The sequence below is a fragment of the Pseudomonas imrae genome (genome assembly GCF_046352735.2).
GTDB classification, from domain to species: Bacteria; Pseudomonadota; Gammaproteobacteria; order Pseudomonadales; family Pseudomonadaceae; genus Aquipseudomonas; species Aquipseudomonas imrae.
Genome location: NZ_CP110853.2, coordinates 172,075 through 287,417, shown reverse-complemented (window position 1 = coordinate 287,417; position 115,343 = coordinate 172,075). Strand labels below are relative to the sequence as shown.

The 115,343-nt window shown below is 58.7% G+C and carries 102 protein-coding genes, 1 tRNA gene and 6 pseudogenes (2 of these 109 only partly in view); 42 read left to right on the top strand and 67 right to left on the bottom strand.

The genetic code is table 11. The annotated features are described in order from the left end of the window. From gshA to tauD, 5 genes and pseudogenes are all read left to right on the top strand, one after another. Window positions 1-1,557, top strand: the 3' portion of a protein-coding gene (gene gshA, locus OQ460_RS01235; RefSeq protein WP_410020123.1) for a glutamate--cysteine ligase. 27 nt of this gene lie to the left of the window's left edge; the window shows 1,557 of its 1,584 coding nt (coding positions 28-1,584); its start codon lies beyond the left edge, outside the window; the stop codon is at window positions 1,555-1,557. A gap of 228 nt (window positions 1,558-1,785) precedes the next feature. Continuing rightward, window positions 1,786-2,278: pseudogene (locus tag OQ460_RS01230) on the top strand (glycine betaine ABC transporter substrate-binding protein). 17 nt (window positions 2,279-2,295) lie between these two features. Next, window positions 2,296-3,075 (top strand): taurine ABC transporter ATP-binding subunit, encoded by a 780-nt coding sequence (tauB, locus tag OQ460_RS01225; protein WP_410020122.1) that lies wholly within the window; start codon window positions 2,296-2,298, stop codon window positions 3,073-3,075. Next, window positions 3,072-3,290 (top strand): annotated as a pseudogene (locus tag OQ460_RS01220) (taurine ABC transporter permease); the annotation flags it as partial. The gene tauB and the pseudogene OQ460_RS01220, both read left to right, overlap by 4 nt. Beyond that, window positions 3,277-4,089: a taurine dioxygenase gene (tauD, locus tag OQ460_RS01215; protein ID WP_410021900.1), complete on the top strand. Its 813-nt coding sequence runs from the start codon at window positions 3,277-3,279 to the stop codon at window positions 4,087-4,089. The pseudogene OQ460_RS01220 and the gene tauD, both read left to right, overlap by 14 nt. Before the next feature lie 57 nt (window positions 4,090-4,146). Here the strand turns inward: tauD and betT are convergent, their stop codons facing one another. Both betT and epsC read right to left on the bottom strand, forming a co-directional pair. Next, window positions 4,147-6,108: a choline transporter BetT gene (betT, locus tag OQ460_RS01210; protein WP_410021899.1), complete on the bottom strand. Its 1,962-nt coding sequence runs from the start codon at window positions 6,106-6,108 to the stop codon at window positions 4,147-4,149. Window positions 6,109-6,448: 340 nt separating this feature from the next. After that, complete coding sequence (epsC, locus tag OQ460_RS01205; RefSeq protein WP_410020121.1) at window positions 6,449-7,375, bottom strand: serine O-acetyltransferase EpsC; 927 nt, start codon at window positions 7,373-7,375, stop codon at window positions 6,449-6,451. 167 nt (window positions 7,376-7,542) lie between these two features. Between epsC and OQ460_RS01200 the strand changes: the two genes are divergently transcribed. The 14 genes and pseudogenes from OQ460_RS01200 to OQ460_RS01135 all read left to right on the top strand — a co-directional run bounded on the left by OQ460_RS01200 (window position 7,543) and on the right by OQ460_RS01135 (window position 20,558). After that, window positions 7,543-8,535: a D-cysteine desulfhydrase gene (locus tag OQ460_RS01200; RefSeq protein WP_410020120.1), complete on the top strand. Its 993-nt coding sequence runs from the start codon at window positions 7,543-7,545 to the stop codon at window positions 8,533-8,535. Window positions 8,536-8,687: 152 nt separating this feature from the next. Further along, a complete protein-coding gene (tcyJ, locus tag OQ460_RS01195) occupies window positions 8,688-9,482 on the top strand; it encodes a cystine ABC transporter substrate-binding protein (RefSeq protein WP_410020119.1) in 795 nt (264 codons plus the stop codon). After that, the gene (gene tcyL / locus OQ460_RS01190) at window positions 9,482-10,147 is read left to right on the top strand and encodes a cystine ABC transporter permease (protein ID WP_410020118.1); all 666 of its coding nucleotides are present in this window, start codon (window positions 9,482-9,484) and stop codon (window positions 10,145-10,147) included. The genes tcyJ and tcyL overlap by 1 nt, the downstream gene beginning before the upstream one ends. 3 nt (window positions 10,148-10,150) lie before the next feature. Continuing rightward, entirely contained in the window at window positions 10,151-10,897 is a 747-nt protein-coding gene (gene tcyN / locus OQ460_RS01185; RefSeq protein WP_410020117.1) for an L-cystine ABC transporter ATP-binding protein TcyN, read from the top strand. A gap of 314 nt (window positions 10,898-11,211) precedes the next feature. Further along, complete coding sequence (locus tag OQ460_RS01180) at window positions 11,212-11,988, top strand: hypothetical protein (protein ID WP_410020116.1); 777 nt, start codon at window positions 11,212-11,214, stop codon at window positions 11,986-11,988. 182 nt (window positions 11,989-12,170) lie between these two features. Next, entirely contained in the window at window positions 12,171-13,412 is a 1,242-nt protein-coding gene (locus OQ460_RS01175) for an SfnB family sulfur acquisition oxidoreductase (RefSeq protein ID WP_410020115.1), read from the top strand. Window positions 13,413-13,435: 23 nt separating this feature from the next. Beyond that, window positions 13,436-14,629, top strand: coding sequence for an SfnB family sulfur acquisition oxidoreductase (locus OQ460_RS01170; RefSeq protein ID WP_410020114.1), 1,194 nt, complete (start codon window positions 13,436-13,438; stop codon window positions 14,627-14,629). After that, window positions 14,629-16,011, top strand: coding sequence for an LLM class flavin-dependent oxidoreductase (locus OQ460_RS01165; protein ID WP_410020113.1), 1,383 nt, complete (start codon window positions 14,629-14,631; stop codon window positions 16,009-16,011). Before OQ460_RS01170 ends, OQ460_RS01165 begins: the two co-directional genes overlap by 1 nt. A gap of 2 nt (window positions 16,012-16,013) precedes the next feature. Then, window positions 16,014-16,391, top strand: a pseudogene (locus OQ460_RS01160) (MetQ/NlpA family ABC transporter substrate-binding protein); the annotation flags it as partial. An 87-nt stretch (window positions 16,392-16,478) separates the two neighbouring features. Next, complete coding sequence (locus tag OQ460_RS01155) at window positions 16,479-17,654, top strand: integrase core domain-containing protein (RefSeq protein ID WP_410017906.1); 1,176 nt, start codon at window positions 16,479-16,481, stop codon at window positions 17,652-17,654. 39 nt (window positions 17,655-17,693) lie between these two features. Further along, window positions 17,694-18,131, top strand: a pseudogene (locus OQ460_RS01150) (MetQ/NlpA family ABC transporter substrate-binding protein); the annotation flags it as partial. Between the two features lie 2 nt (window positions 18,132-18,133). Then, window positions 18,134-19,249: a methionine ABC transporter ATP-binding protein gene (locus tag OQ460_RS01145; RefSeq protein ID WP_410020112.1), complete on the top strand. Its 1,116-nt coding sequence runs from the start codon at window positions 18,134-18,136 to the stop codon at window positions 19,247-19,249. Next, window positions 19,239-19,883, top strand: coding sequence for a methionine ABC transporter permease (locus OQ460_RS01140; RefSeq protein WP_410020111.1), 645 nt, complete (start codon window positions 19,239-19,241; stop codon window positions 19,881-19,883). Before OQ460_RS01145 ends, OQ460_RS01140 begins: the two co-directional genes overlap by 11 nt. A gap of 39 nt (window positions 19,884-19,922) precedes the next feature. After that, window positions 19,923-20,558 carry a class I SAM-dependent methyltransferase gene (locus OQ460_RS01135; protein WP_410020110.1) on the top strand — a complete coding sequence of 212 codons (636 nt, stop codon included), beginning with the start codon at window positions 19,923-19,925 and terminating at the stop codon, window positions 20,556-20,558. 15 nt (window positions 20,559-20,573) lie between these two features. Here the strand turns inward: OQ460_RS01135 and OQ460_RS01130 are convergent, their stop codons facing one another. The 3 genes from OQ460_RS01130 to OQ460_RS01120 are packed head-to-tail and all read right to left on the bottom strand — an operon-like array spanning window position 20,574 to window position 25,797. Beyond that, on the bottom strand, window positions 20,574-23,624 hold the full coding sequence (locus OQ460_RS01130; protein WP_410020109.1) for an efflux RND transporter permease subunit: 3,051 nt from the start codon (window positions 23,622-23,624) through the stop codon (window positions 20,574-20,576). Beyond that, window positions 23,621-24,691, bottom strand: coding sequence for an efflux RND transporter periplasmic adaptor subunit (locus OQ460_RS01125; RefSeq protein ID WP_410020108.1), 1,071 nt, complete (start codon window positions 24,689-24,691; stop codon window positions 23,621-23,623). The genes OQ460_RS01130 and OQ460_RS01125 overlap by 4 nt, the downstream gene beginning before the upstream one ends. Then, the gene (locus OQ460_RS01120; RefSeq protein ID WP_410020107.1) at window positions 24,688-25,797 is read right to left on the bottom strand and encodes an efflux RND transporter periplasmic adaptor subunit; all 1,110 of its coding nucleotides are present in this window, start codon (window positions 25,795-25,797) and stop codon (window positions 24,688-24,690) included. Before OQ460_RS01120 ends, OQ460_RS01125 begins: the two co-directional genes overlap by 4 nt. 120 nt (window positions 25,798-25,917) lie before the next feature. Between OQ460_RS01120 and OQ460_RS01115 the strand changes: the two genes are divergently transcribed. Beyond that, entirely contained in the window at window positions 25,918-27,078 is a 1,161-nt protein-coding gene (locus tag OQ460_RS01115) for an AAA family ATPase (RefSeq protein WP_410020106.1), read from the top strand. Between the two features lie 134 nt (window positions 27,079-27,212). Here the strand turns inward: OQ460_RS01115 and OQ460_RS01110 are convergent, their stop codons facing one another. The 8 genes from OQ460_RS01110 to OQ460_RS01075 all read right to left on the bottom strand — a co-directional run bounded on the left by OQ460_RS01110 (window position 27,213) and on the right by OQ460_RS01075 (window position 33,893). Next, a complete protein-coding gene (locus tag OQ460_RS01110; protein ID WP_410020105.1) occupies window positions 27,213-27,668 on the bottom strand; it encodes a hypothetical protein in 456 nt (151 codons plus the stop codon). 42 nt (window positions 27,669-27,710) lie between these two features. Further along, window positions 27,711-28,205, bottom strand: coding sequence for a GNAT family N-acetyltransferase (locus tag OQ460_RS01105; RefSeq protein ID WP_410020104.1), 495 nt, complete (start codon window positions 28,203-28,205; stop codon window positions 27,711-27,713). Between the two features lie 203 nt (window positions 28,206-28,408). Next, complete coding sequence (locus tag OQ460_RS01100; RefSeq protein ID WP_410020103.1) at window positions 28,409-28,798, bottom strand: hypothetical protein; 390 nt, start codon at window positions 28,796-28,798, stop codon at window positions 28,409-28,411. Continuing rightward, window positions 28,795-30,201, bottom strand: a complete 1,407-nt coding sequence (locus tag OQ460_RS01095) for a PAAR domain-containing protein (protein ID WP_410020102.1) — start codon at window positions 30,199-30,201, stop codon at window positions 28,795-28,797. Before OQ460_RS01095 ends, OQ460_RS01100 begins: the two co-directional genes overlap by 4 nt. 651 nt (window positions 30,202-30,852) lie before the next feature. Further along, complete coding sequence (locus OQ460_RS01090; RefSeq protein WP_410020101.1) at window positions 30,853-31,635, bottom strand: MetQ/NlpA family ABC transporter substrate-binding protein; 783 nt, start codon at window positions 31,633-31,635, stop codon at window positions 30,853-30,855. A 150-nt stretch (window positions 31,636-31,785) separates the two neighbouring features. Continuing rightward, window positions 31,786-32,712, bottom strand: coding sequence for a sigma 54-interacting transcriptional regulator (locus tag OQ460_RS01085; RefSeq protein ID WP_410020100.1), 927 nt, complete (start codon window positions 32,710-32,712; stop codon window positions 31,786-31,788). A 47-nt stretch (window positions 32,713-32,759) separates the two neighbouring features. Then, complete coding sequence (locus tag OQ460_RS01080) at window positions 32,760-33,341, bottom strand: alpha/beta hydrolase (RefSeq protein ID WP_410020099.1); 582 nt, start codon at window positions 33,339-33,341, stop codon at window positions 32,760-32,762. A gap of 153 nt (window positions 33,342-33,494) precedes the next feature. After that, entirely contained in the window at window positions 33,495-33,893 is a 399-nt protein-coding gene (locus OQ460_RS01075) for a type III secretion system chaperone (RefSeq protein WP_410020098.1), read from the bottom strand. A gap of 548 nt (window positions 33,894-34,441) precedes the next feature. Here OQ460_RS01075 and OQ460_RS01070 point away from each other — a divergent pair. After that, window positions 34,442-35,344 carry a hypothetical protein gene (locus OQ460_RS01070; RefSeq protein ID WP_410020097.1) on the top strand — a complete coding sequence of 301 codons (903 nt, stop codon included), beginning with the start codon at window positions 34,442-34,444 and terminating at the stop codon, window positions 35,342-35,344. Window positions 35,345-35,404: 60 nt separating this feature from the next. Here the strand turns inward: OQ460_RS01070 and OQ460_RS01065 are convergent, their stop codons facing one another. Beyond that, window positions 35,405-36,256 (bottom strand): LysR family transcriptional regulator, encoded by an 852-nt coding sequence (locus tag OQ460_RS01065; RefSeq protein ID WP_410020096.1) that lies wholly within the window; start codon window positions 36,254-36,256, stop codon window positions 35,405-35,407. 174 nt (window positions 36,257-36,430) lie between these two features. On the opposite strand from OQ460_RS01065, the gene OQ460_RS01060 reads away from it, so the two are divergent. Then, entirely contained in the window at window positions 36,431-37,615 is a 1,185-nt protein-coding gene (locus tag OQ460_RS01060) for a CynX/NimT family MFS transporter (RefSeq protein ID WP_410020095.1), read from the top strand. A gap of 7 nt (window positions 37,616-37,622) precedes the next feature. Here the strand turns inward: OQ460_RS01060 and OQ460_RS01055 are convergent. Next, window positions 37,623-37,993, bottom strand: a pseudogene (locus OQ460_RS01055) (fatty acid desaturase); the annotation flags it as partial. On the opposite strand from OQ460_RS01055, the pseudogene OQ460_RS01050 reads away from it, so the two are divergent. Then, a pseudogene (locus OQ460_RS01050) lies at window positions 37,993-38,159 on the top strand (helix-turn-helix transcriptional regulator); the annotation flags it as partial. The pseudogenes OQ460_RS01055 and OQ460_RS01050 overlap by 1 nt on opposite strands. 54 nt (window positions 38,160-38,213) lie before the next feature. Here the strand turns inward: OQ460_RS01050 and OQ460_RS01045 are convergent. From OQ460_RS01045 to OQ460_RS01035, 3 genes are all read right to left on the bottom strand, one after another. Next, window positions 38,214-38,549, bottom strand: coding sequence for a hypothetical protein (locus OQ460_RS01045; protein WP_410020094.1), 336 nt, complete (start codon window positions 38,547-38,549; stop codon window positions 38,214-38,216). 101 nt (window positions 38,550-38,650) lie between these two features. Next, the gene (locus OQ460_RS01040; RefSeq protein WP_410020093.1) at window positions 38,651-39,016 is read right to left on the bottom strand and encodes a response regulator transcription factor; all 366 of its coding nucleotides are present in this window, start codon (window positions 39,014-39,016) and stop codon (window positions 38,651-38,653) included. Between the two features lie 36 nt (window positions 39,017-39,052). Further along, window positions 39,053-39,784 (bottom strand): Crp/Fnr family transcriptional regulator, encoded by a 732-nt coding sequence (locus OQ460_RS01035; protein WP_410020092.1) that lies wholly within the window; start codon window positions 39,782-39,784, stop codon window positions 39,053-39,055. Window positions 39,785-39,867: 83 nt separating this feature from the next. Here OQ460_RS01035 and OQ460_RS01030 point away from each other — a divergent pair, with 83 nt between their 5' ends. Continuing rightward, complete coding sequence (locus tag OQ460_RS01030) at window positions 39,868-40,401, top strand: DUF962 domain-containing protein (RefSeq protein WP_410020091.1); 534 nt, start codon at window positions 39,868-39,870, stop codon at window positions 40,399-40,401. A 39-nt stretch (window positions 40,402-40,440) separates the two neighbouring features. Here the strand turns inward: OQ460_RS01030 and OQ460_RS01025 are convergent, their stop codons facing one another. From OQ460_RS01025 to dibA, 6 genes are all read right to left on the bottom strand, one after another. Next, window positions 40,441-41,421 carry a sulfate/molybdate ABC transporter ATP-binding protein gene (locus tag OQ460_RS01025; RefSeq protein ID WP_410020090.1) on the bottom strand — a complete coding sequence of 327 codons (981 nt, stop codon included), beginning with the start codon at window positions 41,419-41,421 and terminating at the stop codon, window positions 40,441-40,443. A 3-nt stretch (window positions 41,422-41,424) separates the two neighbouring features. After that, complete coding sequence (gene cysW / locus OQ460_RS01020; protein ID WP_410020089.1) at window positions 41,425-42,297, bottom strand: sulfate ABC transporter permease subunit CysW; 873 nt, start codon at window positions 42,295-42,297, stop codon at window positions 41,425-41,427. A gap of 13 nt (window positions 42,298-42,310) precedes the next feature. Continuing rightward, a complete protein-coding gene (gene cysT / locus OQ460_RS01015; RefSeq protein ID WP_410020088.1) occupies window positions 42,311-43,129 on the bottom strand; it encodes a sulfate ABC transporter permease subunit CysT in 819 nt (272 codons plus the stop codon). A 107-nt stretch (window positions 43,130-43,236) separates the two neighbouring features. Next, window positions 43,237-44,247, bottom strand: a complete 1,011-nt coding sequence (locus OQ460_RS01010; protein ID WP_410020087.1) for a sulfate ABC transporter substrate-binding protein — start codon at window positions 44,245-44,247, stop codon at window positions 43,237-43,239. A gap of 74 nt (window positions 44,248-44,321) precedes the next feature. Beyond that, window positions 44,322-44,504 carry a sulfur starvation response protein OscA gene (gene oscA, locus OQ460_RS01005; protein ID WP_029299482.1) on the bottom strand — a complete coding sequence of 61 codons (183 nt, stop codon included), beginning with the start codon at window positions 44,502-44,504 and terminating at the stop codon, window positions 44,322-44,324. 178 nt (window positions 44,505-44,682) lie between these two features. Further along, window positions 44,683-46,593: a phosphodiesterase DibA gene (gene dibA / locus OQ460_RS01000; RefSeq protein ID WP_410020086.1), complete on the bottom strand. Its 1,911-nt coding sequence runs from the start codon at window positions 46,591-46,593 to the stop codon at window positions 44,683-44,685. A 165-nt stretch (window positions 46,594-46,758) separates the two neighbouring features. Between dibA and desA the strand changes: the two genes are divergently transcribed. Together desA and OQ460_RS00990 are read left to right on the top strand one after the other, a co-directional pair. After that, window positions 46,759-47,943, top strand: coding sequence for a delta-9 fatty acid desaturase DesA (desA, locus tag OQ460_RS00995; protein ID WP_410020085.1), 1,185 nt, complete (start codon window positions 46,759-46,761; stop codon window positions 47,941-47,943). A 210-nt stretch (window positions 47,944-48,153) separates the two neighbouring features. Further along, the gene (locus tag OQ460_RS00990; protein ID WP_410020084.1) at window positions 48,154-49,164 is read left to right on the top strand and encodes a GGDEF domain-containing protein; all 1,011 of its coding nucleotides are present in this window, start codon (window positions 48,154-48,156) and stop codon (window positions 49,162-49,164) included. Window positions 49,165-49,433: 269 nt separating this feature from the next. On the opposite strand, the gene gabT is transcribed toward OQ460_RS00990, so the two are convergent. The 10 genes from gabT to OQ460_RS00940 form a co-directional block, all read right to left on the bottom strand. Then, a complete protein-coding gene (gabT, locus tag OQ460_RS00985) occupies window positions 49,434-50,714 on the bottom strand; it encodes a 4-aminobutyrate--2-oxoglutarate transaminase (protein ID WP_410020083.1) in 1,281 nt (426 codons plus the stop codon). Between the two features lie 182 nt (window positions 50,715-50,896). Beyond that, window positions 50,897-52,339, bottom strand: a complete 1,443-nt coding sequence (gabD, locus tag OQ460_RS00980; RefSeq protein WP_410020082.1) for an NADP-dependent succinate-semialdehyde dehydrogenase — start codon at window positions 52,337-52,339, stop codon at window positions 50,897-50,899. A 292-nt stretch (window positions 52,340-52,631) separates the two neighbouring features. After that, window positions 52,632-52,946, bottom strand: a complete 315-nt coding sequence (locus OQ460_RS00975) for a RebB family R body protein (RefSeq protein ID WP_410020081.1) — start codon at window positions 52,944-52,946, stop codon at window positions 52,632-52,634. 51 nt (window positions 52,947-52,997) lie between these two features. Further along, the gene (locus tag OQ460_RS00970; protein ID WP_410020080.1) at window positions 52,998-53,312 is read right to left on the bottom strand and encodes a RebB family R body protein; all 315 of its coding nucleotides are present in this window, start codon (window positions 53,310-53,312) and stop codon (window positions 52,998-53,000) included. An 83-nt stretch (window positions 53,313-53,395) separates the two neighbouring features. Then, the gene (locus OQ460_RS00965; protein ID WP_410020079.1) at window positions 53,396-53,731 is read right to left on the bottom strand and encodes a hypothetical protein; all 336 of its coding nucleotides are present in this window, start codon (window positions 53,729-53,731) and stop codon (window positions 53,396-53,398) included. Between the two features lie 40 nt (window positions 53,732-53,771). After that, a complete protein-coding gene (locus tag OQ460_RS00960; RefSeq protein WP_410020078.1) occupies window positions 53,772-54,398 on the bottom strand; it encodes a hypothetical protein in 627 nt (208 codons plus the stop codon). Between the two features lie 82 nt (window positions 54,399-54,480). Next, on the bottom strand, window positions 54,481-55,053 hold the full coding sequence (locus OQ460_RS00955; RefSeq protein WP_410020077.1) for a hypothetical protein: 573 nt from the start codon (window positions 55,051-55,053) through the stop codon (window positions 54,481-54,483). An 18-nt stretch (window positions 55,054-55,071) separates the two neighbouring features. Next, window positions 55,072-55,299 carry a RebB family R body protein gene (locus OQ460_RS00950; RefSeq protein WP_003187543.1) on the bottom strand — a complete coding sequence of 76 codons (228 nt, stop codon included), beginning with the start codon at window positions 55,297-55,299 and terminating at the stop codon, window positions 55,072-55,074. A 109-nt stretch (window positions 55,300-55,408) separates the two neighbouring features. Then, a complete protein-coding gene (locus tag OQ460_RS00945) occupies window positions 55,409-55,951 on the bottom strand; it encodes an RNA polymerase sigma factor (protein ID WP_410020076.1) in 543 nt (180 codons plus the stop codon). A gap of 87 nt (window positions 55,952-56,038) precedes the next feature. Continuing rightward, window positions 56,039-56,755 (bottom strand): Crp/Fnr family transcriptional regulator, encoded by a 717-nt coding sequence (locus OQ460_RS00940; protein ID WP_410020075.1) that lies wholly within the window; start codon window positions 56,753-56,755, stop codon window positions 56,039-56,041. A gap of 203 nt (window positions 56,756-56,958) precedes the next feature. Here OQ460_RS00940 and OQ460_RS00935 point away from each other — a divergent pair. From OQ460_RS00935 to OQ460_RS00895, 9 genes are all read left to right on the top strand, one after another. After that, window positions 56,959-57,035 (top strand) — tRNA-Arg (locus tag OQ460_RS00935). Between the two features lie 167 nt (window positions 57,036-57,202). Then, entirely contained in the window at window positions 57,203-58,438 is a 1,236-nt protein-coding gene (locus tag OQ460_RS00930; protein ID WP_122734843.1) for a tyrosine-type recombinase/integrase, read from the top strand. 557 nt (window positions 58,439-58,995) lie between these two features. Then, window positions 58,996-59,313, top strand: a complete 318-nt coding sequence (locus tag OQ460_RS00925; RefSeq protein ID WP_410020074.1) for a helix-turn-helix transcriptional regulator — start codon at window positions 58,996-58,998, stop codon at window positions 59,311-59,313. Then, the gene (locus tag OQ460_RS00920) at window positions 59,310-59,615 is read left to right on the top strand and encodes a hypothetical protein (RefSeq protein WP_410020073.1); all 306 of its coding nucleotides are present in this window, start codon (window positions 59,310-59,312) and stop codon (window positions 59,613-59,615) included. The genes OQ460_RS00925 and OQ460_RS00920 overlap by 4 nt, the downstream gene beginning before the upstream one ends. A gap of 47 nt (window positions 59,616-59,662) precedes the next feature. Then, window positions 59,663-60,148 carry a hypothetical protein gene (locus OQ460_RS00915; RefSeq protein ID WP_410022105.1) on the top strand — a complete coding sequence of 162 codons (486 nt, stop codon included), beginning with the start codon at window positions 59,663-59,665 and terminating at the stop codon, window positions 60,146-60,148. Then, the gene (locus OQ460_RS00910) at window positions 60,145-60,429 is read left to right on the top strand and encodes a hypothetical protein (RefSeq protein WP_122554707.1); all 285 of its coding nucleotides are present in this window, start codon (window positions 60,145-60,147) and stop codon (window positions 60,427-60,429) included. Before OQ460_RS00915 ends, OQ460_RS00910 begins: the two co-directional genes overlap by 4 nt. Next, a complete protein-coding gene (locus OQ460_RS00905) occupies window positions 60,426-60,698 on the top strand; it encodes a DUF3077 domain-containing protein (protein ID WP_410020072.1) in 273 nt (90 codons plus the stop codon). Before OQ460_RS00910 ends, OQ460_RS00905 begins: the two co-directional genes overlap by 4 nt. Further along, on the top strand, window positions 60,695-63,583 hold the full coding sequence (locus tag OQ460_RS00900) for a DUF927 domain-containing protein (RefSeq protein WP_410020071.1): 2,889 nt from the start codon (window positions 60,695-60,697) through the stop codon (window positions 63,581-63,583). Before OQ460_RS00905 ends, OQ460_RS00900 begins: the two co-directional genes overlap by 4 nt. An 87-nt stretch (window positions 63,584-63,670) precedes the next feature. Further along, window positions 63,671-64,513, top strand: a complete 843-nt coding sequence (locus OQ460_RS00895; protein ID WP_410020070.1) for a chromosome segregation protein SMC — start codon at window positions 63,671-63,673, stop codon at window positions 64,511-64,513. 375 nt (window positions 64,514-64,888) lie between these two features. Here OQ460_RS00895 and OQ460_RS00890 read toward each other — a convergent pair whose 3' ends face one another. After that, window positions 64,889-65,626: a hypothetical protein gene (locus tag OQ460_RS00890; protein WP_410020069.1), complete on the bottom strand. Its 738-nt coding sequence runs from the start codon at window positions 65,624-65,626 to the stop codon at window positions 64,889-64,891. Continuing rightward, complete coding sequence (locus tag OQ460_RS00885) at window positions 65,619-66,443, bottom strand: hypothetical protein (RefSeq protein WP_410020068.1); 825 nt, start codon at window positions 66,441-66,443, stop codon at window positions 65,619-65,621. The genes OQ460_RS00890 and OQ460_RS00885 overlap by 8 nt, the downstream gene beginning before the upstream one ends. A 413-nt stretch (window positions 66,444-66,856) precedes the next feature. Here OQ460_RS00885 and OQ460_RS00880 point away from each other — a divergent pair, with 413 nt between their 5' ends. Both OQ460_RS00880 and OQ460_RS00875 read left to right on the top strand, forming a co-directional pair. Continuing rightward, the gene (locus OQ460_RS00880; RefSeq protein WP_410020067.1) at window positions 66,857-72,031 is read left to right on the top strand and encodes a hypothetical protein; all 5,175 of its coding nucleotides are present in this window, start codon (window positions 66,857-66,859) and stop codon (window positions 72,029-72,031) included. Window positions 72,032-72,848: 817 nt separating this feature from the next. Beyond that, window positions 72,849-73,763: a hypothetical protein gene (locus OQ460_RS00875; RefSeq protein WP_057006120.1), complete on the top strand. Its 915-nt coding sequence runs from the start codon at window positions 72,849-72,851 to the stop codon at window positions 73,761-73,763. Window positions 73,764-74,283: 520 nt separating this feature from the next. Here OQ460_RS00875 and OQ460_RS00870 read toward each other — a convergent pair. The 7 genes from OQ460_RS00870 to OQ460_RS00840 all read right to left on the bottom strand — a co-directional run bounded on the left by OQ460_RS00870 (window position 74,284) and on the right by OQ460_RS00840 (window position 82,235). Beyond that, entirely contained in the window at window positions 74,284-74,778 is a 495-nt protein-coding gene (locus OQ460_RS00870) for a hypothetical protein (RefSeq protein WP_410020066.1), read from the bottom strand. Window positions 74,779-75,088: 310 nt separating this feature from the next. Further along, a complete protein-coding gene (locus OQ460_RS00865) occupies window positions 75,089-76,228 on the bottom strand; it encodes an SGNH/GDSL hydrolase family protein (protein ID WP_410020065.1) in 1,140 nt (379 codons plus the stop codon). Then, a complete protein-coding gene (locus OQ460_RS00860) occupies window positions 76,215-78,047 on the bottom strand; it encodes a carbamoyltransferase (RefSeq protein ID WP_410020064.1) in 1,833 nt (610 codons plus the stop codon). Before OQ460_RS00860 ends, OQ460_RS00865 begins: the two co-directional genes overlap by 14 nt. Then, a complete protein-coding gene (locus OQ460_RS00855) occupies window positions 78,044-78,661 on the bottom strand; it encodes a LysE family translocator (RefSeq protein ID WP_410020063.1) in 618 nt (205 codons plus the stop codon). The genes OQ460_RS00860 and OQ460_RS00855 overlap by 4 nt, the downstream gene beginning before the upstream one ends. After that, window positions 78,658-80,340, bottom strand: coding sequence for an iron-containing redox enzyme family protein (locus tag OQ460_RS00850; protein WP_410021898.1), 1,683 nt, complete (start codon window positions 80,338-80,340; stop codon window positions 78,658-78,660). Before OQ460_RS00850 ends, OQ460_RS00855 begins: the two co-directional genes overlap by 4 nt. Window positions 80,341-80,913: 573 nt before the next feature. Further along, a complete protein-coding gene (locus OQ460_RS00845; RefSeq protein ID WP_410020062.1) occupies window positions 80,914-81,549 on the bottom strand; it encodes a LysE family translocator in 636 nt (211 codons plus the stop codon). A 23-nt stretch (window positions 81,550-81,572) separates the two neighbouring features. Beyond that, entirely contained in the window at window positions 81,573-82,235 is a 663-nt protein-coding gene (locus OQ460_RS00840; RefSeq protein WP_410020061.1) for a YqcI/YcgG family protein, read from the bottom strand. Between the two features lie 230 nt (window positions 82,236-82,465). Here OQ460_RS00840 and OQ460_RS00835 point away from each other — a divergent pair, with 230 nt between their 5' ends. Then, window positions 82,466-83,386, top strand: coding sequence for a LysR substrate-binding domain-containing protein (locus OQ460_RS00835; RefSeq protein WP_410020060.1), 921 nt, complete (start codon window positions 82,466-82,468; stop codon window positions 83,384-83,386). Window positions 83,387-83,469: 83 nt separating this feature from the next. Here OQ460_RS00835 and OQ460_RS00830 read toward each other — a convergent pair whose 3' ends face one another. From OQ460_RS00830 to OQ460_RS00820, 3 genes are read right to left on the bottom strand one after another with little or no spacing between them, the layout of a single operon-like run. Continuing rightward, window positions 83,470-84,081 (bottom strand): hypothetical protein, encoded by a 612-nt coding sequence (locus OQ460_RS00830; RefSeq protein ID WP_410020059.1) that lies wholly within the window; start codon window positions 84,079-84,081, stop codon window positions 83,470-83,472. Further along, complete coding sequence (locus OQ460_RS00825; RefSeq protein WP_410020058.1) at window positions 84,078-84,638, bottom strand: RNA polymerase sigma factor; 561 nt, start codon at window positions 84,636-84,638, stop codon at window positions 84,078-84,080. The genes OQ460_RS00830 and OQ460_RS00825 overlap by 4 nt, the downstream gene beginning before the upstream one ends. A 25-nt stretch (window positions 84,639-84,663) precedes the next feature. Further along, window positions 84,664-86,313 carry a vWA domain-containing protein gene (locus OQ460_RS00820; RefSeq protein WP_410020057.1) on the bottom strand — a complete coding sequence of 550 codons (1,650 nt, stop codon included), beginning with the start codon at window positions 86,311-86,313 and terminating at the stop codon, window positions 84,664-84,666. A gap of 461 nt (window positions 86,314-86,774) precedes the next feature. On the opposite strand from OQ460_RS00820, the gene OQ460_RS00815 reads away from it, so the two are divergent. Further along, on the top strand, window positions 86,775-88,640 hold the full coding sequence (locus OQ460_RS00815) for a M10 family metallopeptidase C-terminal domain-containing protein (RefSeq protein ID WP_410020056.1): 1,866 nt from the start codon (window positions 86,775-86,777) through the stop codon (window positions 88,638-88,640). A gap of 72 nt (window positions 88,641-88,712) precedes the next feature. Here the strand turns inward: OQ460_RS00815 and OQ460_RS00810 are convergent, their stop codons facing one another. From OQ460_RS00810 to OQ460_RS00790, 5 genes are all read right to left on the bottom strand, one after another. Then, on the bottom strand, window positions 88,713-89,363 hold the full coding sequence (locus OQ460_RS00810; RefSeq protein ID WP_410020055.1) for a DUF799 domain-containing protein: 651 nt from the start codon (window positions 89,361-89,363) through the stop codon (window positions 88,713-88,715). Continuing rightward, complete coding sequence (locus OQ460_RS00805) at window positions 89,360-89,722, bottom strand: DUF4810 domain-containing protein (protein ID WP_410020054.1); 363 nt, start codon at window positions 89,720-89,722, stop codon at window positions 89,360-89,362. Before OQ460_RS00805 ends, OQ460_RS00810 begins: the two co-directional genes overlap by 4 nt. A gap of 29 nt (window positions 89,723-89,751) precedes the next feature. Continuing rightward, window positions 89,752-90,432: a CsgG/HfaB family protein gene (locus tag OQ460_RS00800; protein ID WP_410020053.1), complete on the bottom strand. Its 681-nt coding sequence runs from the start codon at window positions 90,430-90,432 to the stop codon at window positions 89,752-89,754. Between the two features lie 102 nt (window positions 90,433-90,534). After that, window positions 90,535-90,816, bottom strand: a complete 282-nt coding sequence (locus tag OQ460_RS00795; protein ID WP_410020052.1) for a hypothetical protein — start codon at window positions 90,814-90,816, stop codon at window positions 90,535-90,537. Continuing rightward, window positions 90,813-91,673 (bottom strand): PoNe immunity protein domain-containing protein, encoded by an 861-nt coding sequence (locus OQ460_RS00790; protein WP_410020051.1) that lies wholly within the window; start codon window positions 91,671-91,673, stop codon window positions 90,813-90,815. The genes OQ460_RS00795 and OQ460_RS00790 overlap by 4 nt, the downstream gene beginning before the upstream one ends. A 356-nt stretch (window positions 91,674-92,029) precedes the next feature. On the opposite strand from OQ460_RS00790, the gene OQ460_RS00785 reads away from it, so the two are divergent. Continuing rightward, window positions 92,030-92,485, top strand: coding sequence for a GNAT family N-acetyltransferase (locus OQ460_RS00785; RefSeq protein WP_410020050.1), 456 nt, complete (start codon window positions 92,030-92,032; stop codon window positions 92,483-92,485). A 120-nt stretch (window positions 92,486-92,605) separates the two neighbouring features. Here the strand turns inward: OQ460_RS00785 and pgaD are convergent, their stop codons facing one another. From pgaD to OQ460_RS00730, 11 genes are all read right to left on the bottom strand, one after another. After that, window positions 92,606-93,082, bottom strand: a complete 477-nt coding sequence (gene pgaD, locus OQ460_RS00780; protein ID WP_410020049.1) for a poly-beta-1,6-N-acetyl-D-glucosamine biosynthesis protein PgaD — start codon at window positions 93,080-93,082, stop codon at window positions 92,606-92,608. Then, window positions 93,079-94,425, bottom strand: coding sequence for a poly-beta-1,6-N-acetyl-D-glucosamine synthase (gene pgaC, locus OQ460_RS00775; protein ID WP_410020048.1), 1,347 nt, complete (start codon window positions 94,423-94,425; stop codon window positions 93,079-93,081). The genes pgaD and pgaC overlap by 4 nt, the downstream gene beginning before the upstream one ends. A 3-nt stretch (window positions 94,426-94,428) precedes the next feature. After that, window positions 94,429-96,429, bottom strand: coding sequence for a poly-beta-1,6-N-acetyl-D-glucosamine N-deacetylase PgaB (gene pgaB, locus OQ460_RS00770; protein WP_410020047.1), 2,001 nt, complete (start codon window positions 96,427-96,429; stop codon window positions 94,429-94,431). Between the two features lie 12 nt (window positions 96,430-96,441). After that, window positions 96,442-98,892 carry a poly-beta-1,6 N-acetyl-D-glucosamine export porin PgaA gene (gene pgaA / locus OQ460_RS00765; protein WP_410020046.1) on the bottom strand — a complete coding sequence of 817 codons (2,451 nt, stop codon included), beginning with the start codon at window positions 98,890-98,892 and terminating at the stop codon, window positions 96,442-96,444. Window positions 98,893-99,147: 255 nt separating this feature from the next. Continuing rightward, window positions 99,148-100,644 (bottom strand): YdgA family protein, encoded by a 1,497-nt coding sequence (locus OQ460_RS00760; protein ID WP_410020045.1) that lies wholly within the window; start codon window positions 100,642-100,644, stop codon window positions 99,148-99,150. 108 nt (window positions 100,645-100,752) lie between these two features. After that, the gene (locus tag OQ460_RS00755; RefSeq protein WP_410020044.1) at window positions 100,753-101,385 is read right to left on the bottom strand and encodes an NADH:ubiquinone oxidoreductase subunit N; all 633 of its coding nucleotides are present in this window, start codon (window positions 101,383-101,385) and stop codon (window positions 100,753-100,755) included. An 80-nt stretch (window positions 101,386-101,465) separates the two neighbouring features. Further along, window positions 101,466-102,908, bottom strand: coding sequence for an efflux transporter outer membrane subunit (locus tag OQ460_RS00750; protein WP_410020043.1), 1,443 nt, complete (start codon window positions 102,906-102,908; stop codon window positions 101,466-101,468). Beyond that, the gene (locus tag OQ460_RS00745; RefSeq protein ID WP_410020042.1) at window positions 102,905-103,795 is read right to left on the bottom strand and encodes an efflux RND transporter periplasmic adaptor subunit; all 891 of its coding nucleotides are present in this window, start codon (window positions 103,793-103,795) and stop codon (window positions 102,905-102,907) included. The genes OQ460_RS00750 and OQ460_RS00745 overlap by 4 nt, the downstream gene beginning before the upstream one ends. Continuing rightward, window positions 103,792-104,001, bottom strand: a complete 210-nt coding sequence (locus tag OQ460_RS00740) for a DUF1656 domain-containing protein (protein ID WP_410020041.1) — start codon at window positions 103,999-104,001, stop codon at window positions 103,792-103,794. Before OQ460_RS00740 ends, OQ460_RS00745 begins: the two co-directional genes overlap by 4 nt. Continuing rightward, the gene (locus OQ460_RS00735; protein ID WP_410020040.1) at window positions 103,998-106,076 is read right to left on the bottom strand and encodes an FUSC family protein; all 2,079 of its coding nucleotides are present in this window, start codon (window positions 106,074-106,076) and stop codon (window positions 103,998-104,000) included. Before OQ460_RS00735 ends, OQ460_RS00740 begins: the two co-directional genes overlap by 4 nt. Continuing rightward, window positions 106,073-106,504 (bottom strand): MarR family winged helix-turn-helix transcriptional regulator, encoded by a 432-nt coding sequence (locus OQ460_RS00730; RefSeq protein WP_410020039.1) that lies wholly within the window; start codon window positions 106,502-106,504, stop codon window positions 106,073-106,075. Before OQ460_RS00730 ends, OQ460_RS00735 begins: the two co-directional genes overlap by 4 nt. A gap of 299 nt (window positions 106,505-106,803) precedes the next feature. Here OQ460_RS00730 and OQ460_RS00725 point away from each other — a divergent pair, with 299 nt between their 5' ends. Both OQ460_RS00725 and OQ460_RS00720 read left to right on the top strand, forming a co-directional pair. Then, the gene (locus OQ460_RS00725; RefSeq protein WP_410020038.1) at window positions 106,804-108,960 is read left to right on the top strand and encodes an outer membrane assembly lipoprotein YfiO; all 2,157 of its coding nucleotides are present in this window, start codon (window positions 106,804-106,806) and stop codon (window positions 108,958-108,960) included. Between the two features lie 4 nt (window positions 108,961-108,964). Further along, window positions 108,965-109,669: a DUF3142 domain-containing protein gene (locus OQ460_RS00720; RefSeq protein WP_410020037.1), complete on the top strand. Its 705-nt coding sequence runs from the start codon at window positions 108,965-108,967 to the stop codon at window positions 109,667-109,669. A 100-nt stretch (window positions 109,670-109,769) separates the two neighbouring features. Here OQ460_RS00720 and OQ460_RS00715 read toward each other — a convergent pair whose 3' ends face one another. From OQ460_RS00715 to OQ460_RS00695, 5 genes are all read right to left on the bottom strand, one after another. Continuing rightward, on the bottom strand, window positions 109,770-112,223 hold the full coding sequence (locus OQ460_RS00715; protein ID WP_410020036.1) for a TonB-dependent siderophore receptor: 2,454 nt from the start codon (window positions 112,221-112,223) through the stop codon (window positions 109,770-109,772). 92 nt (window positions 112,224-112,315) lie between these two features. After that, window positions 112,316-113,272, bottom strand: coding sequence for a FecR domain-containing protein (locus tag OQ460_RS00710; protein WP_410020035.1), 957 nt, complete (start codon window positions 113,270-113,272; stop codon window positions 112,316-112,318). Next, window positions 113,269-113,778: a sigma-70 family RNA polymerase sigma factor gene (locus tag OQ460_RS00705; RefSeq protein ID WP_410020034.1), complete on the bottom strand. Its 510-nt coding sequence runs from the start codon at window positions 113,776-113,778 to the stop codon at window positions 113,269-113,271. The genes OQ460_RS00710 and OQ460_RS00705 overlap by 4 nt, the downstream gene beginning before the upstream one ends. A 73-nt stretch (window positions 113,779-113,851) precedes the next feature. Then, window positions 113,852-115,297 carry an efflux transporter outer membrane subunit gene (locus OQ460_RS00700; protein WP_410020033.1) on the bottom strand — a complete coding sequence of 482 codons (1,446 nt, stop codon included), beginning with the start codon at window positions 115,295-115,297 and terminating at the stop codon, window positions 113,852-113,854. Further along, window positions 115,294-115,343: the 3' end of an HlyD family secretion protein gene (locus OQ460_RS00695; RefSeq protein ID WP_410020032.1), read on the bottom strand. 1,009 nt of this gene lie beyond the right edge of the window; 50 of the gene's 1,059 nt are visible here — the last part of the coding sequence; its start codon lies off the right edge, out of view; it ends in the stop codon at window positions 115,294-115,296. Before OQ460_RS00695 ends, OQ460_RS00700 begins: the two co-directional genes overlap by 4 nt.

Below are 115,343 nucleotides of genomic sequence, written 5' to 3'. Positions count from 1 at the left end.
GCCCTGCTCGGCAAGCACGAACACCTCTCCTTGCTCGAGCAATGCCTGCACGGCATCGAGCGCGAATGCCTGCGCGTCACCGGCGAAGGCCGACTGGCACAAACGCCGCATCCCGAGGCCCTGGGGGCTGCATTGACCCATGAACGGATCACCACCGACTATTCCGAGTCGCTGCTGGAGTTCATCACCCCGGCGCTGCCCAACCCGGCAGATACCCTGGGCAGTCTCGACAAGATCCATCGCTTTGCCTACAGCAAGCTGGGCAACGAGTATCTGTGGAGCCCGTCGATGCCATGCCCGTTGCCGGCCGAGGAAGATATCCCGATTGCCTACTACGGCACGTCCAACATCGGACAGCTCAAGTACGTGTACCGCAAGGGCCTGGCCCTTCGCTACGGCAAGACCATGCAGTGCATTGCCGGGATCCACTACAACTTTTCCCTGCCGGAAAAACTCTGGCCGCTGCTCAAGCAAGCCGATGGTTTTGTCGGCACCGACCGCGACTACCAATCCACCGCTTATATCGCGCTGATCCGCAACTTCCGCCGTTACAGCTGGTTGCTGATGTACCTGTTCGGCGCCTCGCCAGCACTGGATGCAGGGTTTCTGCGAGGCCGCTCTCATCAGCTTGAACAGCTCGACGCCGACACGCTGTACCTGCCGTATGCCACCAGCCTGCGGATGAGCGACCTGGGCTACCAGAGCAATGCCCAGGCGGGCCTGACGCCTTGCTACAACGATCTGGCCAGCTACACCGACAGTTTGCGCAAAGCGGTGGCAACGCCCTATGCACCTTATGTGGAAGTCGGCACCCACAAGGATGGTGAGTGGATTCAGCTCAACACCAACATCCTGCAGATCGAAAACGAGTACTACTCCAATATTCGTCCCAAGCGCGTGACCTACACGGGCGAGCGCCCGATCCAGGCGCTGATGGCCCGTGGTATCCAATACATCGAAGTGCGCTGCCTGGACATCAACCCGTTCCTGCCGATGGGCATCGATTTGCCAGAGTCGCGTTTCCTCGACGCGTTCCTGCTGTACTGCGCGCTGAACGACAGCCCGTTGTTCGAAAACAACGAGTGCGGCAACGCCACCTCCAACTTCCTCAGCGTGGTCAAGGAAGGTCGTCGTCCGGGCCTGGAACTGCAGCGCCAGGGCCAGGCTGTGGATATGAAGGAATGGGCAACCGAATTGCTGGAGAAGATCGCCCCGTTGGCAGCCCTGCTCGATGAGAGCCATGACATCAAGGAACACAGCCAGGCCCTGGATGCCCAACTGGACAAGATCAAGGACTCGTCCCTGACTCCATCGGCCAAAGTGTTGGCAGCGATGAACGAACACAAAGAGAGCTTTGCCCAGTTTTCCTTGCGCCAGAGCCAGGCACACGCCGAGTTCTTCCGCAGCAAGCCCTTGGCGGCGGACGAGCAAAGTGAATTTGAAGAACTGGCGCGCACTTCATTGGCGCAACAGGCAGAGCTGGAGCAGAACGAAGTGGGCGATTTTGATGTGTTTGTCGGCTCTTACCAGGCAAGCATTCTGGCCATCAGTAACTGATCTGCGGGAGCTGACTTGCCTGCGATGAGACCGTCACATCCAAATCAAGATGTCGACCGCTGTACCCCATCGCAGGCAAGCCAGCTCCCACATTTATTTCTTCGCCCTGAAGGGTTTTTCCGCTTTTCTCCTCATAAGCTAATTCTAAAAAGTTATTTATTTTAGATTTTTTAGATCATTTAGTTTCATCACCAGTCGACCCACGGCTGCCTGATGAGGAGCTTCCCCTTGAAACCGTTTCCGCCTCTGCGCCTCCTGGCGGCGTTATCCCTGGCCGGCGCCAGCCTGTTTGCCCACGCGGCAGACGTCACAATCGCATACCAGACCACCGTTGATCCGGCGAAAGTCGCCCAGGCCGACGGCGCTTATGAAAAAGCCACCCATGCCAGCATCGATTGGCGCAAATTCGACAATGGCGCCGACATCATTGCCGCCATTGCCTCCGGCGATGTGCAGATCGGCTACCTCGGATCCAGCCCGCTGACGGCCGCCATTACCCGCAAGCCTGGCTCGCTGATAAAGGCAACGTCGACAAGCTGGTGAAACTTTCCGGGGCCAAAGCCAGTGACATTCCTTGGCCGCTGACCAGGTAACCCTGCTGGGCGCGCCGACCACCAAGGCCGTCACCGACACCGCCGCGCTCCTGAAGGAGCAAGGCAAAGTCGATGCGGTACTGCCCGATTACGCCCCCTACATCAGCGCGAAATTCCTCCCCCACTGATTCAGGAGTCAACCGCGATGGCCTTGCTACAACTGGAGCGCATCAGCGCACAGTACCCAGGCGCAGCAGAACCGGTACTGTCCGATATTTCCTTGAACCTGGGGCCCCGGCAGTTGCTGGTGGCCCTCGGCCCGTCCGGCAGTGGCAAGACCTCGCTGTTGAACCTGATTGCCGGTTTCGTCGAACCCAGCGCCGGGCGCATCACCCTCGATGGCATTCCCGTCCAAGGCCCGAGCGTCGAGCGCGGCGTGGTGTTCCAGGATGACGCCTTGCTGCCCTGGCAAGATGTGCTCGCCAACGTCGGCTTTGGCCTGGCGCTGGCCGGCGTGCCCAAGGCCCAGCGCGAAGCCCGCGCCCGGGAGATGCTCGCGTTGGTGGACCTTGCCGGCTTCGACCATCGACGCGTCTGGCAACTCTCCGGCGGGCAGAAGCAACGCGTCGGCCTGGCCCGCGCAATGGCGGCCGATCCACGTGTGCTGCTGATGGACGAACCCTTCGGCGCCCTGGATGCCTTCACCCGCGAGCAGATGCAGGAGCTGCTGTTGCAGGTCTGGCAGCGCACGGCCAAGCCAGTGTTCCTGATTACCCACGACATCGAAGAAGCTGTGTTCCTCGCTACCCACCTGATCCTGCTGGCGCCGGATCCGGGGCGGATCGTCGAACACCTGAGCCTGGATTTCGGCCAGCGCTACACCGCCGGCGAGTCGGCGCGGTCGATCAAGTCGGACCCTCGCTTTATCGAAACCCGCGAACACGTGCTGCACAAGGTGTTCGCGCAACGACAGGTGTACGCATGAGCAGCTATGAAATCCCGGCCACGGCCGTAACCCGGGCCAAGCCTGCGCGGAACCGCCGCTGGAGCACGCGCTGGATCAGTGGGCTGACGTTGGTTGGCCTATTGGCTATCTGGTGGGTGGTGACCGCCAGCGGGTTGATCGAACCGCTGTTCCTGCCGCCGCCGTCAGCTGTATTGCAAAAGGGCTGGTTGCTGGCGACCACTGGCTACATGGATTGGCGCCCAGATCAGTGGCGTCGACATCTCTCGACCACTGGACAGCGGGCAGCGCGACGCCATTGAACAGGCGCTGCTGCGATATTCGGTGCTGTTCTTTCGCGAGCAGGCCATCACCCCGCAGCAGCAAGCGCGCTTCGCCGCGAATTTCGGTGACCTGCACATTCACCCGATTTACCCCAACGTTGCGGAACAGCCCGAAGTACTGATCCTCGACACTGCCGTCATCGATGTGCGCGACAACGCCATCTGGCACACCGACGTGACCTTCCTGCCCACCCCGGCCCTCGGCGCGGTGCTCAGCGCCAAGCTGTTGCCGGCGTTTGGCGGCGACACGTTGTGGGCCAGCGGCATTGCGGCTTACGACGCCTTGTCGCAACCGTTGAAGAGTCTGTTGAACGGCTTGACCGCCACCCATGACTTTACGCGCTCCTTTCCCCTGGAGCGTTTCGGCAATACCGCCGAAGACCTGGCACGCTGGGAAGAAGCCCGACGCAGAAACCCGCCACTGTCCCACCCCGTGATCCGCATCCATCCGGTAAGCGGGCGCAAGTCACTGTTCGTCAACAAAGGCTTCACCAGCAAGATCAACGAACTGGAACCTGCAGAAAGCGAAGCCATCCTCAAGCTGCTGTTCGCCCACGCCACCCGCCCGGAATTCACCCTGCGCTGGCGCTGGCAGGAAAACGACGTAGCGTTCTGGGACAACCGCGTCACCCAGCACTACGCCGTGGATGATTACCGGCCACAACGGCGGGTCATGCATCGGGCCACGATAGTCGGGGATGTGCCGTTCTGATGTCGGAAGCCCCTGTAGGTACCCGCGTGCCGGCGCCTACAGGGGCTTTGGAGCCTGCTAGCGCACCAGATGCAGGAACTGCAGGTGCCGTTCGTACTGGTCGAGGATGTCGTTGATGATCTGCTCCTTGGTGTAGCCCACCAGGTCGTAGTCCTGGCTGCCCTCACTCAAGTGGACTTCCGCCCGATAGTAGCGGCGGTTGTTGATCTCTTTGGAGCCCATCCCGCCACGGGCGAAGGACGGCGTGAAATAGCCGCGCATCTGGACCTGGTAGATAAACGGATGCTCTTCGCCATGGCCAATTTCCAGGCTGACACTGTCATTGGACGGATCAGGCTGGGTTACGACGCTAAGGCCCTTCTCGACAAACACCGCCGTCACTTCTTCAATCGCCGGGCGCACGGTGGTTTCCAGGAAACGGTACACCTCATCGCGCGACGGAAAATGCACCGCCTGGCTCAAGCGCTGGCGCCAGCCGCCACGACCACGACGCGAAGCCGAGACCGGGGCCAACGAATGCAACTGCGCAATCTGTTTCTGGGACTCGAGGTAAAACGCCTTGTGCAGCCCCCACATCATCAGCAACAGGATCATCGAGAACGGCAGCGAGGTCAGCACTACCGCTGACTTGAGCGAATCAATGCTGCCGGCAAACAGCAAGGCACTGGTCACCAGCGCGGTCATCGCGCCCCAGAACACCCGCAGCCACTTCGGCCCGTCTTCATCGGCGTTGCCGCCCTTGGACGACAGGGTGGAGAGCACCACGGTGCCGGAGTCGGCGGAGGTCACGAAGAACACAAAGCTGATGAATACCGTGACCGCAATAACCGTCTTGCTCCACGGGTAGGTTTCCAGCAGCAGATAGAGACTCATCGACGGGTCATCGATGGCCGACTGACCCAGTGCGACCATGCCATGGTTGAGCACTTGGTCAATCGCGCTGTTACCGAAGATCGACATCCAGGCCAGGGTGAAGCCCAGCGGGATCAACAGCACCCCAAAGACGAATTCACGGATGGTCCGGCCGCGTGAAATACGGGCAATAAACAGGCCCACGAACGGTGACCATGCAATCCACCAGGCCCAATAGAACACGGTCCAGCCACCCAGCCAGTCACTCGGCTCGTTGTAGGCGTAGACATCGAAACTCTTGGTCGGCAAGGCGCCGAGGTAGTCACCGACATTCTGGATCAGGGTATTGAGCAAATGCTGGGTGGGCCCGGCGAACAGCACAAACAGCAGCAGCGCACAGGCCAGCAGCATGTTGATATCGGACATGACCCGCACGCCCTTGTCGACGCCGGCAACGGCGACGAGGATCGCCGCGCCCATCATCAGCGTGATCAGTCCGACCTGGATCCACTGGGTGTGGGCAATGCCAAATAAGTAGTCCAGCCCCGAGTTGAGGTGCAACACCCCAAAACCCATGTCGGCACCCAGGCCGAACACCGTGGCGATAATGCCGAAGCCATCCACGGCATAGCCAATGGGACCGTTGATGCGCTTGCCGATCAGCGGGTACAGCGCCGAACGCAACGCCAGTGGCAAGTTATGCCGGTAGGCAAAATACGCCAGCGCCATGCCGACAAACGCAAACACACCCCAGCCGTGCAGGCCCCAGTGCAAAAACAGCACCTGCATGGCCTGGCGCGCCGCATCGGCATTCAGCGCCTGGCCTTGGGGCGGTTGCACCAGATGGGTCAAGGGTTCCGAGACACAGAAGAAAAACAGGGTGATGCTGATCCCGGCGGCAAACAGCATGCCGGCCCAGGACAGATAACTGAATTCGGGCTCGTCGTGGTCGGCACCGAGTTTGATCTTGCCGTAGCCAGACAACGCGGTGACCACCACGAAGACCAGATACAGGGTCATCGCCAGCATGTAATACCAGCCGACCGTACTGGCCGCCCAGTTTTGCGCGGCCAGCAACCAGGCGCCGGCTTGTTCGGGGATGGCGATAACCGTGACGCCAAACAGCAGGATGAAGCTTGCGGCAAAGTAGAACACCGGCGCATTCATGCGCACCAGGCCGCTGGCTGGGGTAGACGATGCACTCATGAAAAGCGCACCTCGGGTGTGGCTGTAAAAAACGGACTCAGCAAAGGTAAGCCTCCTGTTGTGAGCGGGCAGCGAACCACCGGTTTAACTTGAACGAGCGATCAAGTTAAACATGGATAGGCAGTCTGGGACTAATCGCAAGGCCCAGTGGTAGGTGATTGCGACATTAGCTCAAGGTTTGGTATGACGCGTCAGGCAGGCAAAACGTTCAGCGATGACTGGTTGAATCTTCAAATGTGGGAGCGGGCTTGCCCGCTCCCACACAAGCCCGTTCCCACCTTGGATCGTCGCGGCTTCAACGCTATTTTTGCGTCCCGTCATCATGCTGCAGGTTCGCCTGGGTCAGGTTCGCCCCCGCCGGCACACTTCGGGTCAGCCACACGTTGCCGCCGATCGTCGAGCCCTTGCCGATGGTAATCCGCCCCAGAATCGTCGCGCCGGCATAAATCACCACATCGTCCTCGACAATCGGATGACGAGGATGGCCCTTTTGCAACTGCCCGTCTTCATCCGCCGGGAAGCGCTTGGCGCCAAGGGTCACGGCTTGATAGATGCGCACACGCTCGCCAATGATCGCCGTCTCGCCAATCACCACGCCTGTACCGTGATCGATAAAGAAACTGGGACCGATCTGCGCGCCAGGGTGAATGTCGATGCCGGTAGCCGAGTGGGCGATTTCTGCACAGATCCGCGCCAACAACGGCAAACCGGCACGATACAGATGATGAGCCAGGCGGTGATGGATCACCGCCAGGATACCCGGATAGCACAGCAACACCTCATCGACACTGCGCGCGGCCGGGTCGCCGTGGTAGGCCGCCAGCACGTCGGTATCCAGCAGGCTGCGCAACGCCGGCAAGGCCAAGGCAAAATCCTGGATCAGGCCAATAGCGGTGGCATGGACATCGCCGTCGGGCTGGCCGCCTTGTCTTGCGGCATAGCGCAACTCCAGACGGGCCTGGGCGAGCAACGCATTCAACGCCACATCGAGGGTGTGGCCGACGTAGAAGTCTTCACTTTCCTCGCGCAAATCCACCGGCCCCAACCGCATGGGGAACAATGCACCGCACAACGCTTCGAGAATCTGCGCCATCGCATCGCGCGATGGCAATTCACGCCCCCCCTGCTCCCCACTGCTACGGCCATTGCGTGTGCGCCATTGCTCCCGCGCACCACGCAACTGACTGACAATGGTTTGTAATTGCCAATGACTGGATCGCTCGCTCACGGTATTCCCTCCTGACGAAATGGCCATCACTTTACGGTATACACATTGGCTGTCCTTAATAACCAATGATGTGATACCAAGAACTAATCAGCATAAGCGATTGGCGGTTGCCCGCTGAAAAACCGCTGCCTATAGTCCGCATATCTCTTGAAGGCTCGTGCGTAACCATGATCAAACAACAGCTAGACCGTTTTAAGCGTCTGGAACTGCTCGGCGGCGCCACCGCCCTGGAAAAACTCGAACGACTGTCGGCCTGGCTGGGACGTGACATCTACATCAAGCGCGACGACACCACCCCGCTGGCCATGGGCGGCAACAAGCTGCGCAAACTTGAATACCTGGCCGCCGATGCCCTCGCCCAGGGTGCCGACACACTGATCACCGCCGGGGCCATCCAGTCCAACCATGTACGCCAGACCGCGGCCCTCGCGGCCAAGCTGGGCCTGGGCTGTGTCGCACTGCTGGAAAACCCGACGGGCACCGAAGACCCCAATTACCTGGGCAACGGCAATCGCCTGCTGGTGGAGCTGTTCGACGCCAAGGTGGAGCTGGTCGAGAACCTGGACAATGCCGACGAGCAACTCAAAGCCCTGGCCGAACGCTTGCGCAACGACGGCAAAACGCCCTACCTGGTACCGATTGGCGGCTCCAACGCGCTGGGCGCCCTGGGATATGTGCGCGCCGGGCTGGAGTTGGCCGAGCAGATCGAACACAGCGGCATCCGGTTTGCCGCCGTAGTCCTGGCCTCCGGCAGCGCCGGCACCCACAGCGGCCTGGCGTTGGCGCTGAGTGAGGTGCTGCCGGACTTGCCAGTGATTGGCGTCACCGTTTCACGCACCGACGAGGCCCAGCGCCCCAAAGTACAAGGCCTGGCCGAGCGCACGGCCGAGCTGCTGGACATCAAAGTGCCGGATGCTTTCAAGGTAATCCTGTGGGATGAATATTTCGCCCCCCGTTATGGCGAGCCCAATGCCGGGACGCTGGCCGCAATCAAATTGCTGGCGAGCCAGGAAGGCCTGCTGCTGGATCCGGTCTATACCGGCAAGGCCATGGCCGGGCTACTCGACGGCATCGGCCACGAGGCATTCAATGAAGGCCCGATCATTTTCCTGCACACCGGTGGGGCCCCGGCGTTGTTCGCCTATGACTCGGCGCTTTGATATTCGAATTAGAAATATAAAAAAGTTTTTATATTATTTTTAAGACTTTATCGCCGACCTTATAGTCGCACTCCCACACATCACGGTTTTAGGGCAGGATACGACCACTGCGTCACCTGCTTCGCTCAACATAAAAAACACAGGGGCTTGTCATGACTATTTCCGTATTCCGTCGCACCTTACTGGTTGGCACCTTGGGCCTGGCCCTTGGGGCCGGGTTGCTGGGCCAGGCGGTTGCCGGCGAACAACTGGGCAAGATCAAGAAAGCCGGCGAGATCAAGATCGGCCTGGAAGGCACCTACCCGCCCTTCAGCTTCGTCGATGAAAGCGGCAAGCTCAGTGGCTTTGAAGTCGAGCTGTCTGAAGCCCTGGCCAAGGAACTGGGCGTCAAGGTCAAGCTGCAAGCCACGCCATGGGACGGCATCCTCGCCGCGCTGGAATCCAAGCGCCTGGATGCGGTGGTCAACCAGGTGACCATTTCCGAAGAACGCAAGAAGAAATATGACTTCTCCACGCCCTACACCATCTCCGGGATCCAGGCGCTGACCCTGCAGAAAAACGTCGACACCATCAAGACCGCTGACGACCTGGCCGGCAAGAAAGTCGGTGTAGGCCTGGGCACCAACTACGAACAGTGGCTCAAGGACAACGCGCCTAAAGCCATCATCAAGACCTACAACGATGACCCGACCAAGTTCCAGGACCTGCGCATCGGGCGTATCGACGCTATTCTGATCGACCGCCTGGCTGCCCTGGAATACGCCAAGAAAGCCAAGGATACCGCCGCTGCCGGCGAAGCTTTCTCCCGCCAGGAATCCGGCGTTGCCCTGCGCAAAGGCGAGCCTGAGCTGCTCGATGCCGTGAACAAGGCCCTCGACAAATTGCGCGCCGACGGCACCTTGAAGAAGCTGTCCGAGAAGTACTTCAACGCTGACGTCACTCAATAATGGAAGCAGGCTTCCAACTCGCGCTCGATTCCGTGCCCTTTCTGCTCAAGGGCGCGTACTACACGGTAATCCTCAGCCTCGGCGGGATGTTCTTCGGCTCGTTGCTGGGCTTTGGCCTGGCCTTGATGCGCTTGTCGCGCTTCAAGTTGCTGAGCTTGCTCGCCCGGATCTATGTATCGTTCTTTCGTGGCACGCCGCTGCTGGTGCAACTGTTCCTGATCTATTACGGCTTGCCGCAAGTCGGCATCGAACTGGATCCGATACCCGCGGCGATGATCGGTTTTTCGCTGAACATGGCCGCCTACGCCTGTGAAATTCTGCGCGCCGCCATAGGCTCCATCGAGCGTGGACAGTGGGAAGCCGCCGCCAGTATCGGCATGACCCGTGCGCAGACCCTGCGCCGGGCCATTCTGCCGCAAGCCATGCGTACCGCCTTGCCACCGCTGGGCAACAGTTTCATTTCGCTGGTCAAGGACACGGCGCTGGCTGCCACCATCCAGGTGCCCGAGCTGTTCCGCCAGGCACAACTGGTGTCTGCGCGCACCTTTGAAATCTTCACCATGTATCTGTCCGCTGCGTTGATTTACTGGGTGCTCGCCAGCGTTCTGGCGCACCTGCAAAATCGCCTGGAAGCACGGGTCAATCGCCATGACCAGGAGTCTTGAAGCATGATCGTGGTTGAAAAACTGACCAAACAATTCAATGGCCAGGTGGTGCTCAACGGGATTGACCTGCAAGTGAAAGCAGGCGAAGTCGTCGCCATCATCGGCCCCAGTGGCTCCGGCAAGACCACCTTCCTGCGCTGCCTGAACTTTCTCGAAGAACCCACCAGCGGCCGGATCAAGGTCGGGGACATCGAAATCGACGGCAGCCGTTCGCTCAACCAACAACAGGGCCTGGTGCGACGGCTGCGCCAGCACGTGGGCTTTGTGTTCCAGAGTTTCAACCTGTTCCCCCATCGCACCGCGCTGGAAAACGTCATCGAGGGCCCGTTGGTGGTCAAGAAGATGCCCCGGGACAGCGCCGTCGCCCTGGGTCGCTCATTGCTGGCCAAGGTGGGCCTTGCAGGCAAGGAAGATGCTTATCCACGGCGTCTTTCCGGCGGCCAGCAGCAACGGGTCGCCATTGCTCGCGCCCTGGCGATGGAGCCGGAAGTGATTCTGTTCGACGAGCCCACCTCGGCCCTCGATCCGGAGCTGGTGGGCGAAGTGCTGGCGACCATTCGCAGCCTGGCTGAAGAAAATCGGACCATGGTGATCGTCACCCACGAGATGAGTTTTGCCCGCGACGTAGCCAACCGGGTGATCTTTTTCGACAAGGGCGTGATCGTCGAACAGGGTGAAGCCAAAGCGTTGTTTGCCAATCCCAAGGAAGAACGCACGCGGCAGTTTCTGAGCAAATTCCTCACCCACTGAAAAACCACTCGTACTGTAGGAGCGAGGGCTAGGCGTCCCCCCTTGCTCCTACATCACACCCCGCCGTCCCAAGCGAAAACATACTACCGGCCTACCCTTTTTGAGCCGCCCTCCAGTAAGCCCCTTCTGAATAATCCAAAACCTGCCGTTTAGCCTTTTGCCGCCATTGACGCTCCTTGCCCAACCCTCTTATCTAACGTCCCGAGGATTGGATCCTATTCCGGCTTTTCAAAAAATCGTGCCTTCCGAACAGCAGCGCTCCTGGCGCCTGACATTCGGAACGATTGCTGCTGGCTGCATCAAGGAGATTACTTATGACGCACCTTTCACCCCTGGCCATGCTCGCCGCACCGACATTGCCCCAGGCCCATCGACAAGGCATCAACGCCCTCGCCGCCGCCCGATTGCAGGTGGAGATTGCGCCATACCCGGACATGGGCGTCGGTGACCTGATCGAGTTGTTCTGGAACAACTGCTTTGCCGCCTCCACTCGTCTTGCCGCTGCCGACATAGGCCAGCCAAGCAGCTTGCGGGTGCCGGAGAGTTTTGTGCGCAACGGCGCAACGCGCATTCATTACCGGGTCATGCAAGTGGGCCATGGACCGGCGCGCTCGGCCATCACCCGAGTGCAGGTCAAGACCGACTGCCCCGGCGGCCAGCCATCGCTGCTGTGTGGCGAAGAAAACCAGAATCTGGCTCCCGTCACCCTGCCCGAAATGATCCGCCGCCATGGCGTCAACAGCCGCCAGATCCGCCGCGGCGTGCCCCTGGCTATCGACCCTTACCTGAATATGGCCGTCGATGACGAAATCACTTTGCGCTGGGGCGACTCGCGCCTGGATCTGCCCAGAATCGAGGCCCACGATGTGGGGCGCCCGGTGCAGGTCTGGGTGCCGCCGGCATTGATTCAGGAAGCCGGAGACGATCACAGGCTGGACGTCACTTACTGCATCCTCGATTGGGTCGGCAACAATTCGCGCTGGGCGCCGGCACGCACGCTGAGCATCGCTGCGCTCAACCCCGCCACAGCAGCCACCACGTTGAGCGCGTACCAACCGCGGCGGCCGGGCTCGCCCTGTGAGCCCGGCTGATTGCCCTTCTATGTATATTCCTAAAAGTTAGTTTATTTCAAAATTAAACATCTTTAAGGTATATAAACCGGACCACCGGACATTCCTGATTTTTAGCGTTTCAACGAATGTGAGGTAGGTATGGTCAACGTTACCCCGGTGCTTAACGCCAGGGCATTGGATGCAGCCAAGGAGCAGCACTGATGTCGAACCTGGCTCAAACACCCGTTCAGAGTGATCTGGATATCGCCCCGCCGTTATTGCCCGCCACCGTGCTGAGCAACGACGCCCAAGCCCTCGACGCCGCCCACCAGCTTGCCAAGGCAGCCCGCCTGCAAGCTGGGCTGCGCGACCAGCAGCGCAAGCTGCCCTGGGCTGAAATCGAGCAGTTCACCCGCAGCGGCCTGGGCAGTATTACCATCCCTCGCGAATACGGCGGCCCGCAAGTGTCGTTCGTGACCCTGGCCGAGGTGTTCGCCATCATCAGCGCGGCCGACCCGGCACTGGGGCAAATTCCACAGAACCATTTCGGCATCCTCCACGGCCTGCAAAGCGTCGCCAGCGAAGAGCAGAAGAAAGTGCTGTTCCAAAGTGTCCTGGACGGCTGGCGCATCGGCAATGCCGGCCCGGAACGCGGTACAAAAAATACTCTGGAATTAAAGGCGCGAATCACCCAGGACGGTGACGATTTCATCATCAACGGTCAGAAGTTCTATTCCACCGGCGCATTGTTTGCCCATTGGGTCGCGGTCAAGGCATTGAACGATGACGGCCAGCAGGTCATGGCATTTGTACGTCGTGCCACCCAGGGACTGCGCATTGTCGATGACTGGTCGGGCTTTGGCCAACGCACCACCGCCAGCGGCACCGTGCTACTCAACAATGTGCCGGTGGAGGCTGGCCTGGTCGTGGAAAACTGGCGCCTGGGCCTGTCCCCGAATATCCAGGGCGCGATCTCGCAACTGATCCAGGCCGCCATCGACGCCGGCATTGCCCGGGGAGCGCTCGACGACACCCTACAGTTCGTGCGCGAACGCTCGCGCCCGTGGATTGACGCCAAGGTCGAGCGGGTCAGCGATGACCCCTACGTCATCGCCGATATCGGCAAGCTGAAAATCGAACTGCACGCCGCCCAAGCACTGCTGCGCAAAGCCGGCCAGGTGCTGGATCAAGTCAGTAGCGCGCCCATCACCGAGCAGTCAGCCGCACGTGCATCGATTGCCGTGGCGCACGCCAAGGTACAGACCACCGAGGTCTCGTTGCTGGTCAGTGAAAAGCTGTTCGAACTGGCCGGCAGCCGCGCCACCCTTGCCGAGTTCAACCTCGACCGCCACTGGCGCAATGCGCGCGTCCACACCCTGCATGACCCGGTGCGCTGGAAGTATCACGCCATCGGTGCCTGGCACCTCAACGGCACATTGCCGGCGCGACATTCCTGGATCTGACGACCCGAGCCCTGGAGCACCACATGACACTTTCCCAAGCCGTCGCGGTCATCACCAGCGATGAACAAGCCCTGATTGTCGCCAGCGACCTGGCCGAAGACTTTCGCCGCGACAGCGCCTTGCGCGACCGCGAACGCCGCCTGCCATTGCCGGAGCTGGAGGTGTTTTCCCGCTCCGGCCTGTGGGGCATCAGCGTGCCCAGGGCCTACGGTGGAGCGAGCGTTTCCAACGTCACCCTGGCCAAGGTCATTGCGCTGATTGCCCAGGCCGATGCCTCACTGGGGCAGATTCCGCAGAACCATTTCTATGCCCTCGAAGTGCTGCGGGTCAACGGCAGCCCTGCGCAACAGCAACGCCTGTACGCCGAAGTATTGGCCGGCCAGCGCTTCGGCAACGCCCTGGCAGAGCTGGGCACCAGGACCGCCCACGACCGCATCACCCAATTGACCCGCGACGGCGACGGATTTCGCATCAGTGGTCGCAAGTTCTACGCCACCGGCGCGATCTATGCGCAGCGTATTCCCACCTCGGTGGTAGACGAAAATGGCGTGCAGCAACTGGCCTTCGTCCCGCGCGCGAGCCAGGGCCTGACGGTGATCGACGACTGGAGCGGCTTTGGCCAGCGCACTACCGGCAGCGGCTCGGTAGTCTTCGACAATGTGTGGGTAAGCGCTGCCGACGTGATCCCGTTTCAAAGCGCCTTTGAGCGCCCGACACCTGTCGGCCCGCTGGCACAGATTCTTCACGCGGCCATCGACACCGGTATCGCCCGCGCCGCCTTCGAGGACGCCTTGCACTTTGTGCGGACCAAAACCCGGCCGTGGATCGATTCGGGCAATCACAAGGCCAGCGAAGACCCACTGACCCTGAAAAGCTTCGGCCACCTGAGCACCCGCCTGCACGCCACCGAAGCCCTGCTGGAGCGCGCCGGTGAATACCTCGACCGCGCCCAGGCCGATACCCATGCCGAGTCCATCGCCGCTGCATCCATCGCGGTGGCCGAGGCCCGTGCCCTGAGCAGCGAAATATCCCTGGCAGCCGGCAGCATTTTGTTTGAGCTGGCCGGCAGCCAGGCAACGCTGGCCGAACACAGCCTGGATCGGCACTGGCGCAATGCCCGGGTGCATACCCTGCACGACCCGGTGCGCTGGAAGTACCACGCCGTGGGCAACTACTACCTCAACGATCAAAACCCGCCACTGCGGGGGACGATTTGATGAGCCAGGCGTTGCAACCGAAGAAAAAAATACTCCTCAATGCGTTCAACATGAACTGCATCGGGCACATCAACCACGGCTTGTGGACGCACCCACGGGACACCTCGAGCCAGTACAAGAGCGTCGAATACTGGACCGAACTGGCGCAGTTGCTGGAGCGCGGGCTGTTCGACGGACTGTTTATCGCCGACATCGTCGGTGTGTACGACGTCTACCAGGATTGTGTCGATGTGCCGCTCAAGGAGTCGATCCAACTGCCGGTCAATGACCCACTGCTGCTGGTCTCGGCCATGGCCGCCGTCACCAGAAACCTTGGCTTCGGCCTGACGGCCAACCTCACTTATGAGCCGCCGTACCTGTTCGCCCGGCGTATGTCGACCCTCGACCACCTGAGCCGTGGCCGGGTGGGTTGGAACATCGTTACCGGCTACCTCGATAGCGCCGCCAAGGCCATGGGCCTGCATGAACAAGTCGAGCACGACCGGCGCTACGACCAGGCCGACGAGTACCTGCAGGTGCTGTACAAACTCTGGGAAGGCAGCTGGGAAGACGACGCCGTGCTCAACGACCCGCACGCACGGGTCTACGCGCAGCCGCACAAAGTCCACAAGGTCGAGCACCACGGCGAGTTCTATCAGGTTCAGGGTTACCACCTCTGCGAGCCGTCGCCACAACGCACGCCGGTACTGTTCCAGGCCGGCAGCTCGGAGCGCGGCCTGCTGTTCGCCGGGCGGCATGCCGAGTGTGTATTTATCAGCGGTCAGGACAAAACTGCGACCAAGGTTCAGGTGGACAAGGTGCGCGCCAGCGCAGCGGCAGCTGGCCGCAACCCGGATGACATCAAGGTGTTCATGGGCCTCAACGTGATCGTCGCGACCACCGAAGAGCTGGCTTGGGCCAAGCACGCCGAGTACCTGAGCTACGCCAGCGCCGAGGCCGGAGTGGCGCATTTCAGCGCCTCGACCGGAGTTGATTTTTCCCGGTACGAGATGGATGAGCCCATCCAGTACGTGAAGAGCAACGCCATCCAGTCAGCCACCAAGACTCTGCAAGACCACGACTGGACGCGGCGCAAATTGCTTGAGCAACACGCCCTCGGCGGTCGCTACATCACATTGGTCGGCTCGCCTGGGCAGGTGGCCGACGAACTGGAGTCCTGGATCAGTGAAACCGGCCTGGATGGCTTCAACCTCACGCGCATCGTGACCCCGGAAAGCTATGTGGACTTTATCGAACTGGTGATCCCGCAGTTGCAACAGCGCGGCTCGTACAAGACCGCCTATGACGCCGGAACCCTGCGCGAAAAAATCTTTGCGCATGACGCGCATTTACCCCCGCGACACACCGGCTCCACCTACCGCCATCCCTTGACTGGATACTGATCATGAAAAAAACCACCCTCGCCCTCCCGGTCAAGGCACTGGCCCTGGCCCTCGGCCTGTTCAGCTCGACGGTGTTCGCCGCTGATGCTGCGTTGAAGGTCGGCACCACCGCCGCGTTCGCGATCCCCCTCGAAGCCGCCGTGGAGGAAGCCGGCAAACAAGGCTTGAAGGTCGAACTGGTGGAGTTCAGTGACTGGATCGCTCCGAACGTCAGCCTGGCCGCCGGCGATCTCGACGTGAATTACTTCCAGCACATACCGTTTCTGGAAAACGCCAAGGCCGCCGCCGGTTTCGACCTGGTGCCATTCGCCCCCGGCATTATCAACAACGTCGGCCTGTATTCGAAAAAGTACAAAAGCTTTGCCGATCTGCCCGAAGGTATGACTCACCCACATGGGTTACAAATCAGTTCAAGCACATAGGTAACAGTTATTAACTGGCATGGTCGATTTCGCGAGGATCTGACCATGCCCTGGAAAGAGCTGAAACCTATGGACCTCAAAGTGATGTTCATCGCGGCGTATCTGTCTGAAGAGCACAGCTTTAGCCAGCTGTGTCAGGACTATCAGATCAGCCGAAAGACTGGCTATAAGTGGGTCGAACGCTATCAGCTAGAGGGGCCCAGTGGGCTCGATGAGCGTAGTCGGCGCCGGCACAACCAGACCTATGTGGTGCCGCTGGTTGTGAGGCAGGCAATCATTGAGTTTCGCTCTACTGGCGAAACGGTTCCGGGTCCTAAAAAGATTCAGAACGATCTGATGAAACGCTTTCCCGGACAGGATCCGCCTTCTAAAACGACCATCTACAACATCCTTAAGGCAGCGGACCTGATCACGTCTCGACCGTTGCGCCAGCGTGTCGCTGTCTATCCCAAGCCTTTGCGTAGGGCAGAATCGCCTAATCAACTCTTCAGCGCAGATTACAAAGGCCAATTTCTCACCGGAGCGGGTGTCTGGTGTTATCCGCTGACGATCATGGACCATGCCAGTCGCTTCTTGCTTGCCTGCGAGAGCATGGCTAACACCAATCTCAAGGAGACCCAGCAAACCTTCGAGCGCGTCTTTCGGGAGTATGGGATGCCTGAGCGCATCCGAACCGATAATGGCGTGCCGTTTGCGAGCACGGGGCGTGCGGGGTTGTCGCAGTTATCGATCTGGTGGCTACGCCTTGGGATTATTCCTGAGCGAATTGAGCCCGGTCGACCAGATCAAAATGGACGTCATGAGCGTATGCACCGGACATTGAAGAGTACGTTTCCCAAACCGCCGGCCATTGCCTGGGAGGCTCAGCAAAAACACTTTGATCGATTTATGCAGCACTACAATCACGAACGGGGACACGAGGCACTCGGCCAGAAAACCCCGGCGTCCTGCTATACCCCATCAACCCGAGCTTACCCGGAGAAACTACCGGAAATGGGGTATGCGAGCCATGTTGAGTGTTACCTGGCCGATGGTAGCGGAATCATTAATCGAGATGGTCTGCGGATATATGTGGGGAACCTGCTCAGGCATCAAACCATTGGAATGGAGATGATCAAAGACGGGGTATGGAATGTTATCTTCGGTCCGGTGATCCTCGGTCACGTCAATGCCCGGGACGCAAAAAACGGCTATGTTTCAATCAAAGTGTCACCTATGTGAATGCACTTTTTTGTAACCCATGTGGTTGTTCCGTACACCGAAGGCGCCAGCGTGGCGATTGCCAACGACCCGATCAACAGCGGCCGCTGCCTGCAACTGCTGGCCAAGGCGGGCTTGATCACCCTCACGCCAGGCGTGGGCTACAAGGCCACCGAGGAGGACATCACCGCCAACCCGAAAAAACTCAAGATCCTGCAGGTGGAAGCGGTGCAACTGGTGCGCGCCTATGACGATGCCGACCTGGTACAGGGTTACCCGGCCTATATTCGCCTGTCCAAGACCTTCGATGCCGAGTCGGCGCTGCTGTTCGACGGCATCGACTTCAAGGAGTACGTAATCCAGTTCGTGATCCAGCCAAAAAGCAAAACCGATCCGCGGCTGATCAAGTTCGTCGATATCTATCAGCACTCGCCGGCGGTACGCGCCGCCCTGGATAAATCCCTTGGCAAGCTCTACCAAGTCGGCTGGGAAGGTTGAACATGAGTGCTGCCAACGCCCAATTGCGCGACCTCGGCATACCACCAAGGAACGCGCAGCAAACCGAGCTTCATCCCGAACTGAACCGCGCCCATGTGCGCTTTATCAACCTGGGCAAAACCTATGACGGTACGGTACATGCCCTGCAAGGCATCGACCTGGCGATCCAGCAGGGTGAAGTGTTCGGCATCATCGGACGCAGCGGCGCCGGCAAATCGTCGCTGATTCGCACCATTAACCGCCTGGAGCAGCCCAGCAGTGGCCGGGTGCTGATCGATCAAGTGGATATCGGCGACTTCGATGAAGACCGCCTGGTAGCGCTGCGGCGGCGCATTGGCATGATCTTCCAGCACTTCAACCTGATGTCGGCCAAGACTGTGTGGCAGAACGTCGAGTTGCCACTCAAGGTCGCCGGCGTACCCAAGAAACAGCGCCAGCAAAAGGTCCGCCAATTGCTGGATCTGGTGGGACTGCAGAACAAGCACACGGCGTATCCGGCGCAGTTGTCCGGTGGGCAAAAGCAACGTGTCGGCATCGCCCGTGCGCTGGTACACGACCCGCAGATCCTGCTGTGCGACGAAGCCACGTCGGCGCTGGACCCGGAGACGACCCAATCGATCCTCGGCCTGCTGCGCGAGATCAACCGGCGCCTGGGGCTGACCATTGTCCTGATCACCCATGAGATGGCCGTGATTCGCGAAATCTGCCACCGCGTCGTGGTCCTGGAACATGGGCAGATTGTCGAGCAAGGCCCGGTGTGGGAAGTGTTTGGCAACCCCCGGCATGAGGTCAGCAAAACCCTGCTGGCGCCACTGCAACACGCCTTGCCCGAGGAACTGCAACGCCGCTTGCAGCCCACGCCGCCCTCAGTGGATGCAGCCGTTGTGCTACGCCTGCAATTGACCGGTGCCAGTGAAGATGAACCGGACCTGGCCGCGTTGTTCGCCGCACTCGGCGGGCGCGTACGACTGCTGCAAGGCGCGGTAGAACGCATCCAGGGCCACGCCTTGGGGCAATTATTGCTGGCGGTCAGCGGTACGTCCCTGGACGCAGACGCTTTACGCACCCGCGCCACGCGCTGGGCACAACAGGTCGAGGTGTTGGGTTATGTGGTTTGATCGTTTAGTGCAGGGCGCCATCGACACCTTGTTGATGGTCGGCGTGTCGTCATTGATTGCGCTGTTGGTGGGCATTCCGCTGGCGGTATTGCTGGTCACCAGCGACAAGGGCGGCATCTTCCAGGCACCCACACTGAATCGGGTGTTGGGGGCCGTCGTCAATCTGTTCCGCTCGATTCCCTTTCTGATTTTGATGGTGGCGTTGATCCCGTTCACTCGGCTGATCGTCGGGACCACCTACGGCGTCTGGGCTGCCGTGGTGCCGCTGACCATCGCCGCCACGCCGTTCTTTGCGCGAATTGCCGAGGTCAGCCTGCGGGAAGTCGACCACGGCTTGATCGAGGCCGCGCAAGCCATGGGCTGCCGGCGCTGGCATATCGTCTGGCATGTATTGTTGCCCGAGGCGCTGGCGGGCATTGTCGGTGGGTTCACCATTACCCTGGTGACCATGATCAACTCTTCGGCCATGGCCGGGGCGATTGGTGCGGGGGGCCTGGGGGATATTGCCTATCGCTATGGATACCAGCGTTTTGACAGCCAGATCATGCTGACCGTGATTGTGTTGCTGGTGATCCTGGTGGCGACAATTCAATTGGCCGGGGATCGGTTGGCGCGGGTCCTCGACAAGAGGTGAGGTATAGTCGGGGCATCTCAACGCTTGGTATTGCCCGTCATGAAACTGCAGCCCGACGACCTCGACCAGATCACTGCCACGACACTCGGCCACTACACCAAGGTGGCCGAAGATTTTCGCACCGGCACCCGTGATCATGATGTGAGCCAGAACATCGACGCGTTGTTACGCCATATCCAGGGTTCTGCGCCGTTTACCGTGCTGGACTTCGGTTGTGGCCCGGGGCGGGATTTGCAGACTTTCACGCGCCTGGGCCATATCGCCGTGGGGCTCGATGGCTGCGAGCGTTTCGCACAGATGGCACGGCAAGACAGTGGCTGCGAGGTATTGCAGCAAGACTTCCTGAAACTCGACCTGCCCGCCGCACGCTTTGACGGAATCTTCGCCAACGCGGTGCTATTTCATATCCCCGGGCAAGAACTGCCGCGCATTCTCAAACAGCTTCACGCGGCATTGAAGCCCGGTGGCGTGTTGTTCAGCTCCAACCCCAGGGGCGAGAACCAGGAAGGCTGGAACGGGCCACGGTATGGCGCCTATCACGACCTGCACACCTGGCAAGCGCTGCTGACGGCGGCAGGATTCAAAGAGTTGGAGCATTACTATCGACCTGCCGGTTTGCCCCGGGAACAGCAGCCTTGGCTGGCCAGTGTGTGGCGCAAACCAAGGGCCGCCTGAGTTCCCCAGCCGGCATCACTGGCTGCTCTTCGGCTCGCGGATCTTGTACCAGGCCACATACAGCGCCGGTAAAAACAACAATGTCAGCAGGGTGGCAACGATAATGCCGCCGATCATCGCATAGGCCATCGGCCCCCAGAACACTTCCCGAGCGATGGGGATCATGCCCAGGCTGGCAGCCGCCGCGGTCAGCAGAATCGGTCGGCGGCGATGCTCGGTGGCTTGCACCACTGCGTCCCACGGCGTGTAGCCATCCTGCTCGTAGGCATCGATCTGCGTCACCAAAATCACCGAGTTGCGGATGATGATGCCGATCAGCGCAAGGATCCCGAGGATCGCCACGAAGCCCATGGGCGTGCCCGTTGGAATCAACGCCAACACCACACCAATAAGCCCCAGCGGTGCAACACTGGCCACCAGGAACATCTTCTGCACGCTGTGCAACTGGATCATCAAAAAGGTCGCCATCAAAAACAGCATTAACGGCACCACACTGGCAATCGGGCCCTGGGCCTTGCCACTTTCCTCCACGGTGCCGCCGGTGGCGACCTTGTAGCCTACCGGCAGGCCGGCGCTGAACTTGTCGATCTCGGGCTGGAGTTGCTTGACCAGATCCGTGGGCTGCATGTCATCGCGCACGGCGGCCTTGATAGTGATGGTCGGTTTGCGATCCCGACGCCATACCAACGGCTGCTCCAGCTCATAGCCTACGGTGGCGAACGCCAGCAGCGGTATCGAGGTGCCGCTTGGCGTGACGATCTGCAAGTTCTGCAGGGTTTGCGGGGTACCACGCTCCGCGTCTTCGGCACGGCCGACCACATTGATCAAGTAGATATCATCGTTGACCTGGGTCACGGCTGCGCCGCTGACCACACTGTTCATCAGCTGCGCCACGTCTTCGGACGACAGCCCCAACTGCCGCGCCTTATCCTGGGCGATATCGATCCGCAGCACTTTGCCAGGTTCGTTCCAGTCGTAAATGATCTCCCCCAGATGGTTGTTCTGATCCAGCAAGGTGGCCAGTTCAATCGCATGTTTACGCACTTGGTCGATGTCTTTGCCCGAAACCCGGTATTGGATCGGACGCCCCACCGGCGGGCCCATTTCCAGCGGCTGGACAAAGCTGCCCACGCCGACGAAATCATCCCGCAGGCGCTTTTGCAGGCGCTCGATCAGCGCACCGCGCTCTTCCAGGCCTTTGCTGACAATCACCAACTGCGCGTAGTACGGGTTCTCCAGTTGTTGGTCCAGCGGCAGGTAGAAACGGATCGCGCCCTGGCCGATGTAGGTGCTCCAGCGGGCAATGTCCGGATCATCCTTGATGATCGCTTCGAGCCGGTCGACGGCCTTGCGGGTTTCATTGATCGAGGCGTTTTGCGGCAGGTTGAGGTCGACGAGTATTTCCGGCCGGTCCGAGGACGGGAAAAACTGGTTCTGCACAAACTGCATGGAAAATACCGACGCCACGAACAGCAGCACTGTGATCCCGATCGCCCACCAGCGGTTGCGCATGGCCCAGAGCATCCCGCCGTTGAAAGCCCGGCCAACGCGCCCAGGTTCCTCGCTGTGGGGTTTGACCTTGCTGCTGAGGATATGTACGCCGATCACTGGCGCAAACAACACCGCCACCACCCACGACACCAGCATCGCCACGGCAATCACCGCGAACAGGGTGAAGGTGTACTCGCCCGCCGAACTGGCGTTCAAGCCGATAGGCACGAAACCGGCCACCGTCACCAGCGTACCGGTCAACATCGGGAACGCGGTGGAAGTGTAGGCATAAGTCGCGGCCTGCTCCTTGGTTTCGCCTTTCTCCAGGCGCGTGATCATCATTTCCACGGTGATCATCGCGTCGTCCACCAGCAGGCCCAAGGCAATGATCAAGGCCCCCAGGGACACCCGCTGCATGGTGATGCCGCTGTACTCCATGAACACGAATACCAGCGCCAGCACCAGCGGAATGGAGCACGCCACCACCAGTCCGGCACGCATGCCCAGGCTGATAAAACTCACCACCAGAACGATAATCACCGCTTCGAACAACGCACTGGTAAAGCCTCCGACGGCCTCTTCCACCACCTCTGCCTGGTCGGAAACCTTATGCACACCGACGCCCACCGGCAGGTCGGCGGTCAACTCATCCATGCGCTGGTGCAGCGCCTCGCCGAAGTCCTGGATATTGCCGCCCTTTTGCATGGCGATGGCCAGGCCAATCGCTTGTTGGCCATTGAAGCGAAACATCGGGCGCGCCGGGTCGATGTAGCCCCGTGTGATATCGGCAATGTCCGCCAGGCGATAGAAGCGATCGTTGAGTCGCAGGTTAACGTTGGCCAGGTCTTTTTCCGAGGCAAATTGCCCGGAGGTACGCACCGAAATCCGCTCTGGCCCGGCCTCGATGACCCCGGCCGGGGTGACGGCGTTCTGCGATTGCAGGCTCTGCACCACTTGCCGCTGGTCAATCCCCAGGGCCGCGAGTTTGCGCGTGGAGAAGTTCAGGTAAATCACTTCGTCCTGCTGGCCGATCATCTCGACCTTGCCCAACCCCGGTACTGCACGAATCTCGGCTCGTACCTGCTCGACATAGTCACGCAACTGGCGCATCGACAGGCCGTCTGCGGTAAAGGCATAGACCGAGCCGAACACGTCACCGAACTCATCGTTGAACGCCGGCCCTTGCAACCCTTGGGGGAAGCTGCCGCGAATGTCATCGATCTTCTTGCGCACCTGGTACCAGATATCGGGGATGTCCTTGGCGCTGGTGGTATCGCGCAGGAACACGAACACCGTGGACTCGCCGGGTCGGGTGTAGCTTTTCACGTAGTCGAGGGAGTCGAGCTCTTCGAGTTTTTTCTCGATGCGGTCGGTGACTTGCTTGAGGGTTTCCTCCTGGGTCGCGCCAGGCCAGCGTGTCTGGATCACCATGGTCTTGATGGTGAAGGAGGGATCTTCTTCACGCCCAAGGTTCATGTAGGAGAACACGCCCATCAGCAGCGCGACGAACATCAGGTACCAGACGAAGGACTGATGCTTGAGGGCCCAGTCGGATAGGTTGAAACTCCCTTTCATCGCGGGCTGTCCTCATCGGTTTTGACTTTTTGCCCGGGCTTCAGACTGTTGACGCCAGCACTGACCACGCGCTCGCCGGGCTGGACACCACCGTCCAGCAACACATGGCTCGCAGTGCGGCTGACAACGCTGATATCGCGGTGCTGGACGGTCTGGTTTTGCATATCAATCACCCAGATACGGCTTTTGCCGTCGACCTCCTGCACCGCGCTGAGGGGCAATTCGATACGCGGGGCAACGGCCGAGCTCAAGGTCACGCTGATCGCCGTACCCAGGCGGAACGCCGCAGGGGTATCAGCCAGGGTCAGGCGGGCGCGGCGAGTGCGCGTGGCGCTTTGTGCCTGGGGTTCGATTTCGCGCACAGTGGCAGTGGTATGGACACCGGGGTCCAACTGCGCGGCCACCAGAAACACCACATCCGGGGGCAAGCGCTCGGCAAGGTTGGCGGGCAGATCAATCACCGCCTCCTTGATATCGGGCCGGGCCAGCGCCACCACTTGCTGACCCGCGCTGACCACTTGGCCAGCCTCGGCATTCCAGGCCGTGACGATGCCGGCATGGTCAGTGTGCAACTGCGCGTAGTCGAGCTGGTCCCGTGCCTGATCCACCGCTGCCCTGGCCTGGTCAAGGGAGGCCTGGGTGGTTTTCAGGTCGGTCTGGGCAATATCCAGTTGTGCCTGGGCACCGACGCCACGGTTGAACAGTTCCTGCTGGCGGCGCGCATTGGCCTGGGCGTTGATCCATTGTGCCTGGACACGGGCCAGGTCGCCCTGGGCCGCGCGCAACTGATTCTGCTGGTCGGTGGGGTCGAGTACCGCCAGCAAGGCGCCCTTCTCCACCTCGGCCCCCACATCCACGGCCCGCCGAGCGATGCGACCCGGTACGCGGAACCCAAGGTTACTTTCGTAGCGAGCCTGGATATAGCCGGCAAAGCGGCCGAGGTTTGCCTGGTCCTGGGATTTGACTTCAACCGAAAGTACCGGACGCACCGGTTCGGGGGCAGGCTCTTCCTTGGAACAGGCCAGCAGCGCCAGGCTGCCGGCAAGTATCAGCGCCAGATGCTTCATGGCTGCACTCCCCTGGCCTTGGCCTCGCCCGCAGGTTGGGCAATCTCCACCTGCATGCCGGGATGCAGCAATTGCCCCCCGGCCACCACCACTTTCTCGCCGCCCTTGAGGCCGTCACTGATGATCACCTTGCCGGTCAAGTAACGGGCAACGGTGACGCGGTGCAGTTGTGCCTTGCCGTCGCCGTCCACCAGCCACACGGCAGGCTCGGGCGCATCCAGGTCCTTGGTCAGTGCCGCCCAGGGCAACTCGACACTGCTCTTGGCCGGCCCATTGGCCGTGGCGCTGACCACCGAGCCCAGTTCCATGCCTTTGGGCAGGGCGTCCAGGGCGATCTTCACTTGCACGGTGCCACTGTTGGCGGCCACGGTCGGGGTCACTTCGCGCACCCGGCCAACCGCTTTGATCTCTGGGTTGTCCAGTAGGCTGACCGTGATCGGCGTATCGGCGGGAGGCTCTACCAGCAGTGATTCATAAACGTTGAACACCGCGTCGCGCGCACCGTCACGGGCCAGGCTGAAGATCGGCATGGTGGCCTGCACCACTTGGCCGACTTCGGCCTGGCGCGCAGTAATCACACCCGCGGCATCGGCGACCAATGCGGTGTAACCCAGTTGCTCACGGGCATTGGCCAGTTGCGCCTGGGCTGCGGCCAGCGCACTTTGGCTGCTGCGCAACGCGGCCTGGGCCGAGTCGTATTCGCTGCGGCTGGTATAGCCCTTGGGCAGGAGCTTCTCCTGACGCACAAAGGCAGCGGCGGTCTGCTTGACCCGCGCCTGCTCCGCCACCACTTGAGCCTGGGCAGAGTTGACGTTGCTCTGCAAATCCTTGGGATCAAGCCTGGCCAGCACTTGCCGGGCGGTCACGCGGTCGCCGACATCGACCATGCGCTGGATAATCTTGCCGCCGACACGAAACGACAGGTCGGCCTGGACCCGCGCCTGGATATCCCCGGTCAGCGTCACGGCGGCGGCGAAATCGCCCGCCTGCACGGTTTGCACAAAGACCCTGGAATGATCCTTGGGTGCAGATTTTTCCTGGCCGCAGCCGCTGAGCAATGCCAGTAGGGCAAGGCCATAAATGAATGTCGAGGTCGGACCGCCCATGCAGGCTCCTTTGCGTGATGCTGACGTGCCAGTGTGTATGCGACTGTGAGCTTAGTTCAGGGTTCCTTATCTGCGTCTGGGATTCCATACTCACCCTCGTTCCCGAACAGATGCGACCCCATGCTCAAAACCTTAGCGGTGGCCAATTACCGCTCGATCAATAAATTGGTGGTACCGCTGGGCCGGCTCAACGTGATCACCGGCCCCAACGGCAGCGGCAAATCCAACCTGTACCGCGCCTTGCGCCTGCTGGCGGAAACTGCCCAGGGCGGGGTGATCAACGCCCTGGCCCGTGAAGGCGGGCTGGACTCGACGTTCTGGGCCGGGCCTGAAAGCATCAGCCGTCGCATGCTCGACGGTGAAGTCAAAGTGCAGGCAGCCGTGCCCCAAGGCGCCAAGCGTCTGCGCCTGGGATTTGCCGGGGAGGATTTCAGCTATGCCATTTCCCTTGGCCTGCCCGAGCCCAGCGAGTCCTATTTCTCTCTGGACCCTGAGATCAAGAAGGAATGCATCTGGGCCGGCCATATCTACCGCCCGGCGAGCCTGCTGGTGCAACGGTCCGGGCCGATGATCCGCGCCCGCGATGGCCGTGCCTGGGATGTATTGGCCCAGCACACGCCCAACTACCACAGCCTGTTCGATCAAGTCGGTAGCCTGCGCGGTTCTCCTGAAGTATTGACGCTGCGCGAAAGCATCCGTGGCTGGCGTTTTTACGATCACTTTCGCAGCGACGCTGAGGCACCGGTGCGCCTGCCACAACTGGGCACGCGCACGCCGGTGCTGCATCACGATGGCCGCGACCTGGCCGCAGCATTGCAGACCATCCGTGAGATCGGCGATCCCGATGCGCTGCAACGCGCGGTCAGCGATGCGTTTCCCGGCGCACGCTTGAATATCCAACCCTTGCAGGGCGGGCGCTTTGCCATTGAGTTTTATCAGGACGGGTTGCTGCGACCCTTGTCAGCGGCAGAGCTGTCGGATGGCACCTTGCGTTATTTGTTGCTGGTCGCCGCCCTGCTGACACCACGCCCACCGACGATGATGGTGCTCAACGAGCCGGAAACCAGCCTGCACCCGGACTTGCTGCCCGCATTGGCCCGCTTGATTATCCAGGCATCACAACAGTGCCAGGTGTGGGTGGTGTCCCATGCCAGTCGCTTGATTGCGGCATTGCAGCAGGATGAAGAATGCAATTCGATCGTGCTGGAGAAGGTGATGGGACAGACGCAGATTGTCGGGCAGCGGGTGCTGGATGAGCCTGCCTGGCATTGGCCGAGTTGAGAGCAGGGACGGGTATGTGCCCAGACCGACCCCACCCGTAAAGATATGTAGGTACCTGTGCCCGTTTGGGGGAGCGGGGTTGGGGTGAGGGAATATGCAGAGCTGTTTTCAGTTGGAAGCCGTTCTCCATCGAGTTACTTCAACTCCGACAGTACCGATACGATCACTAGCCAAACACCACTACCAATCATCATCATAAAGTCGATTTTCAGTAGCCGTTTAAGGTGAGGAGGGAAGTTTTCAAGATCGACAGGGTCCAGTTCACCAGTAAGTAGCGATGACTTTGGCATCATGATCATCTGGGTGATTTTAGCCATATCCATGAGAGACCAAATCCATCCCCGCTTCCCAAGGCTTGCGCCCCAAATGTAGATATAACGACTGTTCTTCAAGGCCTCTTTGATAGCGTCCAGATGACGGTGACTCAAGTACAAACTGTATGTAAGCCCTGCAGCTGCAAGCAGAAATGGGCCCGCCAAAAGCCAGACGGCTAGCCAGGATGTCCAAAATCCCTCGGCTGTCATGGCATAGTCGTAGGCGTCCGGGCAACACATCTTCCTGATGCCGTCGCTTAAGGCGATGGTGCCCACCTCATTTTAAGCGGCCACAACGCCGCTCCTGTGCCGGAAGGCTTACAATACCAACGCATAAAATCGCGTATCGACCACCATCAAAGGAAAACCGGCTGGCAGATTCTGCTGTTCTATCAGCTCGAAGCCGTGTTTTTCATAGAAACGATGGGCAGCTAAAAACCTATCCGTGGTACCTAAATAAATCCGTTTTACGCCACGCTCTTTCGAGGCCTCAACTAGGAGCTCAAGCATCTGTTTGGCTACATTAAACTCCCGCCCTCGCCAAGGCGCTGCAACGAACATCTTGCGCAAAGCGACTTCACCATTGCCAATGTCCTTCAGACCAATCGTTCCGATCACTGCACCCTGTCTCCGGGCCAACCAAAAGTCACCGGTACCGGTCTGGTAGAACGACTGGATTTGCATTAAGTCTGGCTGATCCTCCGCTGAAATCTCAATTCCGAACTCCTCACGTTGGATAGGCAAGATCAAAGCTATTACATCTTTCTCGTCGCCTGGCGCGTATCGATCAATGTCGATGTCATTCATGGTCATTGCTCTCCAGTGCTCGATCAAAGCCCTAACAATGCCCGTTCCGTTACATTTTGGCGATAAGCGCATTAATCAGCTGCTGCTGAGCCTTGGATAAGCGTCCGGGGGACACACCTTTCTGACAATACCGCCTATACCTGTGGATGCACCTAATGCCAGGCAGATCGGACCACTGATATCAAGAGCTGACTTCAGTTTCCATCGAGTTACTTAAATTTCACCAGCACAAATGCAGCCACTAACCATACGCCACTGCCAATCATCATCACTGACTTGATCTTCAATAGACGTTTTAAGTGAGGGGGGAAGTTTTCAAGATCGACAGGGTCTAGTTCACCGATGACTAATGATGACCTTGGCATCATGATCATCTGGGTGATTTTTACGATCTCCAAAAATGACCAGATCAAACCCCGTTTGCCCAGACTTGTCCCCCAAATGTAAATATAGCGACTGTTCTTCAAGGCCTCCTTGATGGCGTCCAAGTGACGATGGCTCAGGTAGAAACTGTAAGCAAGATCCACAGCTGTAAGCAGGAATGGACCAGCCAAAAACCAGATCGCCAGCCAGGATTTCCAAAACTCTTCCACTGTCATGGCAAAATTTTCTCGTACAGCATTTCTCCTAACTCTTCGCCCCCCGCCTCACCGAGTTTGGTACCCACCCATGAGCCAGTCCCTATAACTGCGGCCACACAAACAATACCGCCTATACCCGTAGACGCGCCAAGTGCCACACAGATCGGGCCACTGGCATATTTGGCTAGTCCACCACCCGCAGCACCACCAAAGGTAGCCCCACTAAACTTCCCTCCTTCCGTAAACCTGACCCTCTCACAAGCCTCCCCGGAATCCCCATTACACACCTGCTCAATCGCCAATAACGACGACACCCCGCCCACCCCGATTCCGATATACCCACCCGTCGTCATGTACTTGGCAGCACGACTGATCGCCTCCACATGCCCGGCATACCCCGGAATTTGTCCCGGAGCACCGGCCTTGTCCCAGTGATGCACCAGGCTCTTGCTGGAAATACCCAGCGCCGTTTTCAACTTCGGGTGATCGCCGAAGGTTGTCTGGCCACGCAGGCGGGTGGAGTTCAACAGGTGGGCATCCAGTTGTTTGAGCAGGTGCTGGCGATCGGCGAAGAATTGCGCTGATTTGAGATGACCGTGCCGGCGATAATTTTCCTGATGCAAACGCTCCATGGCCTGGAGCGTGTCGCGCAGGTTGGCCAGGTGCTTTTCCATCATCACGGCGCTGACGCCCAGCCAGGTCGAGCCCTGGCCGGAAAAGCTGGCGATTTCGGCAGCGTGCCGATGCAGGAAGTCAGCTTCCTCTGGCGTGAGGGGCGCAAGGGTTGCCTCGACTTGCTGGGCGGCCTGCATCAGCTGTGCTTCCTGGTAGGTACAGGAAGTGTTTCGGGGATCGCCGAGCACGATCATCGAGCCGGCTTTTACATCGCCAATCTTCGGGTTGAGCACGTAAAACTTGCGCATCACACTGGGATCAGGCACAGGAAAAAGCATGGCCTCCAGTGCTTCGCGGGGCATGCTTTTGGAGGGCACGTAGAAGCCCGGTTCCTCGCCTTGCACGTCCGTAAACGTGTCGGGTGTCGGGTTGCGTGGAGGGGTGTAGGAAGACTGAGGCGGCGCAACCGGGCGCCGGGTTGACGGAGCCGGTTCAGGCGCGCGCCTGCTGGATTGCAATGAATAACCTTGATTGCTGTAGCTGACGGTGAATACCGACGGAATCAGCTGGGCCCGACACGGGCAACTGCTGAAGCTGTCCAGCGTGCCAGCCATATGCCGGCCATGACTGCTTATATGGGAAATGCCGCCGAGAATCGTATACGCCTGCCCGTTCTTTCCACAGGTGACCCGATCGCCTTCGCACGCATGAAGCAGGCCATAGAGACTGACCCTGTTGTCACCCTCCAGAACTTCGCCACCGCAGCTGGTTTTGTCACCTAGCCCAATGAAATAGCCTTTATTCATCCGTGCGTCTCTCCAGTTCATGCGGCGTAAGCCAATTAGCGGAACTGGAGATGAAACGACGGGGGACGCCCCGTCACAAGCCTGCGGGCTGGGTTGTCAGTAACGAAAAGGAAGCGTCTCCCAACGACAGCTACCAGCCTCCTACGGTGCTGTCTTACTAGGTATTGGATTGCGCACAAATACGTTGTTCATGAACCCTTGAGGTGGGAAGAAGTACACAACCGCCACACCATGCCCACGTCCTGGCGCCGCCGGGGTAATGCCGGGTAGCGCTGGACTTTAAAGGTATAAAAACAAAAAATTTCAATACCCAAATAGCATATTGATGTCACCCAAACAGATAACCCCCCGGATTCACCGGGTCAGTGGTGACAGCTATTGTTCTCACGGGCGTAGGAAGGCTCTTTTTTGCCGTGCGCATCTGCCGGGGCAGGCAGCGGTTGGCCAGACTGTGGCCACTTGTCACGTGAGGGTATGAGCAATGAACGAAGCGAAACCGATTGATCCGCAAGAGTTGGTGAAGTGGTTGGTAGCGTTGCGCAGGGCTATTAACAGTCGATAGACCCGCGTGGAAAAATCGACCTGCTGGCATAAAAAAACGCCGACGCTGTACCAGCCGTCGGCGTTCAAACCTTGAAGGGGACTAATGCATCAGAACGCGGGCAAGACCGCACCGTTGTATTGTTTCTCGATGAAGGCTTTGACCTCCGGGCTGGTGAGGGCCTTGGACAGTTTCTGGATAGCGTCGCTGTCCTTGTTGTCTGGACGAGCGACCAGGAAGTTCACATAGGGCGACTTGGCGTCTTCGATGATCAAGGCGTCCTTGGCCGGGTTCAGACCCGCGTCCAGGGCGTAGTTGGTGTTGATCATGTCCAGGTCAACCTGGTCCAGCACCCGTGGCAGCAACGCCGACTCCAGTTCCTTGAACTTCAGGTTCTTCGGGTTGCTCGCGATATCCTTGGGTGTGGACAACGCGTTGGTCGGGTCTTTGAGGGTAATCAGGCCGGCTTTCTGCAGCAGCAACAAGGCACGGCCACTATTGGAGCCTTCGTTGGGAATGGCGACGGTGGCGCCGTCTTTCAGATCTTGCAGCTTGGTGATTTTTTTCGAGTACCCACCAAACGGTTCAACATGAACACCGACGACAGTGATCAGGTTGGTACCCTTGCCCTTGTTGAAGTTTTCCAGGTACGGCAGGGTCTGAAAGTAGTTGGCGTCCAGACGCTTCTCGGCCAACTGCACGTTCGGCTGTACGTAGTCGGTGAACACCTTGATTTCCAGGTCCACGCCCTCTTTGGCCAGGGCCGGCTTGATCAACTCGAGGATCTCGGCATGGGGAATCGGGGTGGCCGCGATCACCAGTTTCTCGTTGGCCTGGGCCAGGCCGGCAGTCAAGGCAGCCGCCAGTGCGGTGAACAACAGAACCTTTTTCATGCAGTGTCCTTAATCGTAAATCCGGAGCGTCAATGACGGCCGTTTCTTATATGGGGTACCAGCGAAGTGCTATCGCGGCATGCAGAGGACAATACCGATATTTTTTATTCCCGAACAATACCTTTTATTCACTTTGATATTCCATTTTGCTCATACAGCACTCAGGCTTTGCAGCAAACGTTTCAACGCCACACGCTCCGCCTCGCTACCACTGCTGAGAATCTGCCGGGCCTGATGTTCAAGTTGCACCACCGAGGGCAGAGGCAAATTCAGATGCTCCGGCAGGATTTCATCGCCACTGCTGACCAGCAGTGCAAAGTGAATCACGTTCTCCAGTTCCCGGGTGTTGCCCGGCCAGCTGTGTTGCTCCAACACCCGCTGCGCGGCGTCGCTAATCAACGGTACCGGCAAGTCCAGGCGCTGGCTGTAGATGCCAAGAAAGTATTCGGCCAATGACAGAATGTCTCCCACACGCTCACGCAGTGCCGGCAACTCGAGCTGGCCTTCGCCAAGGTAATGGAACAAACGCTCGTTGAATTTCCCGACAGCCACCGCCTGGGCCAGATCAATGCTGGTGGCCGCTACCAGGCGCACATCCACCGGGCTGGGTTGCTGGGCGCCGACACGGGTGACTTCGTGATTTTCCAGGGCAGCAAGCAATTTGATCTGGATCGGCAACGGCAAATCGCCGATTTCATCCAGGTAAAGGGTGCCGCCGTTGGCCGAACCAAACCAGCCGGCACGGCTGCTGGCGGCGCCGCTGTAGCTACCGACGGCATAGCCAAACAATTCCGCATCGGCGTACGTCGGGCTGATGGCGCCGCAATTGACCGACACAAACAAACCGCCGCGATCACTGCCGCGATGGATATGCCGCGCCAGCAATTCCTTGCCGCTACCGGTTTCGCCGCGAATCAGCACCGGCAAGGCGCGAGGGGCCAGGTGTTCCAGGTCTTCGCGCAACTGGCGAGAACGCGGATCGACGAACACCAGCGCCTTGGCACGGATGCTCAGCGGGCTTTTTTCGGCGTCGGGAAAGGTCAGCAAGGGCTGACCATAGGTTTCGTGCAAACTCATGGCAGACTCCCGCCCACACCCACAAAGGAACGGGGCGTTGAAAAAATTCAGGCGCGGCGCCGGGCGTGATGCTCGAGGCGATTTTGCAGGCGATAGAGGTAGGAGAACCCCTGCTCCCAGCGCTGGTGGCCGGACTTCACATTGATATGCCCGGCACCTGTAAGAATCCCGGCCTCTGCTCCCCAGTCACGCGCCATGTCCAGAGCCCGGGCAGCGCTGACAGCACTGTCATTGTCGGAACATACAATTTGGCTGGGGAACGGCAACAGATCCCTTGGGATCGGTGCAAAGTTGCGCAACGCAGGCGCGCACGCCGGGCGTTCAACATCCGCCGGGGCGACCAGCAAGGCGCCGCGCACCTGGCGCAAAAAACGCAACGGAGCAGTTTTGGCCCAGTGGGCAACGGTGATGCAGCCCAGGCTATGGGCGATCAGGATCACTGGTGTGCTGTCAGCCGCAATCGCCTCGGCCAGGGCCGCGACCCAATCTTCGCGACGGGGCGTGAGCCAGTCGGCCTGCTCCACCCGAGCGCTGTTGGGCAAGCTGTTCTGCCAATGACTTTGCCAATGATCTTCTGGCGACCCTTGCCAGCCCGGCACGATCAGGTAACGAATCAATTCGCTGTGCATGGGTGTGCCCTCCTGCAGCGTTTAACGTTGCTGACCAGTATAGGGACGTCACATATATTCGTTAAGGAATAAGAAGATATTTATCTATAACCAAAACGAATGACAGTGTCTGACCAGACCAGGCCGTGTTCAGCCATTGTCATCTGACACTACTCACAGCAACTGAGAGCCTTTACCCACATCGCTCAATCGGGTGCGCATGGCCATGGCATGCGTGATGAATCCCGACACCCAATCGCAGAACGTAAGCTCATCCAAAACAACCAGGGGTAATTGGTCACACAACTGAACATTTTCCAGATCATCCAGGGCCAACCAGCAACCCAATGTTTTATCCATCTGGAAATTCACCTTGAGCAAGTGCCGATACACCTCACTTGATGCAAGAGCGGTCATAGTGCAATGAAGCATGACCATAGCTGCATCGGCAGGCACTTCGATCACCACCGCCTCCTGACCCTGGGCATTGTTCAACGCACAAATCCCGTTTTGCAGAGAAAGCTTGGCGCCATACCTTTTGCCTAAAGCGTGCAGCAATAACTCAAGGTTCATCTGTGGATTACCTGACTAGTCGGCTGGATTGTTCGCTGCTTCAACATCGGATTGAAGTTGAATTCCCAGTGGCCGCGTACAGTTCACCAGTTCCATAAGTCATGGAAGAAGGTCGAGGAACTCCTCGCGAACTGAGCACCACGTATGTGAGTACCCTCTCCTGGAGAATTAGCAAAGTGCTCATACCCAGCGAACAAGCATCTCTAGCGCCTCGCCCTTGCGACCATAGCCGGGCGATCCCAGGCGGTCCTCGGGGGTTAACTCAGGCCTCCTATTCCTACCCTGGGATACAGCCATCCTCAGAATCGTTGATCGACAAAGGCAGACGAGGCTCCGACCTCTCGCGTATCACTCAGACTCTCCCACACGCATTCTTGAGCCGCTCTTCAAACACAGCCGAGTTTGTCGATCCAGCAAGCCGTTCCGCAGTTGACGGTACGACCAGGACACTGGCCATGCGCCAAACGATAGCGGCGAGAAACCTGCTTTATCATCCCGGCCCAGTATTGCGTCAAGAGTTAGGCCTGGCCGCCGGGCGTACCCAGGACATGATGCACAAACTGGGTGACCTGCAAGCTCCTTTGGGTGGACATCTGTTTGGAACTGAGGGCCTTATGCCTGGCCAGGGGCCGCACGATTTACTCCAAAGTCTCCAACGCCTGAAGGACGATGGCTCCTCAGGAAGCGACAGGGCCACTGCCAAGGACCGTTCGATACTGATCGCATTGATGGGGGATATTGGCGCCATTCTGTCTGATACAACAACAGGTGTTGAACGCACCAAAGAGCAGGATCAGGCCCTGAGGATCGCCATTCCCTCGTTGCTGGGACGATCACAGTCAGCTGCCCAATTGATGGCGCCGGTTACGGCACTGGGAGGTTCCGGCGCTATAGGTCCTGCCAAAAAGCAGGAGCGAATCAAACCACCCAACGAGCAACCTCCTCGCACCGGCATCCATAATCTTGGGCGTGAGGCCGATGACAGGTTGAGCATTCCACTGCACAAACGACTGCTTCCCAGTCGATGGGATGTAGCACAACTCAAGAAAGAGCGTGTCGCTCATACCGAAGAGCCGCTGGTGGCGCATATGTCAGGCACACAGGCGGAAACCCTGGCGGTCTGGGATATTCTGCGCGGCGAAGAACAACCCTTTACCCAAGTGATGGACACTCATCGCAGCCGACCTGCCGCCAGCCTCAATCCAATGGACCCGTTGCCACCAGCTCATCAGGACGCCAGATATGCCCGAGCGGCGGGCGTCGGGGCCTTTCTTATCAGCAATGGCTTTCACAGCGCCGTAGAAGTATTGGGAGGAACACTTGCCTATACCGGCCAGGACGGGCAGTCGGCTGTCGGTCCACGCCAGGATGCCGGCCATCTGTTCGGACATGGAGCGGCGACCGAACTCATCACTGAACTGCTTGAGGCGAACACCTCCAAGCGCATCTGAATGTCAGTCACTGGGCCAGCGCCTCCGAACGCCAGCGGAGGCCTCGTTCAGATACAGCGCTCAGGGTAGACCGCGCCCACATAGCTCCAGCAGTTGTTGTTGCAACGCCTGCCCTGCTGCGCCCAAGCCACTGCGTCCATACAGTGCCAATCGCACACCTTGCACCGCAGGCAGTCCGGTATCCGCGCTCAGCACGATATGCCCGGGCTGTACCACGCGCTCGGGCAACAGGCTGATACCGAGCCCGGCTGCCACCGCCGAACACACGCTCGCAAGGCTCGCACTGGAGTAGCCGATGCGCCAGCGCCAGCCACAGACTTCAAGGTGGTGGAGCATTTCATTGCGGTACAAGCCCCCTACCGGAAAAGCCACCAACGGTAATGGATCGCGCTCCAGGGCGGGCGAGTTGCGGCTATCGACCCAGCACAACGGCTCCGGCCACGAGGCCAGGCAGTCGTCACTGCTGCCCATCTGCTTGACCAGCAACACATCGAACTCGCCCGCGCGGTATTGGCGCAACAACTCCGGGCCCAGGCCACTGGTCACCTCCAGGCGCACCCGTGGGTAAGCCTCGACAAAAGCCGAGAGCAACGGCATCAAGCGTTCGGCGGCAAAGTCCTCCGGTACGCCAAGGCGCAGCACACCGTCACTGCGCTGGTTGATCAGTACGTCAGCGGCTTCCTCGTGCAGCATCAGGATCCTGCGTGCATAAGCCAACAAGCGCTCGCCCTCGGCGGTCGCCACGACCCGACGCTGATCACGGTCGAGTAATTGGCAACCGACGTTCTCTTCCAGGCGGCGAACCTGCTGGCTGACCGTGGATTGAGTCAGGTGCAGGCGTTCGGCCGCGCGGGTGAAGTTCGCGCACTCGACGACGGCGATAAAGCTGCGCAGCAACACGGGATCGAACATAAACACCACCATCGCGATTGCCACTGATTGGCATGGTTATATTTAATTTCAGAATACCTCGGTGCCTGCTCATACTTCACGTCTCGAAACCGATCATAACCATGCATCAGTTGCTACGAGAGTTGCGACTTGCGTTTGCAAAGGACGACTTTATGACTGCCAAGCAGGCCACGCATGACACTGAATAACTCACTAACCAGCAAGCTCGCCGGCTGGGGCCTGCTGATAGCGCTGGGGCTCAACCTGCGGCCCATTCTCAGTTCCATCAGCCCGCTGCTGGGCGAGATACGCCAGGCTACCGGTCTGAGCTTCCAGAGCAGCGCATTGCTCACCAGCCTGCCGGTGGTGTGCATGGGCTTGGTGGCGTTGGTCGGCATCCGTATCGAAGCCCAGCTGGGCGAGCGACGCGGCATCGCCTTGGGCCTGATGATGATTCTGCTGGCATGCCTGGCGCGCTGGCTACTGGATCAGTCCCCGGCATTGCTGGCTACGGCGTTGCTCGGCGGGGCTGGCGTGGCGCTGATCCAGGCGTTGGTGCCGGCCATGATCAAGCGTCAGTTTCATCACCGGGTACCGCTGGCGATGGGGGTTTACTCCGCATCACTGATGGGCGGCGGTGGCCTGGCGGCGCTGCTCAGCCCGTTGGTCGCCAGCCACTTCCAGCACTGGCAGGCCGGGCTTGGCGTCTGGCTGCTGCCAGCGCTCGGGGCATTGTTGCTGTGGGCCTGGCTACCGCTGGGAGCGGCAAAAAAGCCGCAGGTGCCAGGACCGCTCCAAGGCCTGCGCAACCGCCGGGCGTGGTTGCTGGCGCTGTATTTCGGCTTGGTGAACTGCGGCTACATGAGCATGGTGGCCTGGCTGCCGGCTTACTACCAGCAACTGGGTTGGGCTGTGCTGCCCAGCGGTTCACTGTTGGCATTCATGACAATTTTCCAGGTCTGCGCCGCACTGCTGATGCCCGCGCTGGCCCAACGCGGTGTCGATCGCCGACCGTTGCTAAGTATCAGCCTGCTGGCGCAGGTCGTGGGTTATCTCGGCTTGTGGCTGACACCACTGCAACAGCCACACTTATGGGTGGCGTTGATCGGTTTCGGCCTGGGTGCCTGCTTTGCCCTGAGCCTGCTGCTGACCCTCGACCACCGCCGTGACCCGCGAGAAGCCGGGCAACTGGCGGCGTTCGTGCAAGGCGTGGGCTTTTTGATCACCGCCGTATCGCCATGGATGACCGGCTGGCTGCGCGAGCTCACCGGCAGCTTTACCAGTGCCTGGGCAATGCTGACCCTTTCGGTGCTGGCGATGCTGGTGGTAACGCGGGTGTTCAGCCCGGTGACTTACCGTTACGCCGCTGTCCCCGGCTAGCGCGCATTCAGCGGGTTACCGCTTCAAGCGGATTGACCCGCCCGGTGGATGAGCTCGTGTTGCGCTCAAACCGATTGGCCCGGGCAAACGTGCCGACGTCATTGACGCGCTCCCCATCTGCGTCATCACCTCATGCGCGACTTTCGCCGTCATCTGCCGGATATAGAACGGCTCCTTGACCACAAGGTGATGAATGCCATGGGTGCTGCCGAACTTGAAGCAGAACGCCTGCGACGGCCACAGCCACCAAGGGTTGAGCACTTGGGTCTGGTGCATGTTGGAGCTGACAAAGTGTAGGCAGAAAGTGCGCAATACATTGGGCCCGATGATCACCACGGCGGCAATGTCGATCACCTGCATCATCGACAGCGTACCGGCTCAACGAGTGCCGGGAAAACCTCGCGTTGCAGCATCTGCGTGACCCGCATTGCTCGCTGTGCAGATCAGTTATCTGCTGGGGTTTGCCGATACCAGCAGCTTCAACCGCGCTTTCAAGCACTGGACCGGGATGACGCCTGGGCAGTTTCGGGAGAAACTGCCGTAACCCCATGAACGGCCTGGGGTTTGCTCCGAAGGCCTTCAACGAAAAGGCAAGGCTTCAAGTTACATTGAACTCGATGAAGGGGGTCCAATTGGAAGTTTCCCGGTTATTTCTTTGCACGCCAAACACCTCATGAGTGCCAGGGTTCATTTCAACTGAAAACTTCCAATGTCCTTGCGCATCCACGCTGGCCTGGCCGATCGGGTGTCCATCGGTCGGAATGACATAGAAAGAAACTGACCAACCCACATAACCGGTACCTTCAAAATCCACTGACTTCGCGTAAGTACCACCCGACACCGGAGTCGTAACCTCGGGAGCCGGTACTCTTGGTTCTGTTGGCTCCAGTGTTTTTTTAGTACCGGGAATATATACATCGATCTTAGATGCCATGAGCATTCACTCCTCTAATGTCAGAATTGACGATCAAAGAGTGCAATCACCAACACAGCTTATCTACTGTCAACCTTGACAGGTATATCGCCTCCAAATGGTTAATACCCACGATCACGGCGCAACACCTTCTTCACCCGCGCCACCAGCTCCCTGGGCTCGAATGGCTTGAGCAGATAGTCATCGGCATGCAGCTCCAGCCCTCGAAGGCGGTCTTCGATCCCGTTCGCGGTGGTGAGGAACAGCAACGGCGTCCGACCTTTTTGACGAATGGCCTGCTGTAGTTTCCAGGCATTGAGGCCCGGCAGCATCACGTCAAGGATCACCAGATCGTATTCGGCATTCTCGACAAACCGCTGGGCCGCCATGCCATTGGCCGCCACTTCCACGGTGTAGCCTGCTTCTTCCAGCCCTTGGGCCATACGTCGGGCCAACTGGGGCTGGTCTTCCACTAACAGCACCTGCATTTCTTACCTCTTCAAGGTTTATTGAAAACCGTCGGTTCAATTGTGCGGGGCTTGGCCAGCTTCCCTGGCCAACGTAGCCGCGTCCACGCCTGCGGCCAGCCGCAGGCGTTTGAGGTCCAGTATTTCGATTGCGCCGTAACCCAGTTCTACGATGCCTTGTTGCGCCAATGTCTTGAGCAAGGCGTTGGTGGTCTGGCGCGACAGGCCCAGCATGCCCGCCAGATCTTCCTGCGGCAGTTGCAACAGGCGCCGCGAGTGCTCTATTTCACCGTAGCCTTGGGCGATCATCAGCAACCGGTGCGCCAGTCGCGACAAGGCTGGCATCAAGCTCATCTGTTCGATATTGATCAATGACAGGCGCAGTTTGTGGCTCATCAGCAGGGCCATGTCACGCCAGTACACCGGATGGTCCTGAAGAATCCGGAGCATACTCGCCTGTGGCACCTGCAACAGCGTGCATGGCCCGACGGCCAGGGCATCGTGAGTGCGCGGCAACCCATCGAACAGGCAGATTTCGCCAAACCAGTAAGGTGTCTCCACCAGGCTGAGTACCGCTTCCTTGCCCTGGGCGTTCACCGCACTGACCCGCACCGCGCCCTCCAGCACCGCATACACGCCACAAGGCGGATCGCCGCGTTTGAACAAGCTCTGCCCCACCGTCAGCAAGCGTAACCGCGCCGCCGTCAACAGACAGGCCTGCAGTTCAGCCGGCAGGTGGCTGTACCAGTGACCGGCGGTCAGTCGTTGGTGCCATTTCTCTGCGTCCATGAACACTCCGAAGATTGTCGGCCAGTTGACAGTTCGCCTGCGTCTGACAGGGCATGATCAAACATCCTACAGGAGGAATAACAATGAAAAGCCTCGTCGACCATCTCAGTCAATACGCCGCCTACCACCGCGACCCGCGCAATATCGCCAGTCACTTTATCGGCATCCCCATGATCGTCGTAGCGGTCACCATCCTGCTGTCGCGCCCGGAATGGTCGCAGGCCGGGCTCTGGCTGTCTCCAGCAGTGTTGCTGGCGTTGTTCTCGGCCGGTTTTTACCTGCGCCTGGAACTGGCGCTGGGCGCATTGATGAGCGTGTTGATGGGCCTGTCAGTCTGGGCTGGGCACGCGCTGGCGGCGCAAAGCACGTTTGTGTGGCTCGGCAGTGGCATTGGCCTGTTTGTGTTGGGTTGGGTGATTCAGTTTGTCGGCCATTACTACGAAGGCAGAAAGCCTGCGTTTGTCGATGACGTATCCGGGCTGATCGTCGGGCCGTTGTTCGTGGTGGCAGAGCTGGCGTTTTTGCTGGGGCTGCGCCATGACCTCAAGCAGCAGATCGAGGAGCGTTCAGGGCCGGTACGTGCGCTGCACAACCCGCGCGCCGGCCACCCACGCTAGACCGCCAGCTCCCATATTGGATCGGGGCTGGTCAAAGATTCAGGCTTTTTGCCAGACCTTGGGCTTGAAGAACAAGGTCTCGCCGCGCGCCAGCCCGGCAAGGCTATCGTGGTCTTTCACCACTTCGGCTTCGATCAGCTCGCTCTGGCCTTCCACCTTCAATGTCACCCGCGTGGTTGCACCCAGTGGGCGAATATCACGCACTTGGGCAGCATGGTGATCCTCCAGCTCATGGCGCGACAGCGACACTTCGTGCGGACGGAACAACACATGCTTGTCCTCGCCCAGGTGCAGGCGGTTGGAGTCACCGAGGAAGTGATAGACGAAATCGCTGGCCGGGCTCTCGTAGACATCACCCGGAGAGCCGATCTGCTCGATCACCCCCTTGTTCATCACCACGATACGGTCGGCGACTTCCATGGCCTCTTCCTGGTCGTGGGTCACGAACACCGAGGTCAGGTTGATGTCTTCGTGCAGGCGCGCCAGCCAGCGACGCAGTTCTTTACGGACCTTGGCATCCAGTGCGCCGAACGGTTCGTCCAGCAGCAGCACTTTGGGTTCTACCGCAAGGGCGCGGGCCAGGGCGATACGCTGGCGCTGGCCGCCGGACAGTTGTTCGGGATACCGGTCGGACAACCAATCCAGTTGCACCATGTTCAGCAGCTCATGGACCTTGGTTGCGATCTGGGTTTCACTCGGGCGCTGTTTTTTCGGCTTCATGCGCAGGCCGAATGCGACGTTGTCGAACACCGTCATATGGCGAAACAGCGCGTAGTGCTGGAACACAAATCCAACGTTGCGATCACGCACATCGTGGCCGGAGACGTCTTCGCCGTGGAACACGATGTTGCCGGTGTCGGGGGTTTCCAGGCCGGCGATGATGCGCAACAAGGTAGTCTTGCCGCAGCCGGACGGGCCCAGCAGCGCTACCAGTTCACCGCTCTGGATATCCAGGCTGATGCTGTCCAGGGCCTTGAATGCGTTGAAGTTCTTACTGACGTTACGGACTTCGATCGACATGACTTATTCCTCACCGCTACTGGCGCGCAGGCGGTTGATTCGGTTCTCGCTCCACTGCTTGAGCAGCAGGATGCAGAGCGCCAGGATCAGTAACAGGCTCGCCACCGCAAACGCGGCAACGTGGTTGTATTCGTTGTAGAGAATCTCGACGTGCAGCGGCAGGGTATTGGTGACGCCGCGAATGTGCCCCGACACCACCGACACCGCGCCGAACTCACCCATGGCCCGGGCGGTACACAGCACCACGCCGTAGATCAGGCCCCATTTGATGTTCGGTACGGTGACGTGCCAGAACATCTGCCAGCCATTGGCGCCCAGCAGGCGTGCAGCCTCTTCTTCCTGGGTACCTTGCTCCTGCATCAGCGGGATCAGTTCACGGGCCACGAACGGCACGGTGACAAAGATCGTCGCCAGCACGATGCCCGGCAGGGCAAACACGATCTGGATGTCATGATCCTGCAACCACGGGCCGAAGAAGCCCTGGGCGCCGAACATCAGCACATACACCAGGCCGGCGATCACCGGCGAGACCGAAAATGGCAGGTCGATCAGGGTCACCAGCATGCTCTTGCCACGGAACGAGTACTTGCTCACACACCAGGCGGCACTGACGCCGAAGACGACGTTGAGCGGTACCGAAATCAGCACAGCAAACACCGTGAGTTTCAGCGCCGACAGCGCGTCGGGCTCGAAGATCGCGGTAAAGAACGCGCCCAGGCCCAGCTTCAGGCCCTGGGACACCACGATAAATAGCGGCAGCAACAGGAACAGCGCGAAGATCAGCCAGCCGAGGCCAATCAGGATGCGTCGAGACACCGCACTGCCACGCCGGGCAGCGTTGGCCGAGGACGCAGCGCATATAGACGATTGGGACATGTTCCGCGCCTCCCTATGGGTGTTCGATGCGCCGCTGCAACAAGTTGATCAGCAGCAGCAGGACAAAGGAAACCACCAGCATCAACACGCCGATAGCGGTCGCGCCGGTGTAGTCGTATTGGTCGAGCTTGACCATGATCAACAGCGGCAGGATCTCGGTTTTCATCGGCATGTTGCCGGCAATGAAAATCACCGAACCGTACTCACCCACGCCACGGGCAAACGCCAGGGCAAACCCGGTCAGCCAGGCGGGCAGCAATGCCGGTACGAGGATGTAGCGAAATACCTGCAAGGGCTTGGCACCGAGGCAAGCGGCGGCTTCTTCGATTTCCCGGGGGATATCGGCGAGCACCGGCTGCACCGTGCGCACCACGAACGGCAGCGTGACGAAAGTCAGCGCCAGGGTGATGCCGATCGGGGTATACGCGATCTTGAAGCCCAGGTCGGCGGCAAACTGGCCCACCAGGCCGTTCGGCGCATACAAGGCAGTAAGCGCGATCCCGGCCACGGCGGTGGGCAGGGCGAACGGCAGGTCGATCATCGCGTCGATGATCTTGCGTCCAGGGAATGTGTAGCGCACCAGCACCCAGGCCAACAGCGTGCCGATCACTCCGTTGATCAGTGCAGCGTACAGCGCGGTGCTGAAGCTCAACTTCAACGCCGCCAACACACGCGGCGCCGAGATGATGGCCCAGAACTGATCCCAGGTGAGTTGAGCGGCATGCACGAACATGGCCGCCAGCGGTATGAGCACAATCAGACTGAGATACACCAAGGTGTAGCCCAGCGTCAGCCCGAAGCCGGGTATGACGGGGGAGATACGACGCGACATAAAAGTCCTTGGTTAACAGTTAGATACCACTGCAGGAATGGGCTTGTGCGCAAGCAGCCCGCTCCCACACAAGCCCGCCTCCACATCTGCCGGGCTCCACAGGATGCTTACTGGGCAGTGTAAATCTGATCGAATACGCCACCGTCATTGAAAAATTTCGGTTGGGCAGTTTTCCAGCCGCCGAAGTCTTTGTCGATAGTTACCAGATCCAGTTTCGGGAATTGCCGGACGTATTTGGCGGCGACCGCCTCATCCCTTGGACGGTAGAAGTTCTTCGCGGCAATCTCCTGGCCTGCCGGGCTGTACAGATGCTTAAGATAGGCGTTGGCGATTTCAGTGTTGCCCTTTTTCTCGGCGTTCTTGTCGACCACGGCCACCGGCGGCTCGGCGAGAATCGACAGGGACGGTACGACAATCTCGAACTTGTCGGTGCCGCCGTCTTCCTTCAAGGCCAGGAAGGCTTCGTTTTCCCAGGCCAGCAACACGTCGCCCTGGCCGTTGTTGACGAAGGTGATGGTCGAGCCGCGAGCGCCGGTGTCAAGGATCGGCACGCGCCTGAACAGCTCCTTCACGTATTCCTGGGCCTTGGCTTCGCTGCCCCCGGCTTTCAGGCCGTAGGCCCAGGCGGCCAGGAAGTTCCAGCGCGCACCGCCGGACGTTTTCGGGTTCGGCGTGATCACCGATACATCATCCTTGATCAGGTCACCCCAGTCCTTGATGCCTTTGGGGTTGCCTTTGCGTACCAGGAACACAATGGTCGAGGTGTAGGGCGTGCTGGCCTCGGGCAGGCGGGTTTGCCAGTTTTGCGGCAGGGTCTTGCCCAGCCTGGCGATTTCGTCGATGTCACCGGCCAGGGCCAGAGTCACCACGTCGGCACGCAGGCCATCGATCACCGCCCGCCCTTGTTTGCCCGAACCGCCGTGGGATTGCTGGATCTTGACGTTGTCGCCCGGGTGCTCCTTCTTCCAGAAGCTGGCGAACTCGGCGTTGTATTCCTGATACAGCTCACGGGTCGGATCATACGAAACGTTAAGCAGCTCATAATCCTGGGCGACGGCAGAACCGGCAAACACAGCGCTGGCCAGTGCAGCCAGTGCATAACGGCGAATCGACGACATAGCAAGCTCCTGAAGTTCTTGAGTGTTGGCTTTTCTTAGATATACGGGTCCAGCAATCGAGTCGTCGATCATGCTCAGCTCGGTTTGTTGCCCGGGCTCTGTAAGCGGAATTTCTCTTTGCGTTCGATCTGCACCACTTGGGCGTTGTGAACGGTGATTTCCACTGCACCAAAACGCAGATCGCGCAAGGCACTCTGGATTTCACGCAAGATCGCTGCTTCGTCCTGGCCGTCAACGCTACGTAGAGATGCGCTCATGATCGTGCTCCTGAAATAAGAAGTGCCTCGCAGTGGCGGCACTGCTTGCGGCGTGAGAGCGATAGTAGACAAGCGCAGATATTCTTAAAAAGACTATTTAAGAATTTTTATATAACCATTGGGAATTAAAAAACACCTGCCCTCGCGATGAAAGGGCAGGCCTTACAGGCACAGGCAGTTACCGGATAGGGGGCGCCCCGTTCCAGTCAATCTCGGCGGCCGGCATTGGCCGTCCAAACCAGTAGCCTTGGCCAAGGTCGCACTGGTGTTCCAGAAGGAACCGCGCCTGTTCCTCCTGTTCGATACCTTCGGCGTGGACCTGCATGCCCATGCTCTGTGCCAGGGCAATGACCATCCGCGCAATCGCCGCATCGTCTTCGTCCCATGGCAGGCCCGCGACAAAGCCCTGGTCAATCTTCAACTTCTGTACTGGCAACCGCTTGAGGCGCAACAGCGACGAATAACCCGTGCCGAAATCATCGATGGCCAGGCTTATGCCCAGCTCCCGCAGGCGATGCAACTGTTCAAGCGCGCTTTCCGGATCATCCATCACTGCGCTTTCGGTGACCTCCAGCTCCAGCTTCGCTGGGTCCAGCCCAGTGTCGTGCAGCACTCTGGCCACCTGCCCGTAGAGTTCCTGGCGGGCAAACAGGCGACTGGAAATATTCACCGCCAAAAACGCCAGGCCCTTGCCTTCTGCGAGCCACCGGCACATCTGGCGACAGGCCTGATCCATGACCCAGGCATCAATATCGGCAATCAACCCGGTGCGTTCGGCAATCGGGATAAATTCCGCAGGAGGCACCAGGCCGCGCTCCGGGTGCTGCCAGCGGACCAGCGCTTCAAGCCCAACCAGGCGGCTGGTCTGCAGGTCATGCACCGGCTGGTAATAGACGCGCAGTTCTTGCTGGTCGAGGGCGCGGCGCAGCTCATTGGCGATTTCGATACGGTTCTGGGCGTGGGCCGTGAGCTCCTCGGTATACAACGCATAGCTTTCGCGCCCGGTACTCTTGGCCTTGAACAGTGCCGAATCAGCGTTACGCAGAAGCTGTTCGGCACTCAAGGCATCGCTGGGGAACAGGCTGATGCCAATGCTCGCACTGATAAACAGTTGGTGGCCGTCGAACACGAACGGTTCTTTCATGCTGTCGATAATTTGCTGTGCCATGGCGGCGGCCTGCACCACCTGTGGACAACTTTCCGCCAGCACCGCGAACTCATCACCCCCCAGGCGCGCCAGGGTCACGCCGCGACCGAACAGGCCTTGCAGCCGCTCGCCCACCACCTTGAGCAACTGGTCCCCGACATTGTGGCCAAGGCTGTCGTTGACGATCTTGAAGTGGTCAAGGTCCAGAAGCAGCAGGGCACAGCCACGCTTGTGGATCTGCGCCGAAGCCAGCGCTTGCTCGGCGCGATCGGTGAACAACAGGCGATTGGGCAGATTGGTAAGCGGATCATGATGGGCCAGGTGGGACAGTTCGTGCTCGGAATGCTTGATCGCGCTGATGTCCGAGAACACCGCGACGTAGTGAGTGACTTGGCCCTGGTCATCCTTGATGACACGGATGGTCTGCCACTGCGGGTAGATTTCCCCGCTTTTGCGCCGGTTCCAGATTTCCCCGCTCCATTCGTCGCTGCGCTCCAGGCACTCGAACATTTTCAGGTAGAAGCTCGCCGAGTGGCGACCCGACTTGAATAGACTGGGTCGGCATCCCAGCACGTCTTCACGACGATATCCGGTGATTTCGATAAAGGCTCGGTTAACGTGAACTATCAGCCCCTGGACATCGGTAACCAACACCCCTTCACGAGTGCAATCGAACACGGCTGCCGCCTGGCGAAGGCGGTCACGGCTGTCCTGCAAAGGCTGCTGGACCAGGCTGACACGGGCAAAACGGGCACATAGAAGAAAAATCACCACGGCACTGAGGCTGACCCACACATATCCACGCACCACCTGCCAGTGAATCAACTCCATCGGCTCATCGAAAATGTTGGTCAACAATTGCTGGCTGAGCTGGATCCATACAATGGACACCAGTAGATACACCAGCCCTATGCGCACGGCACTTCGGTACGAAAACAGCATACGGTTAGTAATCCTTACCAAAAAACCAATTCACCCTATAAAGACTGCGGATTATAGAATAAGAAACATCCAGCCACTCTTATCTGAACAGGTGGCTGGTTTTATCTGCGGGCTTAGTGATAATGCGTAAGCTGTTTTTTTATCTATCTGAGGGCCATACAGCCTATGTGGTACAACGGTTTTCTTGACTTGTCGGCCTGGCAATTGGTGGCAGTCACCCTGTTGATGACCCACGTGACCATTGTCGGGGTCACGGTTTATCTGCATCGCTATTCGGCCCACCGCTCCCTGGAGCTCAATGCTGGCCTGAAACATTTCTTCCGCTTCTGGCTGTGGCTGACCACGGCGCAGAACACCCGCGAGTGGACGGCTATCCACCGCAAGCACCACGCCAAGTGCGAAACCGTCGACGACCCGCACAGCCCGGTCATCAAGGGCCTGTCCACGGTCCTGCGCAAAGGCGCAGAGCTGTACCGCGCTGAAGCAGAAAACCCCGAGACCCTGCGTATCTACGGCAAGAACTGCCCGGACGACTGGGTCGAACGCAAGCTCTACACGCGTTACCCGCTGCTCGGCGTAGCGCTCATGGGGGTTATCGACGTGCTGCTGTTCGGCACCATCGGCATCACCATCTGGGCGATCCAGATGATGTGGATCCCGTTCTGGGCCGCCGGCGTGATCAACGGCCTGGGCCATGCCATTGGCTATCGCAACTTCGAGTGCCGTGACGCGGCGACCAACCTGGTGCCATGGGGCATCATCGTCGGTGGCGAAGAGCTGCATAACAACCACCACACCTACCCCAACTCCGCCAAGCTGTCGGTGAAGAAATGGGAGTTCGACCTGGGCTGGGCCTGGATCCAGGTGTTCAGCTTCCTGCGCCTGGCCAAGGTCCAGCGGGTCGCCCCTATCGCCCATCGGGTCGAAGGCAAGGGTCACCTGGACATGGACACTGCCATGGCGATCCTCAACAACCGCTTCCAGATCATGGCCCAGTACCGAAAGCTGGTGATTGCACCGTTGGTCAAGCAGGAGCTGGAAAAGGTCGATCATTCGGTCCGCCACCAGTTCCACCGTGCCAAGCGCCTGTTGTCCCGGGAAACCAGCCTGCTGGATGAGCGCCACCATGTACGCATCCAGAGCATGCTGGAACATAGCCATGCCTTGAAGGTGATCTACGAAAAGCGCCTGGCGCTGCAACAGATCTGGCTCAAGACCAGCACCAATGGCCATGACATGCTGGCCGCGATCAAGGAATGGGTTCACGAGGCCGAGGCCAGCGGGATTCAGTCCCTGCGCGACTTTGCCCACCAGTTGAAAACCTACTCGTTGCGCCCGGCAAACGCCTGACCCCCTAGGCGCGAGGGGGGTGCCTAGCCTCCCTCGCGCCTAAAGTCCGTTTTTTGGCGTCATTACACAGTCACCGAATATTGCCTCTCAATCGCGACCGATAACGGAACTTAGCTGCAATTCCCCTTTCTCAAACAACACTCGCCATCCTGGCGGACCTGGTTTTGGCTGTCGCCCTACCCTGCGACATGCTCACAGAGAGTTGTTCTGATGGTCCACGAAACGGACTCCCCGACACCGCCCTGCGCGCCTTTTGAAACGGACACCTCAAGACCTGCTGCCGCCGCAACCTTGCTCGCGTTGATGCACGCCCAGGGTGAAGTAGAGCGCCTGAGCGAGCGTGAACAACTGCTCAGCTCGTTGCTGGTCAGCGTCAACGCTGTGTTGTGGGCCATCGAGTGGGAGACCCGTCGCGTACTTTATGTGAGCCCGGCCTACGAACGGATTTTCGGTCGCGCCGCGGGCCAATTGCTGGTTGATCACCACCAATGGCACGACAGCATTCACCCCGAAGACCAGGAATATGCCGAACACAGCCTGGCCCAAGTGCTGGAACTGGGCGCGGTAGAAGATCGTCAATATCGCATCATCACCGCCGACGGGCAGACCCGTTGGCTCAGTGATAAATGCTTCATCAATCAGCACACCACTCCCCAACAGAAGGTAATTGTCGTCGGCATCGCGCAGGACATCACCGAAAAAAAGCAGCTGGAACTTGAGCTGCAGCGCCTGGCCACCACCGATGTACTGACCCGCAGCAGCAATCGCCGACACTTCTTCGAATGCGCACACCGCGAATTTGAGCGCGCCTGTACACAAAGCGTGCCCCTGGCCTTCCTGATTCTGGACATCGATGACTTCAAGGCCATCAACGATACCTATGGCCATCTGGAGGGCGATCAGGTACTGCTGCGCATCGCCGAGGTCGGTCGAGGGGTTTTGCGTCGCGGTGACCTGTTCGGGCGTATTGGCGGCGAAGAGTTTGCCGCTGTACTGCCCGGCTGCGCACCGGAAATGGCCTTACAGGTCACACAGCGCCTGGGCCGCGAGATCCAGCAACTGCGCTTCGGCCATGAAGACCAGGCCTATACAGTGACCGTAAGCCTTGGCCTGGCCAGCCTCACCACCGCGGACCCGACCTTGGATGGCCTGTTCGCCAGGGCCGACGCGGCAATGTATGAAGCCAAGCGCCAAGGCAAGAACCGGGTAGTGGCAGTCTGAAAAGAACGCAAATCCTACAAGCGAAGCAAAAGCAGTGTGGGAGTTGTCTTGCCCTGCAAGGCTGCGATGGCGACGGTACTGCAAACATTGATGTTGCCTGAGCCACCGCGATCGCAGCCTCGCTAAAGCTCGACAGCCCCCACATTTGATTTCGCCATCTTGGGCAAGCTGGCGTCTGTTTGGGGCACACCCCGGAACCACGATGCAGGCTGGGGTACTTTTGATTTGAGGAGCGAGCCAGCTCGCTCCTCTATATGGTGATGAAGCGATTACAGCTCGGCGAAGCACTCTTCGATGATCGCCAGGCCTTTGTCCAACTGCTCATCCGGCGAGGTCAGCGGGACCAGCACACGCAAGACGTTGCCGTAGGTGCCGCAGGACAGCAGGATCAGGCCCTTGTCACGCGCCTTGGCGACCACCGAGGCCACGGCAGCCGCGTTTGGCTTGTGGCTGTCGCCGTCTTCGAACAATTCGACCGCGATCATCGCGCCCAGGGCACGTACTTCACCGATAACCGGGTACTTGGCCTGGATTGCCTTGAGCCCCGTGACCAAACGCTCACCAACGGCCTTGCAACGGTCCAGCAAGTGCTCCTCTTCGAACACCTCCATTACCGCCAGAGCAGCAGCGCAAGCGATCGGGCTACCGGCGTAGGTGCCGCCCAGGCCGCCTGGAGCAATGGCGTCCATGTATTCGGCCTTGCCGCACACACCCGCCAGCGGGAAGCCGCCTGCAATGGACTTGGCGAAGGTGGTCAGGTCGGCGGCGACGCCCATCTGTTCCATGGCGAAGAAAGTACCGGTACGGCCGGCACCGGTTTGTACTTCATCGGCGATCAGCAGGATGCCGTGCTTGTCGCACAGTTCGCGCAGGCGCTTCATGAAGGCTTTTGGCGCGACGTAGAAACCGCCCTCACCCTGGACCGGCTCGATGATGATGGCAGCGATATCACGCGGCTCGGCATCGTTCTTGAAGATGCGCTCGATGCTGGCGATGGAGTCGTCGATGCTCACACCGTGCAGCTCGTTGGGGTACAGCGCGCGGAACACGCCGCCTGGCATCAGGCCCATACCGGCCGAATACGGCACGACTTTACCGGTCAGGCCCAAGGTCATCATGGTGCGACCATGGTAAGCACCGGTGAAGGCAATTACGCCGGCACGGCCAGTCGCGGCGCGAGCGATTTTCACTGCGTTTTCAACGGCTTCGGAACCGGTGGTGACCAGCAGGGTTTTCTTGGCGAAATCCCCCGGCACCTTGGTGTTCACTTTCTCGCACAATTCCACATAAGGCTCGTAGGCCAGGACCTGGAAGCAAGTGTGGGTCAGCTTGTTCAACTGCTCGGTCACGGCCGCGATGATTTTCGGGTGCAGGTGCCCGGTGTTCAGCACGGCGATCCCGCCGGCAAAATCGATGAACTCGCGACCTTCAACGTCGGTCACGGTGGCATTTTTTGCCGACTCGGCAAAGATCGGGTGGATCTGGCCAACACCACGCGGTACAGCGGCTTCGCGGCGTTTCATCAGGGAAGCGTTGGTCTTGTTGCTCATAAAGTCCTCATTCGCCGCTCATCGGGCGGCGTGGTCCAAGGATTATGTAGCGGGGAGGTAACTACGGCAGCATGCGATGATCGACTGCCACAGCTTTCCCGGCCACTGCGAATTACGGTGTGAAACACGCAAAGGGTCAGCGCTCTCGTGCCCTCTGCGTTTGCAGCAATGCCTAGCCGGGCTTAGATGCCCAGGCAGAGATATTTGATTTCCAGGTAATCCTCAATCCCGTACTTGGAGCCTTCACGGCCCAGGCCCGAGGCCTTGATGCCGCCGAACGGCGCCACTTCGTTGGAAATCAACCCGGTGTTGACGCCGACCATGCCGTATTCCAGGGCTTCAGCCACACGGAACACGCGCCCCAGGTCGCGGGCATAGAAGTATGAGGCCAGGCCGAACTCGGTGTCGTTGGACATGGCGATCACTTCGGCCTCGTCTTTGAAACGGAACAATGGCGCCAACGGACCGAAAGTTTCTTCCTTGGCCACCGCCGCATCTTTCGGCACGTTAACCAGGATAGTCGGCTCGAAGAAGTTGCCTTCCATCACCTTGCCGCCCGCCAACAGGGTAGCGCCTTTGCTCAAGGCATCGGCGATGTGCTCCTGGACCTTGGCCACGGCTTTTTCGTCGATCAGGGGGCCGGTGGTGGTGCCTTCCTCCAGGCCGTTGCCGATCTTGAGCTTGGCCACCGCCACTTTGAGTTTCTCGGCGAACGCGTCGTACACCGAATCCTGGATATACAGGCGGTTGGCACAGACACAGGTCTGACCGTTGTTGCGGTACTTGGAGGTGATCGCGCCTTCGACAGCCTTATCCAGGTCCGCGTCGTCGAACACGATGAACGGTGCGTTACCACCCAGTTCCAGGGAAACCTTCTTGATGTCCTTGGCGCACTCAGCCATCAACTGGCGACCGATTTCGGTCGAGCCGGTGAACGACAGTTTGCGTACGGTCGGGTTGCTGGTCAGCTCGCCACCAATGTCGCCGGCGCTGCCGGTGACCACGCTCAACACACCTTTCGGGATGCCGGCACGGTGCGCCAGTTCAACCAGGGCCAGGGCCGAGAATGGAGTTTGCGAAGCCGGCTTGATCACCATGGTGCAACCGGCGGCCAGGGCCGGGCCGGCTTTACGGGTGATCATCGCTGCCGGGAAGTTCCACGGCGTAATTGCAGCGGTCACGCCGATCGGCTGCTTGATCACGATCAGGCGCTTGTCGGGCTGATGGCCGGGAATCACGTCACCGTAGATGCGCTTGGCTTCTTCGGCGAACCACTCGATAAAGGAGGCGGCGTAGACGATTTCGCCCTTGGCTTCAGCCAGCGGCTTACCTTGCTCCAGAGTCATCAGGCGACCGAGATCGTCCTGGTTTTCGATCAGCAGTTCAAACCAGCGGCGCAACTTGTTGGCGCGCTCCTTGGCGGTCAGCGCACGCCAGGCTGGCAGGGCCTTGTCGGCCGCCTCGATGGCTCGGCGGGTTTCGGCGGCGCCCATCTTCGGCACAGTGCCCAGGATTTCGCCAGTCGCCGGGTTGTTGACCTTGATGGTTTGGCCGTTGTCGGCATCTACCCAAGCGCCATCGATAAAGGCTTGCTGGCGGAACAACTGGGTGTCTTTAAGCTGCATGTCGGCTTTCCTTAACAGCACCGCGCGCGCGCGGGGCGAATTAGAGTTGTTGAAAGGCGCCTTTTGGGCTGCCGTCAGGGAAATCAGTCACTGGGCGCCAACAAATGGATAGCGCACGGAAGACAGAGCGTTTGAAATCTCAAACGAATCCTAGGATCAATGGGGGTACAGGGCAATAGGATGTTCGAAAAAAAGAACGTAAACGGCGCATTTGTCCAATCTTTCAGATCAAACGTACAAACGACAACACCCCCGTCGCCTGACAGGCGACGGGGGTGTCGGGTCTTGCTGCTTATGGCTGGAACGACTTGAGAACGGTCAACAGACTGGTCAGGTTGTCGGCCACGCCGCCCTGGGCGACTTTTTCAGTCGCAGCAGCACCAGCGGTGGTATCGACACTGTAGATCTGCATCACGCCCTGGTTAGTCGCGGCCTGGGCCAAGGTGTTTTGCTGCTGTTGGGCAGAGACCGAGTTCTGGAACAGAATCGCGGTGGCCTGGCCCATGGACTGGTAGATGGTGCTCATGGCCATGGCCGGCGATTCGGCAACGACCTTGACGTTGGTCTGTGTGACGGCATCGGTGATTTGCGGGCTGACTGTACTCATGGTTGAAACTCCTGATTATAGAAAGAACAACATCCGTTAGTGCTCAGCCCATCAAGGCTGGAACGACTTGAGCACGCTCAACAGGCTGGTGAGGTTATCCGACACACCGCCCTGGGCGACTTTCTCGGTGGCGGCGGCGCCAGCGGTGGTGTCGACGCTGTAGATCTGCATCACGCCCTGGTTGGTAGCCGCCTGGGCCAGGGTGTTTTGCTGTTGTTGGGCCGAAACAGCGTTCTGGAACAGAATCGCCGTGGCCTGGGCCATGGATTGATAGATGGTGCTCATCGCCATGGCTGGCGATTCGGCCACCACTTTGACGTTGGTCTGGGTGACCGCGTCGGTAATTTGCTCGTTGACTAATGGCATGATCAATTTCCTTATTTAGGACACGGAGCATTCCGTGTTCATGAAAGAACGTTGCGAAACAGAGGCTGTGAAGCGTGGGTGATTCAAGATTTCGTCGCGGGGTCCAGAGCCGCTTCAATCTGCGCGATCAAGCCTTGGATCAGTGCCTGCACTTCCTTGCGCTTGAGTTCCATCTGCGCATCGGTGTCCGCGGCCGTGCCGCTCAATAATTGGCGGACCGCGGATTCGCGCTGCTCGGCGGCGGTTCTTAGCGCCTGCTCGTTGGCCTTGGATTGCTCAAGCACCTGGGTGGCACGCTTGAGGGTCTCGTCGACGATGGCCTGTGGCGTACCAGCAAAAATCTGCGGGTTGCGAATCATCGCCTCAAGCCGTTGGCGATCAACGCTGGACAGGATCGGCGCTTGCAGTGGGGGAACCATCTTGACCTCCTGGGGCGATACCTCGCCGGCGACAGCGCCGCTAAAGCCGCACCTCAACGTTGTCCTGCCAGAACCCCGCAAAGTAGAAGTACGGCGAGGAATCACAGTAGGTCGCCAACTCCGCAGGCGTAATCGCACTCGGTTGACGATTGAAAATGGCAGGAGGTGGCGGCACCAGGTTGGCCTCGTTATAGAGGTTGCCCACCTCATAACAATTGGCGGCGAACTGTGAGCAAAAGGAGCCGTCGCCAATCGCCACCGACTCGTTGATTCGCTCCAACAAACTGGTATCGGAATCCCAGCGCCTGAACACCGAAATCATTGCGTTCCACACGCTGTAGCGGCCATTGATATCGCTGCTGAGCTTATCGAAATAGAACTGCTTGGCTGCCACCGTCGCAGCCTCGCCCAGATCACTGCTCACACAGGAAAAGACCATCGCGGCACGTGGTGGTTTTTCGAGTGTCAGGTCAGTCAGGGCCAGGCCACTGCCGACACTTTCAATTACCATCGTGTCGCTCACCGCAATCGCCGGATGCACCACGTTCAGATACGTCGTGTCCTGCGAAAACACTTTGGCCTTGACCAATTGGCCCGCGCGAATAAACGCTCGGGTAGCGCTATCGTCTTCTTGCTTCACCGAAAAAATGATATCTCCAGGCTGCATGATGTCGCTCCTCACTTAAGAAAAGTTACTTGCACATTGCTGTTGCACCGTTCCAGAAGGGGTCTGAAACGCCGTGCTCGATTCAGGCCGCTGGCGCAGCCCGATTTGCCAAGGTGTCGGCGTACTTGGCGATGCTCTGGTCGATCTTGTCGATGGCCACGCTGGCGGCCTCGGCTTCCATCGCGCCGGCAGCGGCTGCCACGGCCGCGGCAGCGCCCACCAGCAAATCGGTGGCCAGCGCGCCCAACGCATCCTCGGCGGCGGCCGGGAGGTTGTCCTTGACGATGTTTTCGGTCATTTGCTGGAGCAGCACGGCCTGGGCCGCCAGGGCAATTTTGCTGACCCCATCGAAATACCCCGCGGCTGACTGCGCCACCAGCCCAGCGGCCTGGCTGATCATCATGTCGGCCGGCACCGCGATTTGGGCCGGCGCATAGGCGAAGTTCTGCGCATTGGTGAACTGCACAGCCTGAACAATCTGGCTGTTGAGTGCTGCCGTGCTGTCCGCGGACGGCGTGCTCGCCTGGTTGAGCAGGTGCTCGTTCATGCGCTCCATGATTGAGCGCGTGGCCTTCGCCGCCGAGGCTGGCGCAGGTGCATCAGCAGCGGGCGGAGCTTGTGGAGTGGCGGGTTTCTTTCTGCTGAACCACGACATAATCAGTCCCCCCAGGGCTCAACCCTTCTCGCCAATCTGCATGATCAACGCGACGGCCTTGGAGATCACTGCGTTGGATATCTGGTTCATGGCCTGCTGACTGTTGACCGCGTTCTGCAACGACAGGCCCGCCGCACTGCTCGCCACCTGATACAACGACGCAATGGCCTGTGCCGGCGCCTCCGCAACCACCTTGACGTTGGTTTGGGTGACAGCATCGGTAATCTGGCTGTTGACCTCTGTCATACATCTCTCCTTGATGGAATCGGCCCGGCGAAGGTGCCGGTGGTTATTGTGTGAGGCGAAACGTGCTCATTGAACTAGAACGCCTCATCTCGTCGGCTGTGAAAAAGCATCAACGCAAGACCGCGCGCAGCAGTTGCACACGCTTGCGCACCAGTGGCATGGTGATATGCAATTGCTCGGCGATTTGCAGGTACGGCAGGTCATCGACAAAGCGCATTTCAAACAACCGCCGTTGCAGCGGTGGCAGATGCGCTACCTGCGCCCTCACCTGCTCCAGGCGCTCGACACACTCCACGTGCTCCGTGACCGAGGCACAGGGCGCGGCCAGTAACGCCTGGTGATCGTGTTCAAGGTCGATCGAATAGTCGAACAGCCGGCCCTCTCGCTTGCTGCGCCGCAGACTGTCGAGAAACACATGGTCCAGTACCAGAAACAGAAACCCCTGAGGGTCGCGGATACGCTCCGGCGAGCGCCGGAAGAACACCAGAGCCTTGATGGCCGTGGCCGACAGCCACTCCTGTCCCAGATCCTGGTTACCCCGTGCTCGGCGGATGGCCCTACGCCTGAGCTCATCCTGTACTGCCCGCCAACTGGCCTCGAATAGCCGGTCATCCGGGGTCACTTGATCCTTGTAGTGAATGGTCGCTCCCATCGCCTGCACTCCCTGTGACTGTTTGGTGAGAGCCCAGTCTGTGGCGGCACGACAGGAGACGCTGTTACCTGGGTAACAGGACGACGATTAATTCATCACATAGGCCTTGCGGCGCATATGATCGAGATCGTTGATGACCATCTGCTCGAGTTTTCCACTGATCAACCCGCTGCGGCGCCACAGCTGCAACTGCACATTGAGCTTGGGGCGACTGGTGTTGAGCATCGCGGCCAGCAGCCCCTGATTGGCTGGCAATGACACACAGGGCATGACCATGGTCAGGTCGATTTCATCCATGTTGGCCAACAGAAAACGCGCCAGGCGCGACTCCAGACGATGCAGGCAGACCAACTCCAACAGCTCGATCACCTTGAGCAGACGCGCCATGCTCAACATCAACAAACGCCTTAAAAACAGCGGCTCCTCATACAACGGAGCGAAATGCCGACACCCCAGTTGCAACACCCGCGTGGCGCCGCTGGCAAAGGTAGAAGCCTCTCGGCCCGGCACCTCGGCCATCGCCAATTCCCCTACCACCTGACCCGCACCGACACTGCCGATAATCTGTTCACGCCCATCCGGACCATGGATCACCGAATAGATCCGGCCTTCCACCACCAGCGCGACAAATTCGAGGGGATCATCCTTGAAATACAACAACTCGCGGTCACTGAGAGTACGTTCCACCATATGGCCAGCGATTTGATGCAACAGCGGCTCGGGCAAGCCTCGGAACAAATCGGAACGGGCCAGCAGTGTTTGTCGCGACGAGCGATCGAGCATCACGGATCCTTTGGAATGCATGCGTTCACCTGATCTGACGGAAAATACTGCGCACACAGCGCAGACGGGGCGTTAAAGCCAACAGAGCAAAGCAAACAAAGGGACGTCCGGCCCGGACAGTTGTGAACGCAGACAGCGGATGAACCCGCAACAGCCGGTAATCGCCGAGGACGAAACCGGCATGGACGCCTAGGGCCGACATGGGTATGATGTCGCCCGCACAAGCATCCGTAGCTCAGCTGGATAGAGTACTGCCCTCCGAAGGCAGGGGTCGTGGGTTCGAATCCCGCCGGGTGCACCATATAGCAGTCTCAGGCTGTCTCAGACAGTCTACAAAACACCCCAAGAAGCCCGCCCTGTGCGGGCTTTCTTGTTTCTGGCTATCCGTCTCTGTCTACCCCTATAACTTCTCGCCGTGTATGCCCACGTGTATGCTTTGAGATTCCTATAACTGGAGGCATACAGGAAGTGAAGCGCACTGAAATCAAACGCCGCCCCTTAGCAGACACCACGCTTGCAGGCCTGGAGCCTGAGCAGACAACGTATCGGGAGCAGGACGGGAATGGCCTGTACTTCCGGGTGAAACCTAACGGGCAGAAATCATGGGAGCTGCGCTACAAAAAGCCAGACGGAAAATGGTCCTGGCTGGGTCTCGGCGGCTACCCAGAAATCAGTGGGTCTTTGGCGAGACAGAAAGCAGCTCAACTGCGGGAAGACGCATCGACCGGTAAAAATCCATTGGTGAGCAAGCAAGCTCGCAAGGTTGCAGACCAGGTTGCTGCCAACAACACCTTTGAAGCGTTAGGACGCGAGTGGTTTGAGGCCAGACGCACAAGCTGGGAGTCAGGTACGTCTCGACGAGTGCTTGGCGCGCTGGAGCTTCACGTGTTCCCCGTGTTCGGCAAACGCGTATACACAGAAATACTGCCCCTGGAATGGATGGAGTTTCTACGCGGCATGGAACAGAAGGGGATCATTGAACAAATGGGCCGAGTTCGTGCCTTCTGCAAAGAGATCTATGACCTGGCCCGCGTAACAGGACGAGCCGTCCACAACCCCCTTGAAGGTCTCAGCAAATTCCTGCAATCACGTAGCGCTGAAAACTATGCACACGTTTCGATTGAAGAACTGCCTGCGCTACTTCGAGCGATCAACTCCTACCCTCACGCAAAGGACGTTCGTATAGGGCTTCGCTTGCTTTCTTTATTAGCATCGCGCCCGAGCGAGATCCGAGAAGCACGCTGGTCAGAAATCGACCTCTCCAAAAAGCTATGGACGATCCCAGCCGAGCGAATGAAACGTCGTCGCGAACATGTGGTACCTCTCTCTCGACAGGCTATCGAAGCGCTCACTGAGTTACGAACACTGACAGGTGCGTACCCTCTCCTATTTCCAGGCAGGAAAGACAGGACAATCCCCCGTAGCAACACCGTCTTTCTAATGGCGCTCCGCAGACTGGGATATGCCGGTCGGCAAACAGGCCACGGCTTTCGTCACATCGCGAGCACCATACTCAATGAGCAGGGTTTCGATGAGAATCACATTGAGGCCCAGCTCTCTCATGCAAAAGAGGGTATTGCCGGGGTCTATAACAAAGCGGTGTACCTGCCTCAGCGTAGAGTGATGATGCAGTGGTACGCCGATCATCTTGATGCCCTAGTGAGTGGAAATGTGGTGCAGGGCCAATTTGGAAAGGCAGTATGAGAGCACATACCCAGCCCCCCTCCAAAACCGGTGTAACGGGTGTTACTCGTGTAACGCCACTCGCCAAGTACCCGAATTCATTGGCTTTCACACCCGTTACACAGTTGAGCGACATAGCGTACATCCGATGTAACGCAGCCCCAACGTGTAACGCAAAAGTCAGCGCTCGGGTGCTGCGGGCAGCCGTTTTTCACCCGAGCCTACCAAGCGACCTTCGCTGGCTCCGCCCTTCAAGCGCAGGGCGTGGGACTTTCGGTTACACAGCGCAGGAGACACTTGGCAATGAACTGATCGCCAAACCGTACTGCATTCGGCGCTAACCAGAGGTCTGCTCAAATCTCTCTCAGCGCAACCGCTCTATGATCTCTGCCGTGGACAGGTCGCTGACGCCTGCCACCTGATCGAACAGTGCTAGCTGCGCAATTACTAAACCGCCGCGTTCACCCTGCGTTGCCCCCATATTGACTACACATTGATCGGTCTAGGGGAAAAGTGGTTTTCTTCGTCTAGATAAATGTATAGATAGATACCCCTGTATCCATAACCAGGGGTTATCCATGAAAGACCATACCCGCAAGTACGCAAATCCCACCGAAATCCGCTCTTACGAAACGAGCGATCTGAGCGCCAAGCGAACCAGTCACCCTGCTGCAGATCCTTCAGCGATTCTGATCCGTATGCCGGAAGTAATGGGCATAGTCGGGTTAGCACGTCCAACGATTTACAAACTTATGCAGCAAGCGGATAGCGGCTTCCCAATTCCAGTAAAACTAAGCGGTAGTAGCGCACGTAGCGCTCCCGTCGCATGGGTACTGGCTGAAGTTTTAGATTGGACGCGTGCACGAATCGCAGCTCGAGACAGGGTGGAGGCATGAAAAATCGAGCCGCTAACAATTCCATTTTGCAGCCCTTCTCTGTACTCAGAACAGTCGGATTCTCATCACGCGGTATGCAGCGTTTTGAACGTTACCGCACAGAGCAAAAACGCCTGAACCGGGACGTGATGGTGATGCGATGGAGAGATGGCATCTGGTGCGCATTGTCAGTTCCCTGCCAAGCCCCTCAAGCAATCATCGTCGACGAAGGCCAACAAATCGATGCCTACGAGGATGCGCGCGCGTGCCTCGAAGACGACCTGTTGCCCTTTGTCTCCCTGCGCTGGGACACCCATGCCTGAAACGAAAACGCCCCCGGCGGCAACCGGAGGCGTTGAGGTAAATCTACATGCCTGATCAATTTATGCCGCATCGAAAAAATCCGCAAGTGATCTGCACAGTTGCACTTTCAAAAAACGGGCGTTACTCTCTGACTGTCGCTGCAAATTCAGCGACCGGGCTTGGTAACCCGACGAAATCAAGGCGCAACAGCGCCCCCATTACGATTGCAGGCGCTTTTTTTGTGCCCGCAGTTACGTGTTATGGCGGCTGTGCGTGGGAGGCATTCGTGCCTGCCGGGTTCCTTGATTCCCGGTTTACCAACCTGCGCACAGCTGCCACCCATTCGCTTGGTAACGAACGTGGCAGCTCCTCAAATCAAGGAGCTACACAGATGAAACACGCCTTCAATCCGTCCAAAATTCGCGCTGCTGCTCATCGAGCAATGGCTCTCGCCGCTTTACACGCCAACTCCAGCCTCGCTACACGCCTTTCCCGTTACAACGCCCATATGTCCAAGGCTCGCGCCCTGGAAGCCGCTGGGGGTGCCCAATGAGCATGCTCCCAGGCTTCTCACTTCCCGAGGATCTGCTCTGCGTCAGCCAGGACGTTGAAGCCGGTATTCCCATTGATGCCATCACCTGCGCCCTCGACCGTGCCGACTCAGTTCTGATGCTGCTGGAAGATCATTTAGACGGCGATAAACCCGTACTCTCCAACCGCGTGCTTTCATCCGTCATTTGGGACGTGCGCGGCACCTTGGGCTTGATCAAAACACTCGCCTTGTACGGTGATGCCTCCTCTGTGCCAATGGGCCAGAAAGGCGGTGCCCTGTGAACACTGCCACTACTCTCGGGCGTGCCGAATTCTCATGTGCTAACGACACTCACCAGAAGCTATTCCGGGTCAACGCAGGTGTGCCGCTTGAAGATGCGCTTGAAGCAATTTCACTGTTTCAGCACTACGCCAATCAACTAACCTTCGACGCCGCCATGAGTGACAAAGGCGAGCGTTTCAGTTGGCCGGCGTTCTACCTGGGCGAGATGGCTAAAGCGCTGATTGATGACGTGAAAGATGCACTGTGTGCAGCGAGTACCACGCCATGACCCAGCGTACCGGCAACACCTCAAAACGTCCCAGCTTTGCCGACGTAAAAAGCGCCGCGTTGAAGAGTATCGACCGCGTCCTTACTCACTGGCTGCCGAATGGCAAACGCGTCGACGGCGGAAAGGAATACACCGCACCGAACCCCACGCGCACGGACAAACGTGCAGGCTCACTCAAGGTCAATTTGAGCAAAGGCACCTGGGCGGATTTTGCCACCGGCGATAAGGGCGGTGACCTAATCGACCTCGTGCGCTACATCGACGGCGGCACCGACGTTGAGGCCTGTAAAAAGCTGGCGGATCTGCTCAGCGTTTCCGCAGGATCTGCGACCACCAAAAGCGCACCGGCCAAGAGCGCAACGCCGGAGTGGATCGCGATTCAGCCGATCCCGGCCGAGGCCATGAACAAGTGCCCAGCCAAACACCGGCAACACGGTGTGCCGTCCAAGGTGTGGATCTATCGGGATGCTCAGGGCCAGCCGATCATGGCGTTGTATCGTTTCGACCTAGGTCCAGATGAAGACGGCAAACCGCGAAAGGTCTTCGCGCCGTTGACCTGGTGCAAGCGTTCCCATGGTCAAACCACCCAATGGCGCTGGCAAGGCCTGCCTGAGCCCCGGCCCCTGCTGCGTCTGAATGAGCTGGTACAGCGCACCGATGCGCCCGTGGTGTTGTGTGAAGGCGAAAAGGCCGCTGACGCCGCTGCCGAACTCATGCCCGACCACGTAGCCACCTGCTGGCCGAACGGCTCCAACTCTTGGCACAAGGCCGATCTGACGCCACTCAAAGGGCGAAGCGTTGTGCTGTGGCCGGATAACGATGCCAGCGGCAAGGCCTGCATGGACGCCATCGGGCTCAAGGTGATTGAGCTGGGCGCCGCTTCGGTGCAACGAATCTCGCTCGACGTGTTCAAGCTCAAGCCCAGCAGCAAAGGTGGCAAGCCGACACTGATCAAGGGTGGCAAATGGGCGGATGGCGATGATGCAGCGGATGCGTTAGCCAAAGGATGGACCGCTGACCACCTGACCGAGCTGGTGCGTAACGGCGAGTTTTTCGGCACTGTCACTGAGCCCACTGAGCCCCAAGAACCGAAGGCCAAGGCGCCCGCCAAACGTCCTGCTAAATCGAAAAATGACCTGTTGCCGGGCGGCTTTCGCCTGACTCCCGAAGGAGTGTTTTATTCCGCCGATGATGGTGAGGCACGTCCCGTGTGTTCGCCTCTAGAAATCATCGCTCGCACTCGCGACGACAAGGGCCACAACTGGGGCTTGTTGGTTGAGTTCGACGACCCGGACGGCGCTAAAAAACGTTGGAACATTCCAGCCCGAACCATGACCGGCGACTTCGGCAAAGACGTACTCGGCCCGCTGGTAGACATGGGCCTGCGCCTTGCCGGAAGCCGATCAGGGCGCAACGCACGCAATGACCTGCAGAGTTACCTTGGCGGCTTCGACAGCGCCCAGCGCGCACGCTTGGTGACGCGCTTGGGCTGGCACGACAATGCGTTTCTATTGCCCGAGCTACAGATCGGCTCGCACGCCGAACACCTGCATTTTTATGAAGCCGGGGCGCAGCTTCCACCCATCAACGAGGCGGGTTCTCTGGAGCAGTGGCAGCAGCAAATCGGCGCGCTATGCATCGGTAACCACCGCTTAGCGTTTGTCGTCTCTGTGGCGTTTGCAGGGCCTCTGCTGAACCTGCTGGGGCATGAGTCGGGCGGCTTCCACCTTTATGGCGACAGTTCCGGGGGCAAGACCACCCACCTGCAAGTTGCTGCCTCGGTCTATGGCGGGCCGCGTCTGGTGCGTTCGTGGCGCTCGACAGACAACGCTTTGGAGTCCATCGCCGCCGCACACTCAGACGGCCTACTGGTCCTGGATGAAATCGGCATGTGCGATCCACGCATTATTGGCGAGACGGTGTACATGCTCGGCAACGGCACCGGTAAGGCTCGGGCGAATGATCGAGGACAAGCAGGCCGACAGGTGCAGGAGTGGCGCTTGCTGTTTCTCTCGACGGGCGAGAAGACGTTGGCACAGCACATGGCAGACGCCAATAAGGAGCTGAAAGCGGGCATGGAGGTTCGCATGCTTGCGGTGCCAGCGGATGCTAGCAAGGGCCTCGGCATGTTCGATGTGCTGAATGGTTTTGAGGATGCGGCCGCCCTTTCTGATGCGCTCAAGGCCCGTGTAGCCAAATACTACGGCACCCCCCTCACCGCCTTCCTGCACGCACTGTGTGCGCCTGGAGAAATGCTCAGATGGTCGGTGATCGTTCGCCGCACAGTGGAGCAGTTCATCACCCAAAACTTGCCCATCTCGGCCAGTGGTCAGGCCCAGCGTGCAGCACTTCGTTTTGGTCTCGCAGCAGCGGCCGGAGAGTTGGCCACCGCCTTCGGCGTTACTGGATGGCAGGATGGCACTGCCACCACCGCAGCTCGGGTGTGCCTGAGTGCTTGGATGAACGAGCGCGGTGGCGCCGGGAACCTTGAGGGGGACGCGATCTTGGCGCGGTTGCGCCAGATCATCGAGCGCTTCGGTGAAAGCCGCTTCACCCGCTGGGAGTCGGCCGCCGCGAAGATCGATGAGCACGGTCCACGCACCATCGACCGGCTGGGCTTTCGCAAAACGTTGGAGCACGGCCTGGGTGACGCGCTGCACACCACCAACACTTACTACGTGTTGCCTGAGGCATGGCGCTCAGAAGTGTTCAAGGGCATGAACATCAATGCTGTGAACAAGGAGCTGATAAGCCGTGGCGTCCTTGAGCCCGGGCCGGACGGAAAAGCCTCCTGCGCTGTTCGCTTACCCGGTCTGGGCACTCAGCGTTGCTATGTAGTGAAGACCGTGCCGGGAACGGATGAGAGCGAGGCTCAGGCCGCCTGAAGGCGGACCTACTGACTGAGGTAGAGCCGGCTCAAGCGGGCCTCGCCAGCCACTCCGAACCCCAACTAAATTATCAGGACAAAACTAATGAACCGAATTGAACAACTGAAAGACACACGCGCCAAATTGAGCATTGAAATGGAAGTCATCAAAAAGGAACTGCCACCTTTTGAGGAGGCGCTTGTAAGCGAAGACGTCATTAACCACGGCCGTGAGAGCGACGTCAGACATGAAATCAGCAGTAGAAAATTAAAGATCGACTCGATCGATCATCAGATTTTCCGACTGGATCAGAAGCTGGACCGGCTGGAAAAGCTGGCCAACAGAGAAAGCTTGATGGAAGGCTACATTGCCGATATGGCGAACTGGATGGCAGATGAGCTGGAGCTCAATGCTAAACGGAAAAGCCTAAGCACTCGCCTAGAGGAAGTCCGTCAGCAGTCTCAGCACCACATTACCAGCGCACGCCAGGCAGAGACCGAGGCGGCGACAGCCTATGCACAAGCAGTTGCATGGGGCGATGTCGAAGGCGAAAAAACGGCTAATACCGATGCCCAGAAAGCGGCGAAAAACCTCACGACCGCCACCGAACAACATCGCCGCCAGCTCCTGATCATCAACGCCTTGGAGCAAGAGCTGTCCACCGTGGACCGATATATCGAAGAAGCTCATAAAGCACATCAAAAAATTGAGGACACCGCTTTACGGCTCGCTCACGATGCCCTGGAAGAAACGTGGAACGAAGCGGCCCAGACGCTGCTGGATGTAGGCGGAAAGTTATACGCCGCTGCTCGGCTAATTGGCCGCGACCCGATGTCCTTGATGAAGCTTGATATTCCAGAGCAGGGTGAAAACTTCGGCAGTTGGGGGTGGGGCGAACTGGCAGACCGTGCCAGCCAGCATCGCACGCGCGATCTACTCTCGATGTAACCCCTGATTACACAGAGACAGCCTGAATCGCGGGCTGTTTAAATCACTCCAAGGAATGAAGCCATGAAAACGGCGGCGCGAAATATCTCGTCCATTTCCGAAACGCTTAACGCGCGAAAAACTCACCTGACCACTTTGCTCACTATCGTGGATACCAACATTGGGAAAAACACATCGACGCAGAAACTCACAATCACTGCGATAAACGCAGAACTGACGCTAATTGAGCATAATCTAAAAAAACGATGACACGATAAGCGGAAGCCAGCAAAGGCTTCCGCTACACTAAAACTCGAAAGGCAGAATCCGGGCCGAATCTACCGACCAACATTAGTTTCGTGATCCACTCCAGTATTTTGGACAGAGGGGCAAATATTAGTAAAGATTATAGCTAAGACCCACTTCATTCAGCACAGCATTGAATTCATCATTAGATTTTAAATATTCAGTAGACGAATACTCCATAAACTGCGCACTCATCATCACCAAACGTAATAATGCGAAATCTGTGAAATTTATAAGAGTGAGATAATGAGAGCGTCTGTCTTCCATGGAAAAACCATTGGAGTCACTTAGCTTATCAGTGATCATCCTTACCATATTATAAAAAACTCTAGTAACCCCGAACACTCGATCGGCAGAGTCCACATCCTCCAAATATGCAGTGACTCGGCCAATATCAGGCGACTCGCTTCTTAGATACGCAATATCATCTTCTATCTTGATTATTGCGTCAGCACCATATTTATTTACAAGCACACCTCGTTCTTCAAACTCAACCTTGAATGCATCTAACGAAATTCGCTGAGAATCAATCATATTAAAAAGCTGCGCTTCAAATGAGCGCAATCTCTCGGACTTTCGCGTATCGCTTATTTCACTCCTAAGGTCTTGATTGGCTTGATTTTGCAACGTTAATGATTTGATAAGCAGCACGAGAGAAATAAAGCTAAACATGGGATTTAGGAGGCCACCAAAATAGTCACCAAGCTGCCCCCAAACAGCCGGATCGTCAGATACCCCATACCCAAGCTTAAGATAGAATTGAAATAGGTAAGAAGCGAAAACACTAACAAGCAACAATGTCGCCGCCGCCACATACCTATTAATCATTATAAAAACCCTTGATAATATACTTTACAATTTTTCCGTCTCGAAGCTTTATAGGTCTCGCGATAATTTTTAAGTTTTTCCAATTAGAACTATCTATTCCGTTATTGTGGTCAAGGTTTTCAGAGAATTTTTTCTTGGCCTCCAATCTAACTTCTTTGTACTCAATTCCGAAACCAAAAGCTACTGTTTCATCTGCTCCTTTTAAAAGAAGCCTACCGTTCCCGGTATTGATATTAAGCCTCGTGATGCTGGCGGTAATATCTATATTGCTATCTGACTCCCTAGCTTGCAGTGCCAAAACAGTCGACTTATTGAAGCTCGCTATAACCACCTTCTCGTCCAAATTTTTCCTGTATCTAATTTTTACATCATGATTAAACTTTGTTGATACTTTGTGAATATCCTCCATTGACGATACGCGCAATTTTTTTATTAGGTCTTCGGCAGAATCGCCTAAACCCTCTACAATCCTCTGAGCTTTTTCTGACAATTCAACAGACTCGACATAAAGAGCCTCTTTCATGAAGTAAGACATCAACTCCACAAATGTTTGATTACCTATCTTTTTATACTCTCTCTGTAGTTTTTCATCAGAGATTTCAACTGTGAAAATCTGCCCGTAAGAACCCTTAAAAGTTTTTTTCAAAATAGTTCTTACACTGCTGACCCCTCTATGCCTTAGGGAGACTTTTCCAGTCACAAGCGTCTCAGCTATGCTCAAAGTTGCCTCAGAGACTCCTTGCAAAGTTTCGAGCCCAGCTTTCATATCAACTTCGTAATCTTCTGTATCAATGACAACGTCGAGATTGATCGGCATATATTTCCCTACTTATACCAATATTTTAAAAGTAACCATTTCATCGTAAAGTGGCAATCATCCCCGCGCCAAACTACGTGGCAATGTACTACATAAATGCTTATACCCGACTGGGCGACCAAGTGCACGTAGTAAACACCTGACGCAAAAAAAGTGCCGAAATCACTAAGCAAATAGGCTCGCACCTATTAGAATTGGCTGCTATCCGCTCCTTTGCAAAGCAAAGTTTAGAGTCGACGTCCATTTTTGGGCCGATTTTAGGCCTTCATGAATGAAGCTCTGAATGGAGCGTCATCGGGAAGTGTCCTGAAAACCAACATTCGCCTTCGCACCCAGTTCAGCCATTTTTTCCAGATGTTCTTGATAATTTCACAAGCTGACGACATCAGGTGGTGTTTGAACATAGGATAAGCTTGCTAGTTAAGGAGGGCGACTATTCGCCCGACGTATCGATGATGGAAATGGAGCTCAGACCAGAAATGGATTCCGGTTCAAGCCCGGCCTCGCGAGGTCCGGCTGGCGCTTATATCGAAGGCGAACTTGGCGCTCTCTATCTGCTCGCCCTGCTGACGGGCAATCGAGCACCGGGGATGCCAAACGCTAGTGTCGTCAGTATCCGATTTCAAGGCACCGAGCACGGGTTTAAGCTGGATGACCTGATAGCTTTTGGAGCAGGGCCGGCCGGGACCGCCATCCTCGAAATTCAGTCGAAGCGGGATATCACATTCTCGCCGGGGGACAGCGTCTATAAGGACGTCGCTTCCCAGATCGCACGGAGCATCGTGGATTCCGTTCCGGCGGAGAGACACCTTCTCGGCATAGCGACGCAGCGGACCAGCCGCAAGATTTCCGGCGCTTATCAGGATGTACTCAAGTGGGCGCGGGCAATTGAGAGCGCGGCGGCGTTCTTCACTCGGCTAGACTCCAGGGGCATCGCGAGCAAGGATATGCGCGATTTCGTCGCGACGACGCGAAAACACCTCGTCGCGGGCGGTGTAGCCGATGACGACGATGCGATCTGGAGGTTGTTACGACGGATGCTCATCCTCGAATTTGACTTCGAAGCGACCTCACCGATCACCCGAACCTATGGGTATGCGCTCGCACGGATAGCACTGGCCGACGAGGACGTTGGCCGCGCCGGAGCGCTATGGAGCCGGCTGGTCGACTTGTCAATAAAGACGGGAACTACCGGCGGTGAAATAGAGCGAACGACCCTGGTGGGCAATCTCGCCGAGGCGGGATTTCGGCTTGCTGGCGGCCGCGAATATGGTCAGGCACGCATCAAACTCGCCGAGCTTGCGCAGAATACGCTTGCCCATATCGGCACGAGCGTGGCGGGGGTCTCCTTGCCGCGGCTGGAAGTAGTCGCTGCGTTGGACGACGCATCCGAAACGCATCGTTTCGTAGAGGTTCACGGGGATCCCGGCGTCGGAAAATCCTGGGTCCTTCGCCATCTCGCCGAGCGTGTTGCGCGCCAGGCTCCGATCATCGTCCTCGACCAGGATGCGACGCCTCCAGGTGGCTGGCTGCCGTTTTCAAACGCTCTCGGAATCCCGGGATCGGCGGTGGAATTCCTGACCGAACTGGCCGCAAGCGGGGGGGCGATGCTCTTCATCGACGGCATTGACATGTTCGACGATGTCGGGCGCCAGCGCACAATCGCCGAGCTCATAAGGGCAGCGAGCACGATCCCGGACTTCAAGGTGATCGCCACCAAGCGAACGGCCAGCAATACCGATATAGAACACTGGCTGGACGATCAGATCGTTGCCGCAATGGGTGGCGCGTACCCGATACACGTCGGGCCGCTGTCGGAGGATGAAGTCGCGACCCTCGTCGACCTAGCACCGGATCTGCGATCGCTGCTGGACCCGAAACATCCCGCCGCCGGGCTTGCCCGAAATCTCTACCGGCTGTCCCGGCTGCTCAAGGTACCTAGCGCTACAGGGATCCGGACCGAGGCCGCGATGGCCGGTTTCTGGTGGCGGAACGCGGACGGCGCGCCTGCAAACAGCGTTCGCGCGGCGCAGCGGCTGATAGCAGCGCTCGCTGCCAGCGCCCTCGAGCGCGAAGAAGGGCTTGAAATCGCAGAAGATTCGGCGGCGCGTTCGCATCTGATAGGGGCCTTGACGCTGAGGGAAGTACAGCGCGACCGCCTAGACTTCTATCATGACGTGTTGCGCGACTGGGCGATAGGCAACTATATCGCCGAGCACCCCCAGCGTCTGGCGGCTCTAAACATGAGTGTGCCGGTCTCACCACGCGTTGCCCGCGGCATCGAGTTCGCCGCCCGACTCGCTCTCGAATCCGATGCAGATTGCAGCGGGTTGATCCAACTACTCGGGCAACTCTCGCCCCATGGGGCGCATGGATCCTGGCGACGTCAGGCGTTCCTTGCCTTATCGCGTTCGGAGGCCGGATACGAACTGCTCGAAAAGTGCAGCACCGGATTGCTCGCAGACGGTGCGGCTCTCCTCGTCGAATTGTGTACGACGATCGTCGCGGTCGAGACGGTCGCGACGGCCGACCTGATGACAATGCCAGACGGGGCCAAGGTAGACCTGCCACGTTCCCATCGGACCGATGTCACCGGCTCAACCCTCCAGGTGCTGCGCTGGGTGCTGGCGCATTCGACCGAGATCTCGATATCGGCGATCGGCGCCGTGGTAGAACTGGTAAAGATACAGCTCTCTCTCCGCGAGCATCTTCAGATACTCACCCGCCAAATTGCTGTAATGCTTTTTGGCTGGCTTCGACAGCTCGATGTCCGCGACGCCGATGTGACGATCCCGGGGGAAAGGAACCTTGGGCGGGCAGCGAGCGACGGGCGAAGCAGTATGATCGAGCAACTTCGCCTGATCGCTATGTTTCTCGGAAAATTTGCGCCTGATGAACTCAAGGCCTATCTCAGGGAGGTAGGCCTTGAGCGGAACGACTATAAAGTCAATGCAATCCGACAGTTTTCGAAAGTGATCGCGCCGGTTGCGCCCGCCGAACTAGCGGAACTCGTATTAGCGAGCCTCCTCCAGACAAATAAACGGCGCGACCGCCGTAATCGAATAATGGAGCAGGCCTTCACCTTCGCCGACAGCAGCTACTTGCCCGCCTCGCCAGCGCAGCCCCCGTTCCTCGATCTACTGGAGTCCGCGCCCACCGAAGGATTGAAGTTGATCCGCACACTGGTAGCTGAGGCGATCGCGTTCAGCACCGACGCACACGCGTCGGAAAATCCTGGCTTCACCGTCAATTTCGGCGATGGTCCACGGTTCTTTCCCCGAACCGACAGCTATCTCTGGTCGCGGGATCAATGCCGCGAATATTCGGCAGCCTCCGGACTCATGGCGCTAGAAGCCTGGAGCCAGCAAAGGCTTGATGATGGTGCAGCTGTCGATGATGTGCTCGCCGATATCATAGGGCCCGAGGGCAGCTGTGCAGCGTACCTCCTAGTTGCGGTAGATGTACTGCTGTCACATTTCGACGTTGCGCGCGATGCATTGGCGCCGTTCCTTGCGGATCCAGAGTTGCTGGCCGCCGACCGCTTGCGTCGTGACCGTGATATAGGATCTGGGATCGATCAGCTCGCGATCGGGAAGGAGCCGGAGGACAAGGTCAGACTCGCTGATTTGAAGGGCCGCCCGTCGCGACACACGACGTTGTTCGACGTAGTGCACTTTTATCTGGGAGATGATCAAGTAGCAAACCGCCTGCGCGAGCATCTGGGTGCGGCGGTCGCGGGCCTCGAGCCCATTCAATCCTACTCGAACTTTACTGACGCGCGGTTCATCGCACGGTTTGCCAACAACATGCTGCAACGATCGAACTGGATCGACATCGGAGACGAAAAACTAGGGTATCGATCACCAGCGGACGAGGCCAAGCATCTCGAAGCGATGGAGAAACAGCGAGTCGCACGCTTGCGTTCGATCGAGGTCGAATCCCGCATCAGTTTGGCGATCGATGGCGAAGGTAAATACGCTACCGCCGAGACTGCGCGCGATGCGGTCGCCTATGCGGGCGGCGACCTTCCCGACGACAGCGACACCGACTACCTCAAGTCGCGCTCAACCAGGCTGATCACGACGGCCTTGCTTGTGACTCGCGACGGTGAAGATAGTCTGCTCGCTACCGAGGAAACGTGGGTCCGTCAAGTCATTGCAATCGCGTTCGAGGAACATTCCGATCGCGGCACCGGATCACAGGATACGTTGTGCTTCAATCGGCCGGCGATTGCCATCCTGACTCTGATCAATCTTTGGGCACGGAAGGACAATGAAGCGGACCGGAACGCGCTGATCCGGCTCGCGACGCGCGGGGATCGCAGTGCGGGGCCGGCATTCTCAGCCGGACTTGAGCGGATCCTAAAAACCCAGCCCAAGCTCTTCAAGGCGTCCATGCGCGCTGCGTTCGCAAGCATGATTTGGCGCTGGAAAAGCCACGACGAGGACGACAAGGCAGAGCATACGCGCTTCGGTGCAGAAAGGACCGCTGTGGTCGATGCCGCAGTCGCGGCCGAAATCGCCTGGTTGGATGGCGAGGCCGAACCTGCATGGCCGGCTTGGCCCGAGGAATACCCGATTCGGCGCCGCGGTTCGCGCCTCCACGTTCCTAGACCCCTCATTTCTGCAGATTGTGGGGAAGAAGAGACGATCGAGTCAGCGGTCGCCGAGCCATCGCCGATCATCCACGTCAACAGCAAGGCGGCAGCGCAATGGCTGGCGATAGTCCAAGCCGCGCCCAAGGGATCAATCGACTGGCGGCAGGAAGTGGTCGAGGCTTACGTGGACTGGACGGCTCGGATGAACGGGCTAGGTCTGCCAGTAGATATCGAGATAGATAATGATCCGCACGAATGGAATATGCACTACTACGCGATGTTCGCCGAGCGGCTGCTCAACGCCAGCGATGCATCGTTCGAAGCAGATCTGAAACTCGTGACAAATCTGCCGGACGAGCCTTTCGGCAAGGTTGCGCAGACTATCATCCACTCGGCCGACGCACTTTATTGCAACGATCCGCAGCGTCCGGCCATACGGCCTGCTGATTTGCGTACCCGTTTGGCGCAACGCGTGATGGCGCTCCATAGGTGGCAATATGCCGATGATCCATCCAGTTCACGGATCGATATGGAGAGCGGCGGGATCATCGCAAAGGTAATGCTGAACACTTACAACCCGTTCAACGGGACGCAGAGCTATCTGCCGCCCGTGTTGTTCGACCGCGTCGACCCGCTCCTTCCAGCGATGAGACCGCTTCTAGCAGGCGGGCCGACGGCCTTCGTGGCTCTGTGCACGATGAATTTGCTCTTAGTTGCGACCCGCGCGCGTCACCTCGACTTCTTGCTCGAAGCGACCGAGGCTTGGTTTGATCGCACCCAAGCGCCCGAACTGTGGATCGACATGGGCATAGGACGGAAGGTAGTCAAATGGCTGGAGGCGGCGATCATCCAAGAGCCTGAGTTGCTCGCACCAGCACATCCTTCGCGCGCCCGTATCGACCGCGCGCTCGGGCGTTTAGTCGGTGTTGGCATTGCTGAGGCCCATGAGCTCGAATTGAAGGTCGAAGCGGCAGACGGGGCGCATAGGTAAGAAAACCGACTAACTTTAAAACGGCTTCAAAAGAACAGCTTTTTTAGCGTGAAAGACCGTCCGTATTAGCCGATTACGACCTATGGAATAGCAATTTTTGTATGCGCTGCTGTAACACCTATTTGGCATGTAACACCCAATGGACGCGAAAGACCAACGGCGTGTAACAAAAATAAAATCCAATAAATTCAGATAGTTATTATTACTTGCAACACCTGTAACACCTGTAACACCTCTTTTCAGTCCCCCGCCCCATTAGTGATAGCGCCGCCAGCGAAAGCTTGTCTGGCTTAGTAACAATTAATGCAGAGTTCGAACGGTGGAGCGTCAAACGATAGGACGCTTTGGAGTGCTGTTTGCCAATAACGAACAGGTGAGACACAGCAACAGGACTCCAATATCGCCTGGGACCCTGGGGATGTTCTGTTGGTACGGGGTAGGAAACCCGCGCGTCCGTGTTAGCGGCTGGATTTTTTAAGTCGGTTGACAGGTTGACGTGGTTGACACCCATCACCGTGGTTGACGCTATGCAGGTGTTCACTATCAGCAACAGATACAGCCACCTTTACCGAAACTGTAACGATGACCCTTTTTCTTCAAGAAACTTTCAATTTCAACGATTGAAATTTCAGTAACTTCCAATGCCTCCAACTAACTCGATCCCGCGGGTTTCATGCCCCGTGTGGTCAGTAAATCTCCAGGGTCCCCAGCAGGTTCTGAACCCCATGCTGGCACCCTCACCTTTTTCGACTAGCGCTCGCGTGATAGCGGTGCTATTGAGATTGAAACGACGGGGCGACCGGCAAGGAAAGCAATAATGAGTGAAGAGCGAGATTTACCTATTGAAGGGGAGTGCACCGTTCACTCCCACCCCGTACCGGCTGATGAGCTTTCGCGTTACAGCGTTGAAAGCGACCTTCATGCTGAACGAGACATCGCTAATTATGTCGAGGGGCAAGCTCCGGATGAGATCGTTCAGCACGTAGAGCGAATCAAAAAGGAAATCGTGCTGGGGGATGTTTATGAAATCTGGGACGTGACGACCGATAAGGATCGTTGGTGGGTTATCACAAACCTCACGAATCTCTATTCCCAGAAGCACTTCCCTACACTCGACTACACCATATCCTTTCATATTGGGCTGATGATGAGGCTGAGGAGTCGGCCGGATCGAATTGACAGCTCTGACCCAACGCCGTTTGACGAGGTATTTCGGCGCATGGACCAGGCCGATGCTCGTCACGATGCGGCCGTCGAAGCAGAGGATTTTCAGGCTGTAGGCATGCTCTTGCGAGAGGCACTCATCTCGTTGATAGGTGCCATCAGGAGGTTGAGCGAAATACCCCAAGAAGTAGATCGCCCACAAGATGCCAACTTCATCGCATGGATTGAGCTGCTGATGAATCACCTATGTGGAGGCGGAAGCAACAAGGAATTGCGACAGCATTTGAAGAACCTCTCCAAGGAGGCTTGGCAGCTATCAAATTGGTTGACCCATACGAAGAGTGCGAGCAGAACGGCCTCTTCGATAGCCATCCACACTTGTCAGACTGTTGTAGGTCATATGATGCAGATACTTAAGCGGGAGGAGCAGGATCAGACCGACCTGTGCCCCATCTGTAAGTCGCGGGACGTCCGCAAGCATTTCGATATCGATATCCCGCCGGAGGGCGACTCCTATCTCAGCTGCGGCGTTTGTGACTGGCACGATCATCCGGGAACGAATCCTTAGAACTCATTCGGCTGGCATCTTTTTAGCCCCCAGCAGTCGCCGCCCTGTATGCCCACGTGTATGCCTAACCCAAAGACACTTGACGTAACCCATATAAAACGGGCGTCTCACAGCCCAGTTCAAACGACGCCGGGGCACCATCTTCTTTCCCTTGTATTACAAGGGAATAGCACTCCTGACAGAAACCTGTCCTAGTCCTGAAAGTCATTTTTTCCACAAACTTTCCACACTTGAACGTGGCGAGAATGGTCGGAATGGCAACAAATCAGGACCGCGGCAAGTATCAGTGGGAAGCGCAAATCCGCCGTAAGGGCTACCCAGCCCAGCGCAAAACCTTCGAAACCAACGCCGATGCCCAAGCCTGGACACGGCCCATCGTCCAACTGGCGATTGAGACAGCCATGCGCCGAAGCAAGAGTTTCGAGTTGCGCTGGAAGCACGTAAATCTAGATCGCAGAACCATCCCGCTTTCACCAAAGGTCATCCATCGGCTGAAGGATTTACCACGCTCGCTGTGCGGTCAGAGTGATGACTTGTCGGCTATTCGAGCCGCTTGCGCTCGTTCAGAGAGCGGGATATCCGGCGGTAACATCGCCAGGATATAGGCGACACGTAGGGGGCTTCCGAGATTGGCGATGAAGGTGAACGGCGAATCGGAGAATTCAAACACCAGATTAAAGGTGCCATATGCACTGCGCGTGTCCACTTGCGAAACATCGCTTAGCAGCCGTTGGCGATGCCGTATGACCCGGTAAATCAACTGTTGCCCGTCAAGACGAAATACTGGATTCAAACTATTGGTCGCCACCGCCATCCATGGAACACCACGCAATCCAGTAAACGTCGCCAATACCGGGAACGCTTTACCATCAAGCCCGGTACCCGGTGAATACGCGGGGGCGGCAGGCTTGGGTTTTCGCAGCTTTTTGAACAACCAGTACATGAACCACAGTGACAAGCCCTGAACAAAGATCACGACTGCGCCAAAGACGATTTCCTCCCAGCCAATATTCATTGTTTACCTTAACCTTGGCGGCGAACACGCGTCAGGTACTGTACGACCGATTAGGGACCTCGGCTCAGGCTGGCCTGGCATCAGGCATACCGATCGAGGTCAAGTTGTCTCAATTACGCGAGCTGAGTATCAGAGACCTTTACCGCGCCGTCAAAGTTGATGGTTTGTATCTGTAGATTGACCCTCGGGATGCTGTCGCTTGCTCACAATCAAAGAGTTCCCCGAACATCAGCCCGGGGAGTTTTCCCTCTGCCGACCGGCGTCGACGAATTAGCGCAACGGATAGATAGAGCCGCCACGTTTCTTTTTCTTACGCTTGAACAGGTTCAATATTTTTCGAATGATGCCCATGCTTTTGCTCCCGATAGAGGCCTAGTTCGGCGCTGATTTGTTTCGCCAGTTGTTCATTGCCCAGGTCATTGAAATGGACGCGGTCTACAAACAGGGTTTCATTGAATACCGGCGACCGCTTGAGCATGACGTTCATGTCCAGGCAGCGAATATCGCCAGCTTTGGTTTGGATATGCCGGAAAAACGGCGCATGCACTTCCTTGCCCAGTACACCGCTGAACAACCGGTAGAAGTTGTTCGGACAACTGTCGATGGCATGGAAAACGGCCTCTTCCTCAGGCGTCAGTTGGTCCCGGCACCAATGAGACAGAGGCTGAAGGACAAAGCTGAGGGTGGCGTTACTGCCCGATAGCAGCAGTTTCCACTGCTTCAATGCATCCGTGATGGATTCAGCCGCGCGCTCAAGGCGGGCATCCAGTGAGATCCCCTCGTCGGTGATGACTTCATCGGCAGGATTTTCATAGAACAATGCATTTTTGCAGCGCTGTACCCAGGATTCACCGCCTTTGGAGCCGAACGAGTTCTTCTTGCGCTGCATGTCCTCGTTGAACTTGTTCATGTAATGCTGGAATTCGAAAGAGTAGTAGTAACGCCCATGCTCGCTGGCAAATTCATCCGGGATACCTTCCAGTGCCAAGGTATTGATACCGCTGAACACCACCACATGGCCGATATCCCCCAGGCGTTTTTGATGCATCAGGAACATCAGCAATTCCTGGGTGGAGTTGTAGCCGCGCCCGGAAAAATTCAGCCACACCTCACCGGTCAATTCACTGAGCCTGGAGGCCACGGTGGATGCGTCGCGCGTGGCGCCAACGCCCAAGGCAGTCGAGCCGCCTACCAGCAAGTTGACCTTGCCGTGGGCGGGCAGCTCGGTGACCGAAAAGCGCTGTCCTGCCAGCTCGCTGTAGCGAAACCCGAAGGCATCCGTATTGATGGTCGGCGACCGAAAATTCTTTTCATGAAAGTACATGGTGTAGGGCACCCAGCGTGCCCCAATGTGCATGAAACTGTCGTAGTCACGAATTTGCGGGGTCCATTTATAAACCTCCTGCACGGCCTGGTGGTGATCCAGTGCGGGCTTGTCAGTCGAGGGCATAGTGCGTTCTCCAGTCAGTATCTTCATTCCATTGAGGCTGTTCGGATTTGGTCAGCAGAAACTGGCCGATCACCAGGCAATCCATTTCCGTGCGCATGAAACAGCGGTAGGCGTCTTCCGGGCTCTCGACAATAGGCTCGCCCCGGACGTTGAACGAGGTATTGATAAGTACCGGGCAACCCGTCCGATTGGCAAAGGAGGTGAGCAACTGACGGAACAGGGGATTGTGCTTCCCGTCCACGGTTTGCACCCTTGCGGAGAAGTCCACATGAGTGACCGCCGGTATCTGCGAGCGCTTGAGCTTGAGCTTCTCGATGCCGACGTAACCCACATCGTCAACGCTCGGCTCACGCTTGTCGGGCTGCACCGGGGCGACGATCAGCATGTAAGGCGACGGCTGATCCAGATCGAACCAATGATGCGCCTCCTCGGCCAGCACCACCGGCGCGAAGGGGCGAAACGACTCGCGGTTCTTGATCTTGAGGTTCATCACGCTTTGCATGTGTTCGCTACGGGGATTACCCAGGATCGACCGCGCGCCAAGCGACCGAGGGCCAAACTCCATGCGCCCCTGAAACCATCCGACCACTTTGTCGTCCGCAAGCTGCGCCGCCGTCGCCTCAACCAATGCCGAAGGGTCGAGTCTTTGATAATTGGCGTTCAACTGACGCAGATTCTGCTCGATGTGGGCATTGCTGTAGTCGTTGCCCAGATAAGCGCCTTGCATGCTGTCTTCGACACCATCTGCTTCACGCTGCAGGCCGGATTTTTCGTAATGACATTGCAAAGCCGCGCCCAGGGACCCTCCAGAATCCCCCGAGGCAGGCTGGATGAAAATACTTTTGAACAGTCCGGAACGCGCCAGCTTGCCATTGGCCACGCAGTTCAGCGCGACACCGCCGGAAAGACACAGATGCTCGGCCTGGGTCGCGGCCTTGACCTTGCGCGCCAGCCCCAGCATGACCTGCTCGGTGACCACCTGGATCGAGGCGGCCAAGTCCATTTCCCGCTGCGTGATGCGAGCTTCTGGTTCGCGAGGCGGACCGGCGAACAACACCTCAAAGGCATCGCTGATCATCCGCTCGCCGACCTCGTAGTCGAAGTACTGACGCTCAAGGGTAAAACTGCCGTCATCCGCAATCTGGATGAGGTGCTCGAGAATAGTATCCACGTACTTCGGCTCGCCATAAGGCGCCAAGCCCATGAGTTTGTATTCTCCGGAGTCGACTTTGAAACCGCAGTAATACGTAAACGCCGAGTACAACAAACCAAGGGAATGGGGGAAGCGAATTTCAAACACCGGTTCAAGCTGGTTACCGGTGCCATGCCAGGCCGTAGTGGTCGACCACTCCCCTACGCCGTCGACGCACAACACCGCGGCGTCTTGAAACGGTGACGGGTAGAACGCTGAAGCCGCATGGCTCAAGTGATGCTGGCACAGGTACAGCGGTGGCATCACTACGCCGGGAAACAGCGCCCTCAGTTCGCTGGCGAGGATTCCGCTGACGTTCTTGCGCGCGGCAAACCTGGTGTAGTTCTGAGCGAAGGCCAACGCACCTCGCGGGAAATTATTCTTGTAGGTCTGGCAGATCCGCTCGAACTTGAGGTTCGGGTCTTCGTAGTACGCCAGCCAACTGATGTCAGCCAGGCTGATGCCTGCTTGATCGAGGCAGGCGAGCAAGGCCTTGCCCGGAAAACGCTTGTCCTGTTTGACCCGCGAGAAACGCTCCTCCTGCAAGGCACAGACGATTTTCCCGTCCTTGAGCAAGGTCACCGCACTGTCATGGTAAAAGGCTGAGATTCCGAGGATGTAGCTCATACCACCCCCTGTACGAACGCGAATAGCGCAATGGCGAAAAACAGGACCGGCGGCAGATAGTCAAACCAGGTAGCACGCTGGAGGGTAGCCCGCAACGAGTGTGCGGTGAGCCCCACCGTCATGTTCACGAGGATCCCACCAATGTTGAAGATCAGTCCGTAGAGCAAAAAATGCAGCCAGGCGGGACTTGCGTCGGAAGGCACGAATTGCGGCAGCAGGCTAATGAAAAACAGGCCGATTTTAGGGTTCGACAGGTTGATCAGCATGCCTTTGCTGAAGGCATAGTTGGCGGGGGCTGGCGCATTTTCGCTAACCGTAGCGGTATCGTTGCCCGCTCGAACCGGCCAGGAAATAAAGGCCAGATAAAGCAGGTAAAAAGCCCCCGCGATCTGCACGGCGCGATACAGCAGCGGCACTTCCTTGAAGATCAGCACCAAGCCGAACGCTGCCAGCAGCACATAGAAAAACACCCCGAACTCAACGCCCGCTGCAGCCCGCAAACCGGTGCGTACACCATGCTTGAGCGACTGGTTCATCACATAAAGCATCGCCGGTCCGGGGGAAAGGTTGATGACCAGCACTGCCAATATGAAAGATAAAAATCCGTAGCTCATGATGCATCCTGCCGTTGAGTGATTTTGTCGAAGCTGCGTTGGGTAAAGGCCCGCAAGGTGGAGAGCAATGAATCGGCAGGCGGGCTTAACGCGTGATAACCAACCCAGACGCGCTGCCAGTGACGGGAGAGTTCTGAGTGCCCACCGCTCTGCGCCACATCATCCAGATGCTGCTTGATCGCCTCTATCGCCCAAGCCGTATGGCCGCTGACCACGTTGTCGATGGTGTTGTGCAGGTCGGTAAACATCGAGCTGAAACCGTAGTGGCGCAGCACATCGGCTGAGCGGCGATACTCGCCCCCCACACCCGACAGCTCCATTGCGAGATTCAGTCCCAGGGTTTCCGGCTGGAAACTTTTCGGAAACAGTGAGATGGCCAACCAGAACACGGGGACCTGCAAGCATTCGCTGTCGAAATGGGCGCCGGCAGCAAAGGACTGCGCGGTGAAGTCCCCCAACTCGACGCCCATGCTGGCCAGCAGATCGTGATAGATATTGCCGTGATGAAGGGTGGTATCGCCTTGCCCGAGTTCATCAAGCAGGGTTCGGTACAGCAGCGCGCCGATGGGGCTGGTAGCACTGGCAGGCGTAACGATATTTCGCAGCCAGGCCCCGTCGATCAAGGTCAGCGGCGCAAGCTTGATTGCCTCGGCAATAATCTCCTCGCGTGTTTCTTGCGCAGCACCCGTCAACGGCCGATAGCTCTCGACCTGGCGCTTGTGCTGTGCAGCCAGCCACAGATCCAATTGTTGATGGCTGTATGGGCTGAACGGCAGGCCTTCGCTCTGCACGGCCTGCCGATGCCGGGCCAACCAGCGCTCTGCAAAATGCCTGGCCATTGGCAGTGCATCCGGTGCCTTGTCAATATGAAGGAACAGCGGATAAAGCTTGTGCAGCGGGTATCCAGAGTACTTCGCCAATGCTCGCTGCCACGCCTGTGCGAAAGCTGTGTCACAGGGCACGGCAGGGCGCTGAGCTTGTAGGTCAGTAGCGGCGTGGGTGGCTTGCGGGATACTTTTTGCGGTATTGAGCGTGGCAATCCACGTATCGACGACTTGAATATCTGCCGTGGAAAAGACCCCGAACATTCGGCCTTTCGGATTGCTGATGATGTTCATCAACGCGCTTTTTTCCGGCTGGCCAGCCTTGACGTAACGACTGTCCGCCAGCGCCTGAATCGTCGCATGTGCATTGAAGGTTTGTGGATCAAGCCAATGGTCAATGGGTTGCTCCGCCAACTGCCCACGCTTGTGATAACCACAGCCGTGAGGGCCGAGCTTTTCAATCAGCGCGACCATGTCTGCTGAGTTGCTGAAGCGCGCTTCATCCATCAGCTCGCTGGCCAGACGGCTTTCATTCGTGTGAATCAATCCCAACGCGCAGGCGTGGCCTGTGGCTATTTGCGCATGGGACTTGGGGTCGACCTGGGCCAGGTGATAGTCGATGGCCGCAAGGGCCAGCGGCCGATACTGCTCACTGGAAGCTTGTCCGAGGAGCGGGCTCCCGGCTTCGTCATCAAGGGCATTGAGCTGATCAAGATAGCTGCATAACGCAAGGTTGACGCCCAGGGTTTCGGCAAAGCGTGTCGCTGGAAACCATGCCAGGCCGAGCAAAAACACCGGTAGCTCGAAAGCGGCGTCCTGAATATCCGGGTGTTGACTGAAGCTGTTTGTGAACACTTCACTCAAATGCACCCCTGCCTGCCGTGCAGCTTGGTCGAATAGACAACTCTGGCTAAGTTTCGGGTGCCCGCCTCCCATGATTTTTGCGTGGGTCTGAAGCAATAGCCCAGCGTCCCTGCGCCACGCATACGCGATGGACGTTACTCCGCAGAGCCAGCCACCCAGTGTTTTAAACAGCGGAGCATGCTGTAAAAAGAAATGCTGGCGCTGTTGCGCACTCCCCAGCCGACTGAGAACGTCTTGCCGAATTTGCCGCCCAATTGTCTCGGCGCCCCGCTCTTGGGCAAGCATCACCTCGGCAAAGTCTGAGGCATCTACAGCACAGCGATAACCCTCCAGACAATGGTTGACGTTGCCCCAGACCAACTCTACCAGCCTGTGACACTCCTCCTGATTGACCAGCCTGAAAAACCACTGCCTGGGACCCTGCTGGAACTTTGCGAGTTCCGTAGCAGGAACGCCGAGAAAGCTCGGTCCGTCGTAAGCAGGCAAAAAAGGGGAACTACCAGCCATCACTCGATCCTTGTTTGGTTGGGTTTGAGCGGCGTGCAGAGTCAGGCAACCGGCGTACTAGCCAATAGCAGGCTGAAACAGAAGCTCGCGCACGTTGTAGACCAGCCCCAACAGAGCTACTAGCAGCAAGGCGATTCCCGAACACTTGGAAATCAACTGTTGGTTGGTGTCGTTGAGCAGCTTTCGGGTAATGAAAATGTAGGTACCCAGAATGAGCAGATCGATTACAACCCACAGCAGCGACAGCAATAGCAGGCTGTGCTTCGATGAAGAGGTGACCTGAATGAATTGGGGAAAGAAGGATATGAAGAAAATAATGTCCTTCGGGTTTGAAATACCCACGATAAAACCGCGCCATAGCCCGCCTTGGGCTGCATTTTTCACCGGCGCTTGTGTACTCGAAGGCGCGGGTACGCTTCTGAGCGTATCGAGCGCCAGGTAACCAATGAACAGGCAGCCCACCAGGCTGAGAATGTTCAACAACATGATGTTAATGGCGGCGCTGGTCACAATGATGTACGAGGCCAACGCAATCAGCACCAGGGAAGCCCAGTTCGTCCCGATTGCCGTCGAAAGCGCCTTTCTTGGCCCAGACACACTGGCTGTAGCAACCACTAATGCAACGACAGGGCCCGGCGTCGCTATCAGCAACATAACAGTCAAGATATAAGTTACGGTCAATGCAGTGTTCAAAACTTTTTTGCCCCTTGGGTGGGTTACTTGATGTTCATCCGAAAAGGGCACCGTTCATGGCTCAGTGCTCCTGGTTCTTCGAGTTGGTACTGTTTTATTTCAAGGCTGCCACGCTCGCCAAAAACACCAAGTGTCTGAGACTTGATACCCTGGTTATAAGCTTCTGACCTTGAACGAATACGATCGCGAATACGTTGACCGCTCACCGAGTTACCAGCCGCTACTTGGTCAAAGTTTTCCCGTGGGTTGATCACGAAAACAATATGCGAACCCAGGTTTCGGCTTTTCATCACGCTATGTTGAGGAAAGCTCATATTGATAAACAGCGGCATACCCAGGAAGGAAAATGTCCAATGCTCGCTATTAAGGTCGGCTGGAATCTCCTCTGGCCAAGGTCCGGGATCTTGGTCATGCAGTTGCTGTAACAGATCCCAGGCGTATAGCTGCTCAAGCTCAAGGGTGCCAAAATCATTTTTCTCGAATAACACGATCAAGGGCTTGCCGATTCTATACTTCAACGACCAGGATCTTACTTTTTGCACGTAAGAACTCAGCCCTGCAATGAGATCTGCAACGCCTTTTTCTTTACCGACAAAAAGCAGTTCAGTGCTTAAAGCATTGACCGCCTTTTTTCCAAACAAACAGGGAAAGTCATCTTGATTGACGATTGTCTCAAATGTTTCCAAGGCGGTTGTCGCCCATGTCTTCTGGTAAGACTCACACCCGTTTATATACTCAAGCAAATCCAACTTATTAACGCATCGTCCATGTATAGCTAGCATTACATCTCCAAGAGAACGTCTAAAAAGTTATATGTATATAGCTTTTTTAGACGCGCATTCTGGAAGGGCAAGCGAACGTTGTAAAACGAGTTAGATTATGATGTAGTATTAGCTTTACTCATGGTAGAGACCTCGTGACAGAACGGATTCCAGCACTTTATTCACTACGGGCCTTTGAAGTTGCAGCGCGCTTTTGCTCATTCAGTAAGGCTGCCAACGAGTTAGCTGTCACTCAAAGCGCGGTCAGCCACCACGTCAAGACCCTCGAAGAACTCTTTGGCTGCAATCTTTTTGAACGCCATGGACCAAAGATCAGCCTCACTGATCATGGACGCCTGCTGGCTGAAGAACTGAAAGTCGGCTTCAAAATCATTGAAAGTGCATGTGCGCTTTTGAAAGTAGACCGCCATCGTCTGCGCCTCAAGGCCCCCTCGACGCTAACGATCCGCTGGTTGCTTAGAGCGCTTGATAAATTCAATAGAGCCAACAGTGACTGCTCCGTCCAGCTGTCCAGCGTGTGGATGGATGTGGATGAGGTGGACTTCTATTCCGAGCCGTACGATTGCGCAATCCTCTTGGGGGACGGCAATTTTGGTCCGGGTGTGGAGAGTTTCAAGTTATTTGATGAGTGGTTGATTCCGATTTGTAGCCCTGGGTACCTGGAGGCGAGTGAATGCACATTGGCGTCACTCAACGGGCATGAATTGCTACACCCTTCCACAGACCGGCGCGACTGGCGGCGCTGGTTGAAAAAGATGGGCTGCCTTGACACTACCAACCTTGAACGAGGCCAACTGTTCGACACTTTGGATCAAGGGATTGCCGCGGCCGTTCAAAGTATGGGTATTTCAGTCGCAGATCTGGTGCTGGTCGCCCAGGAAGTACAACTGGGCCAACTACGGCTTCCGTTCAAATGCGCTGTGGCAACGGGCGATGGTTATTACATGACCTGGCTCAAAGCCAGTCCAAAAGCGCGCCATATGGTTCAGTTACGGGAACATCTGATGACTCAGGTTCCTGCCCTGCCAGAGCATGACATTGAATACCTGAGCTAATCACAACGAGCGCCTCGAACCCAACGCCGCGCGCAAAAAAAGCCCCATGTCGAAAGACCTGGGGCTTTTTTTGCGCGACGTGGCTAGCGCTTTTGCAGCGCCTCCAAACGAGCGGGCAAGTCCTCGCCGGGAAAGCGTTTATGCAACGCCAGCAGCTTTTCATCCGCCGCCCTTGCTTCTCCCGCCTGACGCAAGCGCAGAATCTCGTGCAGCTCTTGTTCCAGCGTGGGTAATACGGCTGCCGCCGCGCGCTTGCTCATTCTGGCAGCAGGCGCGTCAGCCATTGCGCCCGATACCTCAGCCTGGATCTGCATGCTGTCAGCCTGCGGCGCCATGGCGAGCCGTGCCATGGGCGCGGGTGCCGCTGGAGCTGCCAGCGCAGGCGGCGGTGGCGCGGCGGCGTATTGCGCAGCCTCGGGCGCAGGCAACTCGGCGGTGGGGACAGGCGAGCGCACGACCAGGCCGATCATCAGCGCTACGCCTGCCACCGTGGCGAATGCCATCTGCCAGCGCGGCCGTTGGCAGGCCTGCAACCAGCGTTGCCACAGGTTTAGCTGGGGCGCCGGCGCTTCGCGGAGAGCAGTGGCGAGGATGAAAGCATCCATGGATGCCGGCGGCTCACCGCTGGCGTGTTGACGAAAATGCTGGGTCAGCAGTTCGTCGGTCGAATCCGGGTTGTGTCGGGAGTCAGTCATACGGGTACCTCCTCGGCCAGCAGCCGACGCAGTTTCTGCTGGGCGTAACGCAAACGGCTTTTGACGGTTTCCAGCGGAGCGCCGGTCAAGGCAGCAATCTGCGGCACTTCCAGGTCGCCATGCAGGCGCAGCAGGAACACTTCCCGCTGGTCCTCGGGCAAATCCTGCAGCGCGGCATCGAGGCGGCCCTGGTCACGGCTCAGGCTCAATTGCTGCTCGGGGCCGGCGCTGTCGTCCAGTTGGCCATGAAGCTGTTCGTCGTAGCTATCGTGCAACGGGTTGTGAACACCGTGCTTGCGCCAATGATCGATCAGGCGGTTGCGCGCAATCTGGAACAGCCAGGTACGAAAGCTCGCCCGCCCCTGTGGCTGAGTGCTGCTGCGGATCAGGCTGAGCCAGGTGTCCTGGAAAACTTCCTCGGCCAGTTCCGCCTTATTGCTCAAAGACATAAGAAAACGGTACAGGCCCTGCCGATGGCGGGCGTACAGGGCTTCAAACGCAGCACCGTCACCATCGCGATAGCGGGCCAGCAGGGCCTCGTCACTGGGTGAATCCATTGAATGCCAAACTCCTTTCCGATGATCAGTGCGTAACCTGCACCTTGAGACTCTGCGCCAGCTCGACCAGTTGCACAAACTCGTTGCGCAGGCCAAACGGGTCGTCACCTCGGGCAGCGCGCGCCAAAGCGGCAGTGTCGGCCAGGCTCATGGCGCCAGTGTAGCGTCCGTCACTCTTGAGTTGCTGGGCAAAGGCCGCCACTGCGGCCGAGAAGCGCAAATCATCGCTGGGCATGGCGTTAGTTGGCTGATTGTTGATCGCGCGCTCGATCAGCCGGCTATCTCCACCTTCCGCCGGTTTGTAGCGTACTCGCAACATGGCCAGTTCGGCGCTTTTGCCCTCAACGGCGGGGGAAGCGTAGCGCAGCGGCTCCAGCCACCCCTTCTCGCCCTTCGGGACGATTTCATACAACGCAGTAACGGTATGCCCGGCGCCGATCTCGCCCGCATCCACTTTGTCGTTGTTAAAGTCCTCGCGTTTCAACGCGCGGTTTTCATAGCCCAGCAGGCGATATTCACTGACCTGGGCCGGGTTGAATTCCACCTGCAACTTCACATCCCGCGCTACCACCGCCAAGGTCGAGCTGAGCTGATCCAACAGAACTTTACGGGCTTCGCGCAGGTTGTCGATGTAGGCGTAATTACCATCGCCGGCATCGGCCAGTTGTTCCATCAGGTGTTCATTGTAGTTATCCACGCCAAAACCCAGGGTAGTCAGGGAAACGCCACTTTTGCGCTGTTCAACCGCCATTTGCTTGAGGCTGTCGAAGTCGCTGATGCCGACGTTGAAGTCACCATCGGTGGCCAGCAGGATGCGGTTGATGCCCTTGTCGATGAACCCTTCGCGCGCCATCTGATAGGCCATTTCGATACCCGAAGCACCGGCCGTCGCACCGCCAGCGCTCAACTGTTCAATGGCGTTGCGGATCTTCGCCTTGTCACGGCCGGATGTCGGCTTGAGCACGACCCGCGACTCGCCGGCATACACCACCAGCGATACGCGATCCTGCTCACGCAACTGATCCACCAGCAGCTTAAGGGTGCTTTTGACCATCGGCAGGCCTTCGCGACGATCCATCGAGCCGGAGACGTCCACCAGGAATACCAGATTGGCCGGCGCCAAATCCGCCACCGCACGGTCGGACGCCTTGATACCGATGCGCAGTAGGCGGGTGTGCGGGTTCCACGGCGTTGTCGCCAACTCGGTGGTCACACCAAAGGGTGAGCCATCGGTGGGCAAGGCGTACGCGTAAGGAAAGTAGTTAACCATTTCCTCCAATCGCACAGCACCTTCGGGCGGCAGGCTGCCCTGATCGAGGAAACGTCGGACATTGGCATAACTGCCAGTGTCGACGTCGACGCTGAAGGTCGATACCGGCGTTTCGGCGACGCGGTGGACCGGGTTGTCCGGCAACTTCTGATACCGCTCGCGGGGCTCCTGGCGAACGACCGCATCGTTCATCTGCCCACGCAAGCTCATCGGCGCCGGGCTGGCCATACGTTTGACAAGGGAGGGCGGACTATACGCCGCCTCGCTTTGGTACTCCGGGCCGGAAGCGGCAGGCGCAGCGGGCTCATGCGCCGAGGGTAAGCCGCACCCAGCCAGCGTCGCCAACAGGGTCAGGGTAAATCCCTGGGTCAAGGGACGCAGGCGAAAGAGAGAATGACAGGACATCGGGCTAAGCCTCACAGGTGAATGGTCCGTACCAAACTTCAGACGCAACGTCCTTCTCGTTCGGGTTAAACGTCCCGCTTTTCCCGTCGGCTGTCGGACAAACCCGGCTAGAGGCTGCCCGCTGAACACTTCCTGAGTGACGTTAGGAAACTATAGGAAACCAAAAGTAATTTAATATTCCGACAACACCATGTGTCTGTCAAAACAGCAAAATCCACTTATAAAATAGAGCCAGAAAACACTAAAACCTCAAAAGCCATTAAATTCAATAACTTCAAAAAAACCAACAAAACTTACAGTCCCTTCGGATACTTCCCCCCACCAAAAACCGATATTCCGGAAACACTTTGGATATTGGCAACCTACTTCATCGGCGCCAGTTTATCGTGGACGCAAATGGAATCCGTCTAAAAATCCAATAAAAGGACAACTCAAAAAAATATTATCCAGAGTTCACGGAAATGAAAATTCACAACGAAGCTTTTACATCTAATCAATCCGCGTGCGCCCAACACAAGCAAGACGCAAATCAACCCTTCAACCATTCCGATCCCGCTTCACAACGCCAGCTACCCTCGTGGCCTCCAGCAATCAGGCCGCAACGACCTGTGCGCGACGAACGCACACCTGACACCCACCAACAGCCCACCCCGAAAACGTGGAACGGCAGCGATGAAACGCTGCGCCCGGATGACCCGTATATTTCCAAAGTCAACAAACGCTCCTTTGATACCTCGCAAACCATCAGACAGCTCACTCAACAGACTTCGAAGTGGCAAGACCGAAACGGCAACAATAAAACCGAGATCTCCTATACGTTCAACGGCAACGGCCGAAACTCCGGGTTCAACGAGACGCAAAAAGAGCAGGCCCGGCGTTCGATGCAATCGTGGGGGGATGTGGCAAATCTGACGTTTGCCGAAAATGGCGGCGCGGCCGAAGGTCGACTCAGTTTCAGTCTTTCCAACAGCGAGCGGACTGCCCACGGTACTTATCCAACGCCCAATGGCCGGGGAGGTGGTCAGACCGTATACAACCCAAGAATGGCTACCCGGGTCGTCATTACCCACGAGATCGGCCACGCTCTGGGCCTGAGTCATCCAGGACACTACAACGGCAGCGCCAACGAGAGCCAGCGGGCTTATGCGCAAGACTCCACCGCGCATACGGTCATGAGCTACTTTGGTGAACGCAGCAGCGGCAAAAACTGCGGCGGCACCAAACCCAGGGCCCCGATGATGGACGATATCAGCGCCATCCAACGCCAATACGGGGCCAACTATGAAACCCGCAAAGAAGACACCACTTACGGCTTCAACTCCAACACGCAGCGAGACTTCTACACCTTGGGCGCTTCCCAAGACAAGGCCGTGTTCTGCGTTTGGGATGGTGGTGGCAACGATACCCTGGACTTCTCTGGTTACTCCGCCAGCCAGACCATCAACCTCAAGGCCGGGTCGTTCTCGGATGTCGGGGGACTCAAGGGCAATGTATCTATCGCCAAGGGCGTAACCCTGGAGAATGCCGTTGGTGGGGCGGGCGCCGATGCACTCATCGGTAACGAGGCCAACAATCGCCTTACCGGCGGCGCAGGTGCGGACCGTCTGCGTGGTGGTGGCGGGGCGGACACCTTTGTCTACAACAACGCCAGCGATTCTTCGCCGAACAATCCCGATACGCTGATGGACTTCACCAGCGGTGTCGACAAGATCGACGTATCTGCTGCCATGAAAAACGCCAGGACGCCTGCCCTGACCTTTGTCAGCACGCTAAGTGGCAAGGCCGGCGAGGCCATCATCACTTACAACGAAAAATCCGGCACCGGGACCGTGTCAATCGACCTGACGGGCGCCGGCAAGGCCGACCTGCTGATCAACACCCACGGACAGGTCAAACCCACAGACTTCATCGATTCGCAGAATAACAAACCTACCCCTCTTGATACGCGCGTCACACCTGCGGTAACGCCTCCCACCCCTCCGAAGCCGGAGCCGAAGCCGGAGCCGGATCCCGCCCGCTTCGTATTTGACAAGGCCAGCCAATCGACCTACGACCAAGCCCGAGTACTCACGGATTTCGTCAGCGGCCAAGACAAGATCGATCTGAGGGGTGTGATCAAAGAAGCCGATACGCCCTTTAACCTGGTCGACAGCTATACGGGGCGCAAAGGCGACGCGATCGTCAAGCAGCACCCGCAAACCGGCCGCTACTACATCGGGGTGGACCTTACCGGCAATGGCCGTACAGACTTTCTGGTGAAAAGCACGCAGCCCCTCTCCCCCACAGACATCATCGGCCTGAGCGGGCAGCCCCTCCAAACAACCTGAAGACACACCCTACAACGAAAAAAGGCCTTTCCAGGTAGTCGCCAGGAAAGGCCTTTTTTCACGCTCAGGTCGTCAGTCCGACCCGTACTTGGGCGAACGCGGCCCGTACAGGATTCCCGTGCGCTGGCCGGCCGACAGCAGGCGCGCACTGGTGATACCGGCAATCGGATGCGCGGCGTCGGTGGAACTGTTGATCACTTGGTTGACCGCCGCAGTAATCAGCATGCCCACCAAGCCACCGCCGTTGCTGTTGCCCTCCTCGCTGGAAGCCCGCGCCGAACCCGTCCACAGCGTGGTGCCGGTGCGCAGGTCGACCAGTTTGGCCGAGGCCGTCACCGCCGTATCACTGGAGATCAGCATGTACTTGGTGCCGTACTCGCTGACGGTGATGTACAGCGCCGAGTCCGCTCCAAAAATTTCATGCAGTTTGCCGGGTGAAACCGCCTGGATGTCATTGGCGGTAGTCAGGCCGTTCTGGCGAAAGGTTTCGTCCACCAGGGCAATCGGCAACACGTAGTAGCCGGCTTCCGCCAACGGGTACGTCACTTGCGACACCAGGCTGTAGGACGCCTGCACTTCAGGGGATTCGTTGATCGGTGGCAACACCAGGATCGACTTGGGCCGCGCCTGTTTGAACGCCGAGTAGTCGACGGTCTTGGGGGCTGCGCAACCACCCAGCAATGCCACGGCCAACAAAACGCCTGTGAGTTTCAACAGGTTCATTTTTTCACCTCGGGGGCCTTGGCGTTCTTCAGCAAAAAGTCCATGTAGGCGGCGGACTCGGGGAACAAGGCCTTCTCGGTGCGCAACTGCTGCACCATCTGGTCATCCTTACCCATGCTCAGGTAAAGCAAGCCCAGATGGGCGTGATAGCCCGGTGGTGCCTGGCGGCCACTGGCGTTGATCTTTTGCAGATCCCGTTCCAGCGCTTCGACCTGGGCTTGCCTGGGCTCACCCTTGAAGTATTCGTAAACCTGCGGCTGGTAGCTTTCCCATTGATACAGGGGTTGGGGTGCCGTCTGGCACCCAGCGACTACTGTCATTGCTGTCAGCATCAACGCCAACTTCACTGCCTTGCTCATCCGTGTACTGCTCCTTGCAAACAATTAAATCAGTTGCGCGGGTTCCAGGCACCGGCGTTGATGCCTTCAACCAGACGATTGATCGCTTCGCGCATGGCCAGGTCCAGGACCTTGCCATTGAGGGTGGAGTCATAGCTGGCGGTGCCGCCGAAGCCGATCACTTCACGGTTGGACAACGCGTACTCACCCGCGCCCTGGGTCGAATACACCACTTCCGAAGTACTGATGTTGACGATGTTCAGGTTGACCTTGGCGTAGGCCACCTGGGTCTTGCCACGGCCCAGAATGCCGAACAACTGGCGGTCGCCGGTTTCTTTGCGGCCGAACTCGGTCACATCGCCGGTCACTACGTAATCAGCACCCTTGAGCTTCTGCACGGTGCCTTTGATTTTCGCTTCCTGGGATATTTCGCCCATGTTGTCGCGGTCTAGCACGCTGAAGCGATTGGTCTGCTGCAAATGGGTGATCAGGATGGTCTTGGCCTGGCCACCGAGGCGATCCACGCCGTCGGAAAATATCCCGCGCATGTAACTGGAGCGGTTGTCGAACTTGCCCACCGCAATCGGCACTCGCACACCTGAATAGACAACGCCGGCGCTGGCGACTTTCTCGACCTGCAGCGCACGCGAGCTTTCTGTGGCACAACCGGCCAGGGTCAGCAGCGCAGCGCCGGCAAGGCCTGCCAGCAGGGTTTTGAACAGTGTTTTCACGTGGTGCTCCTAAGTGAGTAAATCCAAGGTGTTCGGGGCCAGCTATCGCGACGGGATGTCACGCAGGGCACATATTAAGGGGCGGGATCTGCCTTAAAAGCATCAAAAACTCAAAAAGAACACGACCCCGTATAAAAATAGAGCGAAACCAGCCAGCATTGCTCGCCACTGCCCATTGGCATCCTTACTCATGCCGCCGGGCGCAATGGCCACCCTGGCGCCACGCGCATAGTTGTAGACCGCCTGGCCAAACCATAACTGCACCAACACCATGGTAAAAAAGCGCCTCCAACTGCCATCAAATCGCAAGAAGCCGTTCAACAACGCAGCCAGTAATAAAGCTACGCCCAGACCATGTCGGAACTTATACAAGTTAAGGCTCATTCACCTGACCGTCCAAACAACCTCGTGAACCATCCCGCTTTCTCAACTTGCACAAGGTCCGGTACCACCTCTTCACGGGGATGGAGCAAGTCGCCGGGATAATGTTCGTGCTCGATACACTCGCTATCGTCCAGCCCGAACACCTTGACGGCGGCAACCGCCTCAAAACACCAGCGGCCAAAGTAGCCTCCCATCTCGAGAGGGTGTTGTACCGGGTCACCGTAGGTGTACCACCAGGGTTGCTGCTTACCGCGTCGGTTCAACTCCGGATACCAATGCGCCACGAACGCAAGCAACAGCGACGCCTGTTGCGCCTGGGGCGCGTCGATTGCCTCGAGCAGTCTTGCGTAGGGTTTGGCGTGAAGTAGCGTCTGGCCGATCACCCGCTCTGGCTGGCGGGATGCAATGACTCGATCCAGCAGAACATCCTGCCCCTGGGGGCCGATCAACGTAACCAATCGATGCCATTGATCATCGGGAACTTCAAGAACCAGTGCCAGGCTCACCAACCAGAAAGATAAGATGTAGTGGTTCAAATCTGTCAGTTCGAAGGTCCAGTCTCGGCAAGTCTGCAGATTATTCTCAGCACATACGCTGTCGGACTCTCGATTGGAAAGCTCCCATGCATCCAGAACGGCAGAGAGACAGCCTGCCATCTCTGCAATGCTGCGACCGCTCGAATAGACCCGGATAGCCGCGCGCAAATTATCTTTGGCAAAATCGAACGCAAATTGCGCTCTGTAAAGGGGATTAGCCGAAGGCTGCGAGAGAATTGTACTGACGCGCTCAATCCATTGCCGATCCTTCGCTTCATGATCGTCCCAATACCGTTTATCTCCCAACGGTGCACGAATCATGGAAATTCCTCATTCAGGTTTTGGGCGCAAAATGTTCGGCAAAAAAGAGCACGTCGGAGTCAGCCCCGTTTCTTTGTCACCATACAGACGCCGCCAGGATCCAGTTCAACCACACGCCAGAAAATACCTGTCGGGCTCAACATAGGTCACTGCGAGCAGGCAACGGAAATTGCCTGGCCGTGAGGGATTTGAATAAAGCGGGGAAATACACATCGATCCTTAATGTAGGGTGAGAGGCTGCGTTCCATGCTGGCCGACCGCCAGTGCGAGACAGTGGGCGCGTTAAAGACCCCGAAATGTGTAAAAGGTTTCAATTTTTTGTAGGACAACTCTATTTTTGACTTAGGAAACCGCTCATGGCTGATCTGAAATATCGCCCTGCAATCCCCGCCGACGCGGGCGATTGCATCGTGCTGCGCGGCCAGACTCGGGAGAACGCATTTTCAGCAGCCGAACTGGCCGCACTCGGCATTACCGAAGCGTCCTGGAGCGCTGGAATCCGTGACGGGGCGCTTCCCGGCTACGTGGCCTGCATTGACGGCGAGATGGTCGGTTACTGCTTTGGCGATGGGGAAAGTGGCGAAATCGCCGTGCTGGCGCTGTTACCGCATGCCGAGGGCAAGGGTATTGGCAAAACCTTGTTGGACATGATGGTGGCGCACTTGCGCCAGCAAGGTTTCGAGCGGTTGTTCCTGGCCTGCGCCAGTGATCCGAAGGTGCGGTCCTATGGGTTTTATCGCCACTTGGGATGGAGAGCCACCGGGGAACGGGATGAGGCGGGGGACGATATTCTGGAGTTGTTGGTGGTGTGAGGAAGCACACGATCGGTGCGACCTGCTGGACCTCATCACGAGACGGTTAAGCCCGCAGAGCTGCTGATCAATAACGGGCGGTTTTGCAACCGCCCGTTCCGTCTCTACAACAAGCGCGCACTACCTCACTGCCCGGTCTCGCCCCTCCACCAACTTCAACCCCGGCCGCTCGACGTGCCTGGACACATGCGCCGCGACCTCCTGCACACCCCCTTTATGATCGTTATGAATCACTAACACCCCTGGCCGGCGCAGTTGCTCCAGGTCGCCCTGGCCAAGGTTGAAGCTGTCACTCAAACCTTGATCGCTGAGTGCCTTGGCAGTTGAGCGGCGCTGGGCAAAGTGCTTGCCGCGGCGCTGTTGATAGCGCGCCCAACCGATCAGCAGCACCGCATTGAACAGCGCGACCCACAGGTAGATCTGCAAGGTGTTCAGCGCAGCGAAGATCGGTGCGTCGATGCGCGGGCCGCCGTGGGTTTCGAGCATTGGTACCAGGCCGCGCACCAACAGAGTAATCAGCCCGGCCCAGGCCAGAAGGGTCAGCAACACATCGATGGCCCACATCACCGGGCGCTGGGAAGTTCGGATCAAGTTCATGAGTTCAGTTCCTTGCCGGGAGCCTTGATGCCGCGATCCGGGCTGACCCAGCGCGCGCGTTTTTGATGTTGACGGAACAGCACCTTGGGGAAGCTGACCAGGGTGGTGAACAGGCTCACCAGCCAGAACACCAGTGGGTACCAGACTGTCCAGAACAGGGTCTTCCACAGGCCGCGTTCATAACGGCGGTCGATCATGACGCTTACCGCAAACTGCACCAGGCACACCACCGCCAGCAACAGGCCGGTAAAGGCCGGCGGCATCAACGAACTGACAGCAATCGCCTCGGGCAGCGGCACCACTTTGCCCACGCCCCAGAAGATCACCGACAGCAGAAAGGTGAAGGCCCAGCCGGTGGACAGGCAGTATTCGAACAGCAGCGGCCACAGGTAGCGGTGACGCCATTGCCAGATCCCACGAATGTTCTTGAACAACACTTCGGCACCGCCCTGGGCCCAGCGCAGGCGCTGTTTCCACAGGCCACCGAGGGTCTCGGGCATCAGGATCCAGCACAGCGCACGCGGTTCGTAGAAGATGCTCCAGTGGTCCAGTTGCAGCTTCCAACTGACGTCGATGTCTTCGGTGATCATGTCGGTGCTCCAGTAGTCGACCCGGTCCAGGGCCGCCCGCCGAAATGCCACCACCACACCAGAAACCGTGAAGATCCGCCCGAACACCCGCTGGGTGCGCTTGATCAAGCCGATGATCGAAGAGAACTCACCGACCTGCACCCGGCCGATCAAGGTCGAGCGCGTACGGATCCGCGGGTTGCCGGTGACCGCGCCCAACCGTGGGTTGTCGAGCATCGGCGCCACCAGATAGGCCGCCGCGTTGCGGTCAAGCAAGGCATCACCGTCGATGCACACCAAATACTCGCTACGGGCCGCCACCGCGCCCATGCGCAGGGCCACGGCCTTGCCCTGGTTTTGCGCCAGGTGCAGCACCCGCAGGCGCGGCTCCTGCAGGGCCAAGGCGTCGAGCACCGCAGCGGTGTTGTCGCTGGAGCCGTCGTTGATCGCAATCACTTCGATGTTGCTGTAGTGCTGTGCCAATGCGGCGCCGATGGTATCGGCGGCGTTATCGCCTTCGTTGTAGCACGGGATCAGGATCGAGATCAGCGGGTTGCCCTTGAGCACCGGTGCCGGGGTGTCATCGGCCCACGGCCAGTGCCGCTCCCAGTGCAACCAGAAATACACACCGCCAGCGATCCACAACCCCGACATGAACAGTGGGTAGAAAAACACAAAGTCCATCAGGAACTGCCCGGTGACCAGGAAAATCAGGCCCAGGGGCACCCCCAACACCAGTGCCAACACGAGTAAAGCCAGGATTCTGTCGAACATGAGTCAAGGATTCCATTTGTTGGAAAGGGCCGGACGCACGGTGTTCAAATCCGGCGAATTCTCCAGGAAGTTGTCGGGGTAGTAGCCGAAGCTGCTGGCGCCCTGGCGCTTGAGCACGCCCATCCACTCGGCCATTTGCACGCCGGGAATATCCGTTGCGACCGGGGTGCGCCAATCCTTGGCCTGTAGCTCGAAGACCGTACGCTGCATCGCACCGGGCCGGGCCTTGACCGTGGCCACGAGTTTTTCCAGCCACGCGTTGGAGTTTTTCAGCGACTGGCCTTCCATCAGCGGCATGGCCATAGGCGCAGTCCAGTCGTAGTGCTGGAGGAAGTCGTCGAGGTTCTGCGCAAACCAGGCTTCGCTGCCCGGGTTGAGCATCGGTTCAGCGAAGATATTGCGCGCAGTGAGCACTTCCGGACCGCGCAGGGCGCGGACCTTGGCGGTCAGTTCATGGGTAAAGTCGATCAGGTAGCGGCTCTTGAAACGAGTCCAGCGCTGCATCACCTCGGGGTCGGCGCGCAGGGCCTGGATGGTGCCCGGCAGGCCATTGGCTGCGTAGGTTTTCAGGGCCTGGGGGCTGGCGTCTTCAAAGTCCGAAAGCATCGCGTCGTCATGGAACAGCACCCCGTGGATAGCGCTGGTGCGGGCCAGGTCTTCGTAGATCTCACCGATGATTTTGCGCACCTTGGGATCGAACGGCGACAGGCGCTGGTACTGTTTCGGGTCGACGGCAACCTTGCCGGTGGCCGGGTCCCAACGGGTGACGCGAGGCAGTTTGGCATCCAGGGCAAAGCTGAGCACGGGCATCCAGGCATAGACTTTGACCAGGCCGCCACGGGTGTGCAGCTGCCAACTGACACGGTTGAACAGGTCGGCGCGCATCGGCAGATGGCGGTTAGGGAAGTACAGCGAATGCACCAGGCCATCGCCCTTGGGGTCGGCGAAAGCCTGGAGGAATACGGTGTCGACGCCCATGTCCAGCACACGCTGGACCAGCGCGTCGAGGTTGCGCACTTCTTGTGCCTTGTCCGGGTCGTAGACTTGATCGAGGTCCACATGCAGCACGCGCATCGGCGCCTTGGGCTGCGTCGACACTATGCTAGTGGCGAAGCGCTCGCCGTCCGGGTCGTTGTCCACCAGAAAACGCGGGCTGCTCATCAAGTTGCCGAGGTTGTCGAGGCCGTCTTCCAGGGTCAGGGCCATCTGGTAACCCTGCTCACCCACCACCGCCAGCGAAGTACCGTCCGACGCCCCATACGGCCAGACCCACACACGCGGGGCCTTGCCGGTGACCGCGCGGATTTTGTTGGAAATCGCCGCTACGTCGGCGCGCATCCGCGCCCGGAACTGCGCCTCGGGTTCGTAACGGTTGGTGGCGGGGTCAAAGCGCCGGGTAGCGGCGGCCGGTTGCAGGTTGCCCTGGGGGTTGGCCAGCACGCCCTTGTGATTGGCATCGGTGTGGGCGGCGATTTCCACCAGGCCCGATTGCGCCACTTCGCGCACTTGTTGCCAGGTCAAAAATTCCGCACGGTCACGCGGTACACCGGCAAAATCCACCGGTTGGCCCAGCGGCGTATCGAGCCAACTGCCTACCGGCGCCAGCACTGCCGGCCATTGGTAGGCCCGCAGAATCGGCATGACGCGGGTGTAGAAACTCGAATAACCGTCGTCGAAACTAAGCATGACAGCCTTGCGCGGCAGCTCTGGTCCGCCAGCGCGGGCAGCGAGGACCTGGTCGACACTGACCGCCTGGTAGCCGTTCTCGCGCAACCAGGCCAACTGCTCGATCAGGCGTTCGGTACGCACCGCCACCACTCTTTGGTCTGGGTCACGGTCATTGACATCGTGGTAGGCAATACCCAGGAAATGATTTTTCGGCCACGGTGCTTCATTGACCGACTTGAGCCGCTCGGCGGGTGGAATGTACGGCGCGGGTTGCTGGGCGCAGGCGCTGGCGAGCAAGAACCCCAGGGCCAACAGGCAACGGGAAACAATGGTCATGATCGGACTCTTCTAGAAGCGGTAAGTGAGGTCGACGATCAGGCGCACATCGCTTTCGCGCTCACCGTCATAAGGTCGATTGATCCAGCTCAGGTTGGCGCCGGTCTCCACCACGTCGTTCCAGCGATAACGCTGGCCATAACTGAGCATGCCGACGCCGCCGGTTGCGTAATCGTGCTGGCTGTAGGTGCCCGCACCGACCTGGAACTGCTGACTCCACTGGGTTTCGTAACGGTTATAGAGCACATGATTGACGTTGACCGTGGGCAACACACTGAAGTCCGAGCGCGGGTTGAAATACGCGGCCTCTTTCTTGCTGTTGCGGCTGGTGGCGACTTCCAGGCCAAGGTCCACTTGCACACCCGGCGAGCGGTAGACACCCTCACGGCCGGTGAGCAGCGCTTCGACACGGTCGTTGCCGTCGCTGAAGTGGGACGGGCTCAGGGCCAGTTTCCACTCACGACTCTCATTGGCGCGCCAGCGGATAAAGCCACTGCCGCCGTTGGCGGTGACGTTGGCATTGAGCGCGCGCAGCGGCGTGCTGGCGGCGAGGTAGTCGAGACTGCCCCCGTACTGCCAGTGGTCGTTGATGTCGCGGGCAATCGCCAGCCGTGCGCCTTGCTTGGTGCCTTTGCCGTAGGAGTGATTGGAGACTTCGGCCTCCAGGGTCATATCGCGGGTACGCCGTTCCACACCCAGGCGCTGCCAGCGGTGATGGCCGGTGCCTTCTTCAAAGTCGGCGGTGGCGTAGCCGATACCGCCGAATATCCGCCAGTCTTCATCGATGGGGGGGCTGTACAGCAAGGTTTCGATTCCCCAGTCGCGGCTACCGGAGACCGCCCCGCCACCATGACTTCTGCCGGTCTCGGTTTCAATGCGCAACTCGGCCATCTCATGCACCTTGCGCAGGCGCTGGAGGCGTTGGACCTGGCGATTCTCCGGGGTGCGGGCGACCACGTCATCGGCAAGGGCATCGAGTTGTCGCCACTCCTGTAGATTCAGGGCGTTGTAGCCTTGGGAGACTTCCAGGTCGATGTTGCGCGGGGCCTGGTTTTCGGCGTCTTTGAGGGCGATCTCGGCATGCCGTGGCCAGGCGCGGGCGCGGAACATATCGGCTTGGGCCACACGTATGCCGACATTGCCGGGCGAGGTGCGTACCAGGCTTGCCAAGCTTTTTTCACTGGCCGGCAGATCGGCGCCATAGGTCGCGGCCTGGGCCGCCAGTTGCTGGGCATCCAGCCACGCGTCGTTGGGGTTACCGAGGGTCAAACCCTTGAGTTCGACCCGAGGGATTTGCGTGTTCGCCAGGTGGTCTGCGACGACGCGGGCTTCGTTGGCCTGGTCGTTTTCCAGCATGGCGTAGTACAGCGCGGTACTGTCTACGACTTGGTTGCTGGGGTCGGCATCCGGCGCCGACACTACCTGGCGATACAGCGGCGCAGCCTTTTCCGGCAGGCGTTGGTCGAGATAGGCGGCGGCTACCCAACGCTGCGCGTAGGTCGGCAGTTGCACGCCCTGACCTTGCAATACCTCGTAGTCGCGGATCACTTCAGCGGTACGCGCGCGGGCCTTGAGCGCGCCCAGGCGGTCGATGCGCCAGCGCACCACATCGTCATGGGCGCTGGCATCTGGAGTCCAGGTGGCGAGCAGCTGGTCGTAATCCTTGAGGGCGCGATCCGCGATTACATAGCGCTCGCTTTCGCTGCGCGTGGGGAATTCGGCCAGGCGCACGCGCTCGGCGGCCAGATCGCCTTCCAGCCGACGCTGGGTCACCGGGTCAAGCAGGCCGGGATGACGGGCGCTCAAGCGCAGTGCCGGTTCCGGCAGACGCGCGCGCTGCAGGGCATTGATGTATTCACGAACCACGTCGGGCTGGTCGCCGGCGCGGATAAAGGCTTGATCGAACTCAAACAGCGCCTCGAACGGCGAGCCGGCACGGGACAACGCGTACCCCAGGGCCATGCGTCGCTGGGCGTCGTCCGGCTTGGCGGCGACCAGCGTCCGCGCCCCCTGCACGGCTTCGCCGGCCTTGTCAGCATCAGCCAGGGTCAGGACCAGGCCCAGTTGCAGGTTTGGATTGTTCGGCTCGCGCGACAAAGCCTGGCGATACACACCTTCAGCGAGTTCCCAACGCTGTTGGTTGCGATAGGTGCGGGCCACGGTGGCCAAGGCTTGGGTGGTTAATTGGCGCTGGCGGCCCTGGGTCTCGTAGACCTTGAGCACTTCGTCATCCTGCCGGGCCCAGCTGGCGATCAACAGATGATCGCTGACTTGCCCCGACGTCTGGCGTGCAGCGGGCAATTGGCGCAGCAAATCGAGAGCGGGGCCGTAGTTGCCGGTGCGCGCCTGCTTGATCAGCGAATCGTAGGCAGAATCGGCCAGGGCCAGGGTGGGCAGCAATAAGGTGCAGGCGATCAACAAACGCAATCGGCCAGGACCAGAGGGAGGGAGGTTACGCAACATATCGTCAGCATCCTTACTCGGAAAGCTGTAGCGATAGATTTACCTGCACAACACGCATCAGGCGGCCGGTGTCTGATGACCCGGCCAAGCTTTCCAGGCGTGCAATATCGTTTAGGGGAGTACGAAAAGGGGCGAATCAAGACAATTGTTCAGAATTGTCCTACAGACCATCAGGGATTTTTTTGGTTGGGAGTAGGGACATATCCCTTGCTGCGGTTATGTCCCACCCACTACCCATGATCCAGTGCGTGCGGCTTACTGAGCCCCGCCAACTGCCCCCAGCTTGCCCAGCACACCGCCAATGAACTGCTCAACCGTCATTTTCTGGCCGTTGAAGGTCACTTCATTGTTGGCATAGTGCAGCTTGGACAGGATGTCGTTACCTTCCACGGTTGCCAGTTGCGTGCCCACGGCCATGGAGCTGACCAACTCGCTGGCCATCTTCGACTGCTGCTCGATGGCCTTGGGGTCGGTGATACCGCCCATCTGCGCTTGCAGTGCGGCAACATCCGAAATCATCGGTTTGGACAGTTTCAGATTGGCATCGAGCACGGTGATGATCTGCTTGGCCAGTTCGACCGGCGGCAGCTCCATGGTGGACGGTTTGGTCATGTCCACCACCAGGCTGAAACGGCTTTCACCATTGGTGGTCTTGAGGGACAGGTTTTCCAGGGCCACTTGCGGCTTGGCGGCCAGCAGCAAATCGACGTTGGCCCCGGCCAGCAGTTGCTCGGCTTCAGTCAGTTGCAGCTCGGGAATTGGCTGGCCGGCAGCGGACGCTGCTTGCACCGGTTGCATCTTGTCTTGGTACAGCTCGGTCAGCACCAGTGTCGAGGGTACATCGATGTTCTTCACGCTCACGGTCATGGCCGCCGAGCCCACGGGCTTACCCTGGTAACCGATCTCGTCGATCTTGTAGTCAACGCGACCTTGCAGGTTGTTGTCCTTGGTGGCGCTGCTGTCTTTCTGCTCGAATCCCTTGAGGGTCAGCACCGCTTGCTGCGGGCCAAACGTAAACGTGGAGTTGCTCAGCTCGATGTTGTTCTGCCCGACGTAGAACCCGAAGCTGCTCTTGGACAGGTTACTGGCCACGGTCAGACCATTGAGCTGAGCCTGGAACGGCGCGCCTTCAGGACTGATCAGCGAAACCTTGAGGTCATCCATGTAACCGTCGACCTTGACCTTCTCTCCCTTGGCAGTGTTGGAAAAGTCCAGTTTCATGCCAGAAAAATCGACACTGCTGGTGGCATCCTCGAACGCCAGTGGCAACAACTCCATCTTGCCATCCACCGAACGGTTGAAGCCGATGTTGGCGACGCCCTTGAATGGCGATACGTCCTTGGCCGCAGCGAACCATTTCTCGGTGGTCGGACTCTTTTCCAGTGCGACATTACTGGTGGCCAGTACCGGCCACCACTTGAGTGTCACCAGGCGGGAGAATGGCAGCGGGCCGTGTTCGATACGGTCGACAAACAGCAGTTCGCTGTTTTTATGCTCTTCACCGAATACCGAGCCTTCAGCCTTGAGGCTCCAGTGCGCGGTGCTGCTGAACCAGCCGCGGTCCAGGGAGAGCATCTGGAGGGTCAAGCGACCATCAACACCGGCCATGGAGCGCGCCATTTCCTTGTTGACGTCTTCGGATGCGGTTTTCAGCACGCCTTCCAGTTGACTACCGGTGTACCAGGCGCCTGCGGCACTGACCACGCCGACAGCGGCGACAAAACCCAAAAGTACAACGGCTGATTTATTCATGAAGTGACCTGATCGAATCCTGTGCGAAAGTGGGCTGTCTTCCCTGACCCCCGAAGTGGGGCGTCGGCTCAAGCCCGCCGAAAACAGCAGGAAGGTTAGCACTGGCGCTCAGGAATACTCCATCTCGATCTCATCAAGCTGATGGTCAAAGCTCTTCAGGCGTACGGTCCACGTATACACCAGCACTTCAAACTCGCGGTGGATGACCGCGTTGCCCGGCGTGTCGCTCCTGGGGTCGCAAAAATCCAGTTGATAACGCTCACGAGCCATCGCGATGGCGACGTCGGAGAGCTCCCGCGCATTGTTCAGCCAGTGCCGTCCATCGGCCACTTGCCGGTCCAGGGCTACGCATTGCTGCTTCAAGGCTTCGAGGCTTTTTTCCAGGGGCGTACCTGTGAGTTCGCCCATGACTTCCTGGAAGGTACGACCCGGTTGCCAGTAGCTGCCCCAGAAATAGCGGTCGAACACGGTTTCGACCCGGCGCAGCGCGACTTTGGTGTCCCAGATCGCGACACGCGTCTTGCCTTGTTCGAGGAGTTTTTTCTTGGTGCGCTGGCTCTGGTAGGAAGCCCAGGCCACGACGCCGATGGACAGCGCGGCGATCAACGCGCAGGCGCTGTCGAGAAAGATCATGGCCTTGTCGATCTGATGGGCCAGCATGACGCCGTAGAAATAAGTGGCCGATAACAGCACCAGTGCGAAGAGCACGCACCAGAAAGCGGGAGCATAAGGGTTTTTCATTATTGGAATCCCCATGAGCAACGCAAGCAGTGATCGGCGGGCCATCACGAAAGCCCGCCTCTCAAAGCATAGCAACCGCCTCAGGGTTTGCCGGGTTCTGCACCTTGCGTTCGTCCGCTTTCCCAACCGCCACCCAGGGCCAGGAACAAATCGATCTGGCTCATGGCGACCTGGGTATTGGCCTGCGCCAGTTGCGCGCGCATGTCGGTGTAGGTGCGGGTGGCCTGCAGGTCGGCAAGGAACGACTCGCGGCCTGCCAGGAAGAAGCGATGGGTCTGCTCGGCGGCCTGTTGCGCGGACTGCTCGGCTTCGGCCAAGGCGTCACGCCGGTCCAGCAGCGCGGTGTATTGCACCAGCCCGGTCTGGGTTTCACGAATGGCGTTGAGCACAACGCCGTCAAAATGCGCCAGGGCGCCCTGGGTCGCGGCTTCGGCCTGGTGAATGCGCGCGCGGGAGCCGTTGGACGGCACGGTCCAGTTCAGCAAGGGGCCAAAGCCCCAACGGTTGGCGGGCGGTTTACCGAGGTTTTCGATAAGCCCGACCGTGCCAATGGAGGCACCAATGCTGATATCCGGGTACAGCTCACCGGTGGCGACACCAATACCCGCCGTGGCCGCGGCCAGTCGACGTTCAGCCTGGCGCACGTCGGGCCGGCGCTTGAGCAGTGTGGCGCCATCGCCTACCGGCAATAGCTGGGCGATGTGCGGCAGTTCGGCGCAATCACGGGTGCCGGCGGGCAATTGATCCACCGGTTTGGCCAGTAGCATCGACAGGCGGAACAACGCGCCCTGGCGCGACGCTTCATAGCGCGGCAGTTCGGCACGCAGGGATTTGAACTGCGTTTGCGAACGCGTCACCTGGGTTTCATCACCGCGTCCGGCATCGCGCAGGCGCTGGGTCAAGCGCGTGCTCTGGGCTTGCAGGTCCAGGGAATGACGGGCGATTTCCAGTTCTTCGTTGGCAGCACACACCTGGGTGTAGGAGCGCACCACATCCGCCACCAATGTGATGCGGGCCGTGTCGACGGCGGCCTGAGTCGCGTCAGCATTGGCTTGGGCGCCTTCAATGCCGCGTTGCAGGGTGCCGAACAGGTCAAACTGGTACGAGGTGGTGATGCCGATATCGCCAACGTTGGCGACCGGCACTTTATCCGCCAGCAAGAACGCTTCGCCCGATTCCTGCAAGCGCTGGGCGCCAAGTTTTACGCCGCCGCTCCAACCACCGGCAGACTGTGCCTCTTGCACCTGGAAACGCGCCCGTTGCAAGTTGGCCGCTGCGACGCGCAGATCGGTATTGGAGGCCATGGCCTGGCGCACCAGCTCGTCCAGGCGCCGGTCCTGGTACAACTTCCACCAATCCGCAGGCACCGGCGCCGAGACGACGTTGCCGCCCTGCCCGGCCAGTTGCCCTTGCAGGTCGCTACGGTTCACCGCGGCCTCATCGGGCAAGTGATAATCCGGGCCGACCACCTGGCACGCCGACAACAACAAACCCAGCCCGGCGGTTGCCAGCACTCGCCTCATGGTTGGTCTCCAGCGCCGGGCTGGGCGTCGATAATCGACACCGTGGCCGTGCGTCCGGCAATCATGCGAAAGTCATCAGGCACCTCGTCAAAGGCGATGCGCACGGGGATTCGCTGGGCCAGACGCACCCAACTGAAGGCCGGGTTGACGTTGGGCAGCAAGTTGGAGCCGCTGCTACGGTCGCGGTCTTCGATACCGGCGACAATGCTCTGCACATGGCCCCGCAAGCGCGCCCGGTCACCGACCACGCGAATATCGACACTCTGGCCGACGTGGATACCGTCCAGCTTGGTCTCTTCGAAATAGCCGTCGACGTGAAAAGAGTTGCTGTCCACCACCGACAGCACCGGGCGCCCGGCAGTGACAAATTCCTGCGGCCGTGGCGCACGGTCGTTGACGTAGCCGTCTACCGGGCTGCGGATCACCGAGCGGTCGAGGTTGAGCTGGGCGCTGTCCACCGCCACTTGCGCCTCGGCAAGCGCTGACTGGGCGCGGGCCACGCGGGACTGGCTTTCTTCCAGTTGCTCGCTGGCCACCAAGTTACCCAGGCCACGGTTGCGTTTGGCTTCACGCTGGGCCTGGGCCAGGGTTTCCTGGCGGTCGGCGACGGCGGCACGAGCCTGGCGCAAGGCGAGCTTGAAGCGGTCCTGGTCGACCGAAAACAGCACTTGGCCACGGCTCACCAGTTGGTTGTCACGCACGTCAACCTGCTGGATCAGCCCGGAGACGTCCGGGGCGATCTGCACGATGTCGGCGCGGATGTGTGCGTCGCGGGTCCAGGGTGCAAACATGTAGTACATCACCATGCGCCAGACCACCACGCAGGCGAAGGTCACGATCAACAATGTCAGGACCACACGGCCGATAGTCAAAAAAGGTTTTTTCATGTCATCAGGTATCGACTGAGTGAGTCCACCGCGCCCAGCAACAGCGCGTAGAGAGCTACGTTGAATAATGCCCGGTGCCAGACCAGGCGATAGAAGTGGACGCGCGTCAACAAGCCATGCGCCACCAGGTACAACACATACGTAATGCCCATCAGCACCAGCAGCGTGGGCAGGAACACCCCACTGATATCCAGGTCACCGATCATAAAGGCGCTCCATCAGGTAACGGCGCTTGCATGTCGCCTGTGTCGACAAACTCGACGCCGGGCAACAGCGCCAGGCGCAAACCGCTGAGGGCATGCAAAAGGTGCAGGCGGGTCTCGCCTTCGCCTTGCAGGCCCTGGCCATTCAGGGCGCGCCGTGTCCGGTCGAGGGTCATCAGCAGACCACTGGGCGCCGGCAAGCGTTCACCGGCTTTCAGGCATGCCTTGAAGTAGTCGCCGACCTCGGTCACGACTTGGTTGAGCAACTCTCGCGGTACGCCGAGAACACGTGGCGCATAGGCCAACAGATCCAACAGGTTCAACGCCACGCGCAATTCGCGCAGGGCCACACCGGTGTCCTGTCCGGTCATGGCCAGGCGCGGCAAGTGTTGCATCAGGCGGTCCAGCATCTGTGCGGCCATGTGCCGATGCTCGGCCAGGGTGGCAGGCTCGGTGAGGCTGACAATGTCGCGCCAGCTGAAGCGGGTCAGGCGCTTGGCCGCCAGTTCCGCGCCGAAGGGCCGGGCGATCAGGGTCCAGACGAAAGCGAACAACAAGCCCATCGGGCCTGCCAGGTTGGAGTTGGCGAAGCTCAGGAAGTCAGCGTCATAAGCGCCCTGAATGCTGATAAACGATGAGGTGTTGACGATGGTCAGCAGCATGCCCAGATAAAACCGCGGTTGCACCGTCAGCGTGCCCACGCAAATAAACGGCACCGCGAAAGCCAGCACCAGCATCGGAAAATCGTGCAGGTTGGGCAGGATCAAAAACAGATAGAGACTGGCGAACAGTACCGACATCGCGGTCCAGAAAAAGAACCGGTAAATCTGCGGCGCCGGATCGTCCATCGAGGCAAAGAAGCTGCAGGCCACTGCGGCGAGAATCACCGCGCTGCCGCCGTCGGTCCAGCCCAGCAGAATCCACAGTACCGAGGCCACGATGATCGCGCTGACCGTGGAAAACGCCGAATAGAACATCAGGCCACGATCCAGAAACGGCGTCAGCCGGCCCAGTCGCCAATGCCGATAAACCGCGCGCCACGGCGCCTGGCTTTCACACTGGATGGCAGCTTGCAAGCTGCGGCAGTCCTGCCACAAATCGATCCATTCGCCCAGGCGATACAAGGCGTTGGAGAACAGCAATTGATGACGATCATCCAGAGCGTCAGCATCGGGCTGCAGGGCTTCAAGTTGGTCTCGCAGGATGCGCCAGCGCTCAACCGGTGCGTCCTTGGTGGTGCTCTCCAGCCACTGGTTGGCAGCCGTCAACAGCGGCGCGAATCTACCGACCAGTTCCGGGGTGCGGCGCTCCAGGGCATACAGCGCGTCATCGAGGGCATCCACCACCGGCAGCAAATGAATCATGCGCCCGCGCAGTTCCTTGGTATTGCGCACGGTTTGCGGCCGCGCGCCCTCGTGGGGCAGTTGGCCAATCATCAACTCCAACGTGTTGAAAGTCGCAACCATGCCGCCGCGCAGGCGGGTAACGTCCTCGGGCTGCACGTTGCGGGTCAAAAATCGCTGGCTGTAGACCGTGGCATCGGCAAACCATTTACCGACGGAATCGTCGAACACCGGCGCCAGGCGCCGCGGCCAGAACATCGCACCCACCACGGCCGCCACAGCAATACCGAGGAAGATTTCTTCGGTACGCGCCTCGGCCACATCCCATACCGCCAGCGGGTTATCCACCACTGGCAAGGCAATCAGCGGCAAGGTATAGCCCGCCAGCATCAGCGCGTAGCTGTTGGCCGTGCGCAAATGCAGGGACAAAAACAGCAGGATCCCGGTCCACAGCGCAATCACGACCACCAACAAGTAAGGGGTCTGTACAAACATCGGCACAAAAAACACCGCCGCCATCGCCCCCAGGAACGTGCCGATGGCGCGGTACAGCGCCTTGGAACTGGTGGGACCGACAAACGGGCTGGAAACGATGTACACCGTGGCCATCGCCCAATACGGACGCGGCATTTGCATGAGCATGGCGATGTACAGGGCGATCATCGATGCGGCGAACGTACGCACGCCGTAGAACCAGTCCCGGGCCGGCGGCATGCCGCTGAAAAAACCGTTCAAGAAGGCACGACCGCAACGGGGTGGCTGGCGTCCTCGAAGGCCTGCAAGACACGCAGCGCAATTTCCAGATCAGCCGGAGCAATGTCCGCCAGCACTTCATGGCGCAGGCGCACCAATTGCGTTTCCACCGCGTACACCAACTCACGCCCACGGGTGGTCAGGTTCAAGGCCTTGGCGCGACGGTCGTGGATGTCTTCAGTACGACAGACGTAACCGGCGTTGCACAATTGGTCCAGCAGGCGCACCAAGGATGGGCTTTCCATCCCGGAAGCCTGGGCCACCTTGACTTGATGCACACCGTCGCCGAGGCGGCCGATCATCAACAACGGCACGGCGCACGCTTCGGAAATGCCATAGCTCACCAGCGTGGTCTGGCAGATTTTGCGCCAGTTACGGGCGCCAGCCACCATGCTGCTGCTGAGTTTCATATGAAGGTGTTCGAGGTTTTGGGGCACGTGATTGTCGGTATATAGTTAGTTTGCTAACTATCAATATGATGGATGCAAGGATCTTCGTCAAGTTTTGATACAAATTCGCAGATAGATGGTGTTCAGCGAGGCGAAACTCCTGTGGGAGCAAGCCCGCTCCCACACAAGCCCGCTCCCACAAAGTTGCGCTGCTTCGCCAGCAGATTGGCATCAACGACCGCGCAACAATTTGTAATCTTCGCGCTATCATCCCCCCTTCGCCCTGCGGCATTCATGGACTCTTGGAGTAAGGAAAATTCATGCGCATCGGTCTTCTGTCATCCGTGGCCCTGGCACTGTTTGCTGGCGTTTCACTCCAGGCCCAGGCCAGCGGCGATGATTCGTGCTATCCCGACTGGCGCATCTCGCGGGATACCCTCGCCGGTTGCAGCAACCTGCCCTTCCTGAGCCCGGGCAACGATAGCCGAGTCAATCTGCGGTTGCTGCTGGCGGATAAAAAAACCACTGCGCTTGCCCCAAATGCCTTGAACGAAGACGACCTGGCCCAGGGATTCGGCCCGGTGCCATTTGCGGTGTATCGCCTGGTGCCTCATCCGCCCGCTGCGCCAGCCGTAGAACAACAAGGTCGCGAACTGGACACGTTGCTCGTCTCCCTGGGCATCCAGCGCGAAGCCACCACAGCGGCAGGCGAGCAGTTTTTGTCTGGCGAAGGCAACCGCTGCCGCAGCAATAACGATGACAGTGCCGCGGCCTTTATCCGTCAGGTGATCGAGGCTGATATCGCGCCGAATGAACGCGTGTTGCTGGCCAATGCACGCCTCAAACTGCTCAGCACCTGCGACTGGCAAGGCAGCGTGCTGCTGGAGCCGCAGTTGATTGCCTCAACCCAGGGCCGCGAACTGACCACCTACTTGCTTGCCGCCTCGGACTTCTACAGCGGGCGCTTTGTATATGCCGAGCGCGGGTTTGCTGCAGTTACCCTCACTTCGCTGCCCTGGCTGAAGGAAACGGCGGACTACATGATCGCGCGTGCCTCTCTCAATCATGCCCAGGAAAACGCCTTCGACGAATACGGTATGCCACAGCGCGAGGCTGTGGATAAAACCGCGCTGGATGAAGCCGAGCACAGTTTGCTGCGCTACCTGAAGACTTATCCACAAGGCCGATACAACGCATCCGCCCGCGGCCTGTTGCGCCGGGTTCACTGGCTGGCCGGCGACGCGAAGAAACTGGCGGACGACTTCGCCTGGCAATTGACCGAGGCCAGCGAGGCCCAGCGCAATGTCTCGATCGACGAACTGGTGGAAGAAACCGACAACAAGTTACTGACAAGCTACGCCGACTCCGTCAGCAATCCGCTGCTGCTGGTGATCAATGACCTGATGTGGATGCGCGCGAACAACCCGCCGAAGCTGACCCGCGAAACCCTGGATGCGCAGAAGGCCGCATTTGCCAGCGAGCCGGCGCTGTACGACTACGTTCAAGCGGCGTTTGCGCTGTATGTCGAGCACCAGCCCGACGACGCCTTGAAACGCTTGCCGCAAAATGTGCCATCGAGCCTGGACTATTTCGCCTTCAGCCAACAGACCCTACGCGGACTGGCCCTGGAAGCCAGGCAGGATTGGCAGGGCGCGGCAGCCCTTTGGCTGCAACTGTTGCCGCTGGCCACACAACCGCTACAGCGCGACCAACTGGAGCTGGCCCTGGCCATGAACTACGAGCGCAGCGGCCAGTTGGCCAAGGTGTTTGCCAGCGATTCGCCGATTCAGGCCAGACAGGTGCGCTATATCCTGCTGCGCAGCGTCGCCGGGCCTGAACTGTTGCGCCAGCAGATCAACCAGGCCAGTGATCCGCTGGAGCGCTCTACCGCGCAATTCGTGCTGCTCTATAAAGACTTGCTGCGCGGCCAGTTCGCGACATTTGCCGAGGACTTGCAACAACTGCCAACTGAGCCCTCCGCGGACAAACTCGGCACCAGCCTTGGCTATGTCTACGACGGCGGGCAGTCGCTCAAGTTGTTCCGCTGGAGCGGCGAAAACGCGCAATCGGGCTATGCCTGCCCGAGCATCGCGCACATTGCGAATACCTTGCAGGGCGATCCGAAAAACCCACAAGGCCTGAACTGCCTGGGCGAGTTCATCCTGCGTAACGGCCTGGACGGCATGCCTCTGGAGCAGGCGCGCTCGGCTGGCAGCCTGGGCAGTAGCGCCGCGGATTTCAAAGGTGAGACCTTCTCGCGGCTCGACGGCTACAAACAAGTGATCGCCAATCCCAAGGCCCCCCACGACGACAAGGCCTATGCGCTGTTTCGCGCAATCAATTGCTACGCGCCTTCCGGCTATAACAGCTGTGGTGGCGAGGACGTCGACAAAGCGCTGCGCAAGAGCTGGTTTCGCCAGTTGAAAAGCGGGTTTGCCGATACTCAGTGGGGCAAGTCGCTGCAGTACTACTGGTAAGCGTGTGAAAGGCTTCTGGTTATCCTTGCTCCTGCTGGCGAGCCCGGCTTTCGGCGCGGTCGACGCCCATGACTATGACGCTTTCTGGCTGTGGAGCGGTGTCGCTCCACAGCCAGTGCTCAAGCAGGCCAAAACCCTGTACATCCTTCAGGGCCAGATCAACTCCACCCGGCGCCAACCCGGACGCGGCGTGCAGCTGATCGCCCAGGGCATGAGCGTGCCGCGCATCCGCCAAGGTGAGGTGTGGGTGGTCTACCGCGCGCACACCTTGCGCTGGCCGGCATCGGTCTACACCCAACTGCTGGGGCAGGTGCAACGCTGGCAAGCGGCAGGCAACCCGGTGATCGGCATTCAGATCGACTTCGATGCCCGCACCCAATACCTGCACGAATACGCACACTTTCTCAAAGACCTGCGCCAACGCTTGCCCAAGGACCTGCGCCTGAGTATCACCGGCCTGATGGACTGGAGCAGCAACGCCGATCCTCAGGCCATTGCGCAACTTAAAGGTGTGGTGGATGAAGTGGTGGTGCAAACCTATCAGGGACGCCACAGCATCCCCGATTACGCTGCCTACCTGCCACGGATGAACCGATTGGGCATGCCGTTCAAGATCGGCTTGATCCAGGGCGGGGATTGGCAGGAGCCGGGGTATTTGCAGGGTAGTGAGTGGTTTCGTGGGTATGTGGTGTTTTTACAGAACCCATGACTCGATGAAGCGCTGCTCAACATACTGCAGCGAGCTTGCTGAGGATGACGCGTGAACTGGCGTAGACGCAGCATCCTCAAGCCCGTGGCTACATCAGTGCTTACCAGTCATACGTCAAACTCGACACCGCTGTGCGCCCTTCTGCGTAGTAACAGTCCAGGTTGCTGGTGCATCGCGAAACGTAGGTTTTGTTGCTCAGGTTCTGCACGTTCAGCGCCAGCTTCACGCCCTTGAGCTGCAAGGGAGAATTGCCCAGGTCGTAGCTCAGGCTGGCGTCATACACGGTATAGGACGGCACGCTGAACGCACCGGCGTAATAATCCCCCAGGCTGCTGCGCACGTAGCGTGTCCCCAGGCCAACGCCCAGGCCTGCCAGCGGGGTGTCGCCGATAACGGTGTAATTGACCCACATCGACGCCGTGAGCGGCGAGATTCCGGCCGGGTGACGTCCCTGGCGACCGTCGTTGTCCTTGGTGTATTTGATGTCGTTGCGCGCCGCCGAGGCGACGATGTCCCAAGAATCGTTCAACACTGCCTTGGCTTCAAACTCAACCCCGCGCGAGCGCATAGCGCCGCTCTGGTTGCTGAAGGTTGTGTTAGGGATGCTGGTCAGCACGTTTTCCTGGTCCAACTGATAGACCGAGACCTGGACGAAGCTTTCCTGGCCCGGCGGCTGGTACTTCACACCGACTTCATACTGATTGCCGGTAGAGGGGTCAAAGGGCTTTTGCTCGGCGTCGGTGCCGGACAACGGCAGGAACGATTCCGAATAGCTGACAAACGGCGCGAAGCCATTATCGAACAGGTACACCAGGCCTGCGCGGCCGGTGAACGCCTGGTCCTTGCTGCTGGTGCGGGCGCCGGACAGCGGCACCTTGTTCACCACATTCGCCCAGTCGTAACGACCGCCGAGCACCAGCGCCCATCGGTCCCACTTGATCTGGTCCTGTACATACAGGCCGGTCTGGGTGAGGGTGTTGTCCCAGCGATACGGCTGGCCGAAATTCAGCGGCTGGCCGTACACCGGGCGGAACAGGTCGATGATCAGTGGGTTGCGGTCATAGAGACCAAGGAACCGCGAGTTGGAGTGGTAGTAATCCAGGCCGACGATCAAGGTGTGGGACAACTCGCCGGTGTCGAACTGCGCCTGGGCGATGTTATCCACGCCAAAGACTTTGTTGGTCTGCGACCAGTCCACGCTGTACCGTTCCAAGTAGCGTTGGTCCATGGCGCCAGTGGCCGGGTTGGCGACAAAATGATAGCCGTGCAGCGGCGCAGTGTAGCGGTCATCCACTTCGGCGTAGCGTGCGTTTTGCTTGAGGGTCCAGGTGTCGTTCAAGCGATGCGACAACTCATAGCCCAGGGCAAACTGTTCGCGGTTGTACTGGTTGACGCCCGGTTCACCGATAAACAGGTCGCGGTCGATCTTGCCGTTGGGGTTGTCCCAGATGGTGCCAGAGGCCGGCAGGCCTTGGGCTTCAGGCACGCCTTTGTCTTTCTGGTACTGGGCAAAAAGGGTCAGGCTGGTGTCATCGTTGGGCCGCCAGGTCAGGCTCGGCGCGATGAATTGGCGCTTGTTCTCGAAGTAATCGATCTCTCCCTGCTCGTCCTTGACCAGGCCCGTGAGGCGATACAGAAACTGCCCCTGCTCATCCAGCGGGCCGCTCAGGTCGATGGCTGCGCTTTTGTGCTCGTAGGTGCCGGCTTCCAACACCACCTGATGTACCGGGGTTTCACTGGGGCGCTTGCTGACCATGTTGACGATGCCCCCCGGCTGGTTGTGCCCATACAGTACCGAGGCCGGGCCCTTGAGCACCTCGATGCGTTCCAGGGAATAAGGCTCGATCTGCAGCGCACCGCCGGTACTGCCGCCGCCGTAAGGCAGGTGCAAACCGTCGAGGTACAGCGGGGTGGGCGAGAAGCCGCGTGAGGTCGGCTCATCGAATATTTTCACCCGATCGGAAAACCCTCCGGCGCTCATGCCCGGGGTATAGAGCAACGCCTGCGTCACGCTTTGGGCGCCCCGCGCCTTGATCTCGGCGGCGGTAATCACGTTGATGGTCTGGGGGATTTCCACCAGCGCCGAATCCGTCTTGCTGCCAGTGGCACTGCGCTTGGCGACAATGCCGTCGACCGGCCCCCAGGCACTTTCCTGTACCTGCGTGGCGTTGATTTGCGTTGCGCCCAATTGCAACGAACCATCTCCCGACAAAGCCTGCACCGACCAGCCGTCCTGCGCCTGCACCGCCACCAACCCGCTGCCCGCCAATAAGTGCTCCAACCCCGGCCCCGTGGCGTGGCGCCCTTGCAGGCCAGGACTGCGCTTGCCGTTGGTCAAGCTGGCGTCCACCGACAGCAAAATCCCCGAGGCGCTGGCGAAGCGGTTCAACGCCTGGTCCAGGTTGCCGGCGGGAATGTTGTACTGACGCAAGGCTTGGCCTGCCGGCTCCTCGGCCTGAACGAAGGTCGCAACAGCTGGCACCGTCGCCAGCACACTAACAAGCAGGCCACGGCGCAGAGCGCTGGCCAAGGGTTGGATTGGGTGATGCGACATTGCAGGGCTCCCCGTGAGAACGCTTCTTGATTGGCTTTCAAGAGGTATCCCGAGCGGGAAGCGGAAACCGACAAAGCCCATGTGAATTATTTTCAAGCGCGGGCTTTGATCGTGACCCAATAACGCGTCACCGCCTGCACCCGCACCGGCAGCGAACGTTCGAGGGCTGCGAGGATGGCGTCAGTGTCACTCAAGGGAAATACACCGGTAAGCAACAAGCCGGCGACTGCCTCGTCGCAGCGCAACAGGCCCGGACGGTAGCGGCTCAGTTGCGCGACAAAGCTGCCCAAGGGCTGGCGCTCGGCAATCAAGCGGTTTTGCGCCCAACTGCTGGCATTGGCATCCAGCGCCCCCATCGCCGAGGTCTGCGTGGCGCTGAACCACAGGCTTTCACCGGCGTTCATCTGCACCGCCAGGCCGTGGACAGGACGCACCTGTACGCGGCCTTCGTACAGATCGACGCGGCTGCCGTCGTCCAGTTCACGCACGGTAAACTGCGTGCCCAAGGCCTGCACATCGCCCGCCGGGGTTTCAACGATCAACGGGCGCGACGGGTCATGGCCGCTGGTCAACAGGATCTCACCGCGAATAAGCCGGATGCGCCGTTCGCTGGCACTGAAAAGCAGATCGATGGCGCTGTCGCTGTTGAGGTCCAGGCGCGTACCGTCACTTAAGGTCAGGTGGCGAATTTCGCCCGTGGCGGTGCGGTATTGGGCAAACGCCGACTGCCACGGCTGGCTGCCCTTGACCACATAGCCGCTGCCGCCCGCCAGCAGCATCAGCCCGAGTAGCTTCAATGCCGCTCGGCGCTGTGGGTCTGGCGCGTCACGCAACACCGCGCGGGCGCTGTCGGCGGGCACACCACCCAAGGTCTGCTGCAAGTGCTGCAGGCGCAGCCACGCGCGACGGTGCTCCGGATGGGCGTCCTGCCAACGATCAAAGGCCTGGCGCTGGGCGCCGTCCAGTTCACCGCCCCATTGCAGCATCAGCCATTCGCTGGCTTGTTCGACAATGGCCGGCGCAATCGGGGCTTCGTGGTGGGCTCTCATTCTTCGTAGACAACCTGATAACAGGCCATGATCGCGCGGGTCATGTATTTTTGCACCGAGCTGACGGTGACCCCCAGGCGCTCGGCGATCTGCGTGTAGCTCAGCCCTTCGAACTGCGACAACAGGAAGGCGCGGCGCACGTTATCCGGCATGCGGTCGAGCATCGCATCGATCTGCATCAAGGTTTCAAGGATCAGGGCGCGGGTTTCCAGCGACGGCGATTCGGGTTCCGGCAAATGGGCAATGCTCTCCAGGTACGCGCGCTCGATACGCAGGCGTCGCCACTGGTCGATGACCAGATTGCGCGCGATTTGCGTCAAATAGCTGCGGCTTTCCTGGGCGCCAGGGAAGCGCCCGGACACCAATAGACGCAGGAACGTGTCCTGCGCCACATCGGCGGCGTGCTCTCGATCGCCCAAGCGCTTGCGCAACCAGCCTTGCAGCCAGCCGTGATGATCGCGGTAAAGCAGATGAAGCTGTTGCTGGCCGTCAGTCGCGGTGTCCATGAAAAGCTCGGATACACTATTGAGAGCAATTATCATTACACCTTGTTGCGCGACTGGCAAAAAACTTTATCGGTTACCGCCGGGCGGTCTGTAGCGGATACACCGACTCCCAACCGCCGCCCAGCGCCTTGTACAAGCCGACCATGGCCAGGGACACACCGGTGGAGCTTTCCACCCACTGTTGCTGGGTCGCCAGCAATGCGCTCTGCACGGTGAGCACGTTGACAAAATCCACCACCCCTTCGACGTATTGGTGCTGGGCGGTGACCAAGGCAATCTGGTTCTGGCGCACGGCCTCGGCGAGGCTGTCGCGGCGCAACTGGCTGGCGTTGTAGCGGGTCAGTTGATCGTCGATCTCATGCCAGGCCTGCAACACGGTTTGCTGGTAAGCCAACGCGGCTTCCTGTTGCTGGGCTTCGCGCAGATCGAGCATGCCTTGCAAGCGTCCACCATTGAAGATCGGCAGGCTCAACTGCGGGCCGAAGGCGAATGCACGCGAACCCCAGGAGCCAAAGTCCGACAGTTGCATGGCCTGGGAGCCGAGGTTGCCCGACAGGGTGATACGCGGGTAAAAGTCGCCTTTGGCCACGCCAATGCTTGCGGTCGCCGCATGCAGGCGCGCTTCGGCCTGACGAATGTCGGGACGACGCTCAGCCAGTTGCGACGGCAGACCGATAGCCACCTGGCGCCGAGTCTGGGGAACGGCGGCATCCTTGGACAGTTGCGCGTGCAGCGCTTGCGGCGCCTGCCCCATCAACAGGCTCAAGGCGTTGATCAGTTGATCCTGACGCTGCTGCAGATCCGGCAGGCGCGCTTCGATGGCGGCAACCTGGGCGGCGGCTTCGGCCACGTCCAGGTCGGTGGCGACACCATCGGCCAGGCGCAGTTGCGAGAGCTTCAAGCTGTGACGGGCAACCTCCAGGTTCTGCTCGGTGACCGCTCGGGTATTCTGCACGCCGCGCAACTGGATGTAGTCTTGGGCGGTCTCGGCCAGTACTGATAGCAGCACCGCACGGCGATCATTTTCAGCCACTTGCAGGGTGGCGTCGGCGGCTTCGGTTTCACGTTTGACCCGGCCCCAGAAATCCAGCTCCCAGGAAGCCGAGAATCCGGCATCCCACAGGTTGAAGGCCGAGCGACCGTTATGCCCGGATGGATCGCTCAACCCCTTGGCACTGTTGCGTTTGCGTCCGTAGTCGGCGCTGGCATCGACGCTTGGATAGCGTTCAGCGGTGGTCACCTGGCGCATGGCGCGGCTTTGTTGCAGACGGCTGCTGGCCAGTTTCAGATCGAGGTTATCGTGCAATGCGCGACTTACCAGCGCCGACAGTTGCGCATCGTGGAACACGTCCCACCAGCGTTCTTCAAGTGGATCATTGACGGCCCGGCTGGCGGCCAGTTTGCCCTGGGGCGCGGACCATTGTGTGACTGACGCCCCCTGGGGACGCTGGAAATCCGGACCGACCGTACACGCGCCCAGGCTGATCAGGCTCAAGGTAAGCAGGGCAACCTTTTTCATTGCTGGGCCACCTCGCGTTGCTGCGTAGCCGCTTGGGTGTCAACGC

Excerpts from the sequence above, each read along its gene's own strand:
- tauB (WP_410020122.1), top strand. The coding sequence starts at position 2,296 with ATGGCCTTGCTACAACTGGAGCGCATCAGCGCACAGTACCCAGGCGCA.
- betT (WP_410021899.1), bottom strand. The coding sequence starts at position 6,108 with ATGAATGCGCCGGTGTTCTACTTTGCCGCAAGCTTCATCCTGCTGTTT.
- OQ460_RS01200 (WP_410020120.1), top strand. The coding sequence starts at position 7,543 with ATGATCAAACAACAGCTAGACCGTTTTAAGCGTCTGGAACTGCTCGGC.
- tcyJ (WP_410020119.1), top strand. The coding sequence starts at position 8,688 with ATGACTATTTCCGTATTCCGTCGCACCTTACTGGTTGGCACCTTGGGC.
- tcyL (WP_410020118.1), top strand. The coding sequence starts at position 9,482 with ATGGAAGCAGGCTTCCAACTCGCGCTCGATTCCGTGCCCTTTCTGCTC.
- tcyN (WP_410020117.1), top strand. The coding sequence starts at position 10,151 with ATGATCGTGGTTGAAAAACTGACCAAACAATTCAATGGCCAGGTGGTG.
- OQ460_RS01180 (WP_410020116.1), top strand. The coding sequence starts at position 11,212 with ATGACGCACCTTTCACCCCTGGCCATGCTCGCCGCACCGACATTGCCC.
- OQ460_RS01175 (WP_410020115.1), top strand. The coding sequence starts at position 12,171 with ATGTCGAACCTGGCTCAAACACCCGTTCAGAGTGATCTGGATATCGCC.
- OQ460_RS01170 (WP_410020114.1), top strand. The coding sequence starts at position 13,436 with ATGACACTTTCCCAAGCCGTCGCGGTCATCACCAGCGATGAACAAGCC.
- OQ460_RS01165 (WP_410020113.1), top strand. The coding sequence starts at position 14,629 with ATGAGCCAGGCGTTGCAACCGAAGAAAAAAATACTCCTCAATGCGTTC.
- OQ460_RS01155 (WP_410017906.1), top strand. The coding sequence starts at position 16,479 with ATGCCCTGGAAAGAGCTGAAACCTATGGACCTCAAAGTGATGTTCATC.
- OQ460_RS01145 (WP_410020112.1), top strand. The coding sequence starts at position 18,134 with ATGAGTGCTGCCAACGCCCAATTGCGCGACCTCGGCATACCACCAAGG.
- OQ460_RS01140 (WP_410020111.1), top strand. The coding sequence starts at position 19,239 with ATGTGGTTTGATCGTTTAGTGCAGGGCGCCATCGACACCTTGTTGATG.
- OQ460_RS01135 (WP_410020110.1), top strand. The coding sequence starts at position 19,923 with ATGAAACTGCAGCCCGACGACCTCGACCAGATCACTGCCACGACACTC.
- OQ460_RS01130 (WP_410020109.1), bottom strand. The coding sequence starts at position 23,624 with ATGAAAGGGAGTTTCAACCTATCCGACTGGGCCCTCAAGCATCAGTCC.
- OQ460_RS01125 (WP_410020108.1), bottom strand. The coding sequence starts at position 24,691 with ATGAAGCATCTGGCGCTGATACTTGCCGGCAGCCTGGCGCTGCTGGCC.
- OQ460_RS01120 (WP_410020107.1), bottom strand. The coding sequence starts at position 25,797 with ATGGGCGGTCCGACCTCGACATTCATTTATGGCCTTGCCCTACTGGCA.
- OQ460_RS01115 (WP_410020106.1), top strand. The coding sequence starts at position 25,918 with ATGCTCAAAACCTTAGCGGTGGCCAATTACCGCTCGATCAATAAATTG.
- OQ460_RS01105 (WP_410020104.1), bottom strand. The coding sequence starts at position 28,205 with ATGACCATGAATGACATCGACATTGATCGATACGCGCCAGGCGACGAG.
- OQ460_RS01100 (WP_410020103.1), bottom strand. The coding sequence starts at position 28,798 with ATGACAGTGGAAGAGTTTTGGAAATCCTGGCTGGCGATCTGGTTTTTG.
- OQ460_RS01095 (WP_410020102.1), bottom strand. The coding sequence starts at position 30,201 with ATGAATAAAGGCTATTTCATTGGGCTAGGTGACAAAACCAGCTGCGGT.
- OQ460_RS01090 (WP_410020101.1), bottom strand. The coding sequence starts at position 31,635 with ATGAAAAAGGTTCTGTTGTTCACCGCACTGGCGGCTGCCTTGACTGCC.
- OQ460_RS01085 (WP_410020100.1), bottom strand. The coding sequence starts at position 32,712 with ATGAGTTTGCACGAAACCTATGGTCAGCCCTTGCTGACCTTTCCCGAC.
- OQ460_RS01080 (WP_410020099.1), bottom strand. The coding sequence starts at position 33,341 with ATGCACAGCGAATTGATTCGTTACCTGATCGTGCCGGGCTGGCAAGGG.
- OQ460_RS01075 (WP_410020098.1), bottom strand. The coding sequence starts at position 33,893 with ATGAACCTTGAGTTATTGCTGCACGCTTTAGGCAAAAGGTATGGCGCC.
- OQ460_RS01070 (WP_410020097.1), top strand. The coding sequence starts at position 34,442 with ATGATGCACAAACTGGGTGACCTGCAAGCTCCTTTGGGTGGACATCTG.
- OQ460_RS01065 (WP_410020096.1), bottom strand. The coding sequence starts at position 36,256 with ATGTTCGATCCCGTGTTGCTGCGCAGCTTTATCGCCGTCGTCGAGTGC.
- OQ460_RS01060 (WP_410020095.1), top strand. The coding sequence starts at position 36,431 with ATGACACTGAATAACTCACTAACCAGCAAGCTCGCCGGCTGGGGCCTG.
- OQ460_RS01045 (WP_410020094.1), bottom strand. The coding sequence starts at position 38,549 with ATGGCATCTAAGATCGATGTATATATTCCCGGTACTAAAAAAACACTG.
- OQ460_RS01040 (WP_410020093.1), bottom strand. The coding sequence starts at position 39,016 with ATGCAGGTGCTGTTAGTGGAAGACCAGCCCCAGTTGGCCCGACGTATG.
- OQ460_RS01035 (WP_410020092.1), bottom strand. The coding sequence starts at position 39,784 with ATGGACGCAGAGAAATGGCACCAACGACTGACCGCCGGTCACTGGTAC.
- OQ460_RS01030 (WP_410020091.1), top strand. The coding sequence starts at position 39,868 with ATGAAAAGCCTCGTCGACCATCTCAGTCAATACGCCGCCTACCACCGC.
- OQ460_RS01025 (WP_410020090.1), bottom strand. The coding sequence starts at position 41,421 with ATGTCGATCGAAGTCCGTAACGTCAGTAAGAACTTCAACGCATTCAAG.
- cysW (WP_410020089.1), bottom strand. The coding sequence starts at position 42,297 with ATGTCCCAATCGTCTATATGCGCTGCGTCCTCGGCCAACGCTGCCCGG.
- cysT (WP_410020088.1), bottom strand. The coding sequence starts at position 43,129 with ATGTCGCGTCGTATCTCCCCCGTCATACCCGGCTTCGGGCTGACGCTG.
- OQ460_RS01010 (WP_410020087.1), bottom strand. The coding sequence starts at position 44,247 with ATGTCGTCGATTCGCCGTTATGCACTGGCTGCACTGGCCAGCGCTGTG.
- oscA (WP_029299482.1), bottom strand. The coding sequence starts at position 44,504 with ATGAGCGCATCTCTACGTAGCGTTGACGGCCAGGACGAAGCAGCGATC.
- dibA (WP_410020086.1), bottom strand. The coding sequence starts at position 46,593 with ATGCTGTTTTCGTACCGAAGTGCCGTGCGCATAGGGCTGGTGTATCTA.
- desA (WP_410020085.1), top strand. The coding sequence starts at position 46,759 with ATGTGGTACAACGGTTTTCTTGACTTGTCGGCCTGGCAATTGGTGGCA.
- OQ460_RS00990 (WP_410020084.1), top strand. The coding sequence starts at position 48,154 with ATGGTCCACGAAACGGACTCCCCGACACCGCCCTGCGCGCCTTTTGAA.
- gabT (WP_410020083.1), bottom strand. The coding sequence starts at position 50,714 with ATGAGCAACAAGACCAACGCTTCCCTGATGAAACGCCGCGAAGCCGCT.
- gabD (WP_410020082.1), bottom strand. The coding sequence starts at position 52,339 with ATGCAGCTTAAAGACACCCAGTTGTTCCGCCAGCAAGCCTTTATCGAT.
- OQ460_RS00975 (WP_410020081.1), bottom strand. The coding sequence starts at position 52,946 with ATGAGTACAGTCAGCCCGCAAATCACCGATGCCGTCACACAGACCAAC.
- OQ460_RS00970 (WP_410020080.1), bottom strand. The coding sequence starts at position 53,312 with ATGCCATTAGTCAACGAGCAAATTACCGACGCGGTCACCCAGACCAAC.
- OQ460_RS00965 (WP_410020079.1), bottom strand. The coding sequence starts at position 53,731 with ATGGTTCCCCCACTGCAAGCGCCGATCCTGTCCAGCGTTGATCGCCAA.
- OQ460_RS00960 (WP_410020078.1), bottom strand. The coding sequence starts at position 54,398 with ATGCAGCCTGGAGATATCATTTTTTCGGTGAAGCAAGAAGACGATAGC.
- OQ460_RS00955 (WP_410020077.1), bottom strand. The coding sequence starts at position 55,053 with ATGTCGTGGTTCAGCAGAAAGAAACCCGCCACTCCACAAGCTCCGCCC.
- OQ460_RS00950 (WP_003187543.1), bottom strand. The coding sequence starts at position 55,299 with ATGACAGAGGTCAACAGCCAGATTACCGATGCTGTCACCCAAACCAAC.
- OQ460_RS00945 (WP_410020076.1), bottom strand. The coding sequence starts at position 55,951 with ATGGGAGCGACCATTCACTACAAGGATCAAGTGACCCCGGATGACCGG.
- OQ460_RS00940 (WP_410020075.1), bottom strand. The coding sequence starts at position 56,755 with ATGCATTCCAAAGGATCCGTGATGCTCGATCGCTCGTCGCGACAAACA.
- OQ460_RS00925 (WP_410020074.1), top strand. The coding sequence starts at position 58,996 with ATGAAAGACCATACCCGCAAGTACGCAAATCCCACCGAAATCCGCTCT.
- OQ460_RS00920 (WP_410020073.1), top strand. The coding sequence starts at position 59,310 with ATGAAAAATCGAGCCGCTAACAATTCCATTTTGCAGCCCTTCTCTGTA.
- OQ460_RS00915 (WP_410022105.1), top strand. The coding sequence starts at position 59,663 with ATGCCTGATCAATTTATGCCGCATCGAAAAAATCCGCAAGTGATCTGC.
- OQ460_RS00910 (WP_122554707.1), top strand. The coding sequence starts at position 60,145 with ATGAGCATGCTCCCAGGCTTCTCACTTCCCGAGGATCTGCTCTGCGTC.
- OQ460_RS00900 (WP_410020071.1), top strand. The coding sequence starts at position 60,695 with ATGACCCAGCGTACCGGCAACACCTCAAAACGTCCCAGCTTTGCCGAC.
- OQ460_RS00895 (WP_410020070.1), top strand. The coding sequence starts at position 63,671 with ATGAACCGAATTGAACAACTGAAAGACACACGCGCCAAATTGAGCATT.
- OQ460_RS00890 (WP_410020069.1), bottom strand. The coding sequence starts at position 65,626 with ATGATTAATAGGTATGTGGCGGCGGCGACATTGTTGCTTGTTAGTGTT.
- OQ460_RS00885 (WP_410020068.1), bottom strand. The coding sequence starts at position 66,443 with ATGCCGATCAATCTCGACGTTGTCATTGATACAGAAGATTACGAAGTT.
- OQ460_RS00875 (WP_057006120.1), top strand. The coding sequence starts at position 72,849 with ATGAGTGAAGAGCGAGATTTACCTATTGAAGGGGAGTGCACCGTTCAC.
- OQ460_RS00870 (WP_410020066.1), bottom strand. The coding sequence starts at position 74,778 with ATGAATATTGGCTGGGAGGAAATCGTCTTTGGCGCAGTCGTGATCTTT.
- OQ460_RS00865 (WP_410020065.1), bottom strand. The coding sequence starts at position 76,228 with ATGCCCTCGACTGACAAGCCCGCACTGGATCACCACCAGGCCGTGCAG.
- OQ460_RS00860 (WP_410020064.1), bottom strand. The coding sequence starts at position 78,047 with ATGAGCTACATCCTCGGAATCTCAGCCTTTTACCATGACAGTGCGGTG.
- OQ460_RS00855 (WP_410020063.1), bottom strand. The coding sequence starts at position 78,661 with ATGAGCTACGGATTTTTATCTTTCATATTGGCAGTGCTGGTCATCAAC.
- OQ460_RS00830 (WP_410020059.1), bottom strand. The coding sequence starts at position 84,081 with ATGACTGACTCCCGACACAACCCGGATTCGACCGACGAACTGCTGACC.
- OQ460_RS00825 (WP_410020058.1), bottom strand. The coding sequence starts at position 84,638 with ATGGATTCACCCAGTGACGAGGCCCTGCTGGCCCGCTATCGCGATGGT.
- OQ460_RS00820 (WP_410020057.1), bottom strand. The coding sequence starts at position 86,313 with ATGTCCTGTCATTCTCTCTTTCGCCTGCGTCCCTTGACCCAGGGATTT.
- OQ460_RS00815 (WP_410020056.1), top strand. The coding sequence starts at position 86,775 with ATGAAAATTCACAACGAAGCTTTTACATCTAATCAATCCGCGTGCGCC.
- OQ460_RS00810 (WP_410020055.1), bottom strand. The coding sequence starts at position 89,363 with ATGAACCTGTTGAAACTCACAGGCGTTTTGTTGGCCGTGGCATTGCTG.
- OQ460_RS00805 (WP_410020054.1), bottom strand. The coding sequence starts at position 89,722 with ATGAGCAAGGCAGTGAAGTTGGCGTTGATGCTGACAGCAATGACAGTA.
- OQ460_RS00795 (WP_410020052.1), bottom strand. The coding sequence starts at position 90,816 with ATGAGCCTTAACTTGTATAAGTTCCGACATGGTCTGGGCGTAGCTTTA.
- OQ460_RS00790 (WP_410020051.1), bottom strand. The coding sequence starts at position 91,673 with ATGATTCGTGCACCGTTGGGAGATAAACGGTATTGGGACGATCATGAA.
- OQ460_RS00785 (WP_410020050.1), top strand. The coding sequence starts at position 92,030 with ATGGCTGATCTGAAATATCGCCCTGCAATCCCCGCCGACGCGGGCGAT.
- pgaD (WP_410020049.1), bottom strand. The coding sequence starts at position 93,082 with ATGAACTTGATCCGAACTTCCCAGCGCCCGGTGATGTGGGCCATCGAT.
- pgaC (WP_410020048.1), bottom strand. The coding sequence starts at position 94,425 with ATGTTCGACAGAATCCTGGCTTTACTCGTGTTGGCACTGGTGTTGGGG.
- pgaB (WP_410020047.1), bottom strand. The coding sequence starts at position 96,429 with ATGACCATTGTTTCCCGTTGCCTGTTGGCCCTGGGGTTCTTGCTCGCC.
- pgaA (WP_410020046.1), bottom strand. The coding sequence starts at position 98,892 with ATGTTGCGTAACCTCCCTCCCTCTGGTCCTGGCCGATTGCGTTTGTTG.
- OQ460_RS00760 (WP_410020045.1), bottom strand. The coding sequence starts at position 100,644 with ATGAATAAATCAGCCGTTGTACTTTTGGGTTTTGTCGCCGCTGTCGGC.
- OQ460_RS00755 (WP_410020044.1), bottom strand. The coding sequence starts at position 101,385 with ATGAAAAACCCTTATGCTCCCGCTTTCTGGTGCGTGCTCTTCGCACTG.
- OQ460_RS00750 (WP_410020043.1), bottom strand. The coding sequence starts at position 102,908 with ATGAGGCGAGTGCTGGCAACCGCCGGGCTGGGTTTGTTGTTGTCGGCG.
- OQ460_RS00745 (WP_410020042.1), bottom strand. The coding sequence starts at position 103,795 with ATGAAAAAACCTTTTTTGACTATCGGCCGTGTGGTCCTGACATTGTTG.
- OQ460_RS00740 (WP_410020041.1), bottom strand. The coding sequence starts at position 104,001 with ATGATCGGTGACCTGGATATCAGTGGGGTGTTCCTGCCCACGCTGCTG.
- OQ460_RS00730 (WP_410020039.1), bottom strand. The coding sequence starts at position 106,504 with ATGAAACTCAGCAGCAGCATGGTGGCTGGCGCCCGTAACTGGCGCAAA.
- OQ460_RS00725 (WP_410020038.1), top strand. The coding sequence starts at position 106,804 with ATGCGCATCGGTCTTCTGTCATCCGTGGCCCTGGCACTGTTTGCTGGC.
- OQ460_RS00715 (WP_410020036.1), bottom strand. The coding sequence starts at position 112,223 with ATGTCGCATCACCCAATCCAACCCTTGGCCAGCGCTCTGCGCCGTGGC.
- OQ460_RS00710 (WP_410020035.1), bottom strand. The coding sequence starts at position 113,272 with ATGAGAGCCCACCACGAAGCCCCGATTGCGCCGGCCATTGTCGAACAA.
- OQ460_RS00705 (WP_410020034.1), bottom strand. The coding sequence starts at position 113,778 with ATGGACACCGCGACTGACGGCCAGCAACAGCTTCATCTGCTTTACCGC.
- OQ460_RS00700 (WP_410020033.1), bottom strand. The coding sequence starts at position 115,297 with ATGAAAAAGGTTGCCCTGCTTACCTTGAGCCTGATCAGCCTGGGCGCG.